Origin of the sequence: Neobacillus sp. 19, from assembly GCF_049463095.1 — a bacterium.
Classification (GTDB): domain Bacteria; phylum Bacillota; class Bacilli; order Bacillales; family Cytobacillaceae; genus Neobacillus.
Genome location: NZ_JBMPZU010000010.1, coordinates 1 through 115,343 on the forward strand (window position 1 = coordinate 1; position 115,343 = coordinate 115,343).

Annotated in this window: 99 protein-coding genes, 4 tRNA genes, 1 rRNA gene, 1 pseudogene and 2 riboswitches (1 of these 107 running past the window's edge); of the genes and pseudogenes, 70 read left to right on the top strand and 35 right to left on the bottom strand. The window is 41.4% G+C overall.

What is annotated here, in order from left to right:
* The 8 genes from ACO1D1_RS01525 to dnaA form a co-directional block, all read right to left on the bottom strand.
* Positions 1-591 (bottom strand): 16S ribosomal RNA (locus ACO1D1_RS01525); the annotation flags it as partial.
* Positions 592-852: 261 nt separating this feature from the next.
* A complete protein-coding gene (gene gyrA, locus ACO1D1_RS01530; protein ID WP_149868013.1) occupies positions 853-3,375 on the bottom strand; it encodes a DNA gyrase subunit A in 2,523 nt (840 codons plus the stop codon).
* Positions 3,376-3,400: 25 nt separating this feature from the next.
* A complete protein-coding gene (gene gyrB, locus ACO1D1_RS01535; protein ID WP_411675469.1) occupies positions 3,401-5,326 on the bottom strand; it encodes a DNA topoisomerase (ATP-hydrolyzing) subunit B in 1,926 nt (641 codons plus the stop codon).
* Between the two features lie 70 nt (positions 5,327-5,396).
* Positions 5,397-5,648 carry an extracellular matrix regulator RemB gene (remB, locus tag ACO1D1_RS01540; RefSeq protein ID WP_149868012.1) on the bottom strand — a complete coding sequence of 84 codons (252 nt, stop codon included), beginning with the start codon at positions 5,646-5,648 and terminating at the stop codon, positions 5,397-5,399.
* 71 nt (positions 5,649-5,719) lie between these two features.
* The gene (recF, locus tag ACO1D1_RS01545) at positions 5,720-6,835 is read right to left on the bottom strand and encodes a DNA replication/repair protein RecF (protein ID WP_149868011.1); all 1,116 of its coding nucleotides are present in this window, start codon (positions 6,833-6,835) and stop codon (positions 5,720-5,722) included.
* An 18-nt stretch (positions 6,836-6,853) separates the two neighbouring features.
* On the bottom strand, positions 6,854-7,084 hold the full coding sequence (gene yaaA, locus ACO1D1_RS01550) for a S4 domain-containing protein YaaA (protein ID WP_423334745.1): 231 nt from the start codon (positions 7,082-7,084) through the stop codon (positions 6,854-6,856).
* A 129-nt stretch (positions 7,085-7,213) separates the two neighbouring features.
* The gene (dnaN, locus tag ACO1D1_RS01555; protein ID WP_149868010.1) at positions 7,214-8,350 is read right to left on the bottom strand and encodes a DNA polymerase III subunit beta; all 1,137 of its coding nucleotides are present in this window, start codon (positions 8,348-8,350) and stop codon (positions 7,214-7,216) included.
* Between the two features lie 230 nt (positions 8,351-8,580).
* Entirely contained in the window at positions 8,581-9,927 is a 1,347-nt protein-coding gene (gene dnaA / locus ACO1D1_RS01560) for a chromosomal replication initiator protein DnaA (protein WP_149868009.1), read from the bottom strand.
* A gap of 708 nt (positions 9,928-10,635) precedes the next feature.
* On the opposite strand from dnaA, the gene rpmH reads away from it, so the two are divergent.
* The 11 genes from rpmH to ACO1D1_RS01615 all read left to right on the top strand — a co-directional run bounded on the left by rpmH (position 10,636) and on the right by ACO1D1_RS01615 (position 21,171).
* Complete coding sequence (gene rpmH, locus ACO1D1_RS01565) at positions 10,636-10,770, top strand: 50S ribosomal protein L34 (protein ID WP_063255153.1); 135 nt, start codon at positions 10,636-10,638, stop codon at positions 10,768-10,770.
* A 159-nt stretch (positions 10,771-10,929) separates the two neighbouring features.
* The gene (rnpA, locus tag ACO1D1_RS01570; protein ID WP_149872536.1) at positions 10,930-11,274 is read left to right on the top strand and encodes a ribonuclease P protein component; all 345 of its coding nucleotides are present in this window, start codon (positions 10,930-10,932) and stop codon (positions 11,272-11,274) included.
* A gap of 137 nt (positions 11,275-11,411) precedes the next feature.
* A complete protein-coding gene (gene spoIIIJ, locus ACO1D1_RS01575) occupies positions 11,412-12,185 on the top strand; it encodes a YidC family membrane integrase SpoIIIJ (RefSeq protein WP_149872535.1) in 774 nt (257 codons plus the stop codon).
* Positions 12,182-12,805 (top strand): RNA-binding cell elongation regulator Jag/EloR, encoded by a 624-nt coding sequence (gene jag / locus ACO1D1_RS01580; protein WP_149872534.1) that lies wholly within the window; start codon positions 12,182-12,184, stop codon positions 12,803-12,805. Before spoIIIJ ends, jag begins: the two co-directional genes overlap by 4 nt.
* Before the next feature lie 315 nt (positions 12,806-13,120).
* Positions 13,121-14,506: a tRNA uridine-5-carboxymethylaminomethyl(34) synthesis GTPase MnmE gene (gene mnmE / locus ACO1D1_RS01585; protein ID WP_149872533.1), complete on the top strand. Its 1,386-nt coding sequence runs from the start codon at positions 13,121-13,123 to the stop codon at positions 14,504-14,506.
* Positions 14,507-14,847: 341 nt separating this feature from the next.
* Positions 14,848-16,737 (top strand): tRNA uridine-5-carboxymethylaminomethyl(34) synthesis enzyme MnmG, encoded by a 1,890-nt coding sequence (gene mnmG, locus ACO1D1_RS01590; RefSeq protein WP_149872532.1) that lies wholly within the window; start codon positions 14,848-14,850, stop codon positions 16,735-16,737.
* Positions 16,738-16,759: 22 nt separating this feature from the next.
* A complete protein-coding gene (gene rsmG / locus ACO1D1_RS01595; protein ID WP_149872531.1) occupies positions 16,760-17,476 on the top strand; it encodes a 16S rRNA (guanine(527)-N(7))-methyltransferase RsmG in 717 nt (238 codons plus the stop codon).
* Positions 17,477-17,625: 149 nt separating this feature from the next.
* Complete coding sequence (gene noc, locus ACO1D1_RS01600; RefSeq protein ID WP_149872530.1) at positions 17,626-18,489, top strand: nucleoid occlusion protein; 864 nt, start codon at positions 17,626-17,628, stop codon at positions 18,487-18,489.
* A 250-nt stretch (positions 18,490-18,739) separates the two neighbouring features.
* Positions 18,740-19,501 carry a ParA family protein gene (locus ACO1D1_RS01605; RefSeq protein WP_149872529.1) on the top strand — a complete coding sequence of 254 codons (762 nt, stop codon included), beginning with the start codon at positions 18,740-18,742 and terminating at the stop codon, positions 19,499-19,501.
* Positions 19,494-20,342 carry a ParB/RepB/Spo0J family partition protein gene (locus ACO1D1_RS01610; protein WP_149872528.1) on the top strand — a complete coding sequence of 283 codons (849 nt, stop codon included), beginning with the start codon at positions 19,494-19,496 and terminating at the stop codon, positions 20,340-20,342. The genes ACO1D1_RS01605 and ACO1D1_RS01610 overlap by 8 nt, the downstream gene beginning before the upstream one ends.
* Before the next feature lie 112 nt (positions 20,343-20,454).
* A complete protein-coding gene (locus ACO1D1_RS01615) occupies positions 20,455-21,171 on the top strand; it encodes a DUF554 domain-containing protein (RefSeq protein WP_149872527.1) in 717 nt (238 codons plus the stop codon).
* A gap of 42 nt (positions 21,172-21,213) precedes the next feature.
* Here the strand turns inward: ACO1D1_RS01615 and yyaC are convergent, their stop codons facing one another.
* The gene (gene yyaC, locus ACO1D1_RS01620; protein ID WP_149872526.1) at positions 21,214-21,828 is read right to left on the bottom strand and encodes a spore protease YyaC; all 615 of its coding nucleotides are present in this window, start codon (positions 21,826-21,828) and stop codon (positions 21,214-21,216) included.
* 168 nt (positions 21,829-21,996) lie between these two features.
* Here yyaC and ACO1D1_RS01625 point away from each other — a divergent pair, with 168 nt between their 5' ends.
* The 27 genes and pseudogenes from ACO1D1_RS01625 to ACO1D1_RS01755 all read left to right on the top strand — a co-directional run bounded on the left by ACO1D1_RS01625 (position 21,997) and on the right by ACO1D1_RS01755 (position 45,091).
* Entirely contained in the window at positions 21,997-22,869 is an 873-nt protein-coding gene (locus ACO1D1_RS01625) for a mechanosensitive ion channel family protein (RefSeq protein ID WP_149872525.1), read from the top strand.
* A 16-nt stretch (positions 22,870-22,885) separates the two neighbouring features.
* Positions 22,886-23,083 carry a DUF951 domain-containing protein gene (locus ACO1D1_RS01630; RefSeq protein ID WP_149872524.1) on the top strand — a complete coding sequence of 66 codons (198 nt, stop codon included), beginning with the start codon at positions 22,886-22,888 and terminating at the stop codon, positions 23,081-23,083.
* 78 nt (positions 23,084-23,161) lie between these two features.
* A complete protein-coding gene (locus ACO1D1_RS01635; RefSeq protein WP_423334679.1) occupies positions 23,162-25,159 on the top strand; it encodes a molybdopterin-dependent oxidoreductase in 1,998 nt (665 codons plus the stop codon).
* A 318-nt stretch (positions 25,160-25,477) separates the two neighbouring features.
* The gene (gene ychF / locus ACO1D1_RS01640; protein ID WP_149872522.1) at positions 25,478-26,578 is read left to right on the top strand and encodes a redox-regulated ATPase YchF; all 1,101 of its coding nucleotides are present in this window, start codon (positions 25,478-25,480) and stop codon (positions 26,576-26,578) included.
* A 210-nt stretch (positions 26,579-26,788) separates the two neighbouring features.
* The gene (gene rpsF / locus ACO1D1_RS01645; RefSeq protein ID WP_149872521.1) at positions 26,789-27,076 is read left to right on the top strand and encodes a 30S ribosomal protein S6; all 288 of its coding nucleotides are present in this window, start codon (positions 26,789-26,791) and stop codon (positions 27,074-27,076) included.
* A gap of 70 nt (positions 27,077-27,146) precedes the next feature.
* Positions 27,147-27,674 carry a single-stranded DNA-binding protein gene (ssb, locus tag ACO1D1_RS01650; RefSeq protein WP_149872520.1) on the top strand — a complete coding sequence of 176 codons (528 nt, stop codon included), beginning with the start codon at positions 27,147-27,149 and terminating at the stop codon, positions 27,672-27,674.
* Positions 27,675-27,723: 49 nt separating this feature from the next.
* The gene (gene rpsR, locus ACO1D1_RS01655) at positions 27,724-27,963 is read left to right on the top strand and encodes a 30S ribosomal protein S18 (protein WP_007088219.1); all 240 of its coding nucleotides are present in this window, start codon (positions 27,724-27,726) and stop codon (positions 27,961-27,963) included.
* Between the two features lie 203 nt (positions 27,964-28,166).
* Positions 28,167-28,802, top strand: a pseudogene (locus ACO1D1_RS01660) (DUF2232 domain-containing protein); the annotation flags it as partial.
* Between the two features lie 112 nt (positions 28,803-28,914).
* The gene (locus tag ACO1D1_RS01665) at positions 28,915-29,112 is read left to right on the top strand and encodes a DUF2232 domain-containing protein (RefSeq protein ID WP_423334746.1); all 198 of its coding nucleotides are present in this window, start codon (positions 28,915-28,917) and stop codon (positions 29,110-29,112) included.
* 25 nt (positions 29,113-29,137) lie between these two features.
* Entirely contained in the window at positions 29,138-31,111 is a 1,974-nt protein-coding gene (locus ACO1D1_RS01670) for a DHH family phosphoesterase (protein WP_149872518.1), read from the top strand.
* Entirely contained in the window at positions 31,108-31,557 is a 450-nt protein-coding gene (gene rplI, locus ACO1D1_RS01675) for a 50S ribosomal protein L9 (RefSeq protein ID WP_149872517.1), read from the top strand. The genes ACO1D1_RS01670 and rplI overlap by 4 nt, the downstream gene beginning before the upstream one ends.
* Positions 31,558-31,713: 156 nt before the next feature.
* The gene (gene dnaB, locus ACO1D1_RS01680) at positions 31,714-33,069 is read left to right on the top strand and encodes a replicative DNA helicase (RefSeq protein ID WP_149872516.1); all 1,356 of its coding nucleotides are present in this window, start codon (positions 31,714-31,716) and stop codon (positions 33,067-33,069) included.
* 201 nt (positions 33,070-33,270) lie between these two features.
* Positions 33,271-34,563: an adenylosuccinate synthase gene (locus tag ACO1D1_RS01685; protein WP_149872515.1), complete on the top strand. Its 1,293-nt coding sequence runs from the start codon at positions 33,271-33,273 to the stop codon at positions 34,561-34,563.
* 176 nt (positions 34,564-34,739) lie between these two features.
* Positions 34,740-34,815, top strand: a tRNA-Lys gene (locus ACO1D1_RS01690).
* 14 nt (positions 34,816-34,829) lie between these two features.
* Positions 34,830-34,901, top strand: a tRNA-Glu gene (locus ACO1D1_RS01695).
* A gap of 65 nt (positions 34,902-34,966) precedes the next feature.
* A tRNA-Asp gene (locus ACO1D1_RS01700) sits at positions 34,967-35,043 on the top strand.
* A 7-nt stretch (positions 35,044-35,050) separates the two neighbouring features.
* Positions 35,051-35,123, top strand: a tRNA-Phe gene (locus ACO1D1_RS01705).
* A gap of 407 nt (positions 35,124-35,530) precedes the next feature.
* Positions 35,531-36,973, top strand: a complete 1,443-nt coding sequence (locus ACO1D1_RS01710; RefSeq protein WP_423334680.1) for a LysM peptidoglycan-binding domain-containing M23 family metallopeptidase — start codon at positions 35,531-35,533, stop codon at positions 36,971-36,973.
* 200 nt (positions 36,974-37,173) lie between these two features.
* Entirely contained in the window at positions 37,174-37,884 is a 711-nt protein-coding gene (yycF, locus tag ACO1D1_RS01715) for a response regulator YycF (protein WP_149872513.1), read from the top strand.
* A gap of 8 nt (positions 37,885-37,892) precedes the next feature.
* Positions 37,893-39,719 (top strand): cell wall metabolism sensor histidine kinase WalK, encoded by a 1,827-nt coding sequence (walK, locus tag ACO1D1_RS01720; protein WP_149872883.1) that lies wholly within the window; start codon positions 37,893-37,895, stop codon positions 39,717-39,719.
* Entirely contained in the window at positions 39,716-41,038 is a 1,323-nt protein-coding gene (locus ACO1D1_RS01725) for a YycH family regulatory protein (RefSeq protein ID WP_149872512.1), read from the top strand. The genes walK and ACO1D1_RS01725 overlap by 4 nt, the downstream gene beginning before the upstream one ends.
* Positions 41,025-41,822, top strand: a complete 798-nt coding sequence (locus ACO1D1_RS01730; RefSeq protein WP_423334681.1) for a two-component system regulatory protein YycI — start codon at positions 41,025-41,027, stop codon at positions 41,820-41,822. The genes ACO1D1_RS01725 and ACO1D1_RS01730 overlap by 14 nt, the downstream gene beginning before the upstream one ends.
* Before the next feature lie 6 nt (positions 41,823-41,828).
* On the top strand, positions 41,829-42,623 hold the full coding sequence (locus ACO1D1_RS01735) for an MBL fold metallo-hydrolase (RefSeq protein WP_149872510.1): 795 nt from the start codon (positions 41,829-41,831) through the stop codon (positions 42,621-42,623).
* A gap of 186 nt (positions 42,624-42,809) precedes the next feature.
* On the top strand, positions 42,810-44,036 hold the full coding sequence (locus ACO1D1_RS01740) for a S1C family serine protease (RefSeq protein ID WP_149872882.1): 1,227 nt from the start codon (positions 42,810-42,812) through the stop codon (positions 44,034-44,036).
* A 144-nt stretch (positions 44,037-44,180) separates the two neighbouring features.
* The gene (locus ACO1D1_RS01745) at positions 44,181-44,339 is read left to right on the top strand and encodes a CxxH/CxxC protein (RefSeq protein ID WP_149872509.1); all 159 of its coding nucleotides are present in this window, start codon (positions 44,181-44,183) and stop codon (positions 44,337-44,339) included.
* Positions 44,340-44,439: 100 nt separating this feature from the next.
* Positions 44,440-44,919: a 23S rRNA (pseudouridine(1915)-N(3))-methyltransferase RlmH gene (rlmH, locus tag ACO1D1_RS01750; protein ID WP_149872508.1), complete on the top strand. Its 480-nt coding sequence runs from the start codon at positions 44,440-44,442 to the stop codon at positions 44,917-44,919.
* A gap of 40 nt (positions 44,920-44,959) precedes the next feature.
* Complete coding sequence (locus tag ACO1D1_RS01755; RefSeq protein WP_423334682.1) at positions 44,960-45,091, top strand: hypothetical protein; 132 nt, start codon at positions 44,960-44,962, stop codon at positions 45,089-45,091.
* 1,142 nt (positions 45,092-46,233) lie between these two features.
* Here ACO1D1_RS01755 and ACO1D1_RS01760 read toward each other — a convergent pair.
* Together ACO1D1_RS01760 and ACO1D1_RS01765 are read right to left on the bottom strand one after the other, a co-directional pair.
* Positions 46,234-46,710: a PAS domain-containing protein gene (locus ACO1D1_RS01760; protein WP_149872504.1), complete on the bottom strand. Its 477-nt coding sequence runs from the start codon at positions 46,708-46,710 to the stop codon at positions 46,234-46,236.
* Between the two features lie 503 nt (positions 46,711-47,213).
* Positions 47,214-48,089 (bottom strand): MerR family transcriptional regulator, encoded by an 876-nt coding sequence (locus ACO1D1_RS01765; protein WP_423334683.1) that lies wholly within the window; start codon positions 48,087-48,089, stop codon positions 47,214-47,216.
* A gap of 198 nt (positions 48,090-48,287) precedes the next feature.
* Here ACO1D1_RS01765 and ACO1D1_RS01770 point away from each other — a divergent pair, with 198 nt between their 5' ends.
* The 3 genes from ACO1D1_RS01770 (at position 48,288) to ACO1D1_RS01780 (ending at position 50,438) form a co-directional block, all read left to right on the top strand.
* Complete coding sequence (locus ACO1D1_RS01770) at positions 48,288-48,485, top strand: DUF378 domain-containing protein (RefSeq protein WP_423334684.1); 198 nt, start codon at positions 48,288-48,290, stop codon at positions 48,483-48,485.
* A 208-nt stretch (positions 48,486-48,693) separates the two neighbouring features.
* A complete protein-coding gene (locus ACO1D1_RS01775) occupies positions 48,694-49,665 on the top strand; it encodes an ATP-binding cassette domain-containing protein (protein WP_423334685.1) in 972 nt (323 codons plus the stop codon).
* Between the two features lie 8 nt (positions 49,666-49,673).
* Positions 49,674-50,438: an ABC transporter permease gene (locus ACO1D1_RS01780; RefSeq protein ID WP_423334686.1), complete on the top strand. Its 765-nt coding sequence runs from the start codon at positions 49,674-49,676 to the stop codon at positions 50,436-50,438.
* A gap of 150 nt (positions 50,439-50,588) precedes the next feature.
* Here ACO1D1_RS01780 and ACO1D1_RS01785 read toward each other — a convergent pair whose 3' ends face one another.
* Complete coding sequence (locus tag ACO1D1_RS01785) at positions 50,589-51,815, bottom strand: NAD(P)/FAD-dependent oxidoreductase (RefSeq protein WP_423334687.1); 1,227 nt, start codon at positions 51,813-51,815, stop codon at positions 50,589-50,591.
* A 301-nt stretch (positions 51,816-52,116) separates the two neighbouring features.
* Positions 52,117-52,204: riboswitch (cyclic di-GMP riboswitch) on the top strand.
* Between the two features lie 74 nt (positions 52,205-52,278).
* Between ACO1D1_RS01785 and ACO1D1_RS01790 the strand changes: the two genes are divergently transcribed.
* Positions 52,279-52,968, top strand: a complete 690-nt coding sequence (locus tag ACO1D1_RS01790) for a hypothetical protein (protein ID WP_423334688.1) — start codon at positions 52,279-52,281, stop codon at positions 52,966-52,968.
* Between the two features lie 86 nt (positions 52,969-53,054).
* Entirely contained in the window at positions 53,055-53,966 is a 912-nt protein-coding gene (locus tag ACO1D1_RS01795; protein WP_149872501.1) for an HD-GYP domain-containing protein, read from the top strand.
* A 170-nt stretch (positions 53,967-54,136) separates the two neighbouring features.
* Here ACO1D1_RS01795 and ACO1D1_RS01800 read toward each other — a convergent pair whose 3' ends face one another.
* Positions 54,137-54,475: a DsrE family protein gene (locus tag ACO1D1_RS01800; protein ID WP_423334689.1), complete on the bottom strand. Its 339-nt coding sequence runs from the start codon at positions 54,473-54,475 to the stop codon at positions 54,137-54,139.
* Between the two features lie 81 nt (positions 54,476-54,556).
* Here ACO1D1_RS01800 and ACO1D1_RS01805 point away from each other — a divergent pair, with 81 nt between their 5' ends.
* Together ACO1D1_RS01805 and ACO1D1_RS01810 are read left to right on the top strand one after the other, a co-directional pair.
* On the top strand, positions 54,557-54,949 hold the full coding sequence (locus ACO1D1_RS01805; RefSeq protein ID WP_423334690.1) for a nuclear transport factor 2 family protein: 393 nt from the start codon (positions 54,557-54,559) through the stop codon (positions 54,947-54,949).
* A gap of 494 nt (positions 54,950-55,443) precedes the next feature.
* Positions 55,444-56,322: a LysR family transcriptional regulator gene (locus tag ACO1D1_RS01810; RefSeq protein WP_149872499.1), complete on the top strand. Its 879-nt coding sequence runs from the start codon at positions 55,444-55,446 to the stop codon at positions 56,320-56,322.
* A 113-nt stretch (positions 56,323-56,435) separates the two neighbouring features.
* On the opposite strand, the gene ACO1D1_RS01815 is transcribed toward ACO1D1_RS01810, so the two are convergent.
* Positions 56,436-56,903 carry a phage tail protein gene (locus tag ACO1D1_RS01815; protein WP_149872498.1) on the bottom strand — a complete coding sequence of 156 codons (468 nt, stop codon included), beginning with the start codon at positions 56,901-56,903 and terminating at the stop codon, positions 56,436-56,438.
* Between the two features lie 22 nt (positions 56,904-56,925).
* Positions 56,926-57,405 carry a GyrI-like domain-containing protein gene (locus ACO1D1_RS01820; protein WP_423334691.1) on the bottom strand — a complete coding sequence of 160 codons (480 nt, stop codon included), beginning with the start codon at positions 57,403-57,405 and terminating at the stop codon, positions 56,926-56,928.
* Between the two features lie 110 nt (positions 57,406-57,515).
* Between ACO1D1_RS01820 and ACO1D1_RS01825 the strand changes: the two genes are divergently transcribed.
* Positions 57,516-58,478: a helix-turn-helix transcriptional regulator gene (locus tag ACO1D1_RS01825; RefSeq protein ID WP_423334692.1), complete on the top strand. Its 963-nt coding sequence runs from the start codon at positions 57,516-57,518 to the stop codon at positions 58,476-58,478.
* A 197-nt stretch (positions 58,479-58,675) separates the two neighbouring features.
* On the opposite strand, the gene ACO1D1_RS01830 is transcribed toward ACO1D1_RS01825, so the two are convergent.
* The 4 genes from ACO1D1_RS01830 to ACO1D1_RS01845 are packed head-to-tail and all read right to left on the bottom strand — an operon-like array spanning position 58,676 to position 63,223.
* Entirely contained in the window at positions 58,676-59,902 is a 1,227-nt protein-coding gene (locus ACO1D1_RS01830) for a Zn-dependent hydrolase (protein ID WP_423334693.1), read from the bottom strand.
* A 17-nt stretch (positions 59,903-59,919) separates the two neighbouring features.
* Positions 59,920-61,398: a sodium:solute symporter family protein gene (locus tag ACO1D1_RS01835; RefSeq protein ID WP_423334694.1), complete on the bottom strand. Its 1,479-nt coding sequence runs from the start codon at positions 61,396-61,398 to the stop codon at positions 59,920-59,922.
* The gene (locus tag ACO1D1_RS01840) at positions 61,395-61,598 is read right to left on the bottom strand and encodes a DUF3311 domain-containing protein (protein ID WP_223820855.1); all 204 of its coding nucleotides are present in this window, start codon (positions 61,596-61,598) and stop codon (positions 61,395-61,397) included. The genes ACO1D1_RS01835 and ACO1D1_RS01840 overlap by 4 nt, the downstream gene beginning before the upstream one ends.
* A 5-nt stretch (positions 61,599-61,603) precedes the next feature.
* Complete coding sequence (locus tag ACO1D1_RS01845) at positions 61,604-63,223, bottom strand: amidohydrolase (protein WP_423334695.1); 1,620 nt, start codon at positions 63,221-63,223, stop codon at positions 61,604-61,606.
* 156 nt (positions 63,224-63,379) lie between these two features.
* Between ACO1D1_RS01845 and ACO1D1_RS01850 the strand changes: the two genes are divergently transcribed.
* From ACO1D1_RS01850 to ACO1D1_RS01860, 3 genes are all read left to right on the top strand, one after another.
* Complete coding sequence (locus ACO1D1_RS01850; RefSeq protein WP_423334696.1) at positions 63,380-64,948, top strand: PucR family transcriptional regulator; 1,569 nt, start codon at positions 63,380-63,382, stop codon at positions 64,946-64,948.
* Between the two features lie 313 nt (positions 64,949-65,261).
* Positions 65,262-66,605, top strand: a complete 1,344-nt coding sequence (locus ACO1D1_RS01855; RefSeq protein WP_423334697.1) for an aspartate aminotransferase family protein — start codon at positions 65,262-65,264, stop codon at positions 66,603-66,605.
* A gap of 36 nt (positions 66,606-66,641) precedes the next feature.
* On the top strand, positions 66,642-68,156 hold the full coding sequence (locus ACO1D1_RS01860) for a CoA-acylating methylmalonate-semialdehyde dehydrogenase (protein WP_423334698.1): 1,515 nt from the start codon (positions 66,642-66,644) through the stop codon (positions 68,154-68,156).
* A 168-nt stretch (positions 68,157-68,324) separates the two neighbouring features.
* On the opposite strand, the gene ACO1D1_RS01865 is transcribed toward ACO1D1_RS01860, so the two are convergent.
* The 4 genes from ACO1D1_RS01865 to ACO1D1_RS01880 all read right to left on the bottom strand — a co-directional run bounded on the left by ACO1D1_RS01865 (position 68,325) and on the right by ACO1D1_RS01880 (position 71,585).
* The gene (locus ACO1D1_RS01865) at positions 68,325-69,077 is read right to left on the bottom strand and encodes a LysM peptidoglycan-binding and 3D domain-containing protein (protein ID WP_149872489.1); all 753 of its coding nucleotides are present in this window, start codon (positions 69,075-69,077) and stop codon (positions 68,325-68,327) included.
* Between the two features lie 147 nt (positions 69,078-69,224).
* Positions 69,225-70,529 (bottom strand): alpha/beta hydrolase family protein, encoded by a 1,305-nt coding sequence (locus tag ACO1D1_RS01870; protein ID WP_423334699.1) that lies wholly within the window; start codon positions 70,527-70,529, stop codon positions 69,225-69,227.
* Positions 70,530-70,704: 175 nt separating this feature from the next.
* Positions 70,705-71,133, bottom strand: a complete 429-nt coding sequence (locus ACO1D1_RS01875; protein ID WP_423334700.1) for a DUF3021 family protein — start codon at positions 71,131-71,133, stop codon at positions 70,705-70,707.
* 14 nt (positions 71,134-71,147) lie between these two features.
* Positions 71,148-71,585, bottom strand: coding sequence for a LytTR family DNA-binding domain-containing protein (locus ACO1D1_RS01880; protein ID WP_149872486.1), 438 nt, complete (start codon positions 71,583-71,585; stop codon positions 71,148-71,150).
* Positions 71,586-71,775: 190 nt separating this feature from the next.
* Between ACO1D1_RS01880 and ACO1D1_RS01885 the strand changes: the two genes are divergently transcribed.
* The 4 genes from ACO1D1_RS01885 (at position 71,776) to ACO1D1_RS01900 (ending at position 77,945) form a co-directional block, all read left to right on the top strand.
* The gene (locus ACO1D1_RS01885; protein ID WP_149872485.1) at positions 71,776-73,374 is read left to right on the top strand and encodes a glucose PTS transporter subunit IIA; all 1,599 of its coding nucleotides are present in this window, start codon (positions 71,776-71,778) and stop codon (positions 73,372-73,374) included.
* Between the two features lie 100 nt (positions 73,375-73,474).
* Positions 73,475-75,037: an L-serine ammonia-lyase, iron-sulfur-dependent, subunit alpha gene (sdaAA, locus tag ACO1D1_RS01890; protein ID WP_149872484.1), complete on the top strand. Its 1,563-nt coding sequence runs from the start codon at positions 73,475-73,477 to the stop codon at positions 75,035-75,037.
* 174 nt (positions 75,038-75,211) lie between these two features.
* A complete protein-coding gene (hprK, locus tag ACO1D1_RS01895; protein WP_149872483.1) occupies positions 75,212-76,147 on the top strand; it encodes an HPr(Ser) kinase/phosphatase in 936 nt (311 codons plus the stop codon).
* Between the two features lie 283 nt (positions 76,148-76,430).
* Positions 76,431-77,945, top strand: coding sequence for a malate:quinone oxidoreductase (locus tag ACO1D1_RS01900; protein ID WP_149872482.1), 1,515 nt, complete (start codon positions 76,431-76,433; stop codon positions 77,943-77,945).
* A 67-nt stretch (positions 77,946-78,012) separates the two neighbouring features.
* On the opposite strand, the gene ahpF is transcribed toward ACO1D1_RS01900, so the two are convergent.
* The 5 genes from ahpF to ACO1D1_RS01925 form a co-directional block, all read right to left on the bottom strand.
* A complete protein-coding gene (gene ahpF / locus ACO1D1_RS01905) occupies positions 78,013-79,542 on the bottom strand; it encodes an alkyl hydroperoxide reductase subunit F (protein WP_149872481.1) in 1,530 nt (509 codons plus the stop codon).
* A 12-nt stretch (positions 79,543-79,554) separates the two neighbouring features.
* Positions 79,555-80,118, bottom strand: coding sequence for an alkyl hydroperoxide reductase subunit C (ahpC, locus tag ACO1D1_RS01910; protein WP_149872480.1), 564 nt, complete (start codon positions 80,116-80,118; stop codon positions 79,555-79,557).
* A gap of 343 nt (positions 80,119-80,461) precedes the next feature.
* Positions 80,462-81,463, bottom strand: a complete 1,002-nt coding sequence (locus ACO1D1_RS01915; RefSeq protein WP_149872479.1) for an NAD-dependent epimerase — start codon at positions 81,461-81,463, stop codon at positions 80,462-80,464.
* 192 nt (positions 81,464-81,655) lie between these two features.
* The gene (locus ACO1D1_RS01920) at positions 81,656-82,768 is read right to left on the bottom strand and encodes a hypothetical protein (protein WP_423334701.1); all 1,113 of its coding nucleotides are present in this window, start codon (positions 82,766-82,768) and stop codon (positions 81,656-81,658) included.
* Positions 82,765-83,829: a glycosyltransferase gene (locus ACO1D1_RS01925; protein ID WP_149872477.1), complete on the bottom strand. Its 1,065-nt coding sequence runs from the start codon at positions 83,827-83,829 to the stop codon at positions 82,765-82,767. The genes ACO1D1_RS01920 and ACO1D1_RS01925 overlap by 4 nt, the downstream gene beginning before the upstream one ends.
* Positions 83,830-84,077: 248 nt before the next feature.
* On the opposite strand from ACO1D1_RS01925, the gene ACO1D1_RS01930 reads away from it, so the two are divergent.
* Positions 84,078-85,130 carry an LLM class flavin-dependent oxidoreductase gene (locus tag ACO1D1_RS01930; protein WP_149872476.1) on the top strand — a complete coding sequence of 351 codons (1,053 nt, stop codon included), beginning with the start codon at positions 84,078-84,080 and terminating at the stop codon, positions 85,128-85,130.
* Between the two features lie 400 nt (positions 85,131-85,530).
* On the opposite strand, the gene rluF is transcribed toward ACO1D1_RS01930, so the two are convergent.
* Complete coding sequence (gene rluF, locus ACO1D1_RS01935; protein WP_423334747.1) at positions 85,531-86,238, bottom strand: 23S rRNA pseudouridine(2604) synthase RluF; 708 nt, start codon at positions 86,236-86,238, stop codon at positions 85,531-85,533.
* 250 nt (positions 86,239-86,488) lie between these two features.
* Between rluF and ACO1D1_RS01940 the strand changes: the two genes are divergently transcribed.
* The 3 genes from ACO1D1_RS01940 to ACO1D1_RS01950 all read left to right on the top strand — a co-directional run bounded on the left by ACO1D1_RS01940 (position 86,489) and on the right by ACO1D1_RS01950 (position 90,429).
* Positions 86,489-88,240, top strand: a complete 1,752-nt coding sequence (locus tag ACO1D1_RS01940) for a L,D-transpeptidase family protein (protein WP_423334702.1) — start codon at positions 86,489-86,491, stop codon at positions 88,238-88,240.
* A gap of 409 nt (positions 88,241-88,649) precedes the next feature.
* Entirely contained in the window at positions 88,650-89,810 is a 1,161-nt protein-coding gene (locus ACO1D1_RS01945) for a hypothetical protein (protein WP_423334703.1), read from the top strand.
* A 19-nt stretch (positions 89,811-89,829) separates the two neighbouring features.
* Positions 89,830-90,429 carry a hypothetical protein gene (locus ACO1D1_RS01950; RefSeq protein WP_423334704.1) on the top strand — a complete coding sequence of 200 codons (600 nt, stop codon included), beginning with the start codon at positions 89,830-89,832 and terminating at the stop codon, positions 90,427-90,429.
* Between the two features lie 63 nt (positions 90,430-90,492).
* Here the strand turns inward: ACO1D1_RS01950 and ACO1D1_RS01955 are convergent, their stop codons facing one another.
* The 3 genes from ACO1D1_RS01955 to gdhA all read right to left on the bottom strand — a co-directional run bounded on the left by ACO1D1_RS01955 (position 90,493) and on the right by gdhA (position 97,836).
* Positions 90,493-95,790: an Ig-like domain-containing protein gene (locus ACO1D1_RS01955; RefSeq protein ID WP_423334705.1), complete on the bottom strand. Its 5,298-nt coding sequence runs from the start codon at positions 95,788-95,790 to the stop codon at positions 90,493-90,495.
* A 30-nt stretch (positions 95,791-95,820) separates the two neighbouring features.
* Positions 95,821-95,905: riboswitch (cyclic di-GMP riboswitch) on the bottom strand.
* A gap of 269 nt (positions 95,906-96,174) precedes the next feature.
* Positions 96,175-96,300, bottom strand: coding sequence for a DUF4023 domain-containing protein (locus ACO1D1_RS01960; RefSeq protein ID WP_149872472.1), 126 nt, complete (start codon positions 96,298-96,300; stop codon positions 96,175-96,177).
* Between the two features lie 153 nt (positions 96,301-96,453).
* Positions 96,454-97,836, bottom strand: a complete 1,383-nt coding sequence (gene gdhA / locus ACO1D1_RS01965) for an NADP-specific glutamate dehydrogenase (RefSeq protein WP_149872471.1) — start codon at positions 97,834-97,836, stop codon at positions 96,454-96,456.
* Positions 97,837-98,003: 167 nt separating this feature from the next.
* On the opposite strand from gdhA, the gene ACO1D1_RS01970 reads away from it, so the two are divergent.
* The 3 genes from ACO1D1_RS01970 to ACO1D1_RS01980 all read left to right on the top strand — a co-directional run bounded on the left by ACO1D1_RS01970 (position 98,004) and on the right by ACO1D1_RS01980 (position 101,750).
* A complete protein-coding gene (locus ACO1D1_RS01970; protein WP_149872470.1) occupies positions 98,004-98,921 on the top strand; it encodes a LysR family transcriptional regulator in 918 nt (305 codons plus the stop codon).
* Positions 98,922-99,115: 194 nt separating this feature from the next.
* Entirely contained in the window at positions 99,116-100,720 is a 1,605-nt protein-coding gene (locus ACO1D1_RS01975) for a glutamate synthase-related protein (RefSeq protein ID WP_423334706.1), read from the top strand.
* 166 nt (positions 100,721-100,886) lie between these two features.
* A complete protein-coding gene (locus tag ACO1D1_RS01980) occupies positions 100,887-101,750 on the top strand; it encodes a phosphotransferase (RefSeq protein WP_423334707.1) in 864 nt (287 codons plus the stop codon).
* Between the two features lie 32 nt (positions 101,751-101,782).
* Here the strand turns inward: ACO1D1_RS01980 and pepT are convergent, their stop codons facing one another.
* Complete coding sequence (gene pepT / locus ACO1D1_RS01985) at positions 101,783-103,015, bottom strand: peptidase T (RefSeq protein ID WP_423334708.1); 1,233 nt, start codon at positions 103,013-103,015, stop codon at positions 101,783-101,785.
* A gap of 339 nt (positions 103,016-103,354) precedes the next feature.
* Positions 103,355-104,389 (bottom strand): nuclease-related domain-containing protein, encoded by a 1,035-nt coding sequence (locus ACO1D1_RS01990; protein WP_423334709.1) that lies wholly within the window; start codon positions 104,387-104,389, stop codon positions 103,355-103,357.
* Between the two features lie 149 nt (positions 104,390-104,538).
* On the opposite strand from ACO1D1_RS01990, the gene ACO1D1_RS01995 reads away from it, so the two are divergent.
* Genes ACO1D1_RS01995 through ACO1D1_RS02010 form a run of 4 tightly spaced genes read left to right on the top strand, consistent with a single transcriptional unit; the run spans position 104,539 to position 107,679 of the window.
* Complete coding sequence (locus ACO1D1_RS01995) at positions 104,539-105,162, top strand: TetR/AcrR family transcriptional regulator (protein ID WP_423334710.1); 624 nt, start codon at positions 104,539-104,541, stop codon at positions 105,160-105,162.
* A gap of 14 nt (positions 105,163-105,176) precedes the next feature.
* On the top strand, positions 105,177-106,070 hold the full coding sequence (locus ACO1D1_RS02000) for an ABC transporter ATP-binding protein (RefSeq protein WP_423334711.1): 894 nt from the start codon (positions 105,177-105,179) through the stop codon (positions 106,068-106,070).
* Complete coding sequence (locus ACO1D1_RS02005; RefSeq protein WP_423334712.1) at positions 106,067-106,864, top strand: ABC transporter permease subunit; 798 nt, start codon at positions 106,067-106,069, stop codon at positions 106,862-106,864. Before ACO1D1_RS02000 ends, ACO1D1_RS02005 begins: the two co-directional genes overlap by 4 nt.
* Before the next feature lie 17 nt (positions 106,865-106,881).
* Positions 106,882-107,679: an ABC transporter permease subunit gene (locus ACO1D1_RS02010; protein ID WP_423334713.1), complete on the top strand. Its 798-nt coding sequence runs from the start codon at positions 106,882-106,884 to the stop codon at positions 107,677-107,679.
* A gap of 26 nt (positions 107,680-107,705) precedes the next feature.
* On the opposite strand, the gene ACO1D1_RS02015 is transcribed toward ACO1D1_RS02010, so the two are convergent.
* A complete protein-coding gene (locus ACO1D1_RS02015) occupies positions 107,706-108,407 on the bottom strand; it encodes a hypothetical protein (protein ID WP_423334714.1) in 702 nt (233 codons plus the stop codon).
* Positions 108,408-108,533: 126 nt separating this feature from the next.
* Here ACO1D1_RS02015 and ACO1D1_RS02020 point away from each other — a divergent pair, with 126 nt between their 5' ends.
* From ACO1D1_RS02020 to ACO1D1_RS02045, 6 genes are all read left to right on the top strand, one after another.
* The gene (locus ACO1D1_RS02020; RefSeq protein ID WP_149872462.1) at positions 108,534-109,274 is read left to right on the top strand and encodes a gluconate 2-dehydrogenase subunit 3 family protein; all 741 of its coding nucleotides are present in this window, start codon (positions 108,534-108,536) and stop codon (positions 109,272-109,274) included.
* 29 nt (positions 109,275-109,303) lie between these two features.
* Positions 109,304-111,019 carry a GMC family oxidoreductase gene (locus ACO1D1_RS02025; protein WP_423334715.1) on the top strand — a complete coding sequence of 572 codons (1,716 nt, stop codon included), beginning with the start codon at positions 109,304-109,306 and terminating at the stop codon, positions 111,017-111,019.
* Positions 111,020-111,095: 76 nt separating this feature from the next.
* A complete protein-coding gene (locus ACO1D1_RS02030) occupies positions 111,096-111,446 on the top strand; it encodes an ASCH domain-containing protein (protein ID WP_423334716.1) in 351 nt (116 codons plus the stop codon).
* Between the two features lie 140 nt (positions 111,447-111,586).
* Positions 111,587-113,317 (top strand): ABC transporter ATP-binding protein, encoded by a 1,731-nt coding sequence (locus tag ACO1D1_RS02035; protein ID WP_423334717.1) that lies wholly within the window; start codon positions 111,587-111,589, stop codon positions 113,315-113,317.
* Complete coding sequence (locus tag ACO1D1_RS02040; RefSeq protein ID WP_423334718.1) at positions 113,318-115,168, top strand: ABC transporter ATP-binding protein; 1,851 nt, start codon at positions 113,318-113,320, stop codon at positions 115,166-115,168.
* A 157-nt stretch (positions 115,169-115,325) separates the two neighbouring features.
* Positions 115,326-115,343: the start of a hypothetical protein gene (locus tag ACO1D1_RS02045; RefSeq protein WP_423334719.1), read on the top strand. The gene runs 1,239 nt beyond the window's last position; only the first 18 of its 1,257 coding nucleotides appear in the window; the start codon lies at positions 115,326-115,328; its stop codon lies beyond the right edge, outside the window.

The window sequence follows — 115,343 nt, forward strand, 5'->3', positions numbered from 1 at the left end:
CCTGCGCGCGCTTTACGCCCAATAATTCCGGACAACGCTTGCCACCTACGTATTACCGCGGCTGCTGGCACGTAGTTAGCCGTGGCTTTCTGGTTAGGTACCGTCAAGGTACCGGCAGTTACTCCGATACTTGTTCTTCCCTAACAACAGAGCTTTACGACCCGAAGGCCTTCATCGCTCACGCGGCGTTGCTCCATCAGACTTTCGTCCATTGTGGAAGATTCCCTACTGCTGCCTCCCGTAGGAGTCTGGGCCGTGTCTCAGTCCCAGTGTGGCCGATCACCCTCTCAGGTCGGCTACGCATCGTCGCCTTGGTGAGCCGTTACCTCACCAACTAGCTAATGCGCCGCGGGCCCATCTGTAAGTGTCAGCCGAAACCGACTTTCAGCTTTTCCTCATGAGAGGAAAAGAATTATCCGGTATTAGCTCCGGTTTCCCGAAGTTATCCCAGTCTTACAGGCAGGTTGCCCACGTGTTACTCACCCGTCCGCCGCTAATCAACGGGAGCAAGCTCCCATTGATTCGCTCGACTTGCATGTATTAGGCACGCCGCCAGCGTTCGTCCTGAGCCAGGATCAAACTCTCCAAAAAAGTTGAGTTGATTAGCTCATAATTTAAAACGTTGGCTTAGTTTCTATAGAAGAAACTAATAATTTATTGTTTGTTGACGTTTTTGTTTGTTTAGTTTTCAAAGGACAATTTTCTCTATCGCTCGTTGGCGACTTAATAAATATATCACCCGTACATAATAAAGTCAACACGTTTTTTATTTTTTTACTATAATAATCTTAAAAACATTTGAAGAGCCTTAGAAAAAAAAGAAGCACACGAAAGTATGCTTCTTCTCTCTTACTATTCTTCGCCCTCTGGCGTGGTTGGTTCTTGGTTTTCATCAATAGCGATTACTTCTTCATCACTATGTTCAGCTTCTTGTTCTTCTTCCTCTTTTTCCACCTTTGCGACGGTTGCCACAAATTCGTTTTCGCTTTCTTTCATACTAATCAGTTTAACACCTTGTGTATTCCGTCCCATTTTAGAAATACCGGCTACATCGATTCGAATAAGGACGCCTCCTGTGGTGATAAGCATAAGATCTTCTTCACCTGTCACAGCTCTCATGGAGACGAGTTCACCGTTTTTCTCGGTGACATGGCAAGTTTTGATCCCTTTACCACCACGTCCCTGAATGCGATATTCAACCGCAGGGGTACGCTTACCGTATCCATTTTTCGTAACAATCAGAATGTCGTTATCCTCTTCTAATACTTCCATACCAACAACTTCATCACCAGGGTCAAGGGTGATCCCTTTAACACCTGTTGCTGTTCGTCCCATCGAGCGTACATCAGTCTCAGGGAAGTGAATCAACATGCCCTTTTTTGTCCCGATAATCATGTGCTTGCTGCCGTCAGTTAGACGAACAGAGATTAATTCATCACCCTCACGCAAGCTCAAAGCAATTAGACCATTGTTCCGAATATTAGCAAACGATGTTAACGGAGACCGTTTAGAAATACCTTCTTTTGTTGTGAAGAACAATGACCAATCGTCAACAAAATCTTCGACAGGGATGATGGCGTTGACCCATTCTCCTTTTTCAATCCCAAGAAGGTTAATAATCGGTATTCCTTTCGCTGTACGGCTGAATTCTGGAACTTCGTATCCTTTCGAGCGATACACCTTTCCTTTGTTTGTAAAGAAGAGAATGGTATCGTGAGTTGATGTCGTAATGAGATGCTCAACAAAATCATCTTCATTTGTTCCCATACCCTGGATACCGCGTCCGCCTCGTCTTTGTGCACGATAAGTAGATACCGGAAGACGCTTAATGTAACCATTATGCGTCAAGGAAATGACGATATTTTCCTGAGGAATCAAATCCTCATCTTCTATATTTTCAAGCCCGCCGGTGACAATTTCCGTACGGCGTTTATCATTAAAACGTTCTTTTATTTCTAGCAATTCTTCACGAATAATTTCAAGAATTTTTTCCTCATCCGCTAAAATCGCCTTTAATTCAGCAATAAGCTTCATTAAGCCTTGGTACTCATCCTCAATTTTCTCGCGTTCCAATCCAGTTAAACGCTGCAGACGCATATCAAGAATGGCCTGTGCCTGCTTTTCTGAGAGGTTAAATTGTGTCATTAAACCTTCACGGGCAATATCCGTTGTCTGCGAGTTTCGAATAAGAGTAATGACGGCGTCTAAATTATCGAGGGCAATTCTTAAGCCTTCTAGAATATGAGCACGTGCTTCCGCTTTACGCAATTCAAACTCGGTTCTTCTGCGAATTACCACTATTTGGTGATCTAAGTAGTGAACTAAACATTGTTTAAGATTCAATACCTTCGGATGTCCATTAACAAGGGCTAATGTATTGATTCCGAAGCTAGTTTGCAATGCCGTCTGTTTATATAAATTATTTAAAAGCACATTGGCATTGGCATCCTTACGAACCTCGATGACAATCCGCATCCCTTTACGATCGGATTCATCCCTTAGGTCTGTAATGCCTTCAATCTTTTTATCGCGGGCTAATTCGGCAATTTTTTCAACTAATCTCGCTTTATTTACTTGATATGGCAATTCATTAACAATAATGACTTCTTTACCATTTGATTTTTGCTCGATTACTACCTTTGCCCGAAGTGTGATCGATCCTCTGCCAGTTTCGTAGGCTTTACGAATACCGCTCCGGCCCAGAATTAATCCACCTGTAGGAAAATCTGGACCAGGGATAATTTCCATTAACTCCGGAATTGTAATTTCAGGGTCACGTGAAATGGCTAAAACGCCTTCAATGACTTCCCCTAGCTGGTGCGGTGGTATATTTGTTGCCATCCCAACAGCAATCCCGGTCGTCCCGTTGACCAAGAGGTTTGGAAAACGCGCAGGCAGAACAACTGGCTCTCTTTCCTCACCATCGTAGTTATCTTGATAATCAATGGTATCTTTATTTAAATCTCTTAATAATTCCATTGAAATCTTCGACATTCTTGATTCTGTATAACGCATCGCTGCTGCACCGTCTCCATCGACAGAGCCGAAGTTCCCGTGGCCATCAACAAGCATATAGCGATAATTGAAATCCTGTGCCATTCGAACCATTGTTTCATAAACAGCAGAGTCACCATGTGGATGGTATTTACCAATTACATCCCCAACGATACGGGCAGACTTTTTATAAGGTTTATCCGCATGGATACCGAGGTCATGCATCGCATATAAAATACGGCGATGAACGGGTTTTAGCCCATCACGAACGTCTGGAAGGGCACGAGAAACAATAACACTCATCGCATAATCAAGAAAGGACGAGCGCATTTCCTGACTAATATTAATCTCTTTTATTTGAGGATTGGGTGTTTCAGACATATTGATTACCTCCCTCCGAAATGTTTTATATATCTAAATTCTTCACGTATTGTGCATTTTCTTCAATGAAGTTACGGCGCGGTTCTACCTTCTCTCCCATTAACATATCAAAGGTTTCGTCTGCTTCGATGGCATCTTCAAGACTTACCTGAAGCATACTTCTACTATCTGGATTCATTGTTGTATCCCATAATTGTTCAGGATTCATCTCACCTAAACCTTTATACCGTTGGATATTAGGTTTTGGCGCAGCTGGCAGCTCTGCAAAGATCCGCTCCAACTCTTTGTCATTATAAGCGTACTCAACTCGTTTGCCTTGCTGAACTTTATAAAGTGGCGGTTGAGCTATATAAATATAACCGGCTTCGATAATTTTCCTCATAAACCGATAAAAGAACGTTAAGAGTAGTGTTCGAATATGAGCGCCATCAACATCTGCATCTGTCATAATAACGATTTTGTGATAACGAGCTTTAGCGATATCAAAATCTTCCCCGATTCCTGTGCCAATCGCGGTAATCATCGCCCTTACTTCATTATTCGAAAGAATTCTATCCAGACGAGCTTTTTCTACATTAAGAATTTTTCCCCGAAGCGGCAGAATGGCTTGAAAATGGCGATCACGGCCTTGCTTTGCTGATCCGCCGGCGGAATCTCCCTCAACAATAAACATTTCACTTTCCGCAGGATCCTTTGACGAACAGTCAGCTAATTTCCCTGGTAAGCTGGAAACTTCCAGCGCACTTTTACGTCGCGTTAATTCCCTTGCTTTCTTAGCGGCAAGCCTTGCACGTGCTGCCATTAGGCCTTTATCAACGATTTTCCTGGCAACGGCCGGGTTTTCTAATAAGAACTTTTCAAATGTAGTTGAAAAAACAGTGTCAGTTATCGCTCTAACTTCTGAATTTCCCAGCTTTGTTTTGGTTTGCCCTTCAAATTGCGGGTCAGGGTGTTTGATTGAGACAATCGCTGTGATTCCCTCACGAACATCCTCCCCGGAAAGGTTTGTGTCATTTTCCTTTATGAGGCCATTTTTCCGGGCATAATCATTAATGACTCTGGTTAAAGCTGTTTTAAAGCCTGATTCATGTGTCCCGCCTTCATAGGTATGGATATTATTTGCAAAGGAGTATATGTTATCAGTATAGCCCTCGTTATATTGAAGAGCTGCTTCAACACTTATACCGTCTCGTTCTCCCTCAACGTAAATCGGCTCTTCATGAATAACCTCTTTCGTGCGGTTTAAATGTTCTACATACGATTTAATACCACCTTCATAGTGGTATTCATTGCGTTTATTTTCAACTCGCTTGTCTTCAATCGTAATTTTGATTCCGCGGTTAAGAAACGCCAGTTCACGAAGACGTGTCGCAAGAATGTCATATTCATATTCCAAAGTTTCAGTGAATATTTCACCGTCCGGCTTAAAATGGGTAATCGTCCCTGTGTGATCAGTTGTGCCAATCACTTCTAATTCTTTGACTACAGCGCCTCGTTCAAATTTGATGTAATGGATTTTACCATCACGATGAACATAGACCTCAAGTTCAGTGGAAAGGGCATTTACTACTGATGCACCAACCCCGTGAAGTCCGCCGGAAACCTTATAGCCGCCGCCGCCAAATTTTCCGCCGGCGTGAAGAACAGTCATAATGACTTCAACAGCCGGTCTGCCCATCTTTTCTTGAATATCAACCGGAATTCCCCGGCCATTATCCTTAACCGTGATACTGTTATCTTCTTCAATCAAGACATTAATTTCGTCACAGTGGCCTGCGAGTGCTTCATCAATACTGTTATCAACAATCTCCCAAACAAGATGATGAAGTCCTTTTCCACTGGTGGAGCCAATATACATACCAGGTCGTTTCCGAACTGCTTCAAGTCCTTCAAGAACTTGAATTTGATCCGCACCGTATGATTCTTCTACTGCTTTCTGTTCCAAAGTCATACTTGTTCACCTGCACCTTCTGAAAAAAATAGTTCAATACTGTCATTAGCTGATAAGAAATAAAAATAATTTATATAAATTCCTGTATATTCATTTGGCTTGAACGTTTTTTTAATGTTCCAGAAGCAATAGGGGATAAGTATATTTTGTCATATGTAATAATGACTGATTTAAAGGGGTTTTTGGACAAATTGGTAACCTTTCCTTTATGGTGCTGTAAGAACTCCTCAACTAGCAGAGATTGTTTAGCACTCTCTTTATCTAATATCGAAATAACGTCTTTCGCCCTAATGTTAAGATCTTCCCCGATGTGAATATACATAGTTCACCTCAATTAACCTTTCTATTGGCAGGCATAAGCGTCAAGTGAATCGAGTGTCAGAAGCAAGGCGTTTACACTTTTTGCATAACACCGGATTCAACGATAAAGGTGGACGCTTCCCTTAACGTCTGATGGTCAATCCCTTCCACACTTGTGGTCGTTACAAACGTTTGAACTTTACCTTGAATGGTATTGAGTAAATGGGATTGCCTGTAGTCATCTAATTCCGATAACACATCATCAAGGAGTAAAATGGGATATTCGCCAATTTCATTATGAATCAATTCGATCTCGGCAAGCTTGACTGAAAGGGCGGTTGTCCGCTGCTGCCCTTGAGATCCAAAGGTTTGAACATCCCGTCCATTAACAAAAAACAATAAATCGTCGCGATGAGGGCCGAATAAGGTTGTACCGCGTTCTATTTCCCTCAATCGAACCTTTGCAAATTTTTCTTCAAAGCTTGCTATCATCTTCGACAAATCTTGCTCTTCTAATACCTCTACAGATGGCTTATAGGTAATCTCAAGCGTTTCCAGACCTCTTGAAATCCCTTGATGGATTGGTTTCGCCCAATTTTCCAGGAGTTTAAGAAATTCAAACCGCCTTTTTACAATTTTCACGGCCATTTGAATAAATTGCTCTGTTAAAATTTCAAGCATCGTCATATCTGTTTGCTTCTTTATCTGCATCATTTTCAAATAATGATTACGTTGTTGAAGTATTTTTTGATATTGACTCATATCATGTAAATAAACGGGCGATACTTGCCCAATTTCCATATCAATAAACCGTCTTCGCACCTGCGGGCTCCCTTTAACAATGTTAAGGTCCTCAGGAGCAAACATGACGACATTCATATTCCCAACATATTGGCTTAATTTCTGCTGTTCAATATGGTTGCATTTTGCCTTCTTGCCCTTTTTGGAAATCAATAATTCCAAAGGTAAAGAGCTATGTTGTTTTTGAACCCTGCCTTCTATTCTAGCATACTCCATGTCCCAGCGAATAAGTTCTTTATCACTTGCGGTTCGATGCGATTTGGCCATCGCTAACACGTAAATGGATTCCATCACATTTGTTTTTCCTTGAGCATTTTCACCTAAGATGACATTTACTTTATTTTCAAATTCGACGAATAACTCTTCGTAATTCCGATAATTTTTCAACGCTAACTTTTCAATATACATAAACACGACATCCTTTAGCTAGTCGGTTATCACAAACTCCCCAAAGCCAGCAATTTGAACTTTGTCACCGGCACGAAGTTTTCTTCCTCTTCTTTGATCCTGTTCACCATTAATATAAATGTCATGTTCACTTAAAAACCATTTTGCCATCCCGCCAGTTTGAATCACATCCGCCAGCTTTAAAAATTGACCTAATGTAATAAATTCAGTATCCAGCTTTACTTTTTCAGGCACAATCGTCACCCTCATTTCTAAAAATGGTCCCAATACTTTATTTTACTAAAAAATCCGGCAAGATACAAATAGAAAAGGGAAGCCCGTTAAACCTAAAGAAAGCCGCCATGAGCAGAAAGGCGGCTTTTCCTGGAAACTTTTTATTTAGTATGTTCTTACTGGCAAAATCAGCTGCAGGATTGTTTCGTCATGCAATGGACGGATGACAAATGGGCGCATGGCGCCGGTGAAACTCACCTTCACATCTGTTCCTTCTAATGCTTTAAGGGCGTCCATCATGTATTTTGCACTAAAGGATATTTTTAAATCTTCTCCCTCAATCGAGCTGCTTTGGATTTCTTCAACGACTTTTCCGACCTCTGGTGTATTGGAAGAGATTTCGATAGTGCCACTCTCAATAGTTGAAAACTTGACGACATTATTTCTTCCTTCACGAGCTAATAAAGACGCACGATCAATGGCTTGCAGGAATTCTTTTGTATTTACGGTAATATCCGTTTTACTTTCATTCGGAATTAATCTTGAAGTATCAGGATAATTTCCTTCTAATAACCTGGAGAAAAATAATAAGTGCTTTGCTTTAAATAAAATTTGATTTTCAGTAATGACGATGTCAATTAATTCATTAGAATCATCAATAATTTTGCTTAATTCATTCAAACTTTTTCCCGGAATGACAACATTATAGACTTCATGATTTTCAGTTTCGATTTTAGCCTTCCTTAGTGCAAGACGGTGGCTATCTGTTGCAATACAGGTTAATTCCTCATTCTCAATCCTCCAGTTTACACCTGTCAAGATGGGGCGTGTTTCTGAGGTGGACACAGCAAAATGAGTTTGTCGAATCATTGCTTTTAAAAGATCTGTCGCAATATGAAATTTATTGTTTTCTTCTATTTGCGGCAGATGTGGATATTCCTCTGCATCAAGGCCATTTAAGTTAAATTCAGACTTGCCGGAGCGAATGACAGTTTGCAGTGAGCCAAGAACTTCAATTTCAACTGAATCAGTCGGCAGCTTTTTAACAATTTCACTAAAGAATTTTGCCTGCAGAACGATTGCTCCTTGCTGCTTAATTTCAACGATTTCATCCCCAGCTTCCTCTTTTGGAATAAAAGACTCAATCGAAACATCCGAGTCACTTCCTGTTAAGGTTACCCCTTCAGTTGTGGCGACAATTTTGATCCCTGTTAGGATGGGTATGGTTGTTCTGGATGTGACAGCCTTCATAACATCTTGAACACTTTGAACAAGACGATCGCGTTGGATGATAAATTTCATCGAATAATCCTCCATTTTATGAATAGTTTTTTAAGCAGATACATATAATATTATTTTTTTAAAAAAAAGTAGAAGTACTAGTAGGGCCTGTTAGTATGTGGATAACTCCAATTTTTCAATAGAAACACAGCCTATCCACATGTGGACAGACTGTGTATAGAATCGTAGAAGTTATTCACAATCTTAACAACTAAAAGGCTTCGTGTATAGGGTCAAGTTTTCTTTATTCGTTACACCTTTAACAGCTCGTGCAGTTCTTTCACTTGCTTTTGCAGTTGTGAGTCCGTCTGCAGAAGCTTAGAGATTTTTTCATGTGCATGGATAACGGTTGTATGATCGCGTCCGCCAAACTCTTCTCCTATTTTAGGCAAAGAGTTGTCGGTTAATTCACGTGATAAATACATCGCAATTTGCCGCGGAAACGCAACAGATTTTGTCCGTTTTTTCGCCTTAAAGTCTTCTAGTTTAATGCTAAAAAGCTCTCCGACCGTCTTTTGAATTTCATGGATTGTGATGACCTTAGGCTTTGAGCTTGGAATGATATCCTTTAATGCCTCAGCAGCAAGGTCTGCATTAATATCTTTATTTATTAAAGAAGAGTAAGCGACAACACGAATAAGGGCACCCTCAAGTTCGCGGATGTTGGAATCAATTTGATTCGCAATATAGAGCATTACTTCATTTGGTATATCTAAACCTTCTGCCTTTGCTTTCTTGCGAAGGATAGCAATTCTAGTTTCTAAATCCGGCGGCGTAATATCGGTAATTAGGCCCCACTCAAACCGTGACCGCAGCCGGTCTTCTAATGTCGGAATCTCTCGCGGCGGCCGGTCACTCGAGATAATAATTTGCTTGCTTTCCTCATGCAGTGCATTAAATGTATGGAAAAATTCTTCCTGAGTTGATTCTTTTCCAGCTAAAAACTGAATATCATCAATTAGCAGGATATCGACATTTCGATATTTATTGCGGAAATTCTCCGCTTTATTGTCACGAATCGAGTTAATAAATTCGTTTGTAAATTTTTCAGAAGATAAATAAACTACTTTTGCCTGCGGGTTATGATCTAAAACATAATGACCAATGGCGTGCATTAAGTGGGTCTTTCCCAAACCAACGCCGCCGTAAATAAATAACGGATTATAGGCTTTTGCCGGCGCTTCGGCAACAGCAAGCGATGCGGCATGGGCAAACCGGTTTCCGGAACCGATAACGAACGTATCAAATGTATACTTTTGATTTAAAATACCTTGAGGGAAATCCCCGTGATCATCGTCTCTCTTGACCTTCTTCGGCGGTAAGGCAACATCATTTTCAGATTCGTTTTGATTTTGCGGAATAATAAATTTTACAGATAGCTCTTCCCCGGTAATTTCATAGAGAATCCCGGAGATTAACTGAGAATACCGCTCTTCCAGCCAATCACGTGCAAATTCATTCGGAGCCGTGATCACAAGCAGATCGCCTTGAAGGGAATGGGCTTTTGTAGATTTGAGCCATGTGTCAAAGCTAGGCTTGCTTATCTTTTTCTCAATATTGGCTAGCGCTGCATTCCAAAGATCCGCAATATTTTCCAACTAGTATCCCTCCTTATTTGATATAGTAAAAGACAATTTATTTTAACTGGCACTCGGATTTATTCTGTCTAACCCCAAAAAATAGTTGTCTAACGCCAGCTCACCTATTCGACTAATTCCATAAAAATCCGGTTTGTACTGGCAGTACAGCCTATTAATTTATAAATATACGAAACATTGGTTGTGGAAAACGTATAATAAGGAAATAAAGTGGAGTTTCGACAATATCCACCCCTTGTGGACAACTTTCTACAGACCGTTAGGATAAACTATCCACACGTTATCCACAATTTGTGGATAACAAATATTTGAGATGAAGTTATTCAGAGTGAAAACACAAATATAATATCAAATAATTGCTTAAGGTGCAATGCCTTTTGATAGTTTATCCACAACCGTAACACGATGTGCATAATAATTGTCCACAGGTAGATAACTTGTGCAAAAGCTGTCAATATCTTGTGTGGATAATGAAAAATGTGTCGATTTTTTATCCACAGGCGAAAAAGCAGGAGATGAGGATCCACCCAAGAGAAAATTCCTCATGAATATAGAATTTCTGGAAACCTGCTTTATCATGTTTAAAAAATAATGGAAATAAGGAACAATATCTGGAGAGTAGTTGACAATATAATGCTGACGTCTTTATAATAGTTAAGACTGTCATATAGTTAATTTGATAGCTATTCCTCAGGGAGGTGTCATATAATGAAAAGAACATATCAACCAAATAAGCGTAAACACAGCAAAGTTCACGGTTTCCGCAGTCGCATGAGCTCAGCAAACGGACGTAAGGTTCTAGCTCGTCGTCGTCAAAAAGGAAGAAAAGTATTATCAGCATAGACCACTGAAGCGTCAGTGGTCTTTTTTATAAGAAAAGCGAAAGCGTCAGGGCGCTGGAGCTAGACAATAAGAAAAGCGGAAGTGCCCTTGTCAGGCGACTAGCCGCGAGGGCACTGAAGCTGGACAATTCTCAAGTTCAAAGACCAAAGGAGTTTTTTTATGAAAAAAGAATTCCGAATTAAGAAGAATAAAGAGTTTCAGGCAGCTTTCCAGAAGGGGCACTCCTTCGCTAATCGCCAATTTGTGGTTTACTCTTTGCCGAAAGAGGGGCAGGATTTTTTTCGTATCGGCCTTTCGGTGAGCAAAAAGATTGGAAATGCTGTTACGAGAAACAGAATTAAGCGATATGTCAGGCAATCGATCCATGAATTGGATGATCAGCTTTCCAATGGAAATGACTATGTGATTATTGCCAGGAAGCCAGCAGCAGAAATGGACTTTTTTGAAGTAAAAAAAAGTTTAACGCATGTTCTGAAGGTTGGAAAAGTATTGAAGAGGAAATAAGTTTACAGATTTAGTTAAATAATGCTGTATAGTCGAGACAATTAAACAGAAAAAATGATAAAATACTTTTGAAATAGTACATAAGAAGGTAACTGACATTTTTTTTAACTTTATATTTGGCAAGGAGGAACATTTGCTTGAAAAAACGAATATTACTTTCGTTCGGCCTGCTTTCTGTGTTCTTGTTTTTAACAGGGTGCAGTGAAATAAAGAAGCCGATTACTTCGGAAAGTACAGGGTTTTGGAATGAATACATCGTCTATCCTTTATCATGGTTAATTAAAGAAGGAGCGCATTTACTCGGTGGAAGCTATGGTTTATCACTGATTGTCGTAACTATTATTATCCGTTTAGCAATGTTGCCACTGATGATTAAGCAGACAAGAAGCTCCAAGGCGATGCAGGCATTGCAGCCGGAAATGAAGGCACTTCGGGAAAAGTACAGCTCGAAAGATCAAAAGACACAGCAAAAGCTGCAGCAGGAAACAATGGCCCTTTTTCAAAAGCATGGCGTCAATCCAATGGCCGGCTGTTTTCCATTAATCGTGCAAATGCCAATCTTAATTGGCTTTTACCATGCCATCTCGAGAACAAGAGACATTGCATCGGACAGCTTCCTATGGTTTGACCTTGGGGAAAAAGATCCCTATTACATCTTGCCAATCATCGCTGGAATTACCACCTTTATTCAGCAAAAAATGATGATGGCGGGCCAGGAGCACAATCCGCAAATGGCTATGATGCTGTGGATGATGCCGATCATGATTGTTGTGTTTGCATTCAGTTTCCCAGCAGCCCTTTCACTGTACTGGGTTGTCGGAAATATTTTTATGATTGTCCAAACCTATTTTATTAAAGGACCGGATTTAAGGGCGCAGGCCACCGGTAATGCGGGAGGAGCAAAAAAGTGAAACAAGTAACTGCTACAGGACAAACTGTCGAAGAAGCAGTAGAATCAGCTTTAGCTCAACTACAAACAACAAAAGACCGCGCAGATATAAATATTATTGATGAAGGTAAAAAGGGGATTTTTGGTATCTTTGGTTCACGTCCGGCAGTTGTTAAGGTTACGATGGTCATTGATCCAATTGAGGAAGCAAAGAAATTCCTGGTTCAAGTAAGTGAACAAATGGGTGCACCGGCGGAGATTGAAATCAAACGGGAAGGCAAACAGGTTTACTTGATCATGACCGGGGAAAAAATTGCGCTGTTAATCGGAAAACGAGGTCAAACCCTTAATTCGCTGCAATATTTGACCCAGTTGGTGATTAATCGCTATGCTACTCAATATTTAACCGTGATTTTGGACGCTGAAGATTACCGAAACAGAAGAAGTGAAACGCTCGTTCAATTGGCTCAGCGGCTTGCGGGGAAGGCTGTCAAGTCAGGAAAAGATGTAGCGTTGGAACCGATGCCTTCTTATGAGCGTAAAGTGATTCATACCGCTTTAGCTGATAACAAACGAGTAAAGACATTTTCAGATGGAACTGAACCCCATCGATTTATCGTCATTACACCAGTGAAAAGATAATGAAAAAAAACATCCTATCCATTGATAGGGTGTTTTTTTTGTCATTTTTCATAAAAGTATGGTTGATTGGAGCGGAACACGAGACTTAGGCTGGAGAACGGGGCGGAAATCAACATTGTTGATAACTTTTGCTTGAAGATTTCACACTTTATTGTTATTCACATGTGGATAAGTTAAAATAATAAATAGACATTTTGGACTGTGGATAAGGTTAAGATGCTTTTTTAACAGAAATTCATGTGGTATTCTACTATTTTGGAGAAAAAATAACTTTTTATATAGTAAGTGTTAGTTGTTACTTGTGAGGTGAAGGAAATGGAATTTGATACAATTGCGGCCATCTCAACTCCGATGGGGGAGGGAGCTATTGCGATTGTTCGATTGAGCGGTGATGATGCCGTTCCAATCGCAGACAAGCTGTTTAAGGGTATTGGAGGAAAAAAACTGACAGAAGTGGCGAGCCATACGATTCATTATGGCCATCTTCTCGACCCGAAAAACAATGAAGTGGTAGAAGAGGTAATGGTCTCGGTTATGAAAGCACCAAAGACGTTTACAAAAGAAGATGTTGTCGAGATCAACTGCCACGGCGGGATTGTGTCTGTGAATCGCGTGCTGCAGCATGTGTTGAAATACGGGGCAAGATTGGCGGAACCCGGCGAATTTACGAAACGGGCCTTTTTAAATGGACGGATTGATTTATCGCAGGCAGAAGCGGTCATGGATTTAATTCGGGCAAAAACCGACAGGGCGATGAACGTGGCACTTGGACAAATGGAAGGGCGCTTATCAAAGCTTGTCAAAAAGCTGCGCCAGGAGATTTTAGAAGTGCTCGCCCATGTCGAAGTAAATATCGATTACCCAGAGTATGATGATGTCGAGGAAATGACTCATAAGATGCTGCTGGAAAAAGCTCATTTTGTTCGGGAGGAAATTCAAAAGCTGCTGCAAACATCGGAGCAGGGTAAGATTTTACGTGAGGGTCTATCAACAGTCATTATTGGACGGCCAAATGTCGGTAAATCATCATTATTAAACAGTCTCGTTCATGAAAATAAGGCAATTGTTACCGATATTCCCGGGACGACACGTGATGTGATTGAGGAATATGTCAATGTCCGCGGAGTGCCGCTCAGACTGTTAGATACAGCTGGAATCAGGGAGACAGAGGATATTGTCGAACGGATTGGCGTTGAACGTTCTCGGCAAGTATTAAAAGAGGCGGATTTAATTTTACTTGTGTTGAATTATTCTGATTTGCTGACAATCGAGGATGAGCATCTTTTTGAAGCGGTAAACGGGATGGATGTCATTGTTATTGTTAATAAAACGGATTTGCCGCAGCAAATCAATATGGAACGTGTAAAGGAATTAGCGAAAGGCCATAAACTGGTTACTACTTCATTGCTCGAAGACCTTGGTGTTGATGAACTGGAGGAGGCTATTGCCTCATTGTTCTTTGCCGGATCGATTGATGCCGGAGATATGACCTATGTGTCAAACAGCCGCCATATTGCGTTGCTCAATATGAGCCTGCAGGCGATTGAGGAAGCGATTGAAGGGGTGGAAATCGGCACCCCGATTGATATTGTCCAAATTGATTTAACGAGAACTTGGGAACTGCTCGGAGAAATTATCGGCGACAGTGTCCATGAAAGCCTTATTGATCAGCTATTCTCGCAATTTTGTTTAGGGAAATAGAAAAGATGACTCTTCTTATGTTTTTCCCGGTATTAGAGGGGATAAAATAGAGGAATGAAGTTTAGAGGAGCCCGTTTCGGTTGGAAAATTGAGAAAAGGCGCTTATAGAGTTTATAGGAGCCGGTTTAGTTCAAGAAGTTGAGAAGAGGGTCGCTTATAGAGCTTATAAGAGCCCGTTTCGGTTCAAAAATTGTGAAAAAGGGTTCCAATTGGACTTATTAGAGACCGTTTGGATTAAAAAATTGGTTAAAAGGTATCCAATAGGTCTCTAGGAGCCGAAACTATTAAAGCAAAGTTGAAGATTCAGCGTTTCCGTCATGATACGGAAAAGGAGGAAACAAATGCAATACGAAGCAGGAAGTTATGACGTCATTGTCGTTGGTGCCGGACATGCCGGCTGTGAAGCGGGACTTGCCGCAGCAAGACTTGGCGCGAAAACATTAATGATCACGATCAACTTAGATATGATTGCCTTTATGCCTTGTAACCCATCCGTCGGCGGCCCCGCAAAGGGGATTGTTGTGCGTGAAATTGACGCACTCGGCGGGGAAATGGCTAAAAATATTGATAAAACCTATATTCAAATGAGAATGCTGAACACCGGTAAGGGTCCGGCAGTGCGGGCATTACGGGCACAGGCCGATAAATTTGCCTATCAGCACGAAATGAAAAAAACATTGGAAGAAGAAGCAAATTTAACCCTAATCCAAGGCATGGTTGAGGAATTGATTGTCGAAGAGGGGACTGTTCAAGGGGTTATCACGAAAACAGGGGCAGTCTATCGCTCCAAAACGGTGATAATCACGACAGGGACATTCTTACGCGGGGAGATCATCCTCGGTGAATTAAAATATTCCAGCGGCCCGAATAATCAACAGCCGTCAATTAAGCTGTCAGAACACTTAGAAGAGCTTGGCTTTGAATTGGTGCGTTTCAAGACAGGAACACCGCCAAGAGTCAATAGCAATACCATTGATTACAGCAAAACGGAAATCCAGCCTGGTGATGAAGTTCCAAGGGCCTTTTCCTACGAAACAACGAAATATATTACCGACCAGCTGCCATGCTGGCTGACCTATACAAATGACAGTACCCATCAGTTAATTGACGCCAACCTCCATCGGTCGCCGATGTTCTCCGGCATGATTAAAGGAACTGGACCGAGATATTGTCCATCAATTGAGGATAAGGTGGTCCGCTTTAACGATAAGCCGCGCCATCAAATTTTCCTTGAACCGGAAGGAAGAAATACGAAGGAAGTCTATGTACAGGGACTGTCAACGAGCCTTCCAGAAGATGTACAGCAGCAAATCATTAAAACGGTACCCGGACTGGAAAATGCCCAAATGATGCGGGCGGGTTATGCGATTGAGTATGATGCGATCGTGCCAACACAACTTTGGCCGACATTGGAAACAAAAGTAATCAAAAACCTATATACAGCGGGTCAAATTAATGGAACATCCGGTTATGAAGAAGCTGCCGGGCAGGGATTGATGGCTGGGATTAATGCAGGTTTACATGCACTTGGCCGCGAACCAATCGTGTTAAGCCGCTCAGATGCCTATATTGGCGTGTTAATTGATGATTTAATTACAAAAGGAACACCTGAACCATACCGGCTTTTAACATCCAGAGCGGAATACCGCCTCTTGCTGCGTCATGACAATGCTGACTTACGCTTAACAAAGATCGGACATGAAATTGGCTTAATCCGTGATGATCGTTATGAAGCATTTGTAGTGAAAGAGGAAGCGATTGAAGCTGAAAAACAAAGATTGCAGTCGATCATCCTTAAACCTTCCGCTAAGGTACAGGAATTAATTCGCAGTATTGGCGGCAGTGAGCTAAAAGACGGTATCCGTGCCTCCGACCTGCTAAAAAGGCCGGAAATGTCATACGAATTGCTGGAGACTCTGACAAGTCCTGAAGTCCCTTTAGATGATGAAATAAAAGAACAAGTGGAAATTCAAATTAAATATGAGGGCTATATTGAAAAGTCCTTGCAGCAAGTCGAGAAGCTCAAAAAGATGGAAGATAAGAAAATACCTGAAAATATCGATTACGATGCCATTTCGGGATTAGCGACAGAAGCAAAACAAAAGTTAAAGAAAATCAAACCATTATCGCTGGCACAGGCATCAAGAATTTCTGGTGTGAATCCGGCTGATATCTCCATCCTGCTGGTCTATCTGGAACATGGACGAGTGGCTAGGATATCAACTAATTAGAAGGACATAAGTGAGGAAAATAATGAATATTGAACAATTTCAATCCAGTCTTCAGGAAAAGGGAATAACTTTAAGCAGTACACAGCTTAATCAATTTGAAACGTATTTTTCGACATTGGTTGAGTGGAATGAAAAAATGAATTTAACAGCCATTACGGAAAAGGAAGATGTGTATTTAAAGCATTTTTATGATTCCATTACGGCCTCCTTCTATTTTGATTTTACAAAGCCATTTCATCTTTGCGATGTTGGCGCAGGTGCAGGATTCCCGAGTATTCCGTTAAAAATTGTTTATCCTCAGATTCAGGTGACAATTGTTGATTCATTAAATAAACGGATTTCATTTTTACAGCATCTTGCCTCCGTTTTGCATTTGGAAAATGTCCAATTTGTCCATGATCGTGCCGAAACCTTTGGGGTCAATCCGGCTTACCGGGAAAGCTTTGATGTGGTTACAGCAAGAGCAGTGGCAAGAATGTCTGTATTAAGTGAATTTTGTTTACCGCTGGCAAAAGTAGGCGGACACTTTATTGCGATGAAGGCGTTACATGCCAAGGATGAATTGGAAATAGGTCAAAAGGCCATCACCACACTTGGCGGCAAGGTCGAAAAGGTGTACACTTTTACATTGCCAATGGAAGACAGCGAACGGAATATTTTACTCATTAAGAAGGAAAAGCAAACACCAAAGAAGTACCCGCGAAAGCCGGGAACACCGGGGAAAATGCCAATTGAATAAGGTAATTCCCGGGGCATAATTAATATAAATTATGTTTATGTGTGATAAATCTATATAACATTTTTTACGGAAAAATGGTATCCTAGGCAGGAAGAATTTATTTGGATAGAGAATAAGTAATAGGGAGTTTCGTAAAGGTGGTGTTGGGGATGAAGAGTTCATTTACACGCTTTTTTGGCCTCGGCGATAAAGGTGAACAAGAGGTTGAGCTTGAAAAGGATCTGGATATCGAACGAAACGAAGAAATAAAGAAGATACCGATTAACCAAATTATACCGAACCGTTTCCAGCCTCGGACGGTATTCGATGAAGAGAAAATTGAAGAATTATCACGCACGATTCATATACATGGAATTATCCAGCCGATTGTCGTAAGAGAGTTTGCTGTCGATAAATATGAAATTATTGCCGGGGAGCGCCGCTGGCGTGCGATGAAAAAACTGGGTTGGGCAGAAGCGCCTGCAATCATTAAAAATTTATCTGATACAGAAACAGCATCGGTTGCCCTCATTGAAAATTTACAACGTGAAGAATTGTCACCGATTGAAGAAGCCATTGCCTATGGGAAGCTGCTTGAGCTGCACAATTTGACACAAGAGGCTTTAGCGCAGCGCCTTGGGAAAGGACAGTCGACCGTTGCCAACAAGCTGCGTCTGCTTAAATTACCACAGCCTGTTCAAGAAGCGTTACTCAATAAAGTCATTACCGAACGCCATGCACGAGCACTTATTCCGCTGAAGAATCCGGAGAAACAGGTAGCTCTTTTGGCGGAAGTTATTGAGAGGAATTGGAATGTAAAGCAGACAGAGGAACGTGTGGTTAAGCTTCTGGATCAAACGAGGGAAAAACCAAAGCCAAAACGAAAGGCTTTTAGTAAAGATATGCGAATTGCGGTCAATACGATTCGTCAATCGTTATCAATGGTAACTGACAGCGGCATTAATTTGAATGCTGAGGAAGAAGAATTTGACGAATTTTACCAATTTACCATTCGAATTCCAAAGAAAAAGTAACCCGACACTCCATGTGTTTGGTTATTTTTTTTGTCTAACTTCCCTCTGAAATAGTTAATTGGAAAAATTAAGCCGACTGGGATGCTGGAATATTTTTTGAAAAAAACTAACTTCCCAGCCATTTCATGATAAAATAAGGGAATGGAATTTTACTTTCCTCCCCTGATAGGGGATAATTAATCATGCTATTCTGAACATTTGATAGAATCGCAAATTGATAATTTTTGAGAAATAAAGGGTAGGTGACATCGTGGGGAAAATCCTTTCAATCGCAAACCAAAAAGGTGGAGTCGGCAAAACGACAACCTCTGTCAACCTAGGAGCCTGCTTAGCGTACATAGGAAAACGGGTCTTATTAGTAGATATCGACCCGCAGGGAAATGCAACGAGCGGGATTGGAATTGAAAAGGCGGAAGTTGAACAGTGTATCTATGATGTGTTAGTAGACGATGTCGAAGCAAAGGATGTAATTAAACCGACATCTGTTGAAAATTTGTACGCCATTCCAGCCACCATCCAGCTGGCAGGAGCCGAAATTGAGCTGGTTCCCACTATTTCAAGAGAGGTCCGCTTAAAACGTGCTCTTGAAGAAGTGAGAGATCAATTTGATTATATTATTATTGATTGTCCGCCGTCGTTAGGGCTTTTGACCCTGAATGCCTTAACAGCATCTGATGCGGTGTTAATCCCTGTCCAATGTGAGTACTATGCGCTGGAAGGGTTAAGTCAATTATTAAATACAGTCAGACTCGTACAAAAGCATTTAAATCAGGATTTAAAAATTGAAGGCGTTTTATTAACGATGCTTGATGCAAGAACAAATCTGGGCATTCAAGTCATTGAAGAAGTGAAAAAGTATTTCCAAGATAAAGTATATAAAACCATTATTCCAAGAAATGTGCGTCTAAGTGAGGCTCCAAGCCATGGGGAACCAATCATTACCTATGATTCAAGATCCCGCGGTGCTGAAGTGTATTTAGATTTAGCAAAGGAAGTGGTCTCAAATGGCTAAAGGCTTAGGCAAAGGCCTGAATGCATTTTTTAGTGATGTCAGTAAAGAAGAAACAGTTCAAGAAATTAAGCTGAAAGAACTGCGCCCAAACCCATATCAGCCACGTAAAACCTTTCAACAAGAAACAATAGATGAATTAAAAGATTCCATCCTTGAGCATGGCATCCTGCAGCCGATCGTTGTTCGTAAAAGTATCAAAGGTTATGAAATAGTTGTCGGTGAACGCCGTTTCCGTGCGGCCAAGGAAGCAAAACTTACGACCGTTCCTGCGGTGGTCCGTGAGCTGTCGGAACAGCAAATGATGGAACTCGCTGTACTCGAAAATCTTCAAAGAGAAGATTTAAACCCGATTGAAGAGGGACTGGCTTATCAAACGTTAATGGAGAAATTAAAGCTGACACAGGAAGAGGTCGCGAACCGTTTAGGAAAAAGCCGGCCGCATGTCGCCAACCATATCCGTCTGCTTTCCCTCCCTCCTATCATCCAAGAATTGATTTCAACCGGGAAAATATCGATGGGGCACGGCCGAGCTTTATTGGGACTTAGACAAAAAGCAAACCTTCCAGCTTTAGTAGAAAAGGTGATTCAAGAAGGGTTAAACGTCCGTCAATTAGAAAAATTAATCCAGCAATTGAATGAAAATGTTTCACGTGAAACAAAAAAGCCGGAAAAGAAAAAGGATGTATTTATTCAGGAGCGGGAACATTCCCTCCGTGAACGGTTCGGTACAAAGGTTCATATAAAGCAAAGCAAAAACAAGGGGAAAATTGAAATTGAATTTTTCTCACAGGATGACCTTGAACGAATCCTTGAAATACTTGATCAAGAAGAACATGTATAAGCCATCAAATCGATGGTTTATTTTTTTGAAAAAACTCCTTTCCAATCGAAATAAAACATGATAGTTTAATAGTTAATACTATTTCGAGAGGCGAAAAATAGGTGGAATTGCGATGTTTTTATTAGGAACACTTGTAAATGGACTGTTAATTATTATTGGTACCCTGATAGGGAAATTACTCAACCGCATCCCTGAGGGAATGAAAGTGACGGTTATGTATGCAATTGGCTTGTCTGTTATGGTGTTGGGCCTCCAGATGGGGTTGAAGAGTGAAAATTTCCTGATTGTCATTATTAGTCTTGTTGCCGGGGCGGTCATCGGTGAGCTGCTTAGGCTGGAAGATAAATTAAATGACCTTGGCGGATGGCTGGAGCGTAAGGTGGGCTCAAATGGAAAAGGAAGTATCTCAGAAGGCTTTGTCACGGCTACATTGATTTTCGTCATTGGAGCGATGGCGATTCTTGGCGCCCTTGACAGCGGTATTCGTGGAGATCATGATGTCCTTTATATGAAATCACTGATAGACGGCTTTACGGCCTTAATATTAACGACCACTTTAGGAATAGGCGTCATTTTTTCCGCCATCCCTGTTGTTCTCTATCAGGGGTCAATTGCCTTGTTTGCGACACAGATTGACCGCTTTGTTCCACAAGCGTTGATGGATCAGTTTATTGTTGAAATGACGGCGACCGGAGGCGTTATGATTTTTGCCATTGGCTTGAATCTCACCGGAATGGTCAAAATTAAGGTCGCAAACCTGCTCCCTGCCATTGTTGTTACAGGGATAATTGTAACGATTATCTACTTTTATCATTATTTTTTACAATAAATGGAATTAAAAGGGAGCAACGTTGGAAAATGATTGCTCCTTTTAGTTTGTCTTTTCTTCTTCTACCCAATTTAAATCTGCCCAGCTTTGTTTTTGGTACGAGACGCTTGCTTGGTATATTCCGCCTGCAATCGTTTTGGCCATTTTCATGACAAGGTTTAAGCGTGTGTTTTGTAAGACGAAAAATTCCATAAATCCGCTGACATTGACGATGCCAGTGATGTGCATGTCACCTACAGCCGGGAGATCCTTATTTACTCCTGCGCCTGGTTTAACAGGTCCATTCCCCACCTGAATCACCCCGACATTTTTTATTTTCCCTAAACAGGCATCAATGCCAATAATATATGGATCAGCATGTTTGGCCCGGATTTCCTTCAGCTTTTCCACAAGATTCACAGCATGAATGGGATCATCCAATGTTCCGTATACGTAAAACGATTCAATGTTTTTCTCTTCTAGCAGGCTCCCGACAAGTGGACCTAATGAATCTCCTGTGGAACGGTCTGTTCCAATGCAAATAAATACAATGGGGCGGCTTGTGACACTGGGAATATTCAGGAGTAACGCCTCGGCGAGATGTCGGGCAGCATGAAAATCATCATGAACAATGTGTGTCTTGGCCCTCCTGTCAAAAAAGCTTGGTTTGAGATTCATTAATTCCACTCCCTGAATGTTATGTACGGTAAATAGTTTTACTATTATACGGAAAATTCAGGAAATCTATACATGAAGTGTAGAAAAACAAAATTCATAATGCTATTATCTGCATAGGAAAATTGCTAAAATAGATTGAATGTAATTGGGTTTAAGGAAGGTGTAAAAATGAGTCTAACGGCAAAGACAATACAAGAAGATATTAATAAATTTCAAGATGAAGATACATGGCTGAATCTTGGTGAGAGCGCGCTAAAAATTATTGCCATTTTAGTTATTGCCAATATCATTATCCGTATTGGCAAAGTGGCCATTCACAATGTTTTTAAGATTAGAAACTTGTCACCGCTTAATACATCAGAACGCCGTGAAGACACGCTTTCTAGGCTGCTCGATAGTGTTCTTACTTATGTGGTCTATTTTATCGCGATAATGATGGTTCTTTCAGTTTTAGGAATTGATGTCAAGGCACTTATTGCCGGAGCGGGAGTTGTCGGGTTAGCAGTAGGTTTTGGAGCACAGAGCTTGGTAAAGGACGTTATTTCCGGTTTCTTTATCATTTTTGAAGACCAGTTTTCAGTTGGCGATCATGTTCGAATAGGAGAATTTGAAGGCAATGTCGAAACTATTGGATTAAGAACAACGAAAATTAAAAGCTGGACAGGCGAAGTTCATATTTTACCGAACGGCAGCATTTCTCAAGTGACCAATTTTTCAATCAATAATAGCCTTGCTATCATTGATATTGCCATCTCCTATGGAGAAGATATCGAAAGGGCTGAAAAAGTGATTGCCGGTGCATTGGTAAATATGCCAAGCCAATATGAAGAGTTAACGAAGGCACCGGAATTATTAGGAATTCAAACAATGGGTCCGAATGAGATTGTTTTGCGCATCATCGCGGAAACATTACCAATGAAGCAGTCTGGTGTAACTCGGGGAATTCGGAAGGATATAAAACTTATTTTAGACGAAAATGGGATTAAAGCACCAAATCTTAATTTTTTTATGTACCAAAACGGATCCGGTCAATCGAAGTAGAAATGGGGGATAAGTGATGGAGGAAAAGGAATTTGCCCTAAATGATGTGGTTGAGATGAAGAAACAGCATCCCTGTGGGACGAATCGCTGGAAAATCATTCGTCTGGGGATGGATATTCGGATTAAATGTGAGGGGTGCGGCCATAGTGTCCTCATTCCACGCAAAGAGTTTTCAAGGAAAATGAAGAAAATATTGGTGAAGCATGAAGATTAATTTCATGCTTTTTTTTCTTATCTAACTATATTATTCTTATAACAAAAGTAGAAATAGAGCGTTTTGGGGGTGGAGCATTTGGCAGAAATACGAAAGTCAGCTTGTCCGTTAAATTGCTGGGATAGCTGTGGTTTTCATGTAACAATTGATCAGGATCGGGTTGTAAAGGTTGAAGGTGACCCCTCCCATCCCATCACACAGGGAAAAATTTGCGGACGCGGACGAATGCTCGAAACAAGGACAAACTCCGGGGAGCGCGTATTGCATCCGTTAAAAAAGGTAAACGGAACATTTCAGCAAATCTCCTGGGAACAGGCTCTTGATGAGATTGCTGCAGAATTAAAAAAAATTAAAAAAACATACGGATCAACTGCTGTTTTGCACAGCCATGATTATGCGAATAATGGAATCTTAAAAAATCTTGATCAGCGCTTTTTTAATTGCTATGGCGGGGTAACAGAGCTTTATGGATCGCTTTGTTGGGGCGCAGGAATTGAAGCGCAAAAGTGGGATTTCGGCAATGCTTGGAGTCATGAACCTAATGACATTTTCAACAGTAAAAACATTATTATCTGGGGAAGAAATGTTGCCAGGACCAACATGCATTTTTTCGAAAAACTGCTTGAAGTAAAGAAAAAAGGCGCAAAGATTTATGTTATTGATCCACTTTACAACGCTACGGCAAAACTAGCCGATGAATATATATCGATCAAGCCGGGGATGGATGGATTATTAGCTGCCGGCATTATCAAGGAAATACTAAGATTAGGTCTCGAGAACCGTGAGTTTATTGAGCAATCCACCTATGGGTTTCAGGATTTGGAACAGCTTCTCGATACGATCACCCTAGAGGAAATTAGTGAAATGACAGAAGTCCCTTGTGAGGTTATGTCAAGTTTAGCATATGTTTATGCAGATAAACCGACAGCTACCTTTATGGGGTTAGGGATGCAGCGTTATACAAATGGCGGAAATACGATTCGCCTGATTGATGCCCTTGTGGCCGTCAGCGGGAATATTGGGATTGCCGGCGGCGGTGCTAATTATGCCAATGTCCAGGTGGGACAAAGCTTTGCATTTGACGAGTTAACCCTCGCTGAACGCAGGCAGCATCATAGGCAGTTTTCGATCATGAAACAGGCGGAAGAAGTGCGGAAAGCAACGGATCCGGAAATAAAGATGATCGTTGTGACCTGCGGCAATCCCTTAACACAGGTGCCTGACAGCGAAGTGGTTAGACAGGCCTTCTCCTCTGTTTCCACTCTTGTTGTGGTTGAACAATTCATGACGGATACTGCGCTGATGGCTGATTATGTTTTACCGACAACAACAGCTTTTGAAGAAGAGGACCTTTACTATTCATCTATGTACCATCATTATGTCAACTATGGCCCAAAGCTTGTCTCGGCCCCTGGTGAGGCACAGCCTGATTTATGGATCTGGACACAATTAGCGGAGCGGCTCGGATTTGGTGCTGATTTTGCTTTTTCAAGAGAAGCGTTTCTGGAAATGACACTTACACCTTTAAGAGACAGAGGGATTACCCTTGAAAAATTAAGGGCAGAGCACACATTGGAACTTCCAGTTGAAAAAATTCCATGGAGGGATCATACCTTCCAAACTCCAAGCGGTAAGTATCAGTTTACAGCGCGGGAAAAAGGTCAGAATGGCCTGTTAACATTAGCGGTTCCGGATGAATCAAAATGGGAAGACCCTGAGCTTGCTGAAAAATATCCTTATCATCTCCTAACGATTCACCCTATGCGCTCGAACCATTCGCAGAACTATCACCTTTTGACACCAAAACCGAAAGTGAAGGTAGAGATTGCACCAAATATAGCAGAACATTTTGCACTGAAAAATGGTGATTTCGTCAAGGTTTGGAATGACCGCGGCGAGATAAAAGGGGTGGTTTCTATTTTAGCAAAAGCCCATCCGAACACGATCAATATCGATGAGGGAATTTGGCGTGAATTTGGCGGGTCTGTAAATCAGCTGACTTCAAGCAGAGAATCCGATAATGGCCTTGGGAGTACATTATATGATTGTCTTGTAAATATTGAAAAAGTAAACTAACTGCCGCTATTTTGCGGCAGTTGTCTTTTTGCAGATAAATGCCTATAATTGTGAAAGACTTGTCTTTTCATGATTATGGGACTAATTATTTTTGTTTAGGCTCTGATAACGTGGCTGTTGATTTCCGCTCCAGGCGCGAGCGGTTCGCGGGGCGGGCGGTGAGCCTCCTCGGCGCTAAAGCGCCTGTGGGGTCTCACCTGTCCCGCTGCTCCCGCAGGAGTCTCGCGCCTTCCGCTCCAATCAACAGTGCTACAAACAATAAACTTTAACAGAGCCTTTGTTTAAAATAGAAGAATTTCTTTTGAGGAGTGAATGTGAATGGCTTTAACAGCTGGTATCGTAGGGTTGCCGAACGTTGGTAAGTCTACTCTTTTTAATGCAATAACGCAGGCAGGAGCGGAATCAGCAAACTATCCCTTCTGTACAATTGACCCGAATGTTGGCATTGTCGAGGTTCCTGATCACAGATTACAAAAATTAACTGAATTGGTGCAGCCGAAAAAGACCGTGCCAACGGCGTTTGAATTTACTGATATCGCCGGGATTGTCAAAGGGGCCAGTAAAGGTGAAGGACTCGGAAACAAGTTCCTTTCGCATATCCGCCAAGTGGATGCAATTTGCCAAGTAGTTCGCTGCTTTGCTGATGAAAACATTACCCACGTATCCGGGAAAGTCGATCCAATTGATGATATTGAAACAATCAACCTTGAGTTAATCCTTGCTGATATGGAATCCGTGGAAAAGCGGATTAGCCGCGTTGAAAAATTGGCTAAGCAAAAGGATAAGGATGCTGCCGCTGAATTTGAAGTTCTTGCGATGCTGCGTGATGCCTTTGAAGCAGAAAAGCCTGCTCGAACCGTTGATTTTACCGACGAGCAAATGAAATTAGTTAAAGGTTTGCATCTATTAACAATCAAGCCAGTCTTATACGTAGCGAATGTTAGTGAAGACGATGTAGCCGATCCATCTGAGAATGAATATGTGCAAAAGGTGCGAGAATTTGCTAAGGCTGATAATGCCGAGGTAATCGTTATTTGTGCAAAAATTGAAGAGGAAATTGCTGAGCTTGAAGGCGAAGAAAAGCAAATGTTCTTAGAAGAACTTGGCATTGAGGAATCCGGTCTTGATCAATTAATCCGTGCAGCGTATCATCTGCTTGGCTTAGCCACCTACTTCACAGCTGGTGTACAGGAAGTTCGCGCATGGACATTTAGAAAAGGAATGAAAGCTCCACAATGTGCGGGAGTCATTCACTCTGATTTCGAACGCGGTTTTATTCGGGCGGAAACAGTCTCCTATGATGACCTGCTGGCAGCCGGCAGCCATACGGCAGCGAAAGAAGCAGGAAAAGTTCGTTTAGAAGGAAAAGAATACGAAGTAAAAGACGGCGACGTCATCCACTTCCGCTTTAACGTGTAATTAACAAGGACTGGCATATTTTGTCGGTCCTTTTTGATTTTATAGCTATATTGATTAGAGCGGAAATCAACAGAAAAGTTTGCTTAAAAATCACATTCCTGTGAACAACATTGCATTTTTATTATACTTGTGCTATACTTTCAACTTGTGAGTAATGAATAATTGCTCCTTGCCCATTCGGGCCGTTTAGACCAAAAGGAGGTGACTGTGATGAATAAGTACGAAATCATGTACATCATCCGCCCAAATATTGAAGATGAAGCGAAGAAGGCTCTTGTTGAGCGTTTCAACACAATTCTTCTTGATAATGGTGCGGAAACTGCTGAAACAAAGGATTGGGGTAAGCGCCGTTTAGCATACGAAATCAACGATTTCCGCGACGGATACTACCAAATCGCTAAAACAACATCTTCAGCTGATGCAGTACAAGAATTTTCTCGTCTTGCAAAGATCAGCGAAGACATCATTCGCCATATCGTAATTAAAGAAGAAGCATAAGATTAACATAAATATTTTTGGTAAAAAATGTTTCACGTGAAACATATTCTGAAAAAAGGAGTTGATTCTGATGATGAATCGTGTCGTGCTTGTTGGCCGTTTAACAAAAGATCCTGATTTGCGTTATACACCAAATGGGGTCGCTGTAGCTACTTTTAGTTTAGCAGTTAACCGTCCGTTTTCTAGTCAGTCAGGTGAACGTGAAGCAGACTTTATTAACTGTGTTGTTTGGCGTAAACCAGCTGAGAATGTGGCGAACTTTTTAAAGAAAGGCAGTCTAGCAGGTGTTGATGGCCGTATTCAAACCCGCAACTATGAAGGACAAGACGGTAAACGTGTGTATGTTACAGAAGTCGTAGCTGATAGTGTTCAATTCCTTGAACCTAAAAGTGCGTCAGGCGGCGGCGGGAGAGGCAACGATTATTACGGTGCTCCTCCTATGGAACCACAAGGGAATCCATATGGCAGCAGCAATCAGAATCAACGACAAAATCAAAATCAGAATCAAAACCAAAATAAAGGGTTTACGCGAATGGATGAAGATCCGTTTGCCGGAAATGGACAAATTGACATCTCTGATGACGATCTTCCATTCTAAACAAATCCTACGAACGTTATAAAATAAAATAATAAAGGAGGGAATTTTCATGGCAGGAGGACGTAAAGGCGGTCGCGCAAAACGCCGGAAAGTGTGCTATTTCACAGCAAATGGTATCACTCGCATCGATTATAAAGATGTGGATTTACTAAAAAAATTCATCTCTGAGCGTGGAAAGATTTTACCACGTCGTGTAACTGGTACAAGCGCTAAATATCAACGTAAACTAACAGTTGCAATCAAACGTGCACGTCAAATGGCATTACTACCATTTGTTGCAGGTGAATAATAAAGCAAAAAGGCAGTAGAGGCGCAGTCCTCGCTGCCTTTTTTGTTATATAAGAATTCATAAATTTCGACATTGAGAAATGTCCAGCTCCAGCGCTCTAGGCCATACGCCGCTGACCAGGGCTCCTCCGCTTTTCTTATTTGAATCAAAGTCCATATCTGCTAAAATAGGATGATAGGCTTAAGATATTTAGGGGTGTTGAAGTGAAAAATGTACGCAAACTAACAGAGGGAGCCATCCTTCTCGCTGCATTTACTGTTCTTTTATTAATAACGATTTATGTACCGCTGATTGGCTCTATTCTAAATATAGTCCTGCCTGTGCCGTTTATCATTTTCTCAGCAAAAAATACCATGAAAAATGTTGCCGCCTTCTTTCTCGCTGCGGTTGCCATCTCGTTTATAGCCGGATCAATTGCGGGTCTGGGGTTAATGCTTTTATACGGGATTCCAGGTGTGTTCATTGGCTATATGCTGCAGAAGAATAAGAGCAGGACGGCAATTTTAATTGCCAGTTCACTGATTCTTATGGCTGGCATGGTCATCAATTATGCGGTGATCGTTGCTTTTATGAAAATTGATATCATTCAGGAGATCCACACTGCCTTAAATCAATCGCTGCACGACACGCAAGAGATGTTGAAAGCGATGGGGAGAGAGGATCAGATTAAAGGACTGCAAGAGCAAAACGCCAATCTCATTAAAGTAATTGAAATCTATGCTCCGAGCATTTTAATTTTGGGAGCTGTTATCATTTCTTTTATTATTCAATGGGTGTGTTTTCCCATTGTAAAAAGATTTGGGGTACGTGTAGAGCCGTGGGGAAGCTTCCGCAATCTTTCACTGCCAAAAAGCCTGTTGTGGTACTATTTAATTGCTTTAGGGGCGATGCTGCTGCTTCGTCCGGAGGGAAGGAACGTATTTATTTTCTGTTTTAGTCAATGCGCGCTACATATTAGAATTTTTCCTGATTTTTCAAGGGCTTGCCTTCGTGTTTTTTATTTTCCACCAAAGGTCAGTTGCGAAGGGATTGGGAGTACTTGTTGTAATTCTTTCTTTCACGATTCCAATTGCCCGTTATATAATAATGTTATTGGGTATTACAGATTTAGGCTTTGATTTTAGAAAGCAGTTTGAAAAAAAAGAGTAAGACTCGCGTCAAGGAGCTGAGAACTTTGCCTGCATTTTTTGAAAAGCGGTCAATTCGTTACCCTTTTTATGGGCTAATTGGCGTAACCGTAATCCTGCTCATTGTCCTGTTATTATATAATTGGATCTTAAGTGTTGCCGGACTGCTATTAATGATTATCCCCCTCTACTTTATGTTTGTCATCGATCATCGGGAACGGACGGAATTGGAAGAATATATCTCAACGCTTTCGTACCGGGTGAAAAAAGTCGGCGAAGAAGCACTGATGGAGATGCCAATTGGGATCATGCTCATCAATGAAGAATATTTTATTGAATGGACCAATCCTTTCCTGTCATCCTATTTTGATGAGGATACATTGGTTGGCAAGTCGCTGTATGATATTGCAGATACGCTGATACCGTTGATTAAACAGGAAGTAGAGACAGAAATTATTACCCTTCATCAGCGGAAATTTCGCGTGATTCATAAACGAGAAGAGCGTCTATTGTACTTTTTCGATGTAACCGAGCAAAAGGAAATTGAGAAAAGGTATCAGGATGACAGAACGGTCATTGCGACCATCCTTTTGGACAATTATGATGATCTGACCCAGGGGATGGATGATCAGATGCGCGGCAGTATCAATAATTTGGTCACTTCTATTCTGAATAAGTGGGCAACAGACAATGGCATCTTCTTAAAAAGAGTTTCATCGGAACGATTTATTGCTGTTTTTAGCGAACGAATTCTCCATATTCTTGAAAAAGAGAAGTTTGCAATTCTGGATGAGATCCGGGAAATGACTTCGAAGCAGAATGTTTCTTTTACCTTGAGTATTGGGGTTGGCACAGGTGTGACCTCATTGCCGGAATTAGGGGTCTTAGCCCAATCAAGTCTGGATTTAGCTTTAGGCAGAGGCGGCGACCAAGTGGCGATTAAACTGCCGAATGGGAAAGTGAAATTCTTTGGCGGCAAAACAAATCCGGTTGAAAAACGGACACGGGTCCGAGCCCGCGTGATCTCCCATGCATTACGGGATTTAATCATCGCCAGTGATAAGGTCATCATCATGGGACATAAAAACCCTGATATGGATGCAATTGGTTCAAGTATTGGCATTTATAAAGTTGCCCAAATGAACCAAAAGGAAGCCTATATCGTCGTCAATATGCAGGAAATAGATAATGCTGTGAAACGGCTGATGGGTGAACTTCGTCAACAGGAACAATTATTTTCCCGTTTTATCGGTCCTGAACAAGCATTAGAAATTGCGACGGAAAAAACACTGCTTGTTGTTGTTGATACTCATAAGCCATCCATGGTCATTGAAGAACGGTTATTAAACAAAATTGATCATGTGGTCGTGATTGACCACCATCGCCGCGGCGAAGATTTTATAGACAATCCATTGCTTGTGTATATGGAACCGTATGCCTCGTCTACCGCGGAATTGGTAACGGAATTTTTGGAATATCAGCCGAAACGCGGTAAGATTGAGATGATTGAGGCAACAGCCCTCTTAGCCGGAATCATTGTAGATACGAAAAGCTTTACACTAAGGACGGGCTCACGGACATTTGATGCCGCCTCCTACCTCCGTGCTCATGGTGCTGATACGGTTCTCGTTCAGAAGTTTTTAAAAGAAGATGTTGATACATATATAAAGAGGTCCAAGCTCATTGAATCAGTCTCTTTTTATCATGATGGAATTGCGATTGCAAAAGGAACGGAACAGGAGCTCCATGATCAAGTGATTATTGCTCAAGCAGCCGATACTCTGTTGACAATGGATGGGGTACTCGCCTCTTTTGTGATTGCTAAACGCAGCGAAGGCGTGATTGGGATTAGTGCAAGATCGCTTGGGAACGTCAATGTACAAGTCATTATGGAAAGCTTAAAAGGCGGCGGCCATTTAACAAATGCAGCAACACAGCTGTCCGGCCTGTCGATTGAAGAAACAGAGATACAATTAAAGCTGGCGATTGATGAATATTTAGAAGGAGTGAAAAAGGAATGAAGGTCATTTTTCTAAAGGATGTTAAGGGTAAAGGGAAAAAAGGGGAAGTAAAAAATGTGGCAGATGGCTATGCACATAACTTTTTAATTAAGCAGGGTTTAGCGGTTGAAGCCAATAATGCCAGCATTAGCTCATTAGATGCTCAAAAAAAGAAGCAGGAAAAAATGGCTGCTGAAGAGCTTGCTGAAGCGAAAAAACTGAAGGAAACACTGGATACGATTACGGTTGAATTAAAAGCCAAGGCCGGTGAGGGCGGACGCCTTTTTGGTTCGATTACAACAAAACAAGTTGCTGAAGAATTGCAAAAGAAGCATGGCATTAAAATCGATAAACGGAAAATGGAATTAGCGGATGCCATTCGCACGCTTGGCCATACAAAAGTACCTGTCAAGCTTCACCATGAAGTGACAGCGACATTAACGGTTTCTGTGACAGAAATCAAATAGGTGAAAATTTGCCAGTACGAAGTTGAGAATAAACATGATAGAATAGAACAAGTAAGCAATCGGATGTGATGTGATCGGTTTTGACTGGTCACTTTTTTCTTTACTCTTTATTGCGTTTTTAATTAAATCCTTCGAAGGCAGGAGGTTTTTGATAGGATGAATGATGTATATGCAGATCGTATGCCGCCGCAAAATATAGAGGCAGAACAGGCGGTACTAGGGGCAATCTTTCTTGAGCCCTCTGCTCTCACAATGGCTTCGGAAATTTTAATTCCTGAAGATTTTTATCGTGCCTCCCACCAAAAAATCTTTCATGTAATGCTCCATCTAAGTGATCAGGGTAAAGCGGTTGACCTCGTTACGGTAACAGAGGAACTCGCGGCAGCTAAACTGATTGAGGATATTGGCGGTGTCAGTTATTTAAGTGATCTGGCCGGATCTGTTCCGACGGCAGCTAATATTGAGTATTATGCTAGAATCGTAGAAGAAAAGTCGTTACTTAGAAGATTAATCCGCACGGCAACCACTATTGCCTCTGATGGTTATTCGCGTGAAGACGAAGTGGAAGCCCTGTTAAGTGAAGCAGAAAAAAGCATTTTAGAAGTGGCGCAAAGAAAGAATGCCGGCGCCTTCCACGATATTAAAGATGTACTCGTTCGGACATATGACAATATTGAGGAAATGCATAAACGTGTGGGCGAGATTACAGGTCTTGAGACAGGGTTTGTCGAACTTGACCGGATGACAGCAGGCTTCCAGCGCAATGACTTAATCATTGTGGGTGCCCGTCCTTCCGTTGGTAAAACTGCCTTTGCCTTAAATATTGCGCAAAATGTGGCGAAAAAGACAGGTGAAAACATCGCCATCTTTAGTCTCGAGATGGGGGCAGAGCAGCTTGTCATGCGTCTCTTGTGTGCCGAAGGAAATATCGATGCGCAAAGGCTTCGTACCGGGTCCTTAACAGAGGAAGACTGGGGTAAGCTGACGATGGCAATGGGCGCCTTATCAAACACAGGGATCTATATTGATGATACCCCTGGGGTGCGTGTCGGTGATATTCGCTCAAAATGCCGCCGCCTAAAGCAGGAGCATGGTTTAGGGATGATTTTAATTGATTATTTACAGCTTATTTTAGGCAGCGGCCGCTCCGGCGAAAACCGTCAGCAGGAAGTATCGGAAATTTCCCGGTCTCTTAAGCAATTGGCTCGTGAGTTGCAGGTGCCGGTTATTGCCCTTTCACAGCTGTCCCGTGGTGTCGAGCAGCGCCAGGATAAGCGTCCCATGATGTCGGATATTCGTGAATCAGGTTCGATCGAGCAGGACGCCGATATTGTTGCCTTCCTTTATCGTGATGATTATTATGATAAGGAATCTGAAAGTAAGAATATCATTGAAATTATTATTGCTAAACAACGGAATGGTCCAACCGGTACGGTTTCGTTAGCCTTTGTGAAGGAATATAATAAATTTGTTAATATAGAGACACGTTATGATTCTCCGCCTGGAGCGTAATGTGTCATGGTGGAGTCAGCCCTCATTAAGCTGGCTCCATTTTTATATTCATAGTTTCATATTTTTACGAACGTATATGATATTTTTATATAAAATGTTCGTGTTTTGTTTGATTTTTTAGGATTAACTTGATAAACTATTGTGGTGAGATAATTAATTAAATAATTAATAATAGATGTAAAAATTTCGGAGGTGCCTTTCATGTCATCAGTAGTGGTTGTTGGTACGCAATGGGGAGACGAAGGAAAAGGGAAAATTACCGATTTTCTTTCAGAAAATGCTGAGGTCATCGCTCGTTACCAAGGTGGTAACAATGCAGGCCACACCATTAAATTTAACGGGGAAACCTATAAATTACATTTAATTCCTTCAGGGATATTTAATAAAGAAAAAATCAGTGTCATCGGTAATGGAATGGTTGTTGATCCAAAGGCACTTGTACAAGAATTAGCTTATTTACATGAAAAAGGAATTACAACCGAGAATCTTCGGATTAGCAACCGTGCCCACGTCATCCTTCCGTACCATTTAAAATTAGATGAAGTGGAAGAGACACGAAAAGGCGCTAATAAAATCGGAACAACGAAAAAGGGAATCGGCCCTGCTTATATGGATAAGGCAGCCCGTGTTGGTATTCGTATTGCTGATTTACTTGACCGTGAAATTTTTGAAGAGAAACTTATACAGAACCTTGAAGAAAAAAATCGCTTATTCGAGCGTATTTATGAGACTGAAGGCTTTAAAAAAGAAGACATTCTCGACGAATACTTTGAATATGGCCAACAAATTGAGAAATATGTGTGCGATACATCTGTTGTATTAAATGATGCATTGGATGAGGGCAAGCGTGTTTTATTTGAGGGTGCTCAGGGCGTCATGCTTGATATCGACCAAGGTACCTACCCATTTGTTACTTCTTCGAACCCAGTTGCAGGAGGCGTGACAATCGGTTCTGGTGTCGGCCCATCAAAAATCACGCATGCAGTCGGTGTATGTAAAGCGTACACTTCTCGTGTCGGTGATGGTCCATTCCCAACTGAATTAAATGATGAAATCGGAAACCAAATTCGTGAAGTAGGTCGTGAGTATGGAACAACAACAGGCCGTCCGCGCCGTGTTGGCTGGTTTGACAGTGTTGTCGTTCGTCATGCCCGCCGTGTCAGCGGATTAACGGACCTTTCTCTTAATTCAATCGATGTGTTAACAGGGATTGAAACATTAAAGATTTGCACGGCTTATCGCTTCAAAGATGAAGTCATTACCGAATATCCTGCTAACTTAAAGGTTTTAGCACAATGTGAGCCTATTTACGAGGAGCTTCCTGGCTGGACAGAGGATATTACAGGGGTTAAAACATTAGATGAACTGCCTGTAAATGCCCGCCACTACGTGGAACGTGTAACACAGCTTACAGGTATTCCGTTATCCACCTTCTCAGTCGGCCCGGATCGAAATCAAACAAATGTTGTCCGCAGCCCGTGGAGAATGATCTAAACCAAAGAACGAAGCCCTCTTTCAGGGGGCTTCAAATTTTTTTTAAAAAGTTTATAAAAAGTATTGCGTTATTACAATCACCCATGATATTATAAGAAGCGTCGTCACAATACGACAAATTATTTCAAAAGCATCTGACCTAAGGCAACACAAAGATTAGGTACGGAATTTAGTTTGAGCCATTAGCTCAGTTGGTAGAGCATCTGACTTTTAATCAGAGGGTCGAAGGTTCGAGTCCTTCATGGCTCACCATTTACATTTACTATGGCCCCTTGGTCAAGCGGTTAAGACACCGCCCTTTCACGGCGGTAACACGGGTTCGAATCCCGTAGGGGTCATTGGCTTTTGATTGTCAGTAAGCGACTGGCAAGGACGGTCTCCTTGCTGGCAATCAATTAAATCTGGTCTGGTAGTTCAGTTGGTTAGAATGCCTGCCTGTCACGCAGGAGGTCGCGGGTTCGAGTCCCGTCCAGACCGCCATCTAGATGGCTCAGTAGCTCAGTCGGTAGAGCAAAGGACTGAAAATCCTTGTGTCGGCGGTTCGATTCCGTCCTGAGCCATAAAAAAAGGAAGCTTGCCTATGCATGCTTCTTTTTTTTATCTATGCCGTAGCTACTGTAATGAACCCGTAATAATAGTTCCTCTTTTTTACAAAACTCCTCCATAGTTTGTCCTAGTTTCCAAAATTAAAATCTACTACTCTAGAACTACATCAATCTCTGTTTTAATAGGGATTCACCCCTACTATTTAAGAAAAATATAGCTTCAAAATATGATAAAACGACTAGCATATTTCAAAGAAATGTAGGAAAATGTCAGCAATTATACATTTTTGTTACATTATAAAGACTATTAATCTTTTTAAATAAAACTATGTTAAAGTAAAAGAGGTCTAAAATTCTGGAAAATTCTTTACATAGCATAAATCCAAGTTTATAAGGGTTTTACCGTGGTTTAGGAGGAAAAAATGTTATTCTCGAATAAAAGCTCCAAAAGATTCTTATTATTAAAAACAACTGTAGTCACTGCCATGGCTGCATCTGTTATCGCTTTTAGCAATGGCCCGGTTGCATTTGCTACATCATCAAAATTGACCACTGTTTATCATGTATATCTTAATAGCACCTACATAGGTAATGTTACCGATAAAGAAGTAGTGAATAAAGTTATAGCTGAGAAAGTTGATACAGCAAAGAAATCCTTCAAGGATGCAAATTTTAATATAGGTTCACAGGTTCAATACATACCTGAACAGGTCTTCCGAGCAGCAACAACCAATCAAGATACAGTGCAAACGATAAAGGACACATTCCAGCTTCAAGCTGAAGCCTCCGCTCTCGTGATTGACGGGAAGCCGGTTGTTTACCTTGGTAATAAGGAGACAGCTGAAGACGTCGTGAAAAAGCTGAAACTGCAATATGTAACTGAGGAGCAATTAACGGAACTTGAGGCAAGAAAGGCCAAATCCGATGCATCCTTACCGGCATTACAAGAAAATGAAACTCGTATAGTAGACGTTCGTCTATCAAAAAATGTTTCAATCGAAGACGAAAACATTGCTCCGGATCAAATGATGTCTGCTGATGATGCCGTTACCTTTTTACAAAAAGGGACTTTGGAAGAAAAGAAATATGCGATTCAAGCTGGCGACGTGCTTGAAACCATTGCTCAGGATCATGGATTAGCGAAAGCTGATCTTTTAGCCTTAAATCCTGATTTAACAGAGGACACCCTTTTGCAAATTGGTCAGGATATAAACGTAACAGCGCTTCAACCGTTTGTCGAGGTAATCGTTGATAAAGAAGTCAATCAACAGGAAGTCATTCCATTTGCCAATGAAGTCGTTGAAGACTCATCGATGCCAAAGGGTGAGACGAAAGAAAAGCAACAAGGACAAAACGGTTCGCGTTCTGTAACATATGCCATCACAGAACAGAATGGGGTAACGGTTAAGAAGGACCAGTCAAGCGAGCAGATTATCCAGCAGCCTGTTAATCATATTGTGGTAAAAGGAACAAAGGCTATTCCATCCCGCGGTGAAGGCAGCTTCGCCTGGCCGGCAGTCGGCGGCTATATATCCAGTCAAATGGGTTACCGCTGGGGCAAAATGCATAAAGGGATTGATATTGCCAGACCGAGCGACAGGACCATCAAAGCGGCTGATAATGGTGTGGTAGTTTCTGCCGGCTGGAGTGGCGGCTATGGCAATAGAATTATTATTGATCATCAAAATGGTTTCCGCACACTTTATGGACATATGGCATCACTCAATGTTCATGCAGGACAAACAGTTTCAAAAGGAACCGCCATTGGCGTAATGGGATCAACCGGTGACTCAACAGGGATTCACCTTCATTTTGAAGTGTATAAAGATGGCGGCTTAGTGAACCCCCTTTCGTATCTGAAATAATCGTTTGAAAGTCTCTAGTGAAATACTAGGGGCTTTTCATTTTTTTGGAGGCCGCGCCAAATATTGGGTTGCCAATCTTGGCAAATGCTACTTATAGGTGAATTTAAGCGAATAAAATGTTAAAGTAAACTAGTATGGGTATGACTTCTAGATGCTTTTTTTATTGTATATATACTATTTGAATGAGAAGGAGTAATGGTATGGAAAAGAAAATTCTTGTTGTTGATGATGAAAAGCCAATTGCAGATATTTTGCAATTTAACTTAAAAAAAGAAGGTTATGTGGTCTACTGCGCCTACGATGGAAATGAAGCACTACGCCTGGTAGAAGAAATCCAGCCGGATTTAATTCTTTTAGATATCATGCTTCCACAGAGAGACGGGATGGAAGTATGCCGCGAAGTCCGTAAGAAGTATGAAATGCCAATTATAATGCTCACAGCAAAGGATTCTGAAATTGATAAAGTATTAGGGCTTGAACTTGGGGCAGATGATTATGTGACCAAACCATTTAGCACAAGGGAATTAATTGCCCGCGTTAAGGCAAATTTGCGCCGCCACAATCAAATTCTCGCTCAGCCGGATGCTGAAAGTGAAACGAATGAGATTGAAATTGGCTCGCTAGTCATTCATCCTGATGCCTATGTAGTGTCCAAACGAGGCGAAACGATTGAGCTGACACACCGTGAATTTGAACTGCTTTACTATTTGGCACAGCATATTGGTCAAGTGATGACAAGAGAGCATTTGCTGCAAACCGTGTGGGGCTACGATTATTATGGTGATGTACGAACGGTCGATGTAACCGTAAGGCGCTTGCGTGAAAAAATTGAGGATAGCCCGAGCCATCCAACATGGATTGTCACCCGCCGCGGGGTTGGATATTATTTACGCAATCCTGAACAGGAGTAGTTTACTTGATGAAAAAAGTTGGCTTCTTTCGCTCGATACACGTAAAATTTGTAATCATCTATGTCCTCCTAATTTTAGTGGCGATGCAAATTATCGGGGTCTATTTTGTCAAGCAGCTTGAACAAACCTTACGAACCAACTTCCAGACCTCATTGAAGGAACGTGTGAATTTACTCGCCTATAATATTGTCGAAGAGATGGAAAAAGAAAGAACACCTGAAGACCCTACCCTTGAGGAGGATATCAATAAAATTCTGCGTGACTTTGAAGCAGGTGATATCTCGGAAGTGCGGGTGATTGAAAATAGATCGCTAAAAATCCTCGGAACTTCTAATCGCGGCAACCAAGGGGTAGTCGGACAAAGGACGACATTGCTTCAGGTGAAACAATCAATGGTGTTAGAAGAGGATCAAAGTGTTATCAAAGTTGATAAGCCGTCAGGTCACAGGATTTGGGTCCTCTCCACTCCGATTAAGTCAGGGAAAAAGGTAATCGGTGCTATCTATTTAGTGGCAAAAATTGAAAGTGTATTTGAACAGATGAAAACGATTAATGGCATTTTTGCAACCGGCACAGGTATTGCCTTAGCAATCACGGCTGTTTTAGGAATTTTGTTAGCTCAAACCATTACACGGCCGATTGCCGATATGAAGAAGCAAGCCCAGGCGATGGCAAAAGGGAATTTTTCGCGGAAGGTTAAAGTGTACGGTCATGATGAAATTGGTACATTAGCGATGACCTTTAACCATTTAACGAAGAAGCTTCAGGAAGCCCAGGCAATGACGGAAGGGGAACGAAGAAAGCTATCATCCGTCCTGTCATATATGACGGATGGGGTAATAGCGACGGACCGAAAAGGCCGGGTGATTTTAATAAACGAACCGGCTGCTGACATGCTGAATGTTTCACGTGAAACAGTTCTTTCTCAGCCGATTGTCTCTTTATTAGATTTAGATGATACCAATACTTTTGAAGATCTTCTCGAAGAAAAGGATTCATTAATCTTAGACTATAGTACGAAAGCAGAACGCTATATTTTACGAGCGAACTTCTCCGTTATTCAAAAGGAAACCGGCTTTGTCAATGGTTTGATTGCCGTATTGCATGATATAACAGAGCAGGAAAAAATTGAAGCGGAAAGAAGAGAGTTTGTTGCCAATGTCTCTCATGAATTACGGACGCCGCTAACCACGATGCGCAGTTACCTGGAGGCCCTTGCTGACGGGGCGTGGCAGGATAAAGAAATTGCACCCAACTTTTTAGAGGTGACTCGGACAGAAACAGAAAGAATGATCCGGCTTGTCAATGATCTGCTGCAGCTATCGAAAATGGATAGCACAGATTACAAGCTGAATCGGGAATGGGTGAATTTTGTTAAGTTCTATCACCGCATCATCGACCGATTCGAGATGGCCAAGGAACAAAACGTAACCTTTAAAAGAAAACTGCCGAAACAAGAGATTTTTGTTGAAATTGATGAAGATAAGATGACGCAGGTGTTATACAATATCATCTCTAATGCCTTGAAGTATTCTCCAGAAGGCGGCCAAGTTACTTTTTCGGTTAAAGAAAATAATGACCAAATAATCGTCAGTGTCTCCGACCAAGGTGTAGGGATTCCAAAAGAGAATATTAGCAAGATTTTTGACCGCTTTTATCGTGTTGATAAAGCAAGAGCTCGGAAGCTGGGGGGGACGGGACTTGGTTTGGCCATTGCGAGGGAGATGGTCAATGCTCATGGCGGGGCCATTTGGGCAACGAGTGAGGAAGGAAAAGGAACGAAGATTTCCTTTTCACTGCCATACGAACGTTCTGAAGAGGATGAATGGTCATGAGATACGAAAATATAAAGTCGTGGATTTTAACTGTATTAGTCTTGTTTAGTATTCTGTTAACATGGAATCTTTGGACATACCAGCCCAATTACGACACGTTGGAAAATAGCAATATAGTTGACGAGGTTACGGTAAGTGAAAAGCAAGAGGTTCAAAAAATTGTTAGACCGGACCAAGTCTTGTTTCATATTAAAGAACAGCATTATGGAACGAATAATACGGCTGAACTTGAGAAGGTAATTAAGGAAATGAGTCGGTGGTCCATTTTTGATGTGAAAAATTATACGGACAAGGTAGAAAATATCGAGGAGTTACTCCATGGCAGCGGGAATGTTGAGGTAATCTTTCCCGGAGAAGTGCCGATTGAATTATATCGAAGTGTTTTAAACATTGAAGGAAAAAGGGTGCCGTCGTTTAACTTCAATCGGATTATTATTAACGTGGAAGGGCTGAATAAGGAAAACGGGATTGTCTATTTTGTTTCCTCTGAAAATCAGCAGGTCTATATTAGTCATATCTCATCAACTAATTTGACCGAGTTTAATCGTGATTTTTATAAAAATGCCAATCGTTACCCGCAGTATTTTGCCTATAAGGTATCTGATAGACGTACGTTATTTCTGCCAGAGGGCGAAACAGAAATGACAACATATAAATATTTGCCGATCACGCTGAATTCTGAAGAATTCAGGGCTGCACTCTTTAACGATCCAAGTTTCGTACAGAAAAGCTTTGTGCCTCAGGGAGAAGAGTACACGAGTGATTCAAGTAAAATGAATATCAATTATGATACCAATATCCTTCGTTATGTGAATCCGACAGCAGAGGATAATTATATTGACAGCTCCTACGATTTAGTGAAAAGAAGCATTGATTTTGTCAATGAGCACGGCGGTTGGACAGACTCCTTCCGGTTTGTTTCAAAAAGTGAATATAAACGGTCTGTAACCTTCCGCTTATACAGTATGGACGGCTATCCCGTTTTTAACGATCTCGGCCTGTCGGAAATTAATGAGGTCTGGAGCCGGGATGAAATTAATATGTATGTTCGGCCGAATATTGCGTTAGATCTGCCGCTGACAACGGAGATGCAAAAGGTTACGCGTCCATCGGGACATGTCGTGTTGGAGTATTTACAAAATAAAAAGAACTTTAAGCCAGAGCTGCTTGAAGAATTGATCTTGGGCTATCGCATGGAAAGGGATGTGGAGGAGAATAAATTAATTCTTCTAGAGCCCGCCTGGTTCTATCGTTATGATAAAGACTGGGGGCAAATTACGATGGATGAGCTAGGAGGACTAAAGCATGGATTGGAGTAAAATAAAAACCATTTTTATCATTACCTTCCTGATCCTTGATGTGTACCTCTTATTTCAATTCATGAAAATGCGTGATGCCAATAAGTATGAAGTCATAACAGAGGCTTCTTTTGAAGAAAAGCTAAAAGCGGATGAAATAACGTATGTGGAGCTTCCTAAGGCACCGATTAAGGATCAATATTTAAGTGCAAAACCGAGAACCTTTACCAAGAGCGATCTTGCAAAGCTAAAGGGTCAGACTGCTGTAATTAAGGATCCAGGTACAACGCTGCAGGTGACACTTGATAACCCGCTGCAGTTAAATACGAAGTTTGAACCGGCTGACCTTTCTTCTTTGTTTAAAGAAAATATTCTTTATGGTGAGCATTATCAGTTTTGGGAGAAAAATGATAAAAAAAATACCATTACTTACTTTCAACAATATGACAGTTTTCCCTTATATCAAAATATAAAGGGAATGATTACATTTACGTTTAATGCTGACAATCAAATTGTTTCTTATGAGCAAACTTATTTAGAGGATATTGAAAAATTAACGGCAAAAGAGGAAATTCTCCGGCCGTTAAAAGCGATTGAAACCTTGCATCAAAAGGGTGTATTAAAGCCGAAGAGTAAAATTACCAAAGTGGAGATTGGTTATTCGACACTGATTGGTTTAGCCGCTTCCCAAGTGTTAGCTCCAACCTGGCGCTTTGTTGTGGATGATAAGGAAAGTTTGTTTGTGAATGCCTTTGAAGGGCAGATTATTCAGTTTAATAGTGATGAAAATAGTAAAGTGGAGTGAGACAGTATGTCGTTACGATATAGCATTCTGGCAAGCGGGAGCACAGGAAATGCCCTGTATGTGGAGTCCGATGAACATTCCTTTCTCGTGGATGCCGGGTTTAGCGGGAAGCAGATGGAGTCGCTTTTTGGACAAATTGACCGTGATATCAGCAAGCTGTCCGGTATTTTCGTCACGCATGAGCACAGTGATCATATTAAAGGGATTGGTGTGCTCGCCCGTAAATATCATTTACCCGTCTATGCGAATGAAAAAACATGGCGGGCGATGGAAAGTTCAGTTGGTGTGATTCCGACCGAGCAAAAGTTTGTTTTTAACATGGAAACGGTAAAGAGTTTTGGTTCGGTTGATATAGAATCATTCGGTGTCTCGCATGATGCTGCGGAACCCATGTTTTATGTGTTCCATCAGGGCGGGAAAAAGATTGTTCTGATTACCGACACAGGCTACGTGAGCGACCGAATGAAAGGGACCATCTCTAATGCCGATGTGTATATTTTTGAATCAAACCATGATGTGCAAATGCTGCGGATGGGCAGATACCCTTGGAACATCAAACGAAGAATTTTAAGTGATGTCGGCCATGTCTCCAATGAGGATGCGGCATTTGCAATGAGCGATGTAGTTGGGGACAATACGAAGCGGATTTACCTTGCCCATTTGAGCATGGATAATAACATGAAGGACTTAGCAAAGATGGCGGTATCACAAACGTTAGAGAGCCGCGGACTCATTGTCGGCGAGCAGTTCGACCTCTATGACACAGATCCAAAAACCCCAACCAATCTAACAGCTGTATAGAATTTTTTAATGAAGTTGTCCTTTTTTGAAGGCACTTCATTTTTTTTATGAAAAAACTATGAACAAATTGAGAAGTTTTCTTTAAAGTCATGCAACTTTTTAGTAATTTAAGGATGAATGAGTATAATTGTTAGTATAAGCCAAAATAAAAAATAGCAACCTTTTCGAATGAGAGGAATGGTGTTAATGGGTTATTATGATGAGCATCCACAGGAGCGTTATCGGGGACAAAAAGGAAAAAGAGGCGGTTATTTTTTCGCCAGCTTAGTTGGTGCAATAATTGGCGCCATGTTAGTGGTCTTTTCCATTCCAACCTTGTCAAAGCAAGGTGTTCTGCCTTATACAATTAATCCAAATACGGCACAAGAAACAAACAATACAACACAGCCAAATGTCATTCAACAGCAGGTCTCATATGATGTCAATACGAACATCACAAAAGCCTTTGATAAATCAGGTGAGGCGGTTGTAGGTATCAACAACATTCAGTCGTCTAGCTTTTGGTCGGATAATGTCGATGAGGAAGAGCCCTCCGGGACAGGATCGGGTGTAATTTATAAAAAGGCCGGCGATAAAGCTTTTGTTGTAACCAACCACCATGTTGTCGAAGGCGCTTCAAAGCTGGAAGTAACGATGTCTGATGGGACCAAAATCCCAGCTAAGCTTCTAGGCAGTGATATTTGGACGGATTTAGCGGTGCTTGAAATCGATGCAAGCAAAGTAAAGAAAGTGGCTGAATTCGGAAATTCCGATAGTTTAAAAATGGGAGAGCCGGTGATAGCGATCGGGAATCCACTCGGAGCCACCTTTTCTGGATCAGTTACACAGGGAATTATCTCAGGGCTGAAGCGGACCATTCCGGTTGATATTGATCAGAATGGCATTGTTGACTGGCAATCAGAGGTATTGCAAACGGACGCAGCAATTAACCCAGGTAACAGCGGTGGAGCGTTAATCAACATGGCCGGTCAAGTGATCGGGATTAACTCCATGAAAATCGCCCAAAATGCGGTTGAAGGAATTGGTCTATCCATTCCGATTAATTCGGCCAAGCCGATTATCGATGACCTTGAAAAATTCGGCACCGTGAAACGCCCGTATATGGGAGTGGATTTAAAATCGGTAGCGGAAATACCTGCGTATTACCAAGAAGAAGCATTGAAGCTTCCTCGTGATGTGACTTACGGTGTGGCACTTCGTCAAGTGGTGTCAAATTCACCAGCATCACAGGCAGGATTACAGGAGCTCGATGTCATTGTTGAAATGGATGGGCAAAAAATCAATGATGTCATTGACTTACGAAAACATTTGTATCAGAAAAAGAAAATTGGCGAGAAAATGACGATTAAATTTTATCGCGGCGGGAAGCTCAAGGAAACAACCTTAACATTAACCGGAGAAAAATTACAATAAGATGTTTTAGGGCGGGCAGGAAAGTGAATGTGTGGTTCACTTTCCTGCCTTTTCTTATGGTATTATGAATGAGGTCATAAGTATGATTGGCGATTTATACGTAAAAAATAATGTAGACAATCAAGTTCGGGAAGGTGAAGATAAATGATTTATAGCTGTGAAGAACATATAGAAATTGCCTTAGATGATATTGTGGATCAATTTCAAACATATCCAGTATTATCACAAATACCTGTGGATAAGTCATCAACAGGATGTGAATATTGCGAAAAACAGGCTGTATATATGGTGGCGAACAAATGATTCCATACAAGATGTGGATAAAAAATGTGTATATGTGGATAACTTCTGTGGATAAGTTGTTTGTAAGCTGTTTGTAATCAAATGAAAAGGGCTGTGGATTGTGAATATCTCGATCATATCGGTTGGCAAGTTAAAAGAAAAATATCTTAAACAAGGCATTGAGGAGTATTTAAAAAGATTATCCGCCTATGCAAAAGTGGATGTCATTGAAGTGGCAGATGAAAAGGCGCCTGAAGAATTAAGTGAACTGGAAATGCTGCAGGTGAAGCAAAAAGAAGGCGAACGAATTCTTGCAAAGATAAGCCAAGATACATATGTAATTGCCTTAGCGATTCAAGGAAAGCTAGGATCATCCGAGGAATTAGCGGATTCATTAGATAAGTTAGCGACATATGGAAAAAGCAAAATTGCTTTTGTTATTGGCGGATCGTTGGGGTTGAGTGATGAAGTAATACGGCGATCAAACGAGCAGCTGTCTTTTTCACGGATGACCTTCCCCCACCAGCTGATGAGACTGATATTGGTGGAACAGATATATCGGGCATTTCGGATTAATCGCGGTGAACCGTATCATAAATAGAAGCAGCTTTATTATTGTTCAAGTTCGGACAAGGAAGAGCATGAAAACAAAGATAGTGTCCGAAGCTGTGGGAGCTTCGGACAAGGAAGGGAGAAAAAGAGAAAGTGTGTCCGAAGATGAGCTGACCTCGGACAAGGAAGAGCATAAAAAGCAAGGCGGTGTCCGAAGATGAGCTGACTTCGGACAAGGAAGAGCACAAAAACGAAGATAGTGTCCGAAGCACGGCAAAGTTCGGACAAGGAAGAGCATAAAAAGCAAGGCGGTGTCCGAAGATGAGCTGACTTCGGACAAGGAAGAGCACAAAAACTAAGATAGTGTCCGAAGCACGGCTAAGTTCGGACAAGGAAGAGCATAAAAAGTAAGGCGGTGTCCGAAGATGAGCTGACTTCGGACAAGGAAGAGCACAAAAACGAAGATAGTGTCCGAAGCACGGCAAAGTTCGGACAAGGAAGAGCATAATAAGCAAGGATGTGTCCGAAGATGAGCTGACCTCGGACAAGGAAGAGCATAATAAGCAAGGCGGTGTCCGAAGATGAGCTGACTTCGGACAAGGAAGAGCATAAAAAGCAAGGCGGTGTCCGAAGATGAGCTGACTTCGGACAAGGAAGAGCATAAAAAGCAAGGCGGTGTCCGAAGATGAGCTGACCTCGGACAAGGATGAGCATAAAAAGCAAGGCGGTGTCCGAAGCCGAGTCAAGTTCGGAAAAGGAAGAGATTACCTCCGAAGAAATATCGATCTTCCCTCAATATAAAATTTATATATAATAGCAATCACTTGTTTTTCCAATCGCGGTAAAGTTTTTCTTTAATACCCTGCAAAATGTCCTTTTTGTTAAATTGACGTTGCACCACTCATAAATAGTTGTAGTCGTAATCCTCCGTTCAGGAATAGTAGCTGAAATTCCTTCACATTCCGCAAAATGGCATCTTCGGTCGTTTCATGCCCTTTACACTTTTTGCAAACAAAAAAATGGTTTTGTAAGGAAACCGAAAAGGAATAACAAAACTTACAATAAATTTTCTTTACCAGCTCCTCATATTGGTAGTGAGGTACCTGTGAAAATGGATTTTTAGTTTGGTGCAAGGATAGCAATTGTTTGGCTAATTCTTCGTGCCCTTCATTTAACTTTGATGCGGTGAACCGTATCATAAATAGAGGCAAAAGTTGGAGATTTCCTTCAAATGTTTTCTTGCATGTAAATTCATCTATTGTTTTACATAGGTAACCACCAAAACCTCTATAAATAAAGAAAAACACACTGAATTTGGGGATTCAGTGTGTTTTTTAGTAGCTTCTCCAATAGAAAAATTGTTTTACTTAGGCTTAACAGCTAGAAATTCGTCAATAGTTTCAGGGGTATGTTTACCTTCTTTTCCTTGGAAAAGGTCGATATTAACAGTCACATCCATGCATCCAAGATATTTTCCGTTTTTATCACGTACTGCCATGAATTTTTGATAAATTTGGCCAGTTTCACCAGTGCGTTTTGGAAACCAAAATTCCCATTCGTCGCGTGCTCCTGAACGGAAATCATTCAACAATTTTTCAACATGATGAGCCACTTTTGGGTGAAGTTCAAGCACGTGGCGACCAATTGCTTCGTTACGACGCCCATGGACACGGTTTGGATTATTTGAATACCAGCGGAAAATATCGTTAGCATCGCAAAAACCCATTTCAAATGGTAAAAGATTGATAATTGAATCCAAAGTGCTCGCTTTAATTGCACCAGTTTCAAAATTAATGATAGCTTCAGGACTAATTAATTCTGACAGTTTATTTTCAGACATTTATAACACTCCTTTATGCAAGCTCTCTTTATGAAAGGCTGTATTACACATGTCTGTTGATTTCCGCTCCAGCCAACAGGGAGTATAAATCAACAATATTCTATAACACAGCCTTATGAAAAGTAATAGTATAAATAGTAGTGAGGAAAAATTCTCTACTCTTAGCAGATTATTATCTAACCTCAGTAATAATAATAGCAGTAATAATGATAGTGAATTGTGATTTATATCACAAAAGTTGTTTTTGATCATTACTTTTAATTTAGGGGACTGAAAGGACTAACTAAACTGCTAGTTAAGTAGATGATGTGAACCTTATCATAAGTAAATGAGGTTTTAGCCAAGGTTGGGGTTTAGGTTAAGAATAGATTTAAAAATCATTAGAATAACAAGAGCAGCACAATTATTTATGTGCTGCTTTTGTTTGTTGTCTATCTCAACTATCTGCTAACCAGGATAATGTGTTTTATGAAATGCCTTATAATAATCACCTTAATATTATTTTAGTGGAATTTTGATTCATACAATGATTCCCAATTTAAATCAGTCAAATATGAAACGGACGGTGTATCTGATCGCTGACTTCCAAGAACACCTTTACCACCGATGACAAACTTCAAATGGGTATTCGATTCTAAACAGGCTTGGATCCATTTTTCTATCCTTACCAAAGGAGCGGGATTGGTAATTGAAATGGAAATTATGGGGATTTTCTTGAGCCTAATTATTTCCAATAAACCATCAAATGGTGTATTCGGTCCTAAATAAATCACTTCATTTCCTTTTTTTCGTAGAAATAGACTAAATAGCATCAGTCCAATATGGTGGTCTTCTCCTTCAGGACAAAAGGCTAATATTTTGGGCAGCGACGTGTTTACGGGTAGAATTCTTAAAAACTGAGCAAACCGGTTAATGACGAATTGAGAGGCAAAGTGTTCTTGAGCAACAGTAATCTTTCCATTTTCCCAGTCATCACCAATTTGATAAAGTATTTCTGCTAAAATGTGATGAAAGACATCCTCGTATTCAAACAAAGAAAAAGCTAATTCGATGATGTTGTTTGCTTCTTGAGTATTAATTTTAATGAGCGCCTTATACAAAGCGGCTTTTATTTCCTCATAAGATTTGCTAACGGGTGTGGATTCAATAGCCTGGTGTGTTGACTGATTTAAAAGTTGAACAGCCTCACTAATTTTCATATGATTTTTTGTTGTTTGTTCTTTTAACCATTTTAAAATTCCTATATCCTCATTGCTGTATAAGCGGTGCCCGCCTTCCGTTCGCACGGGATTAACTACATGGTACCTATTTTCCCAGGCTCGTATCGTTACAGTTGGAATGTCGAGTAATTCAGACACCTTTTTAATACTGTACATCATCCTTCACCTCACTTTATCTATACATATTTTATACAAAACCTTCGCGGGATTCAAGGGGGACAGGATGTGGTGAATTGAATGAAATAGTGAGATCAACAGTGGAATTATTAAAAAATTAAAAAAACACTTGCTAACTTTGTATAGTATTTGTATAATATTTTTAAGAAGTTATACAAAAGTTAAAGGAGGGTATTTTTGATGAAAACGTTAAATCTGATTGCTTTAGTATTGATTATTGTTGGTGGATTAAACTGGTTATTAGTGGGCCTGTTTAAATGGGATCTTGTTGGAGGCATTTTCGGCGGGATGGACAGTATTATGGCAAGAGTCGTCTATATCCTTGTTGGCCTTGCAGCTATCTACAGTTTAAAGCTCTTATCTGCTGTTTCAAAATAGAATGAATGATTTAGTAGCTGCCATGTTTGCAGCTATTTTTTTTACCTTGAGTAATTGTTAATACTCTGGTAATTATTTTTAAAAATTTTATTTATTATTATAAATTGACTAACCGGTATATATAAATAAATAAATAAGTTACACAAAAATTTATTATAAAGCCTTTTAATAAAAGATTTATCATTATGTAACTTGGGGAGTGATTAGTATGAAACCAATAATTCAGGTGGAGAATCTGGTTAAAACCTTTAAGGGAAATGTGCAAGCCGTAAAAGGGGTCTCATTCGATGTTGCAGAGGGTGAGTTTTTTTCTTTTCTTGGGCCAAATGGCGCCGGTAAATCCACTACTATACAAATGATCACCACCCTATTAAAACCCACATCGGGCAAAGCTGAAATTGCGGGCTTTGATGTCATAAATGAGCCTGAACAAATACGGCGTGTAATTGGAGTTGCCCTGCAAGAAACGGGAATTGATCCGCAGTTAACGGGGAGAGAGCTTTTGGAGTTGCAGGGGAAATTATTCGGTTTCCCCTCGAGCATGGCGAGGAAGAGAGCCGACGAATTATTGGAGCTTGTGGGATTAACAGAAGATGCTCATCGAAAATGTGGAAAGTATTCAGGCGGGATGCGGAGACGTCTAGACTTAGCATTAACTCTTGTCCAGCATCCAAAGGTCTTATTTTTAGATGAACCTACGACAGGACTTGATCCATATAATCGAAAACTGATCTGGGAAGAAATCCGTTTTCTCAATAAAGAAAAAGGCACGACTATTTTTTTGACAACTCAATATCTTGAGGAAGCGGATGAATTGGCTGATCGTATTTCGATTATCAACGAGGGAAAAATTGTTGCATCTGGTACTCAAGAGAACTTAAAAGCATCCATTGGGAAAGATGTCATTGATTTAGCCTTCACAAAAGAAGAAGAGGCAATGCGTGCGTCAGTTATACTCGAACCTTTAGCAGATGATGTGAAACAATCAGGGGCAAATCTTCGGTTGTTTGTAGAGAAAGCGACAGCCAAGCTGCCGGAAATGATTCGTCTATTAGATCAAGAGTTAATCACCCCCATTAGCTTGAACGTATCGCCTCCTTCTTTAGATGATGTGTTTTTAAATTTGACAGGTCATTCCATTCAATCAGAAAAATTAAAGAGAGAGGAGTCTTTTGCATAAAGATATTTGTGCAGCATACCTGGCTATTTACGAAAAGGAGTTTAGTGAATACGATTCGGAATCCTTTTGCCTTCATTCCAAATATGGTGATTAGTCTCTTTTTCTTATTGGTTTATCAAGCTGGACTAAGTGGGATTTCAAAACTCCCGGCATTTGGTGGTGCTAGTTATTTAGCGTTTATTCTGCCTGTATCTATTGTTTCCGGTGCGATCGGAGGGGCAGGAGGTGCGGGACAGTCGCTTATCACAGATTTGGAAAACGGCTATTTTTCCAGGCTTTTGTTGACACCGGCATCACGTCTTGCCATTGTTTTGGGGCCAATTATTGCTGGGATGCTTCAGCTTCTTGTTCAAACGATTCTTATCATGCTCATTGGATTTATTATGGGGCTAAAAGTGGTTACAGGTTTCAGTGGAGTTGTTGTTGTCCTTCTTCTCGCGGTGGGATGGGGTCTGGCTTTTGCTGGCTATTCCGTTGGGTTTGCTCTTCGTACGAAAAATGCTCAAGCTGCACAGGCTGGAACCTTTATCTTCTTTCCACTTTTATTTCTGAGCACGACCTTTGTACCTTATGACCTGATTGAAGCAAATTGGCTTAAAGTAGCAGCGCTAATCAATCCAACAACCTATGTCTTTGAAGGCATGCGTGCGGTCATGATACATGGCTGGGGTGAAAGTGATATTTGGAAGGCTTTTCTTGTCATTATTTTATTTTGTGTGGCGACCATCAGTTTTGCTGCTATTAGTGCTCGCCAGGCCGTGAGCAGAGGGTAGATTTTAAAGTTGAAATGGAAGTTGATCATCCTCCAAGGATGATTTTTGGAGGGGTTTGGCGAAATGACCTACACGGTAAACAGTTTTCAGCTTTTTTTAGGATAATAACAATGGAGCCCACTATCATAAGACGTGCGGCTCCATTGTTTATCAACTCTTGTTTAGCAAAGGGCGATCTTGCAAGTATAGAGCTAAATCGGGACAGTTCCCTTCAACAATCTCCTTTACAATAAGCTTCGACAGCAACTGGCTGTAAACCGTCCCGTTATCACCGAAGGCAAATAGAAAATAGCTATTTGGAAATGCCTCATATTTGCCGATAATCGGAATGCCGTCCAATGTGCCCCCATAAAATGCAGCTAAGTAATATTCCGGCTGTACTTGAATAGTGGGAAACATTTTATTAAATTCCTCAATCAGTTTATTCTTCTTGTGAATCAATTTACTATCGCGATCCTCAGGGTACGAAGTATTATCATCAAGTCCGCCTATGATAATCCGGTTATCTCTAGTTGTCCGCATAAATAAATAAGGACGTGCGGTTTCCCAAATGAGTGTCCTGTTATACCATTTAGAGAAATCATCGACTGGATTGGTTGTTACCGTATATGTACTTACAAAGGAGGCCTTTTTCTCTTTTTTGATTTCTATTCCTTCATAACCTGCTGCAAAAATAATATACCGTGCTTGGATAGAATGGCCATTCTTTGTAGAAACAATCATCTTTCCCCGTTCTTCATCATAATGATGACCGTTCATTTCCATATGTTCATATATTCGGGTTCCTTTTTTTGCGGAGTACTCCAACAGTGCATGTGTGTATTTGAAAGGATTGATTTCTGCATCGTTATATGAATAAATAGCGGCATCCCTGCTAAAAGGATATTTTGCTTCAATTTCTTCCTTCGTTAAAAAAGTAAGGTCACAATTATGCTGCTTTAAAAATTCATATTCCTTTTTTAGACTTTCAACGTCTTCTGCACAGCTTGCAGAATAGAGAGTATCTCTTCTGTTGAATTCACAATCAATGGTGACGTTCTTTGAGGCTGCCTCAATTTCATTAATCGCCTCCTTTAATAATTGTAAATGCCTTTCGATGTAATCTGCCCCAAAGGTGTTGATCAAATTGGTGAACATTTTTTCACCGGAATATTGCAGGAGGGCTGTATTCGTACTAGTACTGCCGCTGCCAATTGTTGATTTTTCAATTAGAACCACATCTAAATTAGTATTAGAGAGATAATATGCACACTGTGCCCCCGAGCTCCCGCCTCCGATGATTAATACATCACAAGAAAGGTCCTCTTCCAATACCGGGTATGATGGAGCATCAGGAAAAGTAGAAGGCCAATAATAGGTTCCAGATTGTAAATTCATCTATATCCCCCAGTTATTAAGTAAGTATAATGTTACTATTTCCAACCTCATTTTGTGTATGCAAAAATCTACTCAGACCACGGTGAAATAATAAGTACCGTCCTTATGTTGACATAACGTCCGCCCGGGTGCGTAAAAATGATAAATAATAAGAGATATAGAAAGGGAGTTGGGGAATTGGTGAAGGCAAAGGCACAAATGGAAGTGGAACAATATAGGTTTTGCTAGAATACAAAATATGACAAAATCAGTCATGGAATTGGGTATTTCTACCCTGTATAATGATGGTAGATAATAAAATAGACTCAGAGGGCAACTTATCTGAAAGGATACGGACGCAAAACTATAGGGGCTAAAGTAGGGATCTACTATGCCAGCCAGTTGCGAAAAGAAGAAAGGCCCTTTTTCATCCTTCGGGTCTTTTTGTCGTCTAAAATAGAAAAATGGGGTGTGAAGCAAGAGTATGAAAAAAGTATTGGCGATTTTATTATCAGCTGCAGTATTTTTAGGAATTGCTTCTCCAGCTTTTGCTGCTGAGGATGATTATCAAAAGGGAATTGAATTAATTGAAAAGGCAAACAAGGAAATTGATAAAAAGATAGAAGAAGCGGTAGGAAGAGCAGATCGATTGCAAGCCGACTACCTCCTTGACATTCGCAAAGTCGAAGAAGGAGATCAAGTCGTAAAGTTAAAAAATGAAAGAGAAAAAACTTTATCTAATTTAGAGTCTTCTAAAAATGATGTGAAAAAACAAGAAGAATTAAATAAGAAGTTAGCAGAAATTAGTGCCAAGTTAGAAGATGAACAAGCCAAAATTAATAGTAAAATAACCGAGATCAATCAGGAAATTAATAAGGCTACAGGACAGCTGTTGTCCGGAGATGATAAAGACGTTCAAAAGTTAGAAGAAAAAATCAACAAGCTGAATCAGAAGCTGAATGAAAAATCAGCGAAATATGATGAAAAAACGAAACGTTTTACAAAGGATTTAGATAAGGTCATTACTGGTGTATATGAAGAAACACTTAAAATGTCGGATGAAACGATTAAAAAGGCTGCTGGAAAGGGCGTTCAAGCTGAGTGCAGCTGGAAGCTAGTTCGTTTTGCTGATAAGTGGGTGTGGATTGATCCGATTAGAATAGTCGGATGTTGATATTATTTCACATTTCTGAAAAATTTATAGTAAAATAAAAACGAGTTCTTATTGAGCTCGTTTTTATTCGTATTAAGGGGGATATCATGAAAGGATTTATGATTGGAAAAAAAGGGTCTTTTGTCGAAAAGGTAGATTTCGAGAATAATGGAGTATTTAGTTTGTTAACCCGGGGGGATGGAGTTGAAATTATCCACCAAGTAATAGAAGAAGGTAGAATGTTCTATGTTTATCCAAGCGAGAACGCTAAAGCTCTGGAGTTTTATTATCTATTATCTGGGCAAGTCGTTTGTGAACTAGATCATAAAAAGTTTACACTAGGTCCCGAAGATTACTTTTCTGCAAAAGGTCTTAATAATCCAATCCACTTTACCACCCTTTCGAAAGTAACCTTATTATGCGTGTTTACGGAACAAACCTTTGTTCATATAAGTAAGGATATATCTTCCCTTATGGAAATTATGAAACAAGTAGAATTAAAAGATAGATATACCCATAAACATAGTGATCGAGTGGCAAAGTATTCAGTAAAAATAGCAAAAAAATTAAAACTAAGTAAAGAACAATTAGAGAATTTAACAGTGGCTGCAGTGCTTCATGATATTGGTAAAATTCATGTGCCTATTGAGATATTAAATAAAACTGGACGTTTAACAGATGAAGAATTTGAAATAATCAAGAAACACCCTGTCGATGGCGCAGAAATGGTGAAGAACTCCTATTATAAGGAGCTGTCTCCTATTATTGAACAGCACCATGAAAGGATAAATGGCACTGGCTACCCGTATGGATTAAGGGGAGATAACATCCTTTTAGAAGCAAGAATTATTGCTGTGAGTGATACATTCGATGCAATGACAGAAGATCGGGCGTATAGAAAAGCGTTTAAAGAACAGATTGCAATAGATGAACTTAAAAGACTCGCTGGATCCCATTATGATATGGACGTGGTGTCGGCATTTGAACAAATATTAAGAGAAGAAGGACGAATCAACTAAGCCAGTTGGTGTAAATGTGAGTGATTCTCCCTGCTATAAATAATCAACAGGTTTTTGTTGTATAAAAGGGAATAATTATTAAATGGAACTGCACTTCAATTGTTGGAGCTGCCCCAATAATTGTAGGTGCAGTTTTGACAGACTCCTTAAGGAAAAACTTTACCACCAAATCAAGATAATGTAATTACTTCATATTTTGAGGCTAACTCAATAAAGTCGGCCATCCCGCTGATTTTCCCGGCTACAAGTTTATCGTTTAACTCATAAAAATCTACACATGTTTTACAAGCAAGAACGTCAATCCCCTTTTCTTCCAGTTCTTTTAATTGGAGAGAAACAAGCGAGCTTTCCGTTAATGTAAATACGCCGCGGTTCATGCAAAAAACAGCCACAGGCAGCTCTTCCCTTTGCTTAAGAATAGTAAAAAAGGTTTCTAATACTCCTTCACCTAGGTCTGCATCTCCTTTGCCAAGCTGATCTGAAGCAAGTAAAATTACTTTGTTTTTCAATTTCTCCACCTCACTGAATTAATAATGCTAAACAATAGTATAAAATGAAAGTAACATTTAAAAGGAAAGGACGATTTTTATATGGAAAAAAAAGCAAAGGCAATGATATGCCTTAAAGACCATGCCGTGTCGTTCCTGCAACTCGTATCATCGGGAAGTATAGATGAGGCATACGAGAGATACGTAGACCAAGGCTTTTGTCACCATAATCCCTATTTCCGTGGCGATGCTGATTCTTTAAAGGCTGCAATGAAAGAGAATGCAGCGGAGACACCAAACAAGACACTTGTAGTCAAACATGCAATCGAAGAGGGAGATATTGTTGCAGTTCACTCCCATATAAAACAGAATCCAGAAGACCATGGAGCAGCAGTTGTACATATATTTCGCTTTCATGCTGATCGAATTGTTGAATTATGGGATTTGGGTCAACCCATCCCTGAGAATTCCCCAAACGAGAATGGAATGTTTTAACTTAAAAAAATTCATTTCTGGAAACTTATAGTGAGTAAATGAAAAGCCGATGTTCAAAATACATCGGCCCTTTTGTTTTATGTTTACAATTGTATCAGTGTACGGAATCTTAAGCCAATTTCTGCTGAAAACAAGGGTCATTGAAGTATACAACTTCAGAAAGTATGTTAAAGCCCTTCATATCTTTGAGTGTCTCTCTTGCTTCTTGTTCCGTTTTAAATTCGAACATAGAAATATTTGAATCTAAATAACAAGTTATAATCCACATAAAAATTCCTCTTCCTATTTTTAAGTTTATTCTGTCCTGTAGACAGAAACTTCTATTAAAATTCCCCGTTAAACCTTGTTTTTATGAGATCCCAAATCCAAGATGTAAGGAAGTAATGATTAATTGCTACAGACCAATCATAATGCAATAATGGAATTAAATAAAATGCAAAAAAAATATAATATGATATAAAAAACTTTTATATGGCATATTTTGGGGGTAAAAAGTGGATTACCGTGATTGGGAAATACTGAAGGTCCTCTATAGTCAGAAGAACATATCGAAAGCAGCACGGCTTTTGTTTATTACCCAGCCGGCATTAACGAACCGTTTAAAGAACATGCAGGAAGAATGGGGTGTCAAAATAGTAACCCGAGAAAGCAGAGGGGTTCATTTTACCCCGCAGGGAGAATATCTTGTTCATTGTGCCGATGATATCCTTACTCAGTTTAACAATATAAAAGAGCATGTCCGGAATATGAGTATGACGGCAGGTAATGATGTTGCAGGAACATTGAAATTGGGTGTATCTAATTTTTTCGCCAATTATGAACTGCCCCATATATTAAAATTATTTAAAGACCAATATCCTTATGTGGAATTTAAAGTGATTACTGGCTGGAGTAAAGATGTAACTCAATTAATCCACCATAAGGATGTTCATATCGGCTTTATTCGAGGCGACTATAGCGGTAAAGGACTAAAGAAACATTTATTATTTGAAGAAACCGTGTCTGTTACGTCGCGGAAAGCGATTGATATGGCGGATTTGCCTAATCTCCCCAGAATTGACTATAGCGGCGATTACTTATTAAATTCATTAATTGATAATTGGTGGGCCGAAAACTATACACAGCCGCCATTAATCAGTATAGAAGTGGACCAGGTTGATACTTGTAAGGAAATGGTCATAAATGGATTAGGCTATGGGATCATGTCCAGCAGAATGCTTAAGGATATAAAAGAATTAGAAAAACAAGATTTGACTGACCAAAATGGAAAACCTATCTTACGCAGAACATGGATGTATTACCATAAGGAATCCATGGAATGGAATGTCGTGAAGGCCTTTGTGAATTTTATTGAAACATTGGGGTTACAGTAGCACCTTGAAAAATAGGGAAGGCAGGAAATTTTTTTGCGAAAAAGTAACAGCACCCTCTAATTTGATGGAGAGGTGCTGTTTTATTATTTGTAGGTCTAAAACCCTTGCTTACTTTAATATTCTCCTTTAATGACAAAATACGAGCCCCGAATGGTTCCAGCTAGTTTAGACTTCTGCCTGGCAAACTTAAACTTTCCTTCTAACTCCTTTGGTACCTCCATCCCCTCAGAAAGCTTAAATCCAACGGCCCGCTTCGGCTTAGGGTCATCCACCGTATACATGACGTTGACCGAAAGACCATCCTCATAAAAGACATAAGCTATTTTGATATTTTCCACTTGAAAACGTGAGGTTTCTAAAGGTTTAGCCGCAAACTCAATATCACGTTCTTCTTTCAAAATTCTGTTCACATAATCAAGGGTCTCCCCGGACTCACTAGCTGGTACAACCGTAAATTCATGCTTGTATTTGTTCATAAAGTAACGGGCTTCATTGGCACGTAAACCAGCAAGCGCCTCGGCTACAGGTGAAGATTCTAAACCAACTGTAGACACATTTTTAAAATCAACGATATAGGACAATTCCAGCCCTCCTTGTATCACTTTATTTCCTGACAACAGGAATCCACATTTCACCAAAAACTAAGCCGTTTCGCTGCCCCATAATAACCGCTGTATTAGGCCCGCCAACATAGGCAAAACTCTTTGCTTCTGGCAATACTTGGCCAAAGGCAATGCCAGTAACCATATTACTTAATTCTTCAGCCGAATTCGCTTCCCCTTTAACAACGAGGTATTCTCCCTTAGGAAATTGGATCACCCTGTCTGCTTCCGGCAGCGATTCCTCTGTCATAACGCCGGCATAATGCATCATCTTGTTATTCACCGCTTCATTCACGACGAAAATGTAGTCATTTGCGGCAAGAGATTTTAACGTGTCAAGCCTTCCATCTTGTTTGATTGCCGACCAAAAGTCTGCCTTTTCCTTGGTTATGCCTGCAAAGTCTGTGTAATGGCTCTTAAGCTCAGTTCCAATACCTAAAACGGTAAAGCTGTCTTTTTCTTCAAGGGTATAAATTTCCATGTTAAAAACCTGCCTTTTTTTTAAATGATTCAAATGATTTGTCTTTTCACTTGATGGGTTTATAATATCTTTAAATTGTGTCAAAAAGTGATACTGTTTAGGAGGCCCCGATGAAAAAAGTTGAACGGATAAATATCATCATGCGGTATATCAACAACCGCGCCCACTTTACCATATCTGAAATCATGCAAGAATTTAACATCTCTCGTTCGACCGCTATTCGAGATATCAGAGAGATTGAAGCCATGGGGATGCCGCTTGTTGCTGAAGTTGGCAGGGATGGGGGGTATTTTGTCATGAACAACTCTGTCCTGCCCACTGTCCGCTTTACCGATAATGAGATTAAGGCCCTTTTTATTGCCTTTATGGCCACAAGAAATCAACAACTCCCTTATCTAAAGAGTCGTCAGTCTTTAGCTGAAAAATTACTTGGCCTCCTCTCAGAAAACCAGCAAGAGACCCTCGTTCTTTTAAATCAAATCTTGCTTTTTGAAGGGACCAACCCCCATAATCCCGACCTGCTTGATTTATCAGACCTGCCCCATCCTATGGTAGAAAAACTCATCCAAATCCTGCTTTTGGATCGTTATTTATTAATTACCATCAAAGAAGAGAAGGGAATAAAGACTTATCCCATTTATCTCTTGCACCTTTTTCATGAAAAAGGACTTTGGCTGATGGAAGGCTTTGACTTAAAGGATGAAAAGAGGCGGATTGTTCCTGTCGACAATCTCGCTAATGTTAAACCGTACCCAACGAAAAAAAGAGTAAGTAAGAAAAAGATGGTAGAAAAATTAAGTAAGCAGGGAGAAGTAATCAACCTTGTCCTTGAACTTGGTCCAAAGGCGATTGCCCAGTTCAAAAAATACCATCCTTTAAAATTTTCCATATCCTATACGAATCCGTACCAAACCACAGCCATACTAAAAACTTTTATTAATGTTCATCATTCAGAAGAATTGACCGAAATAATAAATTGGCTGCTTTTCCTAGGGAACGATATCAAAGTCAGGGAAATGCCAGAAGAAGTCTTAAAAGGTTTACAAGAGAGATTATCCATATTCTGCCCATAAGCAGTGCCAGTTAAAACCCAAATAATAAGTACATGGCCTTTGTAAACGACTAGAAAATAGTGTAGGTACTCCTAGTTAGCTAGCTAGACACTTAGACACTTTGTGGCGCAATTTAGGGTTAATGCCAAATGAACGGGATTAAAAAAGATGATCCCGATACAGAGATCATCTTGTTAAACTGCTTAGCTTTAAAAAAACTATCTATTCACTTTTTCACGGCATAATTTTAACACAGTGTTAAGCAAAACGTCGGCGCCTTTCGCACAGTCTGCATATGAAGTGAGTTCATCTTCACGATGGCTGTAGCCATTTACACTTGGGACAAAAATCATCGCAGTTGGGATATAAGAGGCGATGAATTGGGCGTCATGTCCGGCACCGCTGTACATTCGATTTTCTTTATAGCCCAACTCTTTGCAAGCGGCTCCGACCGCACTAACGACATCTTCATTAAAGTCAACTGTATCCCGGTCCCAGAGAAGGGTCGATTTGACCGAACAGCCGTTAGAACTGCGCGGCAGTCCTTCCACTATTCGGCTTACTTCTGCAATGACCTCAGGGTCCTGATGTCTCGCTTCTAAAGTAAAGGTTACTTCTAAAGGAATAACGGTATGAATATTTGGATAGGCGTTGATCCTTCCGATTGTGTAAACAAGATCCGCATCGAGTTGCTGTAATTGATTTTGCATATTGACAATCATATTGGCTGCCGTGAACATGGGGTCTTTGCGCATGCTAATCGGTGTTGTGCCTGCATGATTGGATTCCCCATAGACGGAGATTTCGTAGCAAACCATTCCCAGTACGCCTGCTACAACGCCAATATCCACGTTTTTCCGTTCCAGTACAGGTCCTTGTTCAATATGCAGTTCGATATAAGCGCTTGCTTCTTTTAAACGATTTGCCGCGGATCCCTCGAAACCGCTTTCATTTAAGGCTTGAGCAAATGTAATGCCGTTCTTGTCTGTTGAAGCGAGCATTTTTGTTTTATCAAATTTTCCGGATAACACGCCGGAAGACATAAGGGATGGCTCGAACCTGGCGCCTTCTTCGTTTGTAAAATTGACAATGGTAATTGGGTAGTCTAACTCGATTTTTTCATCTATTATCGTATAGACTGTCTCTAAAGCCGTTAGGGCACCAAGCACACCATCGAAGCGTCCGCCTTTGATGACAGAGTCCAAATGAGAGCCCATAACGATAGGAGGCAAGTCCTTCTTTCCCGGTAATGTTGCATACATATTTCCCATGTCGTCGCAGGTTACAGTCATTCCTATTTCTTCGCATAATGTTTGAAATTTCTTCCGAGCTGCGAGATCTTCAGCAGATAATGAAAGCCTGGTTACTCCGTTGTTTTCTGTTTTACCAAACAAACTAAATAAATCAATTAATTTTTCAAGCCGGTTCGCATTACATTTTTTCACAGGGAGACCTCCTTTACTTATTTGACCAATTCTATCTTAGAGCTTGCTCTTGCTGCCGTTATGTTTGTTATTAAACTTACAAGCACTCCAATGAAAATATTAACGGCAATGGCTACGAAACCAATGTTGATGTCGTTCAAGGCACTTGGAATAGTTGGGAAGATATCAATTAATTTAAATGAAGTGACGGCATTTACTAATACGATGGATACCCCTGTTACAATCCCGGCCATCGCCCCGTATGCGTTCATAAACTTTGTATCAAAAAATCCAAAAATCAGCGCAGGCACTAGTTGTGTGATTAATCCATATGACATGATGTTTAGAATGGCCAATGCGTCCCCGCCAATAATACTGAAAATATAAGCCGTTAAAATAATGAACAAAACAAATATTTTAGATACGGTTAGTTGCTGGCGGTCGCTTGAGTTGGGCTTGATTAACTTGTAAAAGCCTGTCATTAACCCGACTGCTCCGGACATAACCATAACGGATACCGGCACTAACGCTGTAAGTAAGCCTGCCCCGCCAACAATTCCCACAAACCAAGGATCGAAGGTTTTCATTGTGAGCCGCAACAGTGAAAGGTCGCCGGCAGCGCCTTCTAATCCAGGTACTTGAATAATGGCTGCAAATCCAATGAAGAAGGCAAATAAAATTAAAACGGTATACAACGGCAGCGTGATCGCATTTTTCTTTAATGAGCGTTCACTTTTTGCTGATAGTACTACACTAAACGACTGTGGCAATAGGTAAAAACCAAATGCATTTAAAATGATGGTCGAAATAAACCATGACTGGCTTAAACCTTCAGATGCAAATGTTAACGCTTCCGGTTTAACGGTTTGAATGGCTTCGAATAATGGCTTGATGCCGCCAAAATAGTGATAAGGAATATAGATTCCTAAGAATACAATCACAAATAAAATCATGATATCCTTTAATACGGCATTCCAAGCAGATCCATGGATGCCGGAGACCGTCACATAAATCGTCACGATGATGGCACCGATTGTTGAAGCCAGCAATGGGGAAATAGTTCCGTAGGAAGATTCCGATACGATAATTCCCAATCCTTTTAATTGGATGACGATATAGGGTATGAGCGCGATTAAACCGATGAAAGCGACAACGACACCCAGCGCTTTGCTGTTATAATTTTTCATAAAGTATTGAGGCTGTGAAATGACGTCATGCTTTTTGGCAAAACGCCAGATTTTCGGGACGATCCAATAGGAAAGCACATATGCCAAGCAAATATAGGCTGGAACATAGTAAGCTGCCGCACCTTTTGAATAGGCCCATCCGCTGCCGCCTAAAAAGGTGAACGTGGTGTACACTTCGCCGGCAATGAGCAGGAATATGAATAGTGTGCCGAAGCCTTTATTTCCGACTGCGAATTCATTGACATTCATTTCTTTGCCGCGGGTTGCGCGAATTCCTAAGTATAAAGCGACAACAGCAACGAAAAAGATGATGACTAAGGCGCTGTTCATTGCACTTCACTTCCTTTATTTGCAGGATCCAATTTATAGACAATTAACAGAACCACCGATGATAGAATCATCCATAATACAATCCAAAATAGTAAAAAGGGTAATCCTAAAACATACGGTTCAATCCGATTTGCCAGCGGCAGAAGGGCACCCATTCCTATGAAAGGAATAATCAGTAATAATTGCGCATACTTTCTCACCTGCTTCACACTCCAATCCTATCAGCAATTTTTTCAAAAACTATTTCACCATCTAGTATGGTTGCATCCACCTTTACTTCGGTAATTTTTTCGATTGGACAGTTTAATAGGGAAGTATTTACAATCACTAAATCAGCCAATTTCCCTGCTTCAATGCTGCCTTTTATCGTTTCATCGAAGCTTGCGTAGGCCGCGTTATACGTGTACATACGAATGGCATCCATTAGTGATACGGTTTGCTCTTGTCCAAAAGCTGTGTTTTGTCTGGTTAAGCGGGCAACGGCTGTGTAAATGCCTACGAATGGATTAACGGTTGTGATAGGCGCATCTGAGCCGGCGGCGGTGATGATGCCTTGGTTCAGTAAGTCCCTTGCCGCATACATATATTGGGTTCGCTCACCATAATTGCGAATATAGCTTTCGCCGAATTCATACGGGAATGATGGATTGAGAACCGGAATAACGTTAAGCGCTTTAGCCTTTTCTTGTAAGTCCGGGGGACATATGCCCAAATGCTCAACACGATGGCGATGGTCATCGAACGGGTGTTCATGCAATAAACGTTCGATTACGCCTAAATATTGCTCAATCGCCTTATCGCCTTGGGCATGCACGGTAAGTTGATAGCCGTTTTGATGTGCTTTTGAAAAAATAGAATACAGTTCTTCTTCTGTATACATTAAGTAACCGTAATTGTCCGAATCGCTTGTGTAAGGCTCGCGCGTCGCAATGGTCGGCCCTGTGCTGCTGCCATCCGTGAATAGCTTGGCAGGTCCGATTTTGAAAAAGTCATTGCCCGTATGGGTCATGACCCCGGCCTTTAACATGTTTTTCGTAAAGGTTTCGCAATCAGTTAGACTGCCAATCATGGCATAAGTCCTGACCTTTAATTGCTTTTTATAGGAAGCCTGCTGCATGATTCTGAAGCTGTTTTCATCGAATCCCCCTGCATCGTGGACACTTGTGATGCCGTTTGCAAATAATTGTTCTTGCGCCTTTGTGAGCGCTTTAAATAATTCTTCCTCGCTATAGGCTGCATATTGATTAAATTGAAAAAGGGCATTCTCGATGAGGCGGCCTGTAAAGTTGCCGCTGCTGTCTTTTTCGATCGTTCCGCCTTGTGGATCGGGTGTTGTGGCATCGATTCTAGCTAATTTTAAGGCAGCTGAATTCACCACGCCGATATGCCCGCAGGTACGTGTAATGACAATCGGATGTTCTTCTGTCAGGTGATCAAGCTCCTGGATGGTGGGATATCGTTGTTCCTCTACCATTAATTCATTGAATCCAAATACGCGGATGATTTGTCCGGCATTTGTCTGTTGAACAATGGAAGCTAATTTCTCCAATAACTCTTGAATGGAATGTATAGCGGGTTCTTTACAATTGAGGTGCATTAACGTATTGCCATATAAAAAAAGATGCATATGCGCATCAATCAGACCAGGTAAAACAGATCTCCCGTGCAAATCAATGACTTTTGTGGTGGAGGAGATGCGCTTTCTGATTTCCTCCGTTGTGCCTACTGCGGCAATCTTGTTGTCTTCTATCAAACATGCTTCAAAGACTTCGTTTCTACTATTTACTGAAATGATTTCGCCATTTACTAGAGCTGTTTGATTCATCGGTACACTCCTTTGCAACAATTTTTAGAATACATAAAAAATATAACATAGTTTTTTAGCTGCTCGAAATGAACAGAATGTAAAGTAGTTCTATGTGCTGTTTTACAATATGTTATATTATTCAGTATAAAGAAAATATTTAGGGGGTGGGTCAACATGTCTTATTCGCTGACGGTTCAAGATTTATTTGCTAGAAACCATTTCCAAAATGCGGAGATTATCGCTGGTTCAAGCGGGGTATCGAACCCTGTCAAATGGGTTCATATACTAGAATCAAAAGAAATCACTAGTTTAATAAAGGGCAGCGAATTAATTTTAACAACAGGAATTCAACTCGTTGAGGAAAAGGCTTTCTTTCATTTTGTCGAACAACTGATTGAAAAAGGGTCTGCTGGACTATGCATTGAATATGGCGAGCATATTCAATCAGTGCCTGATCATGTCATCAAGTTGGCCAATGATCATCACTTCCCGATTCTAGCGTTTAGCGAAATCGTTCCTTATATTGAAATAACGCAAGAAATACATAGTATTTTAATTAATCAACAGTATGAAATGATCAAACGGTTGGAGAATTATTCACAAGAAATCAACAAATTAACTTTGAAGATCACTCACTATGAACATCTTTTAATGAGACTTTATAAATATTTAAACATGAACGTTGTCTTTATCATAAACGGCCAGCAGCCATTGTTTATACCAAATGTGAAACACCATATTTATGAGGACTTAAGGGAAAAATATGAAACAACGGGGAGTTCCAAGCATTTTGCGAAATGTGAGGTTAATATATTAGAAGAACGGTACGGGGAATTATGCATTTTCACAGAGGACCGCATGATCAATGAGTTTGAATTGTTAGTATTGGATCGAACGGTTATTGCCCTGTCACAGTATTTGCTGCGCAGCTTATATATCGAGGAGAAACAAAATATGCACTCCCGAATGGTTTTGGAATCTTGGCTAGCTGGAACCATTGAAGATTCTGTGATTACCTCCTTCTTACAGGAACAGAGTTTTCACCATTTATTAAATTGCTCTTACTTTGTATTGATTGACCAGGTTAAGAAATTGAAGAAGGAAAATGATTTAAATTATTACAAACTATACTCCCGGAATGTTTTTGAAAAAAGAGGATTCGTTGTATTTTTATTAGAAGAGAAACAAAGGTTTATTTATGTGATTGCGGATATTTATGGACATGATCTAAAACACCGTATTATTGACTGCATTGAGACAATCAAGAACTTTAGAAAGGATCATCAATATATCAATCTATCTGTCACGACCGCTGTCGGGCAGATTGTGAATCAGTATAAATTAGTCCATCAAAGTTACGAAACGGCACAGGATACATTGTTAATCCGAAGCAATGCTGCCCATCTATCTTATTTTTACGAAGATCTGTATTTACATCAATTAGTTCTTCAAATGCAAAAAAATAAAGCCATTATGGATTTAGCCAAAAAATATTTAGAGCCTCTCTATGAATACGATGCTAAAAATAATGGGAATTTGATTATCACATTGCAGGTGTATCTACAATGCAATTGTCAGAAAAACGAAGCGGCGGAAAAGCTATTTATTGTTCGTCAAACGTTATATCATCGTTTGTCTAAAATTGAAAGCTTAATAGGAAGTGATTATATGCTTCCGCCTAAGCGTCTTGCGGTTGAATTAATGCTGCTCGCTACGCAATTTCAATTCCACCCAGCAGATTAGTGATCCCTCTTGAAAGAGGGATTTTTTTAAGTTTCAACTTTGAGAAATGTCCAGCTACAGCACCCTAGCGGCTAGTGTCCTTCGCTCTCCGCCCTACGATAAGTCAACATCGAATCACCTCCGGCTCTTCGTGTTTCCTTTATCTCAGTTGGAGCGCTCCAGGCCATACGCCGCTGACCAGGGCGCTTTCGCTTTTCTTCTTGTCAATATGTGAAACGACATTCTTAAACATTTTACATTGTGTCTGATGATTATCGGTTCCTTACCCTTCAAAATAGAGAGTAAGAAAACAAATTGTAAAGGAGAGACTCAAATGGAAAATGTTCGAATCACCGAAAATTTAGTCACGAAGGATGAGAAATATCTTTGGCATGCAATGAAGCCGTATAACCCGCAAGCGACTGCCATTATTCAAAAAGCAGAGGGAGCTTGGCTGACAGATATTGAGGGCAATCGTTATTTGGATGCTATGTCGGGATTATGGTGTGTAAATATTGGTTATGGAAGAGAAGAAATGGCCAAAGCTGCCTACGACCAGCTTCTTGAGAACAACTATACACCATTAACAAGCGGTCATCCTGCAGCGATTTTACTTGCTGAAAAAATCAGTGATCTATTAGGCGGAGATTATGTTGTCTTTTTCTCCAACAGCGGCTCTGAAGCAAATGAAACCGCTTTTAAAATTGCCCGGCAGTATCACCAGCAAAAAGGGCAGGGCACGCGTTATAAAATTGTCTCGCGGTACCGGGCCTATCACGGGAATTCAATGGGGGCACTTGCAGCAACAGGGCAAGCAGAGCGGAAGTATAAATACGAACCATTAGCACCAGGTTTTATTCATGTGAAAGCACCGGATCAATACCGTAATAATGAGGATGGATTAAGCGAGCTGCCTTCCGTTACGGCAGTGGACGAAATTATGACATGGGAACATTCAGAAACCATTGCGGCGATGATTATGGAGCCGATTATTACTGGCGGCGGGGTTATTATGCCTCACGATGGTTACTTAAAAGGTGTAAAAGAAGTGTGTGAGAAGCATGGTGCATTATTAATTGTAGATGAAGTCATTTGCGGATTCGGACGCACTGGAAAAACGTTTGGACACCAAAATTATGGGGTGAAGCCGGACATTATCACAATGGCAAAAGGACTTACCAGCGCCTACATGCCGCTTTCAGCAACTGCGGTAAAGAGAGAAGTTTATGAGGAGTTTACGAAAAGCGGCAATTATGACTTTTTCCGCCACGTCAATACATTTGGGGGCTCTCCAGCGGCTTGCGCGGTTGCGTTGAAAAACCTCGAAATTTTGGAGAGGGAAAATTTAGTTGAACAATCTGCCGAAATGGGCGCAATTTTACTAGAAGAATTAAAAACCAGGATTTCAGATCATCCCAATGTTGGCGATATCCGCGGAAAAGGATTACTTGTTGGAATTGAGCTGGTAGAAGACCGTGATACAAAAAAACCTTTGTCTGTTGAGAAGGTTAATCAAGTGATTGCCAAGTGCAAAGAACAGCAACTCATTATTGGAAAAAATGGCGTAACCGTTGCAGGATATAACAATGTATTGACATTATCCCCACCGCTGAATATTACGTTGGAGGAAAAGGATTTTATTGTGGCAACATTGGTGCAAGCGATTGAATCATTATAAAGCGGCAGTATTGAAAATCGAAGGGAGAATAGGCAGATGACAAATATTACTGAAGTGAAAGAACTTACACATTTTATTGATGGAAAAATGGTTCCCGGTGAAAGCGGCCGTTTTTCAGACGTATTCAATCCGGCGACAGGTGAAGTCATTGCGAACGTGCCATTAGCTTCGGCAAATGAAGTGAAAGCGGCCATAAAAAAGGCAGAAGCCGCCTTTCCGAAATGGCGCGATCTTTCTGTAGCAAAGCGGGCTGAAATTGTCATGAATTTCCGAAGCCTGCTAAAGAAAAATCAAGATAAAGTAATCGAATTAATCTGCGCCGAAAGCGGTAAAACGGAAGAAGACGCTATGGGCGAAATTACACGCGGATTAGAATCGGTGGATTTAGCGATTAATGCGCCGCATTTGATGAAGGGTGAATACTCAGTCAATGTAGGCGGACAAATTAATGCGTATTCAGCTAAATATCCACTTGGTGTCGTGGCGGCAATTTCTCCATTTAATTTTCCAATAATGGTGCCTTTGGCGCAAACAAGCATGGCCGTGGCTGTTGGAAATGCTGTTATTTTAAAAGCTTCCGAGCGCGTGCCAATGACAGCTTTGTATATAAGTGAATTATGGAAAGAAGCTGGCCTCCCGGATGGTATTTGGACCGTCATCAATGGCGATAAAGAGGCGGTAAATGAACTGCTTGAAAATCCGGCTGTGCAGGCTATTTCGTTCGTAGGATCTACGCCGGTTGCTCACTATATTTATGAAACCAGCGCTAAATATGGCAAACGTGTTGTTGCTTTAGGTGGCGGCAAAAACAATATGGTCGTGATGCCGGATGCTGATTTGGAACAAGTTGCGAATGCTTTCATCAGCGCGGGGTATGGAGCGGCCTCACAACGTTGTATGGCAATTTCTACTTTAATGCCAGTCGGGCAGGAAACGGCTGATCGCCTGGTAGCAATTTTAAAAGAAAAGATTGATCGCTTAAAAGTAGGCGCTTATACCGAAGGCGCAGATTATGGCCCGGTTATTTCTAAGCAGGCGAAAGAAAGTATCCTAAAAGCAATTGACCGCAGTGAAGAAGAAGGCGCCACAATCGTGTGCGATGGACGTAATCAAGATGTTACCAAGAATAGCAAAGGATTCTTCGTGGCACCAACTTTACTTGACCATGTAAATCCGGAAATGCAAATCTTTGAAGAAGAAGTTTTTGGACCTGTTCGGAATGTTGTACGTGTTGATACGTTAGAGGAAGCCATCAAATTAATTAACCAGCAACACCTGGCAAATGGCGTAACGATCTTTACAAATAACGGGCTGGCAGCCAGGAAGTTTACCACTGAAATTGATGTAGGAATGGTCGGTGTCAATGTGCCGATTCCGATTCCGGTAGGTTACCACAATTTTGCTGGTTTCAAGGGCTCAAGATTTGGCGAAGGGCAGATGTTTGGGCCGGATCAGGCGCGGTTCTTTACTAAGACAAAAATGATTTCGGAACGATGGTTAGCACCTAGCGAAAACAGCGGGTTGTCGTTCGCGTTTCCTAGTGATAAATAATTTTAGCTTTGCTCAGAAAAAAGTAACAGCACCTCTGATTTAATAGAGAGGTGCTGTTTTGTTTGTAAATGCCTAGATGAACATTTGATGCATCTTTGCTTACTTTAATATTCCCCTTTAAACAGTAGACACATGTTTAACATCAACGAAATAGGACAATATTGGAACTTAGTCAATTATTGTTACCTTTAATTGTTTTACACCAAAATTAATAGCATCTTGTTTAGATGGGATAAAGACATCAATTCGATTTCCTTTAATGGCTCCGCCAGTATCTCCGGCAATGGCTTCCCCATAGCCTTCGACATAAACTTTACTGCCAAGCGGTATGACAGCCGGGTCAACTGAAATTACCTTTTGATTTGGATTTTCGATAAGGTTAATACCGGTAGCTGTTATACCGGAACATCCTTGGCACGAAGCTGTATAGGCTGTAGCTTTCACTGTAATTTCTTTTGTATTTGTATTACCTGTTGATGCAGCAGGTACGGCTGGTGCAGTTTCCTTTGGCGCTTGTACTGCCGGCTGTATTGGTTTTTCTGTTCTAGCTGTATTAGTAGTTTTTATACTTTCAAAGATTAATAGATTTAATCCGGGATGGATGAGATCGGTATGTATTTCGTTCCACTCTTGAAGTTGTGAAACCGTTACATGATGATCCATGGCGATGTCCCATAATGTGTCACCTTGTTTAACCGTATATTGTTTTTCCGGTGCAATGGTTAGTATATCTCCAGGGTGGATAAGGTCCGTTGTAAGCTGATTCCACTTTTCGATTTGTTCCACAGATGTATTATTTTCGCGTGATAGTCCCCAAAGGGTATCCCCTTTTTGTACAGTTATCGTTGCCGCTTGTACATTAGCACTTACAGTTACTGAGAGTACAGCAACTGCTATAATTGTTATCATTTTTTTAAGCATTCTTTTACCCTCCATGTTCTTTGGCTGCTAATTTTTATTAAGAATATCATAGATTTTTCTAATACAAAGAACAGGGAGGTGTTAAATCGTTTACATCTGTGGCATTTATATTGCAATAATATTTCCGAAACGAATGAATAATCAAAATTAATACGTCTTTTTAGGTGTAAAATGGCCAATGCCCTTTAATTTGTCGTCAAAAAATTTTAAAATGAGGCTATTTTCAGTTTCAACACAGTAATAGGGATCAATGTCTGCACTTCCGCCTTGAATATAATTTGCAAGTATAGGAGAGAAAAGCGGTAAATCCGTCAAGCTTAAATGCTTTGCTCCTTGGAAATGGACAGTATATGCGTCTTTAAAGTTTTTATTATTGAGCTTATTCGCTACATAAGTGGAGTTGCTGTCGAGCTGGCCCCAAACATCGTCAGAATAAATGTTAAGAAGCGGAGTCTTGAAGGCTTCGTCACGTGCAGCATAATCTCCGATTTCTTTCTTATAAACAAGATCACTAAAGAACGGGGCATCAATATTTACAACTGCATCTATATCATCACGTTCCCTGCCCAGCCAAACACTTGATGCCCCGCCCATTGAATGTCCGAACACACCAATTTTCTCTGTATTGATATGTTGATATACAGAGGTTTTGTCACTTTTGGCTTTTTGAAGGATCGTATCTATGACAAAATTCATATCGTCTGTTCGCAGCTTCATCCATTTTTGAATGAGTCCATATTCTTCAGCCCTCGTGTAAATGCCTTCTTTATTGAGATTGTCGACTTCGCGGTTATAATCTGTATTGATCAAGACATTCGTTCCATCCTCTGAACGAGTATAAAAGGAATGATAGGGATGATCGATTGAAACGACTATATAGCCGTGGCTTGCCAGCTCGGTATAGGTAGAGGTATTGCTTGCCTTAATACCATAGGCTCCATGTGAGAACACCAAAAGCGGGTATTTCTCATCTGCATTTTTTGGATACCAAAATTCCACATTTACAAACCTGTTGTCTCCATTATCGGTAAATTCCTCCTTACGGTTTTTGTCAACATATGTGTAAGTGGCGGTTGAAACTTCATATTCACCTGTCACTTTTGGCGATGGATGCTGTGGAAAAACAATTGCCGGAACAAGTGCAAAAACGAAAGCCAATAGCATGATGATCGATTTCCACACAAGTTTAGAGGTTTTGTATTGTTTAGTATTTGTTTTGTTACGGATCAGAGAAACTGTTCCCGTGACGGCTAATATGAGGAGCAGTATAGCAGGCAGTACCCAGCGCAAACTCCACACAATCACCGATGAAAGTGTGAGAATAATAAATGCACAAAAAACAGCAATCCTCATCCAATTCTTTATTTTTTTATGGTTTTGCTTCGTTACCATACAGTAGATGGCAAAGGCAATCTCGAAAGTCAATGCGATCAATAATAGTAAAGTGCCCATTGTAGTAACCCCTTCTTTTTTGAAGTATTTTTTATGAACTCATCATAAAAAAATACGAAAAGGATGTATATAGAAAAACTGTAAGTTGCATCCACAGGCAAATAAGATGTAAAGAAAGCGGTAAGCTACATAAGCTTACCGCATCAAAGTTGCAGACACCTGCTGCTTGATAAATTCATTGACTACTCTTAAATGCCTTAAGTTTTTCGTTGATTTTTTGGGCTTCTTGTTTATCGTGTTTCCATGACAGCAGACGAACCAGGATATAGATTCCTGCAATTTGCAAGGCAAGAATGATTCCATCCACTGCGTTATTCACAACATCAAAAATGCTGGCAAGGGCAATCAATAGAATCTCCAAGGTGAGAAAATGAATGGCCATTCGAATACGCCTTTTCTTCTCACTTAGATCATGAGGAGAATACAAAATAAATCCAATTAATGCACTAAAAAATGAAAATGCCATAATGATATAAATGGACTTTAAATCAAAGACCAAATCGGGATCATATATTTGACGCAAAATTGTCATCATAATGATGATGGAAGCGAAGATAAGCAGGAAATCCTTCATAATCTTTTGTACAAATTTGGATATCTTCATATGTATCGCTCCTTTTACAAGCCAAGCCTATTTTTAAGGACAGGCACATACTGCCTTGATACAACAGCACGTTCCCCATTATCAAGTATCGCTTCAAATCGGCCGCTTATGGACGGATAAATAGATGAAATTTTAGCGATGTTTAAAATAGTCGATTTCGATGCCCGAAAACAGTTCTTATTTTTACATAATTCCTCGATCTCATAAAGCTTTTGTTTTACTTGAAAGACGTTGTCCTTACAGTAAATAAACACCTTTCCGTCAACTGCCTCGAAATAATAAATATCACTAAGCTTAATTCGGTGAACTCTCTCATTTTGATATCCGAGTATAGTGAGGTCGTCTGTTTTCAGCTTGTTTACGATTTCGTTTATTTCGTCATCCACCTCATGACACCTAATGAGGATCTCTTCGCCCAGTTCTTTGTTTATCTTTTCTATTGAAATTTTCATATTATCACCCACGAAAATTCAAATTATTTCAAGTCGACTATGGCACAATCTGACCTGCTACTTACATCTCTCAGACTACTTTATTATAACACCACGGTGAATGATATTTATTAAGTAAATGGAAATCATAAGAAATATTCCTACTCAACAAGACAGTTTATCTAACTAAATTCAAATTAGGAGAAAAAAGATGAATGCGATTAATACGAGTGAATCTTCTGTAGAACAAAAGGAAACGGTTATGAATAAAATTTTAGGAGCAATCAGTGGTAGTTTTGCACCTATTTTAGGGGTACTTGCCGGATCTGGATTAATTTCAGCGTTATTATCTATTTTAACGACATTGGGATGGTTATCTGCTAAAAGTGCAACCTATGCCATTCTGGCCGCAGCTGGACATGCTATATTTTACTTCTTTCCCGTTTTTCTCGGGATTACATTAGCGATAAAACTCGGAGCCAATGGCTATGTTGGCGGTGCGATTGGTGCGGCACTTTTGGAACCGCATTATACGGATTTAGTTCATTCTGGTGCTCAAGATGCAAATTTCTTAGGGATTCCGGTTATACTCGCCAGCTATTCCTCCACTGTTTTTCCTATCTTAATTGCTGTTTCAATTTATGCCATTTTAAATAAACTTTTGAATAAAGTCATTTACAAAGACTTACAAATGTTTATTAACCCACTAATTTCATTAGTTGTTATTGTTCCTTTAACTATCCTTATTTTTGGTCCTTTTGGTACATATGTCGGTGAAGCGATCGGAATGGTTATCGAGTTTTTAAGTTCAAAAAGCGGGCTTTTAACTGGGGCTGTACTGGGTGCAGGATGGACTTTCCTAACGATATTAGGCCTTCACTGGGCAGTCATTCCATTAGCGATTGCCAATCTTGCCAAAGGCGGCGATCCGATTATTGCGATGGCAGCTGCTGCACCTTTTGCTCAAATAGGGATGGCGATAGGGGTCTTTTTGAAAACGAAGGATAAGGACTTAAAAACGGTCACTGGATCAGGAATTGTTCCAGGTGCATTAGCTGGCACAACAGAACTTATCACTTATGGTGTCCTTGTACGTTATAAACAAACGATGGTCATTGTCGCAATTGCAGGAGCAATTGGCGGAGCGATTAATGGGGCACTTGGCACAAGAGCAACGGCATTTGCTCTTCCAAGCTTCTTATCTATTCCTGTTTTTTCACCGATAGGATTCTTTATCATCGGTGTGTTAACTGCTTTGGTATTAGCTATGGTTCTGACACTTGTATTTGGATATGAAGGAAAAAATAATGCAGTGCCAGCTAAAACGGTAAAAGAATTTGGACTGGCGAATGTAAGTAGAGAAACCATCTTAAGTCCATTGAGCGGGGAAATTGTTCCATTAGGCGAAATAAGCGATCCTCTTTTTTCAACTGAGACGGTAGGAAAAGGAATTGCGATTGAACCCGAAAACGGCGAAGTGATTTCACCCGTTGACGGAACGGTTACCACTCTATTTCCGACGGAGCATGCCATCGGTATTACATCAGAAGGGGGGGCTGAAATCTTAATTTGTATTGGGGTTGATACGATTAATTTAAAAGGTCAGTTTTTCCATTCTCAAGTAAAGCAATGGGATGCAGTGAAGAAAGGCGACTTGCTTATTCAATTTGACCTTGAAAAAATTAAAGCTGCAGGCTTTGATGTAAAAACTCCTGTAGTCATTACTAATACCAATCAATATATGGATGTTGTCCCAGCGATAGATGGGAAGGTTCAAGCAAAAGATGAATTAATCAAGCTGATCGTATAATTAAAAGGAGCTCGGAACCAGGAGAACGGCTCTAGCAGCACAAAAAAGCTGTGAGAACAGTGCCCCAGGCACTTCCATATAATATAAGGGGAGTGATGACATGTCTTTTTCAAGTTTAAAAGAATTGATTGAGCTTGCCAAAACAGAAAAAACAACCATTTATGAGTTAATGATAAACGCAGAGATCGAGCAAAAGGGGTATGATAGAAAAACGATAATCGAGAAAATGGCGAAGCAATTTACTGTAATGGAGGAGGCTGTCCGTGAAGGGACGACGAGCTCCGTTATGTCCCGTACCGGCTTGACGGGCGGGGATGGATACCGCCTTCACCAATATGCTGAAAACGGGAATTCCTTTGTTAATTCTAAGACACTAAAGGCCGCAGCAAATGCCCTCGGTGTATCGGAAGTAAATGCGGCAATGGGGCGGATTGTGGCCACGCCAACAGCGGGTTCAGCGGGAATTTTGCCAGCTGTCCTTGTTCATGCCCTTGATAGCGGGAAATTTACACGTGAAGAGATTGTACAGTCCATGTTCACTGCCTCTGCCCTCGGCTTGGTCATTGCGAATAGGGCTTCCATATCAGGTGCTGCAGGCGGCTGTCAGGCAGAGGTTGGATCAGCCACTGCAATGGCAGCCGGCACTCTCGTTGAACTTGCCGGCGGTACCCCGGCGCAGGTTGGAAACGCCGTTGGAATTGCGTTGAAGAATTCTCTTGGGTTGGTTTGTGACCCTGTTGCCGGGTTGGTGGAAATCCCGTGCATCCTTCGCAACGGATTACATGCGATTACCGCCCAAGCAGCAGCAGATATGGCTTTGGCAGGGGTAGTCAGCATCATCCCCCCGGATGAAGTAATCCATGTGATGCATGAAGTGGGGCAGCAAATGCCTGAATCGTTGAGGGAAACCGGTATCGGCGGTCTAGCCGGCACCCCGACGGGTCAAAAATTAAAAGCGCAGATTTTCAGAGAAAAAACGAGTGGCTGCGGGCCGGCCAAATACGAAAGTGCTTATGAGATTATTGGACCGGTTATGGTTGGACCATCAAGTTCTCATACAGCCGGGGCAGTCCGGATTGGCAATATTGCCAGCCAGCTGTTAAACGAAAGACCATCATATGTTAAATTCTCGCTGATGGGTTCCTTCGCCGAAACCTATCAAGGACATGGAACCGACTTAGCTCTAATAGCAGGTGTACTTGGGCTGTCTACCATGGATGCAGGCATTCCCAATGCAAAAACTCTTGCTGAAGAAAACGGCTTACAATACGAGTTCACGAAACGGGTGCTTGGAAGCTATCACCCGAATACGGTTCTCGTAGAATTATCTGGGGCTTCACGTACGGTAAAGCTCTTGGCCAGCTCTTTAGGCGGCGGTAAAGTGGAGGTTCAGGAATTGGATGATTATCCGTTAAAATTTTCCGGTGAACGGCCCACATTCGTGATTCGCCATAGTGACCGGAAGGGAGCGATTGCTGAATTATCTGGAATCCTTTATCGAAACGGCTTTAACATCGCCCGAATGGCGAATGAACGTTCAAAAATCAATGGTCCGGCGATCACGATTTGCGAAATCGATAATAAAATGGATGACACTCTATTAACTTTATTAAAAAAGGAAATACCAATTATTGACGAAATTGTCTTAGTTAAAACTAATTAGCAGCGTGGGACTGTTTAAAGGGGTGGAAATGTTCACCCTTTAAATAGTCCCGCTTTTTTATATTGTTTCGGTGTTGGTCAAGCCTTTTAGGAAACAATTCAAAAATGGATGACGATTCCAGTTTTCTTAAGTATAATTCAATTATAAAAAGGCTATTAGGACGGTGAGAATAAGGTGAAAAAAATAGCAGTCGAAAGCTTAGTTCAGAAGTTTTCATTGAAAGTAGTGGCCGGTGAGGGGCAACTGCAAAATGTCATTACGCAATCACGGGTGCATCGTCCAGGCCTGGAATTTGTTGGCCATTTTGACTTTTTCCCGACAGAGCGAGTTCAAATATTAGGAAAAAAAGAAATTACCTATTTACATAAATTAAGCAAAGAGGAACGTAAAATCCGAATCGGAAATATTGTCCAATATCACCCGCCATGTTTTATCGTAACCGCTGGTGAAGAGGGTCTTACTTATTTAACCCACCATTGTATTGAACAGGGGATTCCCTTGCTGGTAACAAACAAGCCAGAGGTCACATCAGAGTTTATCACCAAATTGGATGCGTATTTGGTGAAGGAATTAGCACCGGAAATGGCTGTGCATGGAGTTTGTGTGAATGTTTCTGGGATTGGAATCTTGCTTCGCGGTCATTCAGGGGTAGGAAAAAGTGAGACGGCGCACACGTTAATTCGCCGGGGGCACCGGCTGGTTGCGGACGATATCGTTATCCTTAAGAAGCTTAGCCCGCAGACCATTCTGGGGACTCATGATGAGAAAACCAAGGAGTTTCTGGCTCTTCGCAGTATTGGCTTATTGAATGTGGTCCGCTTATACGGCCGCAAGGCTTTTCAAGATGAATCACGAATTGCGCTTGATATTAATTTAACAAAATGGGAAAAAGATGCCTTGTATAATGATTTGGACCAGAAATTTCACTATACAGATTATATGGGTGTGAAAATTCCGTCTATCGAAATCCAACTCCAGCCTGGACGTGATGTAGCGGGGTTAATTGAGGCAGCGGCAAATAATTGGTATTTGAAGCAGCAAGGATACAGCGCAGCAGAAGAGTTCATGAGCAGGATAGAAGCCGATATTACAAACTCAAGTATGGAATAATCATGCAAATAATAATTTGCTAGAGCATTTGGTGTTTATAAGTTCTGGCAAAATACTAATAGAAAATAAAGATGTCAGTCATATTACCACGATTTAACAAGTTTACAAACTATCTTATAATAATAAATATTTTAAATCTATTAATAATAGTGATACACTATTAGTAGGTTATTATTGATCCAGAAAAGGTGTATGAATAGTCGCGTGCTGGCCTGCTGTGAGACTTAAGGGAGAGCGCCTGCATCCTTTCTGCAAATTTTAAGGTAAGGGACGGACGGTAAAAATGAGTAACAGACAAACTAGAACAGACGTTATCTTAATTGGTGCCGGAATCATGAGTGCGACTTTGGGAACACTTTTGAAAGAATTAGTACCGGGCTGGAAAATGACAGTTTTTGAGAAGCTCGAAAACGCAGGAGAGGAAAGCTCTAACGAATGGAATAATGCAGGTACGGGGCATTCTGCACTATGCGAGCTTAATTACACCGTCGAAAAATCGGACGGATCGATAGATATTAGCAAAGCGATAAAAATTAATGAACAGTTTCAGGTTTCAAGACAGTTTTGGTCGTATCTTGTAAACAGCAATCTGATCGGTAATCCACAGGACTTTATCAGACCATTGCCACATATGAGTTTAGTTGAAGGTGAAAAGAATGTTACTTTTTTGAAAAAACGTTTTGAAGCGCTTTCGAACAACCCATTGTTTGAAGGAATGGAATTTTCCGATGACCATGACAAACTGACGCAATGGATTCCGCTTATCATGGAAGGCCGTTTATTGAAGGAACCAATAGCAGCTACAAAAGTCGATTCTGGAACGGATGTTAACTTTGGCGCTTTAACGCACAAGCTGTTTGACCACTTAAAGAATCAAAACGTTGATATTAAATATAAGCATCAAGTTGAGGATATAAAACGTACGAGCGACGGCTTATGGGAATTGAAAGTGTGGAATATGGATACCGGCGCCATTGAACGCCATACGGCGAAATTCGTCTTTATCGGCGGCGGGGGCGGGTCCTTGCCGTTACTGCAAAAATCCGGTATTCCTGAAAGTAAGCATATTGGAGGATTCCCTGTAAGCGGACTATTCCTGGTATGTAACAATCCGGAGATTGTAGCGCAGCACCATGCAAAAGTATATGGCAAAGCTAAAGTTGGTGCGCCTCCGATGTCTGTGCCGCATCTTGATACACGATACATCGACAACAAAAAGTCTTTGTTATTTGGACCGTTTGCCGGATTCTCGCCCAAGTTCTTAAAAACAGGTTCAAATATGGATTTATTAGGTTCCGTAAAACCGAATAATGTCCTCACCATGTTAGCGGCAGGTGCAAAAAACATTCCGTTAACAAAATATTTAATTCAGCAAGTGATGTTATCAAAAGAAAAGCGAGTGGAAGAGTTACGCGAATTTATTCCGAACGCGAAAAGCGAAGATTGGGATATCGTCGTAGCAGGCCAACGTGTGCAAGTGATTAAGGATACCGATGCGGGCGGCAAAGGAACGCTTCAATTTGGTACGGAAGTTGTTAGTGGGGCCGATGGGTCGATCGCTGCATTGCTCGGTGCTTCTCCGGGTGCTTCTACCGCCGTTCATGTCATGCTCGAGGTATTAAAAAAATGCTTCCCGCAACATTTAGAGGCGTGGGAGCCGAAAATAAAAGAAATGATTCCTTCTTATGGCGTGTCACTAGTTGAAAACTCAGAGCTTTTCCACGAAATTCATACGTCAACAGCGCGGACGCTTGGTCTAAGTGAAAACTTGAAGGTACAGAAAGAGACCGCTAGATAAAGAATGAAAAGAGCTAAGCCAGATATAAACCGGCTTAGCTCTTTTCTATTTACCTATTAATTTTGGATTAATTTCGGATAAGATAATCGAATGCACCTAGGGCAGCAGTAGCACCTGAACCCATCGAAATGATGATTTGTTTATATGCGCTATCTGTACAGTCGCCTGCAGCAAAGACACCAGGGATGGTGGTAGCTCCATGCTTATCAACGATGATTTCGCCCATTCTGGTGCGTTCAATCGTTTCGTCTAACCAATCGGTATTTGGGACGAGACCAATCTGAACAAATACACCTTGTAATTCAATATGGTGCTCTGCTCCCGTTCCACGGTCAATGTAGGTAATACCGTTTACCTTGTCGATACCGGTAATTTCCTTTGTTTGAGCATTTTTGATGACCGTTGCATTTGGAAGGCTGTAAAGTCGATCTTGCAATACAGAATCAGCTTTCAACTCTGGTGCAAATTCAATAACTGTTACATGCTTTACAATACCCGCAAGATCAATGGCTGCTTCAATACCGGAATTACCGCCGCCAATAACCGCAACGTGTTTTCCTGCAAATAGCGGGCCGTCGCAATGAGGGCAGTAAGCTACACCTTTGTTCTTAAACTCTGCTTCACCTGGGACACCAACATTGCGCCAACGGGCACCTGTTGAGAGGATGACGGTTTTGCTTTTTAGAACAGCGCCGTTTTCCAGCTCAACCTCGATGAAATCTTTCTTTTCTAAGCTTTTTGCCCGCTGCAAATTCATGACATCAACGTCGTATTCTTTCACATGCTCTTCAAGGCTTGCTGCAAGTTTTGGACCTTCTGTCTGCTTTACGCTAATAAAGTTCTCGATGCCGAGAGTATCCATAATCTGACCGCCAAATCGTTCAGCAACAATGCCTGTACGAATGCCTTTACGTGCCGCATAGATGGCCGCACTTGCACCCGCTGGCCCGCCGCCGACAACGAGGACATCGAAAGGATCCTTATCAGCAAACTCTGAAGCATCTGGAGCGCTGCCGACTTTTGCAAGGATTTCCTCTAGTGACATCCGGCCGCTGCCAAACGATTCTCCATTTAGGAACACCGTTGGGACGGCCATAACCTGTTTGCTTTCTACTTCTTCATTAAACGCTGCGCCATCAATCATGGTATGAGTAATGCCAGGATTAACAAGACTCATTACGTTCAGTGCTTGTACCACATCAGGACAGTTGTGGCAGCTCAGGCTAATATAAGATTCAAAGTGAAATTCACCTTTAATCGTTTTAATTTGATCAATGACCTTTTGTTCAACCTTCGGAGCTCTTCCGCTTACTTGCAAGAGAGCCAGAACTAATGAGGTAAATTCATGGCCAAGCGGGATGCCGGCAAAAGTGATCCCGGTATCTTCTCCGATCCGATTCACACTGAAGCTCGGTGTCCGCTGTAATTGTGCATGTTCAATCTTAATATTGGATGACATGGTGGCTAATTCATCCACTAGAGCCACCATGTCACGAGAAACGTCATCAGATCCTGCGCTAACTTTGAGCAGCACATCGCCTTCCATCATTTGAAGATATTGGGCTAATTGTGCTTTTATATCTGCATCTAGTATCATTTGATCTGCTCCTTAAATTTTTCCTACAAGGTCAAGGCTTGGCTTAAGTGTTGCAGAGCCTTCTTTCCATTTTGCAGGGCAAACTTCACCAGGATTTTGGCGAACATATTGTGCTGCTTTAATTTTGTTAATAAGTGTGCTAGCATCACGGCCAATGCCGCCAGCGTTAATTTCAACAGCTTGGATCACGCCGTCTGGATCAATGATGAATGTACCGCGGTCTGCAGCACCTTCTTCTTCAATCAATACATCAAAGTTACGGGAAAGGACATGGGCAGGGTCACCGATCATTGTATACGTAATTTTACCAATGGTTTCTGATGAATCGTGCCATGCTTTATGTGTAAAATGAGAATCTCTAGAAACAGAGAATACTTCAACGCCAAGTTCTTGCAGTGCTGGGTACTGATCTTGAAGATCTTCTAACTCTGTTGGGCAAACGAATGTAAAGTCAGCTGGATAGAAGCAAACTACGCTCCACTGACCTCTGAAGTCTGCATCTGAAACTTCCAAAAATTCTCCATTTCTGTATGCTTGTGCTTTGAATGGTTGTACTTCTTTTCCAATTAGAGACATAATAATTTTCCTCCTAGTGTTTTTTGAGAATGTTTAAAAAGCTAGTTTAGACAAATAGTCTAAATAATAAACAGCTAATTGCAATTCTCTTTTAATTATAATTAGTTATTTAAAATAATTCTAATTCAAAATCTATTATCATATAACTCTTGTAAATTTGTCAAGCGAAATAGAGTACTATTTTAAAAGATAGGATAAATATGATTGAATTGAAAAACTCAAATTTTCAATTAATCTCAGCATTCTCAATTACATTAGATTTCTCGCCCCTTGGAACCTAAATTAAATAATGAGCAGCTGTTTCAAGAAAAACGAAAGAAGCAGATGAGTTCTCCCCTCTGCTTCAATGATATTTCTTATACCAATCGACGAATTGTGCTAAGCCTGTTTCTAAGGTTGTTTTCGGATAGTATCCTGTTTCCTTTTGTAAATTTGTTATGTCTGCATAAGTTTCCTTCACATCACCCGGCTGCATCGGCAGAAATTTTATTTTTGCCTTTTTCCCAACGAGTCTTTCTAATTGTTTAATAAAGTCCAGCAACTTGACGGGATTATGATTGCCGATATTATAAATCCGGTAAGGAGCAAAGCTAGTACCCGGGTCAGGATTTTTGCCATTCCAGTTAGAATTGTATGCAGGGGGATGATCGAGTAATGCGATGATTCCATCCACAATATCATCAATGTAGGTAAAGTCTCTGCTCATATCCCCATGATTAAATACCTTTATTGTATTCCCTGCAATGATATCCCGGGTAAAAGAATAGTAAGCCATATCCGGTCTTCCCCATGGACCATAAACCGTAAAGAATCGGAGTCCGGTTGTTGGGATCTGAAATAAATGGCTGTACGTATGGGCCATCAATTCATTTGCCTTTTTTGTCGCAGCATAAAGGCTTAAGGGGTGATCGACACTATCATTAGTGGAAAATGGAATTCTTGTATTGGCGCCATAAACAGAACTGGATGAGGCATAGATCAGGTGCTCTATTTTATGATGCCTGCATGCCTCTAAAATCGACATAAACCCGGCCAGGTTGGAATCAACATAGGTATGGGGGGCGGTTAAACTGTACCGGACACCGGCCTGGGCAGCCAAATGAATTACCCGATGGATGGATTGATCAACAAATAGCTGATTTATTTTGTTCCGCTCAGTTAAATCGATTTTATAAAATTCAAACTTAGGATGTTTTTCTATAATTTTTAGACGATCCTTTTTTAATGAAACATCATAATAGTCATTTAGATTATCAATCCCAATAACCTGATAGCCTTTGGCTAACAATTGCTTTGCCAGATGGAAACCAATAAAACCCGCTGCACCCGTCACTAATATGGTCATTTTTTTCTGCCATGTCCTTTTTTTCGATCATGTTCTTTTTTGTGACTATGCCCATGTCTATGATGGTGTTCCTTTTTTCGCTTGGATCGCTTTTTTGTGCTAGTTTTCTTGGTTTCATTTGTTCCTTTATTACCGTCCTCCGGATTTGTGAGCGGGATCGGTGTTTTGGTCCATTCCGCATGTGTTTTTGGGTCAATCGCCTTTACTTGTTCCAGGGAAGGAATCTAAGAAATTTCTTTCATGAAGGTTCTGGAATAACTCCAGCGGCCGCTCTTGAACACGCGAGAACGAATAGACATGATCGACCATTTTAAACCCGGTATTGGTGACAATGATATGCCGTAAGGGAGCATCGATTTGCTTAAAACCTGATTGCTTCTGGGTTGTTAAAATATCGAGCAGTTTTTTAGTAATCTCTTCTGATAAGGTAGATTGTTTTTTTAGAAAAGTATTTAAGTCAGGCCCTACCAGGTATTCCATTAGAACATAATTGGTTCCTTTTTCATAGACTTTAGGGATAAAGGATAAGTTTTGACAAGATAATAGAACCTCTTGTTCCTGCTTGGCATTTTCCGGTTTCCCATAAATCTTTACACAGGTATCTTCAGCAACCCGGTAGACTGCACCCTGATGCCCTTTTCCGATAAGTGGCTGCGTGACGGCGCTGTCCACCTTGACTCCCTCCCCTGATCCCCCAGAGGTGACGGGAATATTTTTATAATCCAAACTATTTTTGTTAAAATACTTTTCCCACTCTTGTAATGTCTCCGGTTCCAGCCTTTTTACTACTTCTAAGAAGGACTCTTTTAATAGAATGATATTTAAATCCCGCAATAGTTTTAATGGGACAGGGTGAATCCGTTTGAAGGCATTCACATGGTCAATTACTTTCAACTCTTCATTTTCAAGGACAAAAATATGTCGCAGCGGGGCATCAACCATCGTGAATTTTGCCTCTTTTAATTCTTTTAAAATAGTCAGCAGTTTGCTGGCGATGGATTCAGGGATATACGTGCAATTTCTGAGGTATTCCTTTAATGTTGGGGCATTAAAGTATTCCATCACGATAAAGTTTGAACCTGTTTCGTAGACCTTTGGGAAAAATGATAGATGTTTGCCAGCGCTTAGTGCATCGGCTTCCATTTTTGCTTGCAGCGGGTCTGTATAAATCTTCACACACTTTTCTTCTGATAATTTAAAAACGGCGCCTTGTGCACCCATACCGATCAGCGGATACTTAGTAGGGTTTTCAATCTGTAAGGTTTTGACGCCTTTCGTTACTTTAATTGATTTAAAATCCTTCATTTCGATCCTCCTAACAGTTCATCATAATAATTTGCCTGCTGTAAGAGCTGTTTCTGAAGATCAAAGGCTTGTTCAATTTTTTTGCGGGCTGCAATGGAATATTTCCCCCATACCTGCCGATTCTTTAACATAAACTCAAGAGCAGCGGCAAGTTGTTCAACGTTGTTTTCCTGCACTAAAAAGCCATTTTGCTTATGTCTAACTAATTCAGGGATGCCGGCATGCCGGGTTGAGATGACTGGGACGCCTGTTGCCATTGCTTCTTTTAAGGTATTCGGAATCCCTTCTACATCTCCGTTCGCGGCTTCTAAGCTGGCAGCGCAAAATAAATCTGCATTTCTTAAGTGTTCCCGGACTTGTTCTTTAGGGAGATGGTGTAAGAGACGAAATGAATCCCCTAATTCTAACTGTTTAGCCAAGGCCTTCAGCTCTTCTTCTAATTCCCCTTTGCCGATGATTGTCAATGTCGCATTTGGGAATCTATCCTTTATTTTATGAAAAGCTTTCATGAGAATATGGTGGCCCTTTTTCTCTACTAACCTGCCGATTGAGATAATGTTTTGGGAGCCGTTCCTCTTAGGTGTGCGGTAGGTGTATTGACTAAGGTCGACACCGCCATATAACACTCTGATTTTCTCTGGAGGGCACCCCCATGCAATGATCCTATCAGCTAAATATTGACAGACTGGGAAAAAGCGATCTCCTTGCTCGAACAGCTTTTTCATGTTCTCTAAGTATCCAACTGGCTGATTGGCAAGGGTTGCATCCCTCCCGCGGATACTAGTGACTAACGGAAGCTTTGTTGCATTCTTAAATGGGAGTAATAATACCCCTAATTGACCGTGGTGGGCGTGTAAGAGTGACAGCTGATGTTTCTTAATAAATTCAGTTGGCGAGAAGATCTCATTTAAATAGTGTACCTTTTCATTAAGAAGCGAGAGATCAATCATATATTTAGGCTGGCGGACGGTATGGATATAATCATAGTTAGGAACATTCCGAATCTGTGATATATATTGGGTCGGGTCAACCCTTAAATTTAGATGCATGACTGTACGCAAATAAAACTACTCCTTTCCATCTTGGTAAACAAAATCGTTTTGTTTCCAAATATGGTATGCGTTTCTGCTAAAATAAGCTTGGACAAATTGGAATTTAAGTAAAAAGTGGAGAAACTTATACATTGCTGCTAATTCTATTCCTGAATTTTAAATGGGCGGAAAAATATCTCAAATTAAAGATATTGGCCATTGAGATTCATTTTTGCTATTGTTGGAAGATAAGGTTACATAAAATGGAGGGATTGTCAGTGGAAATAGGGGTAAGTACGTTTGTAGAGACAACGCCGGATGTTCAAACGGGTGAGGTGAAAAGTCATGCCGAGCGGCTGCGTGAGGTGGTTGAAGAAATTGTTCTTGCTGACAAGATTGGTTTAGATATCTTTGGTGTTGGTGAGCATCACCGTAAAGATTATGCGGCTTCCTCACCAGCAATTGTGCTGGCTGCAGCTGCGTCGCAAACGAAGCAAATTCGGCTGACGAGTGCCGTTACAGTGCTTTCCTCCGCCGATCCTGTACGGGTATTCCAAGATTTCGCTACACTTGATGCCATTTCGAATGGCCGTGCAGAGATTATGGCAGGCAGGGGTTCGTTTATCGAATCCTTTCCGTTGTTTGGGTATGATTTAAATGACTATAATGAGCTGTTTGATGAGAAGCTGGAGTTATTATTGAAAATCCGCGAGTCTGAGAAAGTGAGCTGGAGGGGCGGGCACCGGCCGGCAATCAACAACCTGGGCGTGTATCCTAGACCGGTTCAGGATCCATTACCTGTATGGATTGGCAGCGGGGGCACACCACAATCTGTCATTCGTGCGGGCATGCTTGGCCTGCCGCTTGTTTTAGCGATTATTGGAGGCAGTCCGCTGCAGTTTGCCCAGCATGTAAATCTCTATAAAAGAGCGGCTGCCCAGGCAGGCCATGATGTGACTAAGCTGCCAGTTGCCTCACATTCGCATGGTTTCGTTGCTGAGGATACCATGACGGCAGCAGATAAATTTTTCCCTTCAACGCAGCAAGCCATGAACGTACTTGGACGGGAACGCGGCTGGGGGCATTATGACCGCTCAAGTTTTGATGCTGCCCGAAGCTTTGAGGGTGCACTGTACGTCGGAGATCCGGAAACGGTTGCGGCAAAAATTATTCATCTTCGCAAACACGTAGGCATTACCCGCTTTATGCTCCATGTACCGGTTGGCTCCATGCCGCACGAGGATGTATTGAAGGCGATTGAGCTGCTGGGAACAGAAGTGGCACCGCTGGTTCGGGAAGAAGTCGCTAAGTGGGAAGCAGAGCAGGTTTAGATCTTGAAAAGGGATTACATTGACCGAATGAGCCTGTTTGGATTCAGAATGGTAAATGAAAGGTGATTACATTGACCGAATGAGCCTGTTTGGATTCAGAATGGTAAATGAAAGGTGATTACATTGACCGAAGGAGCCTGTTTGGATTCAGAATGGTAAATGAAAGGTGATTACATTGACCGAATGAGCCTGTTTGGATTCAGAATGGTAAATGAAAGGTGATTACATTGACTGAATGAGCCGGTTGGCAATCAGAATGGTAAATGAAAAGGGTTTACGTGCCCTAAAACGGCATGCGTACAAGGAAAAAGGTCATGTAAAGAAAGGGCCTTCATTGTACAAGGAAAGAAAGAGAGGCTGAGCAGAAACAGTGTATGTTTCGACTCAGCCTCTCTTTTCTTTACCATTCTTTCGGCTCATAGTTTAGGTCTGTAAATAGCTGCTGGCGTTCTTTTTTCGTGAGGTCCCGCCATTGTCCGATTGGCATGCTGCCTAATTCAATATTCATAATCCTAATCCGTTGCAGCCTGACTACCTCGTAACCAAGTGCCGCACACATCCGGCGGATTTGTCGGTTCAGACCCTGAGTTAAGATAATTTTAAAGACATATTTGGATAACTGTGTTACTTTGCAAGGGAGTGTTTTCGTATCTAATATCTCTACCCCGGCAGACATTCGTTTGAGAAACTCAGGCGTTATCGGTTTGGCCACGGTGACAATATACTCCTTCTCATGCTTGTTTTCTGCTCGAAGAATTTCATTCACAATATCCCCGTCATTTGTCAGCAATATTAAGCCATCCGAATCCTTGTCTAAGCGGCCAATATGGAAAATACGTAATGGATGGTTGACGAAATCAACAATGTTTCCTTTTATATGTCTTTCCGTTGTGCTAGTAATACCAACGGGTTTATTTAAGGCAATATAGACATAGTTATGTGAAACATTGACCGCACTGCCATCAATGCAGACCTGGTCACCGGGCTCAACCTGGCTGCCTATTTGCGCCACTTTCCCGTTGATCGTAACCCTGCCTTCACTTATTAATTTATCTGCCCCGCGTCTTGAGGCCTTACCCGACTCACTAATAAATTTATTTATCCTAATGGTAACCACAACCTTACGTGGAGAATCTTACATTTTAGAATACCGCAACCGCCTCCTATATTTCAAGTGGGGGTACAAATGCCGTAAACGTAAAGACATACGAAAGATTAAAGTTGTCGAAAAAAATTAGTTCTTTTAAACTATATTTTTAAAAGAATATAAAAATATTACAATATTTTCTCCAAATTGTGACAAAAAAATTTGCCCTGTCATGTTACTGTAATGATAATTACATAATGGGGAGATGAATATGAAAAAATTATCGATTGTTTTTGTTCTAATATTTAGCATCTTTTTCTTTAATGTACCAACAGACGCAGCTGGTAGTTCACAATTACTAGTCATCAACAAAAAAATCAATACACTCGCTTATTATGATGGCGGGAAGTTGATTAAAACCTTTAAGGTGGCAACGGGCAGATCTAGAGATCTAACCCCGGAAGGCACATTTAGAATTGTGAATAAGATTGTCAATCGTCCGTATTATACGGGTAAGATTCCCGGCGGTGATCCACGTAACCCATTAGGTGACAGATGGATGGGGCTTGAGGCAAGAGGTACATATGGTACCACATATGGAATACATGGAAATGCGAATGAAAGTTCCATCGGTAAATATATTAGTTCAGGTTGTGTACGCATGCACAACGAAGAAGTACGCTGGCTTTACAGCCAAATCCAGATGTACACACCAGTAATCATTACCTGGTCTGATAGCAGCTTTGATGCAATTGCCAAAGCAAATGGATATTCGGTCAGCACGAACGGCTGGGTACTGGCTGACGGGAAATGGTATTTTTATGCCAATGGTGTAGCGAAAACAGGCTGGCTTTCTACTGGTGGAGTATGGTATTACCTTGATGGCTCCGGTGTCATGAAAACCGGCTGGGTATTAGATAATGGTAAATGGTATTACCTTGAAAAAAGCGGTGCGATGAAAACAGGCTGGTTGTTAAGTGGTGGAAAATGGTACTATCTTGAAAAATCCGGCGCAATGAAAACCGGCTGGTTAGCGAATGGAGGCAAATGGTACTTCCTAGACAATAGTGGCGCAATGAAAACGGGCTGGTTAGCAAATGGAGGCAAGTGGTACTTCCTTGAAAACAGCGGCGCGATGAAAACCGGTTGGTTAGCAAATGGAGGCAAATGGTATTTCCTTGAAAACAGCGGCGCGATGAAAACAGGCTGGCTAAACGATGGAGAGAAAAAATATTTCCTAGATAACAGCGGCGCGATGAAAACCGGCTGGGCAGCAATTGATGGCAAATGGTATTACTTCTATCCAAGCGGCTCTATGGCTGTAAATACAGTCATTGACGGCTGGGAAGTCGGTCCAGATGGTGTATGGATTGTTCCAGTCCCTGCTCCAGTTACAGATCCAGTTGAATATGTTGCTTTAGGTGATTCTTTAGCAGCCGGGATGACTCCTCTAGGGGGAGATGGTCCAGGTTACCCTGATTTTATTGCTGAAAAATTCAAAGAATCCAAAGAAACCTATGATTTAAGGGATTTTGATAACTTTGGAGTTTCAGGCTTTACAACTACTCATGTAATTGAACAGCTGAAAAACGTTGAAGTACAAAAGGAAATTAAAGAAGCTACACATTTAACGATTGATATTGGTGCAAATGATCTGCTCCCTGTGATCCAAACGAATGCAGCACAAGCACCGGCAGCGATTGCCGAGGCAGCGAAAAACATAAACATAATTTTAGGCACCATTGATCAATTAAATCCAACAGTCAAGGTGTATGTGATGGGCTACTATAACCCATACCCATATATTCAAGACGCGGGGCAGAAAGTTCAATTAGACCAATTATTACAAGGATTTAACGCCCAGATTCAAGCACAGGCAGCTCAACATGGCGATACATTTGTCGCTACAGATACACTAATTGCAAGCAAGTTCCAAGAGTATCTTCCAAACCCGGCTAATATCCACTTAAGCTTAACAGGATATCAGGCAGTAGCTGGTGAGTTCTGGAAGGTCATGAAATAGGTGAATAAATAACTAGTTTCATAGTAAATAGAGACATCTAAAAAAGGGTGTCTCTCTTTTTTTGCAGTGCTGATTGAAGCGAATATTTATGAAACATTTGTAATATTTCAGAGGTGTAAACATTATTGTACACTTGTTTACATTTCGTATACTTCTTGTCTGCAGATGCGTTTACATGTTTACAAAAATGTGTACATCCCGTCACAACAGCATGTTTACGAACTTGTCATCGATGTATACATAAATGTAAACATTATGGTCAAAGTTTACAAAATGTTTACTGTTTTACACTTTCATATCTTTTCTATTTGGCTCATTGAACAATCTACTAATCTCCTATAGCCTTTAATAAAGGGACTTAATAATCTACTTTAAAAATAAATCTATTAAATGAAAAGGAATGATGTTTATGACTAAATCCAGAGTTGCCGCAATTGATGTAGGGAATGACTCTATTAAGGCCATTTTCGGAGAATTAGAGTATGAATTGAATATTCCTAACATTATCGCAAGAGACACCGAGGACCGACCGGTAATCGGGATTGAAGAACTCGATGATAAGAATCCATTGGATGGGATCCATGTTAAGGTACACTCCCCTGCCTTGAAAGAAAATAATGTGATTTACCGTGTCGGCAACTTAGCCACCAAAAGCAATAATGCCACTGAATTAGACCCTGGCAGCAGCAAATCCGAGGAAGACCAAACACTCATTATGCTTTTTACAACACTGGCATTGGATGCGGTTAAACAGGAAAGTTTCCCGCGCGCCAAAAATGTCATTGATGCCAGCTACACACTTGGAACCGGCCTCCCCCTTCGTGAGGTAAAGGAAGGCAAGGATGCGGGATATCGCTCGAAATTAGTCGGTTCTGTCCATCAAGTTGAATTTTTGGTGACGCCAAAATACCAGGGCTTGAAAGTAAATATTAAATTTAATGAAGTAAAGGTGTATCCTGAAGGTTTCGCCGCTTACATAAATTTGGTGATGGACAATAATCTAAAAATCATCAATAAGGATTTAATTGATAAGCGTATCTTAATTCAAGATATCGGCGGTTTATCAACTGATATTGCGGTTATTAAAAATCGCAATGTCGATGATGATAAGGCCCAAGGATTTAACCTCGGTGTCTCGGAATCGTTAGAGGCCATTCGCGAAGAAATTAGAACGAAGCACGGCGTGGAACTGGACAGCCGCCGCGATGTCGTTGAAATTATTACCAGAAAAAATGATCGCAACCACATCATGGTAAAAGGAAGCAGGACAAGCGTTCACGATATTACCGACCGTATTCTCTTAGATTTAGCGAAAAAACAATATCGATTACTACGCAATGTATGGCAGAGGAACTCGCAAACGGAAATTTGTTATTTTGTTGGCGGCGGTGCCCATGTCCTAAAGGATTATCTTAAAACAATCAATAACAATTTGGATGGCTATAATATCGAATTCTTTGAGGATGATAAGGAAAGTATTTGGATGATGGCCAATGCTTATTATAAACTCGTCACAGATTTTGTCAGACGAACGGAGAAACCAAAAGCGACTGCACCGGTTAAAAGTTAAATTAAGGTGATGTGTGAATATGAAGCCTGCAGCAAATGAAATTAAAAGAGGCCAAGCCCTATCCTTTCGCGTCCCATCAGATACTCCGGACCATATTATCAAACAGCTGCAAAAATTAAAAGAAACAGAACGGCGAAATTTCTCCAGTAAAATTGCCGAGTTTGTGCTGCAGGGGGTGAACCATTCTTTTTCCAGGGAGAAAGAATCGATCACCATTCCGCTTCCTCAAAATTTAACAAAAGCCCAGCGGGACTGGCTCAAGCATGAACACTCAGAGGCATTGTTAGGAAGTATTGTCTATCAACTGATTTCCGACCCTGTCCGTTCCACCGCATTACTGGCAGCAATGAACAGCAACTCGGTCGATATCGATGAGGCGTTATATCTCCAGGAGGATGTATTTCCCGCGGAACTGGCTGTATCCCTCGATGAGGAAATAGGCAGCCGGCAAGAGCCAGCTGAGACACTTAAAATCAATGTTGATGCCGAAGACGATCTCGACGGGTTTGATTGGGAAAGCGTGAGGCAGAAAGAAGAGCCCGCAGTGGAAGAAAATCAGGAAGAAGAACTGGATATCGACGACCTGCTGGGCGGATTTTTGGCGAAGATGAATAAATAAAATTTCTAATTGGTATTTAGTATAAAGGGCCGCACCTTATAAAAAGGTGCGGCCCTTAAATGTTTATTTTCTAATACTAAATGTTTGGGATTCCTTTATTATTTTGCCCCCATCAAGATCAATCGTGATGCATGCTTTATATTTCCCATCGTCTAATGTTTTTGTTCCTAAATTGAAGATATATTGATTATCTGTTGAATCATAGCGGAATAAGTTACCTTCCGTTGCTGATGAGGTAGAAATGACCTGAGCAACTTCCTCACTACCTTCATTGGAAATTTTCACAAGACTTATGGTTGACTTTGCATCCTTCACATACTGGGCACCATCAGCGATTTGGAACTTCACCGGAACTGTACTATTCTTCTTGAAAGTGCTTGAGCCGTCGGCTTTAACAGGCTGAAGCACACCGCTGAAGTTGTAAACATGGAAGGAATATTTGAAAGTACTTTTGTTCCCGGCTTTGTCCGTTGCTGTTACCGTAATAGACTGTACTCCGGCTTTTGATGTATCCAACCTTTCTGAAAATTGCAGGTTAGGGTTTTTATCCAGGTTATCTTCAACTATTGGAATGACATCGACAGCTTGCCCAACTAAGAAACGCTGCCCTTCAATTAAACCTTCTAAACCGCTGATCATTGGTGCTGTATTGTCAACAGTATAGATAATAGACCCAGATGCTGCATTTCCAGCCTCATCCATTGCGGTGACTGTTAATGTATGCTCACCTTCTTCAGTCATTAATTCATCAGCTTGAACCTCGTTTAAATGTTTTTCTGTAATCAAGTAGTACTTATCAAAGCCAGATAAGGCTTCGGTCAGGGCTTTGGTTGTATAGTGTTTCCCGGGTGTTAAATGGAACTCTATAACTGGATTGGTATTATCGACTGTGTACGTAATCGACTTGGATGTGCTGTTTCCGGCTTTATCCGTAGCAGTGACGTTCAACGTATAGGTTCCTTCGGTTGTCAGAAACGGATCGGCAGTAACTTCTAAACCATCGTTATTATCGGTGGCATTGTAATACGTACCAGGTAGTTTAGCTGTTTGATAATACCCTTCTGGTGTCAAATTGAACGTAATGGTTGGATCTGTGTTATCAACAGTGTAGGAAATTGTCTTACTAGTTGTATTGCCTGCCTTATCGGTTGCTGTGACAGTAAACTTGTGAGTTCCTTCTTCAAAAATCAAGTCACTGGCACTATCCGTTTCAGGGTTGTTGTCAATTACTTGGTAAAATGCACCAGTCAATGCCTTAAGATAAGCAGCATTGTAAAAACCGCCGTCTGCCAGCTTTGTTTCATCGAATTCGATTTTTGGAGCAGTGTTATCGACATAATATTGAACAGACTTTTGTGTTTCGTTTCCGGCCTTATCCCTTGCTTTTACTTCAGCCGTATATGTGCCATCAACTGTTCCCAATGGAGAAGCTTCTACATCAGCAAGGTTGGTATCAGTTGCTGAATAGTATATTCCAAGTTCAGCCAAGGCAGCTAAATTGTAATACTTGCCTTTCTTTAAAGAAATGGTTACTTCCGGCTTTGTATCGTCGATGGTGTAACTTGCTGAAGCACTGTTAAAGTTCTTTGCTTTGTCAGATGCACTGACAGTTACCTCGTGAAGCTTCTCAGTAAAACCAATTTCACTTGCTTTAATTGTCTCGTTATCGAGATTCGTATCTTCCACTTGGTAGTAAGGGTCATAGTTTTTAAAGTTGGCAGAAGTATAGAAACCTTCGTCTGTAAAATAGAACGAAATTTTTGGAACAGTGTTATCAACAATGTAATGAATTGTTTTTTCCGCCTTATTACCGGCTTTGTCGACAGCTGTTATAACAGCAGTGTGTTCCCCTTCTGTAGTATCTATTTCGCTTGCTTGGACACTTTCGGGAACTAAATTGGTATCTTTCACATCATAATACGTTCCGAGTTCGTCAAGAGCATCGGCGTTATAATATCCACCGTCAATCAAAGTTGAAGTAATCGTTGGAGCGGTGTTGTCGACAGTATAGTTTATGGTGGCTGTTCCGACGTTACCCGCAGCGTCGGTAGCTTTTATAGTTACTGTACTATTGGTTTCTGTTTCTCTGTTATACCCAAGGACGTCAGTCGTGTATGGATTTTTTTCATCAACTGTAAACGTTGGGTTGTCTGGTAAAGTTGATGTTTTGTAAAATCCATTTTCTGCTGGTAGGGTAATCAAAACCACTGGATCAGTATCGTCAACTGTGTACGTAATGGTTTCGGTTGTGCTATTTCCGGCTGCATCCCAAGCGGTTACCTTTAAGGTATGGGTTCCTTCAGATTGATCATAGTCATCCGCCTCAACCTTAACAACTTTATTGTTATCATCAGCAGTGTAATATTCTAAAGGAAGATTGGCTGATTGATAATACTCCTTATTAATCGAAAAGTTAATTGTTGGTGGAGTGTTATCAATCGTGTAAGACAATGATTCTGTTTCTGTATTGCCCGCTTTATCTGTAGCGGTAATGGTAAAAGTGTAGGTGCCATTTTCTTGTTTAAATGGACTTACATTAATCCTGTCAATATTTTCATCTTTTACACTGTAATAATCTTTTAAGTTTTCTAGATAGCTAGCTTGATAGAATCCTTCATTTGCGAGTTTGGTATCGTGGATAGTAATCACTGGTTTGACTGTGTCTACATGATAAGTAACAGTTTTGGTCGTTCCGTTGCCAGCCTTATCAGTTGCTTTTACTGAAGCAATATAGTGGCCATCGGTTCTGCCAAAGCCGGCAGGTTCTACACTGAACAGATTTTTATCTGTTGCTGTATAAAAATCATGAACGCTGTCAATTTCACTTTGGTTATAGAATTTTCCCTCGGCTAAATGGAGCGTAACCTCTGGATTGGTATCATCAATTGTATAATGTGCCGTGGCGCTGTTAGCGTTTTTGGCTAAATCAGCAGCACTGACAGTCAATTGATTTTCCCTTTCTGCGAAACTTACTTCATTAGCTGTAATTGTACTTTCATCAAGATTCTCGTCTTTGACTTCGTAATAAGGGTCAAACTTTTTGAAGTTCTCAGTTGTATAAAAGCCGCCATCGTTAAAGTTAAAAGTGATTGTTGGAACGGTGTTATCGACAGTATATTCGATTGTTTCGACCGACTTATTACCAGCTTTGTCAATTGCGGTAATAGTTGCAGAATGTTTACCTTCAGTTAGGACTAATTCATCTGCACTAATGTCTTTTTGGTCGATATTTATATCAGAAACTTCGTAGTATTGGCCAAGCTTTTCAATAGTTTCTTTATTATAGAAGCCCCCATTGACTATTTTAGTAGTAATCACTGGTTCGGTGTTGTCTACGGTGTAGGTGACAGAAGTACTGCCTTCATTACCGGCAATATCGGCAGCTTTGACTGTGACAGTATGTTCAGCATCGTCATCTTTGTTGTAGCCGGTGATATTTGTTGTGTAGTTATTTGTTTCTTTAACTGTAAAGGTTGGTTCATCCGGTAAATCCGAAGACTTATAAAAACCTCCGTTAGCAGGTAAACTAATCGATACTTCTGGATTAGTGTTGTCGACCGTGTATTTAATCGTCGCTTCCGTGCTATTACCGGCAGCATCCATGGCTGTTACAGTTAATTCATGTGTACCTTCAGATTTGTCATATGCAGAAGCCACAACGCTTACTACTTCGTTATTATCAGTAGTAGAGTAATAGTTTTCTGGTAGATTTTTAGAATTATAGAAACCCTTTGTTGTTAAATTAAACGAAATCGTTGGGGCTGAGTTATCGACCGTGTACGTTATGGTCTCTGTCTTTATATTTCCAGCTTTATCTCTAGCGGTTATTGTTAAAGTGTGTTCACCTTCTGTTAAATCAAATGGAGTAACATGATCTATATCTGTGTTTGCATCCGCAACGGTATAAAAATTGGTAAGGCCATTTAAATAGCTAGATTTGTAGAATCCGCCATTTGCAATTTTTTCAGAATCAATTGTGATAACAGGATCTATAGTATCAACATAATACTCAACTTCTTTTTCCGTAGCATTTCCAGCCATATCAACCGCTCTTACGGAAGCATTATAGTGGCCATCCGTTGTACCAAAGCCGGCGGGTTTTACCGCTGATATATTCTCGTCGGTTGCGGAGTAAAAATCCCCAACTGCGCTTAAGGCGGAAGCATTATAATATTTACCATTCTCTAAGTTAATGGTGACCTTTGGAGCGGTATCATCGATTGTGTAACTTGCTGTTGCGCTTGCGTGATTTTTTGCCTTATCAGAAGCACTAACCGTTACCGAGTGCGACCCTTCTGTAAAGACTGGTGTGGATGCGTTAATTGTGGAATTGTCTAAGTTGTCATCCTTTACATCATAGTAAGGGTCAAATGTTTTGAATGTTTTTGAAGTATAAAAGCCTTCATCATTAAATTTAAACGAAATCGTTGGTGCATCATTATCGATAACATAGTTAATCACTTTTTCGGAATAATTTCCGGCTTTATCTGTAGCTGTAATTTTTACTGTATGCGCTCCCGCAGTCAGATCAAGATCTGGAGCGGAGGATGATTGCGGGTTCATTTCTGTAATCGTGTAATAATTCTTTACATTATCCTTTAAAGAGTCAGCATTATAGACACCGTGATTAACTAATGTGGTAGCAATCTCAGGTGGTGTGTTATCAATATAATAAGTGACAGATGCTTGTCCAACATTTTTATATTTATCAGTGGCAGTAACGGTAACGGTGTGCATGCCGTCAGTTGTTTTATCCCATCCGGTTATGGTTGTTGTATAAGGACTCTGATCAACAACGGTAAATTCTGGATTGGCTGGTAACTGGCTGGATTGATAATATTTACCTTCGATTGGGTTGGTAATGTTGACAACAGGTTTAACGGTTTCTCCTAATACATTTACAGTTAACATATCAACAGTTTCATTTACAAGTGTATTTCCTGTGCCTGGTTTATTATCATCAATTTTTATTTGAATTGGTACTTTGTATGGTCCAGGTGGCACATTTGCTCCGACAAAAATTTGAGCACCCTCCACAATGGTAGAAAGAGTTTCCCCTGAATATGGAATATCCTTTGTCTCCTTCGGTTGAGCGGGATTTTCCGGGTAGCCTATATAGTATTTGGTGTCAACATGTATGGTCCCAGAAGTGTTTTTTTGATTTCCACCGGTATAAGCTAACTTTATTTTAAAATCCACTGTCCCTCCTGGCAGAACATTTATCGTCTTGTCAGGAGCGGCTTGAAACTCAGGTGATGAATCAACTAATTCAACTGCTGCAATTGCAGAAATTGTCGGGACCAATCCCGAAATCAAAAGTGCTAACAATATGACAAACGTCTTCTGTAATTTCTTCAACATTCTTTCTCCCCCTAGAAAAATAGAAATAATGACTAAGAGGGCCGGTTACACTACTAGCTCCATATAACCAAAGTGTCCAGTGATAAGGTTATACTTCAACGCTTCCCTTTATATAGAACAACATATCCACTCCAATTATCGACCCCCATATCTAGTAAAAAATCAAACGAATTAGGTAGTGCAAAAGTCATAAAAATAGTCCTATGCATTCTCATGTTATCCCGACATGAATGTTTAAGAAAGAGATTTCGTTCGACAAAAAACTGCGAAAAAAACAATATAAAGAACGAAAAAAATAATAGATGTGCCGTTTGCTAGCGGTGGTAAAAAACCACAATAAAACAAGCCATGATTCCATATCATGGCTTGTTTACTAAATCGAGTTTAATGCTTATGATTCGGCAATTTTTTGCCAGGGTGGTTGTCTCCCTGATGTTCCCGATTTTTCCTGTCCTTTTCTTGGTTTTCCTTCAGTTTTTCTACATATTCGTGGGTGCTTTTGTTGTCCATTTCGCAAAACCTCCTTGATAAGTGAAACCAATGTTAATGTAACCTGTGGGTTTAGAAAACATGCAGAAATAAAAAAATCTCCATAGAAGGAGATTTTTTAATAAATTCAACTTTAAGAATTGTCCAGCTCTAGCGCCCTAGCGCTTTTCAAATTTATATAACGCCTTGTGCGATCATGGCGTTAGCTACTTTTGTGAATCCGGCGATGTTGGCACCGACTACCAGGTTGCCAGGGAAGCCGTATTCTTCAGAAGCTTTTACGCTGTTTTGGTAAATATTAATCATGATTTGGTGGAGTTTGGCGTCCACTTCCTCAAATGTCCAAGACAAGCGTTGGCTGTTTTGAGCCATTTCTAGAGCTGAAACAGCTACACCGCCGGCATTTGCCGCTTTACCAGGGCCAAACAACACTTCGCTGTTAAGGAAAATATCGACAGCTGCTAAGGTTGAAGGCATGTTGGCACCTTCGCCAACCGCTTTTACGCCGTTGGATACAAGAATCTTTGCTGACGTTTCATCAATTTCATTTTGGGTTGCACAAGGTAAGGCGATGTCACACGGAATCGACCAAATCCCTGAGCATCCTTCGAAATATTGGGCTTGCGGGTGGTAATTAACATACTCGCTGATTCTTTTCCGCTCAACTTCTTTAATTTGTTTAACGGTCTCTAAATTAATGCCGTTATCATCATAGATATACCCGTTGGAATCACTGCAGGCCACAACCTTGGCGCCGAACTGGGTTGCTTTTTCCATCGCATAAATAGACACATTACCTGAACCGGATACAACGACCGTACTGCCGCAGAAGCTCAGTCCTTGGTCCTTTAACATTTCCTCAACAAAGTAAACTGTACCGTAACCGGTTGCCTCGGTGCGGGCTAAGCTGCCGCCGTAGCCTAGTCCTTTACCTGTTAATACCCCTGCTTCGAATCCGCCGCGGATTTTTTTATACTGGCCAAACATGAAGCCGATTTCTCTGGCACCAACACCGATATCCCCTGCCGGCACATCGACATCTGGACCAATATGACGGTAAAGCTCTGTCATAAAACTTTGGCAGAAGCGCATGATTTCGTTGTCTGATTTTCCCTTTGGATCGAAATCGGAGCCGCCTTTTCCGCCGCCAATTGGCTGACCAGTTAAAGAGTTTTTAAAAATCTGCTCAAATCCTAAAAATTTGATAATGCTGGCATTTACCGACGGATGGAAGCGCAAGCCGCCTTTATAAGGTCCGATGGCGCTGTTGAATTGCACGCGGAAGCCGCGGTTTACCTGCACCTTACCGGAATCATCCACCCAGGGAACACGGAAGGTGATAACTCTTTCTGGTTCAACGATTCTTTCAAGGATCCCCTGCTCGATATATGATGGGTGTTTCGCGAAAACGGGCACAAGTGAATCAAAAATTTCCTTCACTGCTTGATGAAATTCACTTTCAAACGCATTGCGGTTTTTCACCGTCTCGAACACAGTATTTACATAATCCCTTGCTGCCTTTGATCCTGATTGTTTTACATCTTCAATTGTTTGCATGGAATTCACTCCTTTTGAAAAATAAGCTAAATGAACAGTATATATAGACTGAATATTTCTTCACCTTAGTATTGTTTTATTTTATAATTGATAAATAATCTAAGCAATACGAAAAATAGATAAGATTGATGCCGGAAATAGATGAATAAAAAACGAGGTGGAAATGGGTGGAGTTAAGACAGATTCATTATTTTATTGAGGTTGCAAAAAGGGAGCATGTAACGGAGGCTGCCCATGCCCTGCATGTGGCCCAATCGGCAGTGAGCAGGCAGATTGTTAATTTGGAGGCGGAATTAGGGGTTGATTTGTTTATCCGCGAAGGCCGGAATGTCAAATTGACACCAATCGGCAGTTTGTTTTTAGAACAGATGCAGCAGGCGATGAAGCTGATTGATAATGCGAAACGGGAGGTGGAGGAATTTTTAGATCCTGAGAAGGGAACGATTCGGATTGGCTTCCCCAGCAGCCTGGCGGCATACACCTTGCCGACGGCCGTTTCAGCCTTCCGTGAGCGCTATCCTCATGTGAAATTTCAGCTCAATCAAGGTTCCTACCAATCCTTAATTGATGGTGTGATAAAGGGAGAATTTAACCTTGCCCTCCTTGGTCCGGTGCCGAAAAAGGAGAAGAAAATCCGTGGAAGAACATTATTTACTGAAAAAATCGTTGCCTTATTGCCTGCCACCCATCCCCTTGCTAAAAAGCGGGTAATAACATTAGCTGAATTACGGGAAGATTCCTTTGTTCTTTTTCCAAAAGGCTTCATCTTAAGGGAAATTATTGTCGATGCCTGCAGCCAGCTTGGCTTTGAACCGCAGGTGTCGTTTGAGGGGGAGGACATTGATGCCATTAAAGGCTTGGTGTCTGCAGGTCTTGGCGTGACGCTTATTCCGGAAATTACCTTAATAGACAGCCTGCCGCGGTCGACGGTAAAAATTCCGATTACAGAACCGGAAGTAACGAGGACAGTCGGTGTGATCATCCCAAATGAGCGCGAGCTGCTGCCGACGGAGAAGCTGTTTTTCGAGTTCCTCGGGGAATTTTTCAGTATTCTCGACCGTTATCAGTTTGAAGAAAGCTGGTGAGGGCTGGTTCCTTTCGTTTGACGGTAGGACCAGCTGTAGGAAAACAAGATGACGAGAGTGTAAATTAATAGGATATAAACATCCCCATCATACATAAGTATTAATGAAGAGGATGCAATCAGGGCGAACCAATTGATTGCACACCTGTTTGGTCAAATGATGGGGGCCTGCCCTCGTAATAGGGAGGATTCGCGATGTTATCGACGATTCTGATCATTCTATTGATTGTCTTTATTGGTGGACCGCTTTGCTTTTTTCTCTGGCTGCGGAATTTAGCCAAAAAGCCGCAGCATTCCATTATTCGAGCCTATCCCTATTTTGGCTGGATTCGCTATGTTCTAGAAATGATGGGCCCGAAACTCAGACAATACTGGTTTGACGATGATAATGGGGCAAGGCCATTTTCACGGTCCGATTATTTAGGGATTGTTTTTTCAGCAAAATACCGCACTGATTTGATTAGCTTTGGTTCTAAGCGGGACTTTGAGCAGCCGGGCTATTATATTGCAAATAGCTTGTTTCCTCTTTTGGCAGAGGAATTGAAGGTCGAAAATCAAGAGAAGGTCCATGCAGCAAAGTATCGAATAGATCACGAAGGCCTGTTTACCCGAAGGGAACAGCTTGTCGAGGACCAGATTTCCCGGTGGTTATTTCCCGAGGAAGACAGTATTGTCGTCGGCCCGGAAAGAAAGGAACCGTGGAGGCTCAAGGGACCTTTTGGGGCTTCGGCAACCTCCTATGGCTCGGTAGGTGAAAACTTTATTCTCGCCACCGGAAGTGGCTGTCAAATGGCTGGCGGCTCCTGGCTAAATACAGGAGAAGGCGGCATTGCACCGGAACATTTACATAGCGGGGCAGATGTAGTGGCGCAAATCGGACCCGGTCTTTTTGGCTTTCGTGACCATGAAGGGAATTTTTCACTTGAGGAATTTAGGCAAAAAGCGGGGCAGCCTGCCATCAAGGCGTTTGAGCTTAAGTTCGGGCAAGGGGCAAAAATTCAAGGCGGACATCTTGAAGGTGCGAAGGTCACGGCAAAGGTCGCGAGCATTCGCAAGGTAAAAGAGGGTCAAACGATTATTTCGCCTAATCGATTTTCCTTTTTGCGAAATGCCGATGACACGTTAATGTTTATCAAGCGGCTGCAGGATGTGGGCGGTAAACCGGTTGGCATCAAAATCGTTGTCGGCGGTCAAAGCCAATTGGATGACCTTTTCACGGCAATCAGAAGGCTCCAAATCTATCCCGACTTTATTACGGTTGATGGCTCTGAGGGCGGCTCGGGCGCAACCTATAAGGCCATGGCAGATACGATGGGGCTTCCTCTATATCCTGCGTTAATTGCCGCTGTGGATAAGGCTCATGAGTACGGGGTTCGCAGCAAGATCCGGATCTTTGCCTCGGGGAAATTAATTTCAGCAGATAAAATTGCGATTGCCCTCGCCCTCGGCGCTGATGCGGTCAACTCCGCACGAGGCTTTATGATTGCGGGCGGCTGCATCATGGCATTGCAGTGCCATACAGGCAAATGCCCGGCGGGAGTGACGACCACTGATCCAAAACATCAAGAGGCGCTCGTGCCTGAGGAAAAGAAATGGCGGGTTATGAATTACATCATTAATGTCCGGCAAGGGCTTTTTGCTCTGGCGGCTGCTTGCGGGCTGGATTCTCCCCGTAAATTTACCCGCGACCATATTGTTTTTAAAACGGCAGATGGCCAGGTGAAAAGGCTCTCGGAACTATTTCCCCTGCCTGATTCGACCGTGGAGTCCCAGTGGCATAAATCGGAAGAGCGTGACTAACTTGCGAGAATGGTTAATTAGCATTATATTCATAGGGAAAACTATATGAAATTAGTAAGATAGGAATAGGTGGTGAGGTTTTACGAAGCTGCCAACAAATATTGTCCTTGCCGACGGCATATTAAATGAAGCGTGTCTTGTAAAAAGGGAAATCCTCTATAAGGGGATGAACGGCAGGCTGATTGAACGATTCTATTTGTCCCCCACTGCAAGTTTTATTTTTAAACCGTTAACAAATAATCGCCAATTAGGTAAAGAGGTGTGGGTCCATGAACACATCCTATCCTCCTTCCCAGCTATTTTTCCAAAAATAATCTCCTATTCGCTAAGTGATGTTCCTGAACTTAATTGGATGATTCTTGAGGATCTTGGCCCATTGATGCATGATTTTCATGTGGATAGTGTAATAGGTGTGGTGAAATGGATGGCCTGGTGGCATTCCCTGCCGATTGAAAAATGGGGCAATGTTCCGAGCGCTGGCCTGAAACCGCCCTTTCCAGACGTTGCGGCCGATATTTGTGTTAGGAAGAAGGAGATCCTGCAATTATTGCCAATGCTTGGGCTTGAACAAGATGGGATCGATGAGCTCTATGCCCTGCTTGATCAAGCGGTTTTGACGGAGAAGCTGGTGTTATCTCACGGTGACTTACATGCTGGGAATTTTGCAATCGCGAAGGATAAGCTAATGATTTTGGACTGGGAGCATGCCCATTTAAATACACCCTACTGGGATTTGTACCATTTGATTGATATGTCACACCCCCTTTTTCCGAAAAAAATAACTGCCCCATTTCGCGAGCGGATTTTGTCCGTGTATCTTGATGAGGTAGAATATGAGGTTGATAGGGATGTGTTCGTTAAAGAGTATTATTTATTCGCAGTAGTGTTTTCGATGTGGATGCTCCTGCTGATTCAAAAGGATTTACAGGGAAATGGCGGAAAATGGTCTAGTGATCAGCTGCGAGTACAGTTGGAGGAGACGGCCGCGAGTCTTAAGCAGTGTGTGGCGTCACTATTTGGAAAAAGCTAACCCCTGTCGTTTGGAACTGGGGTTAGCTTTTTTTATGCCTTTTGTTCGGTTAACTTGATAATTTCAATAATTGTATTTGTTGCTTTAATCATATTATCAACGGAAATAAATTCAAATTTACCGTGGAAGTTCTCGCCGCCGGTAAAAATATTCGGTGTGGGCAGTCCCATGTATGAAAGCTGAGAGCCGTCGGTGCCGCCGCGGATGGGCTTGGTAATTGGCTCGATGTCCAGGCTTACCATTGCTTCGTGGGCAATGTCGACAATTTCCTTCACCGGCTCGATTTTTTCCTTCATGTTGTAATATTGGTCATTTAGATCAAGCAGGATGTTGTCATCGCCATATTTTTCTTTGAGGCCGTTCACGATGGCCTCGAGGTTGGCCTTGCGGGCATTGAATTTCTCCCTGTCATGGTCCCTGATGATATAGTTTAGATTTGTTTGTTCGACATCACCAGTGAAGGAAAGCAAATGATAGAAGCCTTCATATCCTTCGGTGTGCTCCGGTACCTCTTGTGCTGGCAGTTTGCTATGTAATCCCATTGCAATCGTCATAGAATTGACCATTTTGTCTTTTGCAGAGCCTGGGTGAATATTGTTGCCTTTAATGGTAATTTTGGCTCCTGCTGCGTTAAAGCTTTCGTATTCCAGTTCCCCTAGCGGACCTCCGTCAACGGTATAGGCATAGCTGGCGTTGAAGGCTGCAACGTCGAACTTATGTGGCCCGCGTCCAATTTCCTCATCCGGCGTGAACACAACGCGGACCTTACCGTGCTGAATTTCCGGATGTTGGATCAGGTAGGCCATCGCGGTCATGATTTCAGTGACACCGGCCTTGTTGTCGGCGCCAAGCAGCGTCGTGCCGTCAGTTGTGATTAACGTATGTCCTTTGTAGTCGGGCAGACTTGGAAAGTCTTTTGGCGACAGAATAACCTTCAGTGCTTCGTTAAGGACAACTTCACCGCCATCATAGTTTTCGACAAGTTGCGGGTTGACGTTTTTGCCGGTGAAATCGGTGGCGGTGTCAACGTGGGCAAGGAAGCCGATGGTGGGTACGGATTTGTTGGTGTTGGACGAGAGTGTCGCCATCAAATACCCATTGTCATCCAGTGTAACTTCCTCCATGCCAATTTGCTTTAATTCTGTTTCCAGTATGCGCAGCAGCGTCCACTGTCCTTCAGTCGATGGACAAGTCTCGCTGCTTTCATCCGACTGCGTATCCACTCTCACATAGGAAGTAAATCTTTCAATGAGCTCATTTTTCAATTCACTGCACTCCCCTTTTTGTTTTACTTACATAAATATCATATCACTATGAGAGAGCGGTTACACGTTTTTCAAAAGTGATTGATGTTAATCAGCGGATAACGAACGCCAATTAGCGGATAAGGGAATTCAATCAGCGGATAACGATCTTCAATTGGCGGATAACGCGTTTCAATCAGCGAAAGGCAATACAATTAGCGGATAACGTACGCCAATCAGCGGATAAGGGAATTTAATTAGCGGATAACAATCTTCAATTGGCGGATAACGCGTTTCAATCAGCGAAAAGCAAAACAATCAGCGGATAACGCACGCCAATCATCGAAAACTAAGAAGCAATTACCTATTTAAGATAAAACCCTTATTTTGATTGAGAATGACTTTAGCTAAATCCATTTTATATTCCCTGTAGCGGTATTCACCTTCCTCTATCAAATTCAGACTTTGCATAATTCGTTTAGCGGTATGAATATCATCCACCTGTAAAAACCACCGGCACTCTCGATTTGTAATCGTCCGCTTAAAGATCAAAAACCATTCCAGCAAAGCTTGCTGATGTGCGAGGTGATCGGTCGCCTTGCAATATTGGCATTGCCAGGTGCGTGGGAGCTTGATCATTCCGAAGCAGCCGCATGTTTTACACTGCACCCCAGGTTGAAAATCCCCAAATGGTATCTTATATGTCTCACAAATCGGGTTCGGGATAAAAGACTGGTGGCTGTTGAGAAGTTCAGCAGAAAGCCAGTTGAAAGTTTCATCATCCAACTTTTTCTCTGTACGGGGGATACCTTTAATAAAAGAGGGAATCAAGTAAGGGTATAACAGTGTTGTCTTAAGAGGAGGAACGGCGACAATTTGCTTCGGATAAGCAAGGACAACTGCTCCGTAAATGGGAATCCGAATGTTACGGCTCTGTAACCAAACTTCCAAGCATTCGTCATTTCGTTCTAACTGGACGATGGGGCTTTCAAAGCCATCTTTATGTCCGTCCTCCCGCGTGCGGATTAACTGATGAGGATTTTCTTTAAACTCTAGGACGCCGCCAATATTTTTAACCTCTAATATAACAACATACCAGGGCGTCAACACATTAGTGTCCATTTGGAACTTTTCGTCCGATGAGGGGGACACATCGTGGAGAATGTGGTTGTCAAACAGTAATGTTTTATTTCTGAGGACTTCTGCGACCCTTTCTTCACCACCAATTCCAGCCTCTATTTTCGCTTGCTTGGCTGCGAGTACCGGCAGAATTGGGTGTCCGCTTGATAACCGCGGCCCTGCCGCTTGTAAACCGGCTAACTTCAATGAGTAATCTCTGTTTTTCAACGTATTAATGTTCTTCCACCTCCATAAAATATAACCTTCTTCCTGCATCGTAGCACACTCCAAGCCTCACGACTACACTGTTCAAATTATTGTAAAAAATATAGATTGACCACTATTGACCGATGGGGTCAACGGGAATATAATAACGCCATAAACATTGACCGTGGTGGTCAAAATCAAGAGGGAGGGCTGTCTCGGTGTTCGCAAAGTTTCTCAACTTAGATAAGGAAAAACAAGATCGAATCATCAATGCCGCAATCAAGGAATTTGCCCAGAAGGGATATGATCAGGCATCGACAAATGAAATGGTGAAAGAGGCGGGGATTTCAAAGGGATTGCTGTTTCATTATTTTGGAAATAAGAAGCAGATGTTTCTTTTCCTGTTTGACTATTGTTATGAACTCATTGCTGAAGAGTTTTATCGAAAAATCAACCTAACTGAAAGAGATTTCTTCGCGAGAATACGGCAGGCGGTCATCATCAAAATGGAACTGCTGACGACCCATCCGGATCTCTTTAGATTTATTGAAGGGGCATATTTAGAAGATTCAGCCGCAGTGAAAATAGAAGTAGACAAAAAGATAAAGGAACTAAATGATATCAATATTGGAAAAGTCTATGAGGGCATTGATTTTTCAAAATTCCGTGATGATATAGATGTCAAAAAGGCCATAAAGATCATTACATGGACCTTTGAAAAAATGAGTGAAGAGGAGTTTTCTAAGGCAAAACGATCGCCGGAACACCATATTGATTATCAAAAAGTATTTGAAGAGGCAGAAGACTACTTTGAAATTTTAACAAAAGCTTTTTATAAATAAGGGGGTTCGCCGCGATGAATGTGATTGAAATTAAAAACCTTACAAAAACGTACGGCAAGGCAAGAGGAATCACCGATATCAGCTTTAATGTCGAGGAAGGGGAGATTTTTGGCTTCATTGGACCAAACGGCGCCGGTAAATCAACAACCATCCGGACACTGTTGTCACTAATCTATCCTACCAGCGGCAGTGCCACGATTTTTGGAAAGGATTGCATTCAGTTTGCCCCGGAAATAAAGAAGGAAATAGGCTACCTGCCATCGGAAGTTTTTTATTATGACAATATGAAGGTAAAGGACCTATTAAAATACTCAGCTAGTTTTTATAAAAAGGATTGCAGTAAAAGAATCAAAGAATTAGCAGAAATTATGGACCTCGACCTCAATAAAAAAATCGATGACCTTTCACTGGGAAATAAAAAGAAGGTCGGGATTGTTCAGGGGCTGCTTCATGAGCCGAAACTCATCATCCTCGATGAACCGACGAGCGGGCTTGATCCGCTGATGCAGCAAAAATTCTTTGAATTACTAGAGCAGGAGAATCAGAAAGGGGCGACCATTCTCTTTTCGTCGCATATTCTCAGTGAGGTGCAAAGACTGTGCAACCGCGTGGCCATCATTAAAGAAGGCAAGATTGTGACTGTTGAAAAGATTAGTACGTTGCAAGAAAACAACTATAAAAAGTTTAAAATCGAAACGAAATCACCGCTTGCCCCGGGCTACTTCGATCACAGCGGCGTCAACAATCTAACCGTGAACGGCAATACGACCAGCTTTATTTTTAAAGGAAATATAAATGATGTGATGAAACGTATCGCGGAGATTGAAATCGCCAATCTGTGGATTGAAGAGCCGGACCTTGAGGAGATCTTTATGCATTATTATGAAAAGGAGCCTGGGAAACGATGAATATCTTTATTCATGAATTGAAGGCATATCGGAAATCGACGATTGTTTGGTCCCTCTCCTTAATCATGCTGATCATTCTTTTTATGTCGTTCTATGTTTCTTTTTCAAAGGATGCAGCGGAGTTTACTAAAATACTTACTAGCTATCCGGAGGCAATTAGGCAAGCATTCGGAATCAATCTTGATCAATTCTTTTCGATTCTTGGCTTCTACTGCTATCCGCTTTCGATCATTACTCTTTGCGGGGCCATTCAAGCGATGAATCTGGGTACAGGAATCGTCAGTAAAGAGGTGCGGGAAAAAACAGCGGATTTTCTGTTAACGAAGCCAGTTACGCGCACGCAAATCTTAACGGCAAAGCTGTTGGCAGCCCTCGTCTCCATTGTCATCACGTTTATTGTTTATTTTGCGGCGGCAGGAATAACCGCTTCCGTGGTCAAGACAGAGGACTTTAGCATGGAAATCTTCTTCTTATTATCGCTGACGCTGCTGTTGGTGCAGGTGATGTTTCTGGCAATAGGAATCATCATTTCAGTCATTGTTCCCCGGATTAAATCGGTGTTAACCGTGTCGCTTGCAACCGTCTTTGGTTTTTACTTTTTGGGCATGCTGAGTAGCACATCTGGTGAGGAAGCGAAGAGATATCTATCACCATTTAAATATTTTGATACCGCCTATATTATGAAACACTCAGGCTTTGAAACACCGTTTTTGCTAGCAGGAGCGGTAATTGTCTGTGGTGCCATTCTCGCCAGTTATTTCGTCTATACCAAGAAGGATATTCATGCGGTTTAAGCTAAGGGGGTTTAGACATGAACGTTTTTTTAAAAGAATTGAAGTCACACCGTAAATCACTTATCTTTTGGTGCATTGGCGTCTTTCTTATGGTGGCATCGGGAATGGGGAAATATGAAGCATATAGGTCTTCGGGTCAATCGATGAAGGATCTGCTCGCAGATATGCCCAAGTCATTAGCGGCAGTACTGGGTTTTAATGATCTGGATGTATCGACGGCGAGCGGCTATTTTGGATTATTGTTTCTTTATTTACTGCTCATGGCCACGATTCATGCAACGATGCTTGGGGCCACCATCATTGCGAAAGAAGAGCGGGACAAAACGTCGGAGTTTTTATTCGTTAAGCCTGTGTCACGGAATCAAATTATTAGCGCCAAACTAGCGGCTGCGTTTGTAAACATTGTCATTTTTAATCTGGTAACCTTTGCCTTGTCCGTCATTTTAATGGGGAAATACTCAGGTGGCGAGGAGGTAACTAGCGATGTCGCCATTACGATGGCGGGAATGTTCATTTTACAGGTATTGTTTATGGTTATCGGCAGTGCCCTTGCTGCCGTAAAAAGGAAACCAAAAAAAGCGGCTTCACAAGCAACGGCGATCCTTTTGCTCACGTACGTGCTTTCTGTTGCGATTGATTTAAATGAGAATATAGAAGGATTGAAGTATGTAACCCCGTTTAAATATTTTGAAGCAAAAAATGTCATGTATGGCGGCGGTCTTGATGGTGTTTTTGTGGGTATTTCAGTTGTATTCATTGCAGCTCTGACCTATGTAACGTACGCTTCTTATCAAAAAAGAGATTTAAACGTGTAAAAAAGACCGGGCAGCTGCTCGGTCTATTATTTTTCCCTGGACATTTTGATAAGTGTAAGAATATCGCTTGATAACGAGGAATAGTTTGGCGCATCTGATTTGATATTGGATTTAATTCCGTCAATAAGCGGCAATGCCTTTGGGTTTGTGATCGTTAAAATTTGAACTTGGCCGTTAAAAGCTTTGTTCATCAATTCTTTTGCGTGGTCCAAATTATCATCCGTATTCAATTTGGAAGGGTCTACCCCTTTTTGCTCCCCTTTGCCTGAGAGTCCGGCTGTATTGGATAACACTTTGTTTTGCATCTCATCGTAACGGGTGGAGGTCGTTTCCGGCTGCGCTCTTGCTAAGATAATGGTGTCATCCAGAACAAATACTTTGATCCCCGGAATCCCTTCTCCAGAAAGTCGTGATTCCAGATGGGAGGAAATTCCTCCATCATGGAGGCTTGAGCTGCCAATCATGCTGTAGACATTCGTTCCCACGCCATTTGTGGTTTGATTCTTTGCATTTGTTGTTTGTTTCTTCGCACGATCAACACTTGGAATGACGTCTGGTGAGCTTGTTTTTGTACCATGTACTTGGCCATTTCCCTTCGTATTGAGCGACTTTTCATGTAAGTTTTCTGCCGCCCCCACCCTATTTTCCCCTTGCTGCGCTGAACATGCAGAAAGAATAAGTAATACCGTTACTAGCGGTGCACCATAGATTTTCCATTTTATTTTCATATTTTTTCCTCCTTTTCTCTGTAAGTGTCTCCTTTTTATTTTATAAGTATGAGTGGTTTATTTTGGGAACATAATAAGGCGAAGTAATTTTTCAATTATGGTTGAAAACATCTGGAGGTGCACACAGTGGTTGAAGAGAACAAAGAAAATCCAGAAAAAGAGAAGTTATCACGAAGGAAATTTATTCGTAACACCAGCTATACAGTGGGAGGCCTCGCAATCGGCGGGGTGTTGGGAAGCATTATCCCCTTAGGGAGTGCAAAGAAGAAAAAAGAAGAGAAGGCTGCTAATTTTAATCAAGCCCTTATGTATTTTACACCTGAACAATTTCGTGTTGTCGAAGCTGCATCAGAACGAATTTTCCCAAAGGACGATCATGGCCCAGGGGCAAAAGAATTGGGTGTCGCCTTTTTTATTGACCATCAATTAGCTGGGAACTGGGGGACGAATGCCCGTGATTATATGCAGCCGCCCTTTTTTCAAGGAGAAAAAACACAGGGCTTCCAAGGCAGGCTCACTCGGCGGGATATTTTTGATATCGGCATCCGTGAACTTCAGAACCATAGTAAGGCCGTCTATAAGAAGGATTTCACTGAACTAAAAGGGAAGGAAAAGGATGCTGTTCTGACAGACTTTGAAGGGGATAAGGTAAACATCACGACGATTTCCCCAAGCGGGTTTTTCCAAATGTTGCGGAGTGTCACGATAGAAGGTGCATACAGTGACCCGCTCTACGGCGGAAATAAAAATATGGATGGCTGGAAGATGAAAAACTATCCGGGCAGCCAAATGGCCTATGCGGATATTATTGATAAGAAATTTAAGAAGGTTAAGCCGCAAAGTCTGCAAAATCATATGAATCATTAATTTTCTATTTTTAATAAGAAGGTGAAAGTATGGCGAGAAAGTTGCCTAAAGTTGATGTGGTCATTGTAGGTGTTGGCTGGGCTGGCGGAATTATTGCCTCAGAGCTGACGAAACAGGGTCTAAAAGTAGTGGGCTTGGAGAGAGGAAAAGAAAGAAAGACAGAAGATTACTTTATGGTCCATGATGAACTGCGCTATGCCCTGCGTTACGAGATGATGCAGGACCTTTCGAAGGATACGATAACGTTTAGAGGAAATGAAAAAATCCGTGCCTTGCCGATGCGGTCATATGGCTCATTCCTGCTCGGTGATGGATTAGGCGGCTCCGGTGTCCACTGGAATGGGCAGACATTCCGCTTTTTGCCGTACGATTTTGAAATCTATAGCAAAACAGTTGAGAAATATGGGAAAGATAAGATTCCAGCCGACATGGCCCTGCAGGATTGGGGGATCACCTATGATCAGTTGGAGCCCTATTTTGATAAATTTGAAAAAACAGCTGGGATTTCAGGGGAAGAGAATCCGCTTGGTGGAAAACGCTCGAGTAAGTACCCAACACCGCCGATGAAAAAGTCACCTCCGCTGGAGATGTTTGAAAAGGCAACGAAAAAACTGAAGCTCCATCCGTATATGCTGCCGTCTGCCAATTTGTCAGAATCGTATACGAATCCGGACGGAATCAAACGGGCTGCCTGCCAATATTGCGGTTACTGCGAGCGCTTTGGCTGCGAGTATGGAGCGAAGGCTGACCCTGTCGTTACGGTTATTCCTGTTGCCAATAAAACAGGTAATTTTGAAATTAGAACTCATTCGAATGTACGAAGGGTTTTAAAGACTGGAAACCAAGTAACCGGTGTGATGTATACCGATGTCACGACTGGTGAAGAGATTGAGCAGCCTGCAGATATTGTTGTATTAACAAGCTATGTATTCAATAATACCCGCCTGCTGTTGACATCAGGTGTAGGGAAACCGTACGACCCTGAAACGGGAACAGGGGTAATTGGGAAAAATTATGCCTATCAGGTCATCAAAGGAGCCGCAACAGGATTTTTCAATGATAAAGAATTTAATACGTTTGCTGGTGCCGGGGCACTTGGAATGGTGATTGATGACTACAATGGCGATAACTTTGACCATACCAACCTTAATTTCATTCATGGCGGAATGATTTCGCTTACCCAAACAGGACTGCGGCCAATTCAAAATAACGCGGTTCCTGGAGGAACACCAACTTGGGGGAAGGACTTCAAGGAGAAGTCCATCAAATATGCCAACCGCTATTTATCTGTCGCTTCCCAAGGGTCTTCCATGCCATTTAAACGGCATTTCCTGGACCTTGATCCAACATACAAAGATGCATATGGCGACCCGCTAATGCGCATTACCTTTGACTTTGAAGAACAAGACCGCCAGCTGGCTAAGTTTCTTGCAGATAAATGTGCCGGCATCTTAAAGGAAATGGGTGCAGACCACATCGATTCACTAAAAGAGCTTGGACCATATGAAATTACAAGCTATCAATCGACCCATAATACCGGCGGCGTTATCATGGGTGCTGATCCAGCTACATCTGCAGTTAATAATTATTTGCAAATGTGGGATCATGATAACTTGTTTGTCATCGGAGCATCGGCATTTCCGCATAACTCCGGCTATAATCCGACAGATACAGTTGGAGCTTTAGCCTACCGTGCGGCCGAGGGGATTTTGAAATACCATGAAAAAGGCGGTCAAGTTGTGTAAGCGTTACGTTTAAATTGGATTTAACCATTATAAAAGTGTTAATATGGAAAAATAAACCGAAGTGGAGGAGAAACAAATGACAACACAAAATGAAAACAATGCATTGCCGCCAAAAACTTGCTCGGTAGAGAGATTAGTAACGATGGAAGAGGATGTAAAGAAAGTCCTTGCCGGAGAAAAAACAGCTACGCGCCGAAATGGAAGATATGCTGACCCTGGCGAAATCATGACACTTGAAGGCCGCCAGTTCGTAGTGGAAAAGGTATATTCTCAAAGCTTGGGTGAGCTGACAGATGAGGATGCACGCCGCGAGGGCTTCGAAACGGTGGAAGATTATAAGCAATCAATTCTGAGCATCCATCCGGGCATGCCTTGGCTACCGCAAATGCGTGTCTGGGTTCACGAATTCCGCCCAGTCCAAGACTAATAAATAGTATTGTTAATGGTCCATTACTTGTGATGGGCCATTTTTTTTATTTCAATAACCGAAATAATTGTTCATTGAGTTAAACAATTTTATAATATTTATAAAAGAATTGGCTGATAGTTTGAGGTGGTGGGCTAGATATGAAGTTTTTAGCAAAATACATAAAGAAATACTGGAAATCCTTTAGCATTGCCGTCCTGTTTCTTACCTTTGAGGCGATTAGTGATTTGATGCAGCCCACGATTATGGCAAAAATTATTGATGAAGGTGTAGCGCGCCGCGATATTCATACGGTCTTAAAACTGGGCGGCCTGATGCTGGCCATTACGGCCTTCGGGGCACTGAGCGCCAGTACCAGAAGTGTAATGGCCAGCATTGTCTCACAAAATTTCGGCACAGAGCTTAGGGCAGATTTATTTAAAAAGGTACAAACCCTTTCATTTAAACAACTTGACCGGTTTGACCGCGCATCGTTAATTACCCGCCTGACAAACGATGTCACCCAGGTGCAGGTGTTTGTGAACGGGCTGATGCGGATATTTGTGAAAGCGCCGCTGCTTGCGATTGGCGGTCTTGTCATGGCGGTGCGGTTAAACCTGCACTTATCTATCGTATTAGCGGTTGTTGTACCGATCGTCGCCCTGTTTATCGTCCTTAATTTACGCTTAGGATTTCCCCTCTTCTCCAAGGTACAGAAGGCATTAGACCGGGTAAACGGGGTTATGCGTGAATACCTGTCAGGTGTCCGTGTCGTCAAAGCATTCAATCGCTTTGATGTGGAAATTGGCAAGTTTAGCGAGGCAAATCATCACTTTAAGGATCAATCGATCGCCGCAGGGCGCCTCATGGCCACCTTTAGCCCGTTAATTATGCTTACGGTGAATCTTGGCATTGTCGTTGTCTTGTGGATGGGCGGCTTAGGGGTTGATAACGGTACGATTCAAGTGGGCCATATCATTGCCTTTATCAACTATATGACGCAAATCCTTTTTTCCCTGATGATGATCTCGATGGTTTTTAATATGTTTGTCAGGGCAAAAGCTTCGGCTGGAAGAATTGACGAAGTTTTTTCACAAGAGGATTCGCTTAGCTGGAATCATGAGACCTCACCGCCGCCTCACACTGAAAAGGGAAGAATTGAGTTTGAACAAGTCTCTTTTTCTTATGAAGGTATGAGCGGCGAGCCCATCTTAAAAAATATTAATCTTACCATTCTCCCCGGGGAAACCGTCGGCATTATCGGTTCAACCGGTTCAGGGAAAAGCACATTAGTCGGATTGATTCCCCGCTTCTATGATGCCGTGAGCGGCACGATTAAAGTAGACGGTCAAGATATTAAAGAGGTTCAACCGAAAAAACTGCGGGAAAGAATCGCAATGGTGCCGCAAAGGAATATTTTATTTACCGGCACTGTCGCTGACAATATCCGTTGGGGAAAAGAAGAGGCCACCGAGGAAGAAGTACACACTGCGGCGTCCATTGCCGGTGCCCATGACTTTATAGCGTCCACACCGGAAGGCTATCAAACGGCCATTGGCCAGGGCGGAGTTAATTTTTCCGGCGGCCAGAAACAGCGGATTTCGATTGCGAGAGCATTAGTGAAACAATCGGAAATTTTGATTTTAGATGATAGCACAAGCGCGGTTGATGTTGCCACCGAAGCAAAAATTAAAGCGGGATTGAAGAAATATGCTAAGGGGCTGACGTGCCTCTTGATTGCTCAGCGGATTACCTCCATCATGGATGCCGATAAGATTGTCGTCCTTGATGAGGGGGAACTCGCCGGAGTGGGAACTCATCAGGAATTACTTGCACACTGTAAGGTCTATCAAGAAATTTACCGCTCCCAGATGGGCAAGGAGGTTTTGTAAATGTCGAAAGAAACGTCGAACAATCCCCCCGCTCCACCGCCGCTAAGGCCTGGCGGAGCCCATCGGCTGCGAGGTCCGGTTGTCAAACCGAAAAACTTTAAAAGCACCTTGAAGCGGCTTTGGCACTATTTTGGCAACGAGCGAAAAATGCTGGCGTTAATCTTTTTCTTTATTGTGATCGATGCGGGCCTCATGCTCCTCGCCCCGTTTTTAATCGGGAAAGCCGTGGATGCGATGAGTCTTAATTCTAATGGGGTTCAATTTCACCTACTGGAAATCTTCATCATCGTTCTCATCTGTGCCTATGCCGCAGATGCTGTCCTTACCTTTTTACAAGGATGGCTGATGGCTGGTGTCGCTGGACGGGTTGTCAAACGTCTGCGGGATGCCCTGTTTACCAAGCTGCAAAAGCTGCCGGTTTCCTTTTTCGACTCACGCACACATGGGGAGCTGATGAGCCGGCTGTCAAATGATATCGATAATGTCAGTAATACGATTTCCCAGTCGACAACGCAATTAATGTCCGGGGTAATGGTCATAACGGGGTCATTAATCATGATGTTGATCATAAGCCCTGTGTTGACGCTGGCTAGCCTGATAACCGTACCGCTCGTTACTCTATTGACGCGGACGATTGCCAAAAGAACAAGCGTCCTCTTTAAAAATCAACAGGTCGAGCTTGGCAAACTAAATGGTCATATCGAGGAAACGATTTCGGGGATTGAGGTTGTGAAGGCTTTTAACCATGAAGATATGGTCATCGATGAGTTCAATGCAGTGAACAGTAAACTTCGTGAGGTCGGCCTTAAGGCGCAAATTTGGTCAGGCTTTCTGATGCCGATCATGAACGTGATTAATAATCTGGGGTTCGCGATTGTGGCGGTCATTGGCGGCATCCTTGCCGTTAAGAGCTTGATTACCGTTGGGGCGATTGCCAGCTTTATTACTTACTCAAGGCAATTTGTCAGGCCGCTGAATGATCTTGCCAACATTTTTAATATTCTCCAGTCAGGCGTTGCCGGTGCGGAGCGTGTCTTCGAAATCATTGATGAACAGGAAGAACCCAAAGATCGGCCAGAAGCGATTGCTTTGGAAAACCCGAAAGGTCATGTCGTTTTTGAAAATGTCAGCTTCGGCTACCGTCCGGATGTCTTAATTTTAAAAAATGTCAGCTTCGAGGCTGATATTGGCAGCAGTACCGCCCTTGTAGGACCAACAGGTGCGGGAAAAACGACCATTGTTAACCTGCTGACACGATTCTACGATGTGACAGAAGGCAGAATCCTGCTCGATGGCCGCGATATTCGTGAATACACAAGGGATAGCTTAAGGAAGTGCTTTGGCTTTGTCCTTCAGGATACGTATTTATTTTCAGGGACAATCAAAGAGAACATCAAATATGGCAATCCGGAGGCCAGTGATAGAGAAGTGGAACAGGCAGCGAAGATGGCGAATGCTGATGGGTTCATTAAACGGCTGCCCAACCAATATGAAACCGTCCTCTCTGAAAATGGCGGTAATTTAAGTCAGGGACAGCGGCAGCTGCTGGCGATTGCCAGGGTCATTTTGGCTAGACCCGCCCTGCTGATTTTAGACGAGGCCACAAGCAGTATTGATACCAGAACAGAGCTTCATATTCAAGAAGCGCTGCTCACATTAATGGCAGAGCGAACGAGCTTTATCATTGCCCACCGTTTAAACACGATCCGCGATGCCGATGCCATCATGGTGATAGATCACGGGGAAATAATCGAAAAAGGCAGTCATGATGTGCTGATGGACAAACAAGGCCGATATTATCACATGTTTTTTAATCAGTTTAAAAATGTCGAACGGGCACTTGATGAGTAGGAAATAGTTCCTATGAAAATAGTTTGTAGAAAAATGCATGAAAAGATTGTGGAAAATGGTAGTTTTATGTAAAATAAGATTACTACTTCTTAATTGTAAGCTAGCAATCTAGTTTATCTAGTCAGAGGTTCATTACATACTTTCTAGGAGGATTATCGTGAAAAGAATTATTGCA

Bases quoted from the DNA above. Each gene is read 5' to 3' on its own strand.
- gyrA (WP_149868013.1), bottom strand. From the start codon at position 3,375: ATGTCTGAAACACCCAATCCTCAAATAAAAGAGATTAATATTAGTCAG.
- gyrB (WP_411675469.1), bottom strand. From the start codon at position 5,326: ATGACTTTGGAACAGAAAGCAGTAGAAGAATCATACGGTGCGGATCAA.
- remB (WP_149868012.1), bottom strand. From the start codon at position 5,648: ATGTATATTCACATCGGGGAAGATCTTAACATTAGGGCGAAAGACGTT.
- recF (WP_149868011.1), bottom strand. From the start codon at position 6,835: ATGTATATTGAAAAGTTAGCGTTGAAAAATTATCGGAATTACGAAGAG.
- yaaA (WP_423334745.1), bottom strand. From the start codon at position 7,084: ATGAGGGTGACGATTGTGCCTGAAAAAGTAAAGCTGGATACTGAATTT.
- dnaN (WP_149868010.1), bottom strand. From the start codon at position 8,350: ATGAAATTTATCATCCAACGCGATCGTCTTGTTCAAAGTGTTCAAGAT.
- rpmH (WP_063255153.1), top strand. From the start codon at position 10,636: ATGAAAAGAACATATCAACCAAATAAGCGTAAACACAGCAAAGTTCAC.
- rnpA (WP_149872536.1), top strand. From the start codon at position 10,930: ATGAAAAAAGAATTCCGAATTAAGAAGAATAAAGAGTTTCAGGCAGCT.
- mnmE (WP_149872533.1), top strand. From the start codon at position 13,121: ATGGAATTTGATACAATTGCGGCCATCTCAACTCCGATGGGGGAGGGA.
- mnmG (WP_149872532.1), top strand. From the start codon at position 14,848: ATGCAATACGAAGCAGGAAGTTATGACGTCATTGTCGTTGGTGCCGGA.
- rsmG (WP_149872531.1), top strand. From the start codon at position 16,760: ATGAATATTGAACAATTTCAATCCAGTCTTCAGGAAAAGGGAATAACT.
- noc (WP_149872530.1), top strand. From the start codon at position 17,626: ATGAAGAGTTCATTTACACGCTTTTTTGGCCTCGGCGATAAAGGTGAA.
- ACO1D1_RS01610 (WP_149872528.1), top strand. From the start codon at position 19,494: ATGGCTAAAGGCTTAGGCAAAGGCCTGAATGCATTTTTTAGTGATGTC.
- ACO1D1_RS01615 (WP_149872527.1), top strand. From the start codon at position 20,455: ATGTTTTTATTAGGAACACTTGTAAATGGACTGTTAATTATTATTGGT.
- yyaC (WP_149872526.1), bottom strand. From the start codon at position 21,828: ATGAATCTCAAACCAAGCTTTTTTGACAGGAGGGCCAAGACACACATT.
- ACO1D1_RS01625 (WP_149872525.1), top strand. From the start codon at position 21,997: ATGAGTCTAACGGCAAAGACAATACAAGAAGATATTAATAAATTTCAA.
- ACO1D1_RS01630 (WP_149872524.1), top strand. From the start codon at position 22,886: ATGGAGGAAAAGGAATTTGCCCTAAATGATGTGGTTGAGATGAAGAAA.
- ychF (WP_149872522.1), top strand. From the start codon at position 25,478: ATGGCTTTAACAGCTGGTATCGTAGGGTTGCCGAACGTTGGTAAGTCT.
- rpsF (WP_149872521.1), top strand. From the start codon at position 26,789: ATGAATAAGTACGAAATCATGTACATCATCCGCCCAAATATTGAAGAT.
- ssb (WP_149872520.1), top strand. From the start codon at position 27,147: ATGATGAATCGTGTCGTGCTTGTTGGCCGTTTAACAAAAGATCCTGAT.
- rpsR (WP_007088219.1), top strand. From the start codon at position 27,724: ATGGCAGGAGGACGTAAAGGCGGTCGCGCAAAACGCCGGAAAGTGTGC.
- rplI (WP_149872517.1), top strand. From the start codon at position 31,108: ATGAAGGTCATTTTTCTAAAGGATGTTAAGGGTAAAGGGAAAAAAGGG.
- dnaB (WP_149872516.1), top strand. From the start codon at position 31,714: ATGAATGATGTATATGCAGATCGTATGCCGCCGCAAAATATAGAGGCA.
- ACO1D1_RS01685 (WP_149872515.1), top strand. From the start codon at position 33,271: ATGTCATCAGTAGTGGTTGTTGGTACGCAATGGGGAGACGAAGGAAAA.
- ACO1D1_RS01710 (WP_423334680.1), top strand. From the start codon at position 35,531: ATGTTATTCTCGAATAAAAGCTCCAAAAGATTCTTATTATTAAAAACA.
- yycF (WP_149872513.1), top strand. From the start codon at position 37,174: ATGGAAAAGAAAATTCTTGTTGTTGATGATGAAAAGCCAATTGCAGAT.
- walK (WP_149872883.1), top strand. From the start codon at position 37,893: ATGAAAAAAGTTGGCTTCTTTCGCTCGATACACGTAAAATTTGTAATC.
- ACO1D1_RS01725 (WP_149872512.1), top strand. From the start codon at position 39,716: ATGAGATACGAAAATATAAAGTCGTGGATTTTAACTGTATTAGTCTTG.
- ACO1D1_RS01730 (WP_423334681.1), top strand. From the start codon at position 41,025: ATGGATTGGAGTAAAATAAAAACCATTTTTATCATTACCTTCCTGATC.
- ACO1D1_RS01735 (WP_149872510.1), top strand. From the start codon at position 41,829: ATGTCGTTACGATATAGCATTCTGGCAAGCGGGAGCACAGGAAATGCC.
- ACO1D1_RS01740 (WP_149872882.1), top strand. From the start codon at position 42,810: ATGGGTTATTATGATGAGCATCCACAGGAGCGTTATCGGGGACAAAAA.
- ACO1D1_RS01745 (WP_149872509.1), top strand. From the start codon at position 44,181: ATGATTTATAGCTGTGAAGAACATATAGAAATTGCCTTAGATGATATT.
- ACO1D1_RS01755 (WP_423334682.1), top strand. From the start codon at position 44,960: ATGAAAACAAAGATAGTGTCCGAAGCTGTGGGAGCTTCGGACAAGGAA.
- ACO1D1_RS01760 (WP_149872504.1), bottom strand. From the start codon at position 46,710: ATGTCTGAAAATAAACTGTCAGAATTAATTAGTCCTGAAGCTATCATT.
- ACO1D1_RS01765 (WP_423334683.1), bottom strand. From the start codon at position 48,089: ATGATGTACAGTATTAAAAAGGTGTCTGAATTACTCGACATTCCAACT.
- ACO1D1_RS01770 (WP_423334684.1), top strand. From the start codon at position 48,288: ATGAAAACGTTAAATCTGATTGCTTTAGTATTGATTATTGTTGGTGGA.
- ACO1D1_RS01775 (WP_423334685.1), top strand. From the start codon at position 48,694: ATGAAACCAATAATTCAGGTGGAGAATCTGGTTAAAACCTTTAAGGGA.
- ACO1D1_RS01785 (WP_423334687.1), bottom strand. From the start codon at position 51,815: ATGAATTTACAATCTGGAACCTATTATTGGCCTTCTACTTTTCCTGAT.
- ACO1D1_RS01790 (WP_423334688.1), top strand. From the start codon at position 52,279: ATGAAAAAAGTATTGGCGATTTTATTATCAGCTGCAGTATTTTTAGGA.
- ACO1D1_RS01795 (WP_149872501.1), top strand. From the start codon at position 53,055: ATGAAAGGATTTATGATTGGAAAAAAAGGGTCTTTTGTCGAAAAGGTA.
- ACO1D1_RS01805 (WP_423334690.1), top strand. From the start codon at position 54,557: ATGGAAAAAAAAGCAAAGGCAATGATATGCCTTAAAGACCATGCCGTG.
- ACO1D1_RS01820 (WP_423334691.1), bottom strand. From the start codon at position 57,405: ATGGAAATTTATACCCTTGAAGAAAAAGACAGCTTTACCGTTTTAGGT.
- ACO1D1_RS01825 (WP_423334692.1), top strand. From the start codon at position 57,516: ATGAAAAAAGTTGAACGGATAAATATCATCATGCGGTATATCAACAAC.
- ACO1D1_RS01835 (WP_423334694.1), bottom strand. From the start codon at position 61,398: ATGAACAGCGCCTTAGTCATCATCTTTTTCGTTGCTGTTGTCGCTTTA.
- ACO1D1_RS01845 (WP_423334695.1), bottom strand. From the start codon at position 63,223: ATGAATCAAACAGCTCTAGTAAATGGCGAAATCATTTCAGTAAATAGT.
- ACO1D1_RS01850 (WP_423334696.1), top strand. From the start codon at position 63,380: ATGTCTTATTCGCTGACGGTTCAAGATTTATTTGCTAGAAACCATTTC.
- ACO1D1_RS01855 (WP_423334697.1), top strand. From the start codon at position 65,262: ATGGAAAATGTTCGAATCACCGAAAATTTAGTCACGAAGGATGAGAAA.
- ACO1D1_RS01860 (WP_423334698.1), top strand. From the start codon at position 66,642: ATGACAAATATTACTGAAGTGAAAGAACTTACACATTTTATTGATGGA.
- ACO1D1_RS01865 (WP_149872489.1), bottom strand. From the start codon at position 69,077: ATGCTTAAAAAAATGATAACAATTATAGCAGTTGCTGTACTCTCAGTA.
- ACO1D1_RS01870 (WP_423334699.1), bottom strand. From the start codon at position 70,529: ATGGGCACTTTACTATTATTGATCGCATTGACTTTCGAGATTGCCTTT.
- ACO1D1_RS01875 (WP_423334700.1), bottom strand. From the start codon at position 71,133: ATGAAGATATCCAAATTTGTACAAAAGATTATGAAGGATTTCCTGCTT.
- ACO1D1_RS01880 (WP_149872486.1), bottom strand. From the start codon at position 71,585: ATGAAAATTTCAATAGAAAAGATAAACAAAGAACTGGGCGAAGAGATC.
- ACO1D1_RS01885 (WP_149872485.1), top strand. From the start codon at position 71,776: ATGAATGCGATTAATACGAGTGAATCTTCTGTAGAACAAAAGGAAACG.
- sdaAA (WP_149872484.1), top strand. From the start codon at position 73,475: ATGTCTTTTTCAAGTTTAAAAGAATTGATTGAGCTTGCCAAAACAGAA.
- ACO1D1_RS01900 (WP_149872482.1), top strand. From the start codon at position 76,431: ATGAGTAACAGACAAACTAGAACAGACGTTATCTTAATTGGTGCCGGA.
- ahpF (WP_149872481.1), bottom strand. From the start codon at position 79,542: ATGATACTAGATGCAGATATAAAAGCACAATTAGCCCAATATCTTCAA.
- ahpC (WP_149872480.1), bottom strand. From the start codon at position 80,118: ATGTCTCTAATTGGAAAAGAAGTACAACCATTCAAAGCACAAGCATAC.
- ACO1D1_RS01915 (WP_149872479.1), bottom strand. From the start codon at position 81,463: ATGACCATATTAGTGACGGGTGCAGCGGGTTTTATTGGTTTCCATCTG.
- ACO1D1_RS01920 (WP_423334701.1), bottom strand. From the start codon at position 82,768: ATGAAGGATTTTAAATCAATTAAAGTAACGAAAGGCGTCAAAACCTTA.
- ACO1D1_RS01940 (WP_423334702.1), top strand. From the start codon at position 86,489: ATGAAAAAATTATCGATTGTTTTTGTTCTAATATTTAGCATCTTTTTC.
- ACO1D1_RS01945 (WP_423334703.1), top strand. From the start codon at position 88,650: ATGACTAAATCCAGAGTTGCCGCAATTGATGTAGGGAATGACTCTATT.
- ACO1D1_RS01950 (WP_423334704.1), top strand. From the start codon at position 89,830: ATGAAGCCTGCAGCAAATGAAATTAAAAGAGGCCAAGCCCTATCCTTT.
- ACO1D1_RS01955 (WP_423334705.1), bottom strand. From the start codon at position 95,790: ATGTTGAAGAAATTACAGAAGACGTTTGTCATATTGTTAGCACTTTTG.
- ACO1D1_RS01960 (WP_149872472.1), bottom strand. From the start codon at position 96,300: ATGGACAACAAAAGCACCCACGAATATGTAGAAAAACTGAAGGAAAAC.
- gdhA (WP_149872471.1), bottom strand. From the start codon at position 97,836: ATGCAAACAATTGAAGATGTAAAACAATCAGGATCAAAGGCAGCAAGG.
- ACO1D1_RS01975 (WP_423334706.1), top strand. From the start codon at position 99,116: ATGTTATCGACGATTCTGATCATTCTATTGATTGTCTTTATTGGTGGA.
- ACO1D1_RS01980 (WP_423334707.1), top strand. From the start codon at position 100,887: ATGAACGGCAGGCTGATTGAACGATTCTATTTGTCCCCCACTGCAAGT.
- ACO1D1_RS01990 (WP_423334709.1), bottom strand. From the start codon at position 104,389: ATGCAGGAAGAAGGTTATATTTTATGGAGGTGGAAGAACATTAATACG.
- ACO1D1_RS02000 (WP_423334711.1), top strand. From the start codon at position 105,177: ATGAATGTGATTGAAATTAAAAACCTTACAAAAACGTACGGCAAGGCA.
- ACO1D1_RS02005 (WP_423334712.1), top strand. From the start codon at position 106,067: ATGAATATCTTTATTCATGAATTGAAGGCATATCGGAAATCGACGATT.
- ACO1D1_RS02010 (WP_423334713.1), top strand. From the start codon at position 106,882: ATGAACGTTTTTTTAAAAGAATTGAAGTCACACCGTAAATCACTTATC.
- ACO1D1_RS02015 (WP_423334714.1), bottom strand. From the start codon at position 108,407: ATGAAAATAAAATGGAAAATCTATGGTGCACCGCTAGTAACGGTATTA.
- ACO1D1_RS02025 (WP_423334715.1), top strand. From the start codon at position 109,304: ATGGCGAGAAAGTTGCCTAAAGTTGATGTGGTCATTGTAGGTGTTGGC.
- ACO1D1_RS02030 (WP_423334716.1), top strand. From the start codon at position 111,096: ATGACAACACAAAATGAAAACAATGCATTGCCGCCAAAAACTTGCTCG.
- ACO1D1_RS02035 (WP_423334717.1), top strand. From the start codon at position 111,587: ATGAAGTTTTTAGCAAAATACATAAAGAAATACTGGAAATCCTTTAGC.
- ACO1D1_RS02040 (WP_423334718.1), top strand. From the start codon at position 113,318: ATGTCGAAAGAAACGTCGAACAATCCCCCCGCTCCACCGCCGCTAAGG.